The sequence below is a fragment of the Alteromonas macleodii ATCC 27126 genome (assembly GCF_000172635.2).
In the GTDB taxonomy this organism is placed as follows: Bacteria; Pseudomonadota; Gammaproteobacteria; order Enterobacterales; family Alteromonadaceae; genus Alteromonas; species Alteromonas macleodii.
The window spans coordinates 4,267,691-4,383,033 of the sequence record NC_018632.1 but is presented as its reverse complement, the minus strand read 5'-3'; the positions used below and the strand labels follow the sequence as shown (position 1 = coordinate 4,383,033).

The following is a 115,343-nucleotide window of genomic DNA, read 5'->3' as shown; positions in this document are numbered from 1 at the left end:
AAGATTCCTCACATCAAAGACATTGATGCATGGACGGATATGAAGGAGCGCGGCGAGTCGTATCAACGCCCTGAAAAATACACACCTATTCATATGCCAAAAAATACTTCAGCCGGAGTTTTCATGAGCATGAGCTTTACCCTAATGGGCTTTGCGCTTATCTGGCATATTTGGTGGCTTGCTGTTGTCGGTTTAGTGGCAGGAATAGGAGTATTTATTAAGCGTTGCTATACCTCGGATGTTGATTACTACGTGCAGGTAGATGAGGTTGAACGAGTTGAAGCTACGCACTTAAGTGCCAATACAGTGGGAGGTCGCTCATGAGTACTATTGCAACATCAAGCGCCGCATCAATGCCGCATGAACACGCACACGAAGAACATCATGAAAACAACACCGTGTTTGGTTTCTGGTTGTATTTAATGACCGACTGTTTGTTGTTTGCTTCTTTCTTTGCCACCTATGCCGTGCTGTTTATGAATACAGCGGGCGGTGTGTCTGGCAAAGATATTTTCGAGCTCAACTTTGTTGCAGTTGAAACAGCCGCTCTGCTTTTAAGCAGCATTGCCTTTGGCTTTGCCATGATATGTGCTCACCGACAAAACAAGTCAGGCGCCCTTGCTTGGCTGGCAGTGACATGGGCGCTGGGTGCGTGTTTTATTGGTATGGAAGTGTACGAATTCCACCACCTTATTGAGCATGGCAACGGGCCGCAGCAAAGTGCGTTTCTAACGGCGTTTTTCTCGTTAGTGGGACTGCACGGACTGCACGTTACAGCGGGCCTTATTTGGATGACGATTATGTTTATTGAAGTAACCCGCCGAGATCTAGGTGAGCAAACCGTTACCCGACTTAGTTGCTTAAGTCTGTTTTGGCACTTCCTCGATATTGTATGGATATGTGTATTTACCGTAGTGTATTTAATGGGGGCAATGTAATGGCGTTACACGATGCAAAATTAGCTTCAAATACGGACGGTCACGCTTCATCGACCCACAATAGTGATGACGCACATGGCGATGTGAAGTCTTATATTATTGGCTTCATTCTATCTGTGGTACTTACCGCTATTCCGTTCACCCTAGTGATGAATGGCGACCTATCCAAAGTTACTACGATTTGGAGCGTGGTAACTTTGGGCTTGGTTCAAATTTGGGTGCACCTTAAATACTTTTTGCACCTTAACTTTGTTACTGAAGAAGGCAGAGCCAATACGTTTTCATTCTTATTCAGTGCGCTTATTATTTTCATGGTGGTTGGGTTATCCGTTTGGATCATCTACGAATCAAACGCCATGATGATGTATTAGCAAATCTCTGTATATGCGTGGTCTAGCCTGACGATCATGTCAGGCTTTTCAATGTGATTAATTCATCGCGGTAAGTACGTTAAGCCCTCATGTTTCGCCCTTCTATTGGTGCAACCTTTTTTGGGGGCAACATTGGGGCTTCTCAGTACACCTTGATACGTGTCTAAATGGGCGCGTTCTAAATTTGGATTTTACCCATGACCTCTACTTATAAACGTTACCTCTCAGTTACCAAGCCCGGCATTATTATGGGCAATGCTATTTCGGTAACGGGCGGTTTCTTGCTCGCGTCCCGTGGCGATATAGATTATTGGCTATTGCTCGCAACGCTCATCGGTTTATCGCTGGTGGTGGCTTCAGGCTGTGTCATTAATAACTGCATTGACCGAGATATCGACGGCAAAATGCAGCGCACGGCTAGCCGGGTTACGGTAACAGGCGAGTTGCCATTATTTACTGCGATGTTGCATGGTGCTGTGCTAGGCATTTCGGGGTTCGGCTTGTTAGCAGCTTACACCAACCTTACCTCGGTATTTTTTGCCGCTTTTGGCTACGTCATTTATGTGGGTGTTTATAGCCTGTATATGAAGCGAAATTCGGTATATGGCACCTTCGTTGGCAGTTTGTCGGGGGCCGTTCCGCCCGTAGTCGGTTATTGCGCCGCGAGCGGTCAGTTTGATATGGCTGCGGCTATTCTGCTGGGTATGTTCAGCATTTGGCAAATGCCCCATTCTTATGCCATCGCTATCTTTAGATATAACGACTACAAGGCGGCTGGCATTCCAGTATTGCCTGTATCGCAAGGTATTGCGAAAGCAAAACGCCATATCGTCCTTCATATTGCGTTATTTGCTTTAGTTGTAATGCTGCTTCCACTTAGCGGTTATACGGGGATTGGCTTTTTAACAGTAGCTTTCGCAACAAGCCTTTGGTGGCTGTTGATGGCGCTGCGCGGATACAGACCCGACATCAACGTAGAAGGCTGGGCAAAACGTGTTTTTGGTTTCTCCATTGTGAATATAACGCTGTTATCCGTCGCTATGTCACTGGACTATCATACGTCAGTAACGAGTCTGTTTGCGCTCTCGTTCTAATTGACGTGTTTCGACTCACTCCACGAGGTTGGCTTGAAAGCTTCCAATGCAGTGTGCGTATAGCAACGCATTCACTTTGGACAATCAAGACGTGTGGATTGGGAGCATAGTCTGGCATAAATTAGCAATCAGGCCTGACCGAGTGCTTTTTGCCCTCTGTACAAGCGAATAATGGTGAAGCTATTAACTGCCAGTAGCGTAGCTTCAAGCAAGGTGCCGCCAATAGAACCGACAATAATATTGTTGGTTAGCCAACATATAGCGCCGCACAAAAACGCTAAACGCATGCGTATTCCCGACAAACAAAACAAGGCATAAGTGCCTATACACGTGCCCAAAATAGGGAATAAATCGTACCAAACCTCGGCCAAATACAGCCCGGCTGCTAGCGATATCAATATAAACAGGTAGGCGACACTTCGGGAGCGAGTTTTAATTGAAATGCCTGTTCTGACCACTGAAAGCAAGGCACTTAAGCATGCAGTAACGGCACCAAGTAGCGCAAAATGCAAGGCGTGATTTAAATTCATCACCACCATCATTATTCGCAGGTGCTGATCATCACGCTGATAAAAGCACAAAATGCCAAGCGCAAAACTCAACATTCCTATCGCTTGGGCCAAGTCGAATTCTGGTAACAAAAGGGAAGGCTCGTCAATGATTGATAAAGGTTAACGATACGCAGTTTTTAAACAGCAGAGTAGCCTTTACATCGCTTTTTTAACCCAACACATCACATTGACTAATGGCAGGCGGGTTGTTCACTAGGGTATACTTAGCGTGCACGATATTATTCTTAAACCCCCGAGACAAATTAGGTCCTTTCCATGGCAACGGCATCCGCACTTCACATTTTGGTTAAAACAGAGAAAGAAGCGCTTTCTATTTTAGAGCAGCTTAAAAAGGGTAAGGATTTTGCGACGTTAGCAAAGCGTCATTCCAAATGCCCGTCGGGCAAGCGTGGCGGCGATCTTGGTGAATTTCGTAGAGGCCAAATGGTAAAAGCCTTCGACGATGTGGTATTTAAAAAAGACGTGCTCAAAGTACACGGGCCGGTGAAGACCCGTTTCGGCTACCACCTTATTAAAACGCTCTATCGTAGTAATTAAAACCAGAGCCTTTTAAAACCAAAGCCGCTAAAGCCGAAGCAAGCCCGATCCATTCAACAAGCGTTTAAAGTATGTCCTAGCTAATTACCTTGTTAATTGCCCGGCTCCCACTTTTCACCGCATACTGAATTTTTGGTAAATATGGCGTACGGGCTGTTGGTGTCGTGCAGTGAATTGCGTAGCGCTGCGCCGTGATCTACCGTAATAAAAGCTGTGTCAGAGGCCTTACCTTGTTCATCCAGCATAAAGTAGTCGCTGGAGTAGCTTGTTAACATCATGCGATTGTCGTAACCCATATCGCTTAAGCGAACCCGGGTAATGGCTTTAAATTTAGCGTCGGGGTTAGAAAGGCCTACGATTTTCTTAAAAAAGTAGCCTTTATCAGACTGCAGCTGGGAAAAACCATTTAACGTGTTTATCAGGGTTTTTAAATCTATTGCTTCGCGCTGCAGCATGAAGTCGTGCTGGATGGCATTGCCATCTTTTCTAAGGCTGTCTTTCGACGGTGCTTTACCAGCAGTATAGGCCTGCTCTGCTTCCATTGAAGAAAGGTGCGCTTGCCCTTCCTCTGTATAGTGAATCAGTGCGCTCGTATTCATGTTTACGTAGTAGTCGCTGATCCCCGCAGGTACCACTTCAAATAGCATAACATCTGGGGTTACGGCGCCTCGCTCTTCGGGCGTTTGAGGGCCTTTAGCCACGCACTTGTCAGAAATGAAATAGTAATATTGGCCAGCTTCAATGGCGAAAGCTGTATTAGATAGCACCGCGCAGGTGGCCAGAAATAGTAGCCTGGAAGTGAAATTTTTAATTGCCGTTACAGCACTGCCTATTTGCATATCAAAGACGCCTTATTGTTTGATGCATTTATCTATCATACCAATGCATGCTGACTGGTATAAGGCGTCATTGTAAGGGGGAGTTGGTAAAAGCGCGAGTTAAGCTTTAGAACGCGCTTTACGCTTAGTTTGTAGCTCAATAAAGCTAAGTAAGAACTTATGAGCAAACCCACTGTTAACGGGGGCGAAGGACAATAGTGTCGCTAGAGTAGTCTGTAGATATCTGTAAATTGTCGGCAAGGGCGGCAATAAGCGCGTCTACATCATTGGTGTTGAATAGCCCTGCTACTTGCATGTTAGCAAGCGCAGCATCACCTAAAACAACCGTTTTATCCGTATATCGGCTTACTTCTTCAATCACGTCAATTAATGGCTCGCCGCGAAATACAATCTTGCCCTCACGCCAGCTTAAATCATTCGCGATATCTTCATCTGACACGGTCTCAACGGTGCTGTTAAGCAAAGATAAAAGTGATTTTTCACCTTGAACTAACGTCAATGGCTGAGCCTGCGGTTTAATAATTGGATCAATTATGCTTTCGCCATTCGCTTTGTTAAGTGTATAACTGGCGACTTCTACCACGCCTTCGGTAACTACCAGTTCAAGGTCGCCGCGGTGATATTGCACATTAAAAGCAGTACCAACCGCCTGTATTGCTTTACCAGCTGCAAGTACATTGAGCGGGCGGGATTTGTCTTTCGCCACTTCGATATGAAGCTCACCTTTGACAAGCTGAATAATCCGTGAGGTTTCAGTAAAAACGATGTTCACTTGAGAGTTGGTATTAAGCCATAGTGTACTGCCGTCCTCTAAGCTAATGCTCTTGTGCTCGCCCGGTTTGGTCGAGGCTTGTAACGAGTAGCTTGCCATTTGTGAAACAGGTTCGGTTTGGTTAGACGGCGAGAATAAATTTAGCCCCTGATAACTTAACAGCCCGACCATTAAAAACGAGGCAGCAATGGCCAGCGGGCGCTTCCAAGTCACGGTGTTTTTTGCTTTGTGTTTGACGCTAGGCTCAGGTGTATGAGGTACGATCTCAGCCAGTTCGCTAAGCACCGACATCTTGTCCCACAAGGCTACCATTTCGAGGAAGGTGTCTCGATGCAATGGCGTTGCAAGCCATTTTTTTAGCGCTTGTGTTTCATTGTCATCAAGCCCTTCGTCGAGTTTCACTAGCCATTCGCTAGCGGCATCAAGCACACGCTCATCGCTATTAAACTGTACAACGTTGCTATTGGTACCTGACTTAGCGTTTTTTGTTTCGTTTGTTGAACTATTCATGGGCGTCTCTCTTTACATCCGCCGTACTGTGTTGCCCACCACTTTGATAAGCATTCGGCCGTGTATGCGACGTCGTTTGTCGTCGCATAAACAAAGTGCATCTTTTTATTCCTTCAGCAATATGCTTTTCCACGGTTTTTTCGCTTATCTCTAATTCTTGGGCAATCTCTTTAAGAGAGTATCCATACACTTTCTTCAATACAAATGCGCGCCTGCATTGCTTGGGAAGGGCGCGCACTGCGTCACAAAATAACTTAAACTCTTGCTGGGTGGCGTTGTTGTGAAATGTTTCATCTTCAACACCGCTAATTGCGCTTTCCAGAGCTGCCGCAACCTCTATGCTGTCGTCTACCATGCGTGTTTCTGCACGCTTCAAGTGATCGTAGGCCAAGTTTTTTGCGGTTTTAAACAAAAACGACTTGGGCTCTTTAATATGCTCGGTAGATTTCGCCTGACACAAGCGAACATACGTATCCTGCAGTATGTCATCCACTTCTTTAGGCGGCACAAGGCGCGATAGCATTTTGGCCATCGAGCCGCGCGCCGACATATAGGCATTATGTATGGCTGTTTCTATGGGCATATTGTTATTTTTTATCGTTGTTACTTACTAAGACGACAGCCACGCTATTTTCCCCCAGTATTTTCAACATTATCGCTCAAAAATTAAATTTGTTAATGGGTTGTATATAATGCGACGCTAGTTTAAAACAACACCAACAATAACGTGTAGGGTGACGCATACGCATCACACACTCTAATAATCAATAATAACAATAGCGTAAAACCGAATATGCCTGTGGCAAATGAACCATTCGACACAATAATCATGCTGCCTTTTAAGCCTAAAGCTTTAACGGTTGCACTGTGCATGATGTCGTTCGGCGCAAGTCACACTGTTATTGCACAGTCAGTGCTGCCCCACCAACAAGCAGAAGTGATTACACAGAATACATCGCCGCTCTCCGCAATAAATTTCGCTATTCCTGCACAAAGTGCAGACGAGGCAATCATCGCGTTTGCCAATCAAGCCGAGCTGACTGTGGTCTTCCCCTTCAACAAAGTCAGGCATATTTTTGCAAATGAAGTAAGTGGTAACTATACGCCACAAGTAGCAATAGAAAAGCTTTTGGCTGGTACAGGCCTGAGTGCTGATATTGTCGATAACAAACGAATAAAAATAGTGCCTGCTAGCGATAGTGATGAAAACAATCACTTGCTTGGTCGTCTTTTTAACGCCATTACCGCACAAGACGATAGCTTGGTAACCGTACCTGACGAGCAAGGCAGTTACGATATTGAATACATTGAAGTAAGGGGATTACGAGCGCGTGTTGCTCAATCGGTGGGGATCAAACGCAACGCGAACGTCATCATTGATACTATTCAGTCGGTGGATATGGGCAAGTTTCCCGATCAAAACCTCGCAGAAGCGCTGCAGCGTGTCTCTGGCGTATCTATCGACCGCGCAGAAGGTGAAGGTCAACTTGTTACAGTGAGGGGGTTTGGGCCGGAATTTAATCGGGTGTTATTAAACGGCAGGCCTATGGCAACCGATAAGCTCGGGCGCGAATTCAGCTTTGATACACTGGCCTCTGAGATTGTCAGCAGTGTTACCGTGCACAAACAAAGCCAGGCGACTATGCAGTCAGGTGGCATCGGCGCTACGATCGATGTTCACACCGCTAAACCTCTTTCTTTCAAGGGAATGCGGGCGGCTGGCAGCATCAAAATGCAGTACGATACTAACTCGCAACAATATGCGCCTTCTACCTCTGCTATGTTCAGCAACACTTATTTGAACAACTCGTTTGGCATTCTAGCCTCTTTTACTCAACACAAGCGTCAAGCGCGACTAGAAGAAGCGCAAATTGATGGTTGGTTGGTAAATACTAACGTACCTGAAAGTGAGCTTTCTGATGACGTTTCTACGCTATATGTGCCCAGGAATTACGATCAAAGAGTGCGCTTTGACGATAGAACACGTACGGGGTCTGCGCTCGTTTTACAATATCGACCTAATAACAAGCTCGAGCTTACGGCTGATTATCTGGGGTCAACATTTGATGTTGAAACCTCGGCAACCTCAATGGGACATTGGTTTACATCGAGTAACCTTGAAGATGTTACGGTGGATGAAAACGGCACGGCGGTGGCTTTTTCACAAAATAGCGGGCATGCCACCGACTTTCACGCGCGCACATTTAACCGTTCATCGACCTTGAGAAGCTTCGGTTTTGCAGCGAACTACATCGCAAGCGATAGCGTAATTGTTGATGCTGATCTGTCTTACTCAATGGCCAATGTCGATGACAACAATGGAGAGGGGAATTCTCTCTCGCTTATCGGTTATCTAAATCGCTCTTCATTCGATCATCGTCAGTCGAATATATTGCCCGCAATATCGGGCTTTGAACAAGCCAACCCCCGTCAGGTAAATGCCTTGGGGGAGCCGGTTGGCGTGTCCCATTACTTAGATCCAGCCAACGGCCGTTCCCACGTGATGTTGCGCAGAGGGTGGAGTATTGATGACGATATAGGGCAAGCAAAAATCAATGTAAGTGTGCTTGGGGATGAAAACTGGTTTAGCAAAATTGACGTTGGTGGAGCATTAACTCAGCGCGAAAAAGCCAACGAAAGAAGAGACAACGAAGCAGACGCAAGACACTGCAGTTTTTGCGGCTATTTTGATGCACCAGATATTCCCGATAGCTTCCAAACCATATTTGACGCAGGCGACGATTTTCTAGGCTCAATTAGCGGGCATGAGAACATACCTCATCAGTGGCTGCGCCACGACGGTGATACATTATTTCGTTACTTAGAAAACGCTGGGGATGTCAGTCTAGCCGCTGAAACACGGGGAAGCTCTTTCGCTGTTAAAGAAACAGTGTATGCGGGGTATATTCAAACCGCTATTGAGAAGGACTACGCGCCTTGGTTTATCGATGTGCATGCAGGGCTACGTGCTGAGTACACTGACGTAGAGGTAAGCGGTGTCGATGAGCAGTTATCGGCGTTAGTTATTTTAGACCAAACCGAACTGGGGCAAGAGTTTGGCGCCTCGGTAAATATTGATAAATCGTCAAGCTACACCAATCTTTTACCCAGCGTGAGCGTTAAAGCCAGCTGGTTAGATAGTTGGGTATTTCGAGCGGCTTATAATCACAGTATCACCCGCCCAACCTTAGAACAGATGGCACCAGGTGTAACTTACACCACCACGCGACAAGGTGGCGACCTGCGGGCGCGTATCGGAAACGCACAGCTATTGCCCTTTGAGGCAAAAAACATTGATTTGGCCATTGAGCATTACTACCAGGAAAATAGCTATATATCGGCAGGTTACTTTAGAAAAACGGTAGATAATTTCATTGTTAATGAAAGCAGTACACAAACCTTTAATAACGTGACTGACCCTAGCACCGGCACAGATCCAAATGCGGTTGACGATGCTGATGCGTTAGCACGATTTTCCGTAATATCTCCCAGCAACGGCGAGTCTGCAACGGTTGAAGGGGTCGAGATAGCAGTGCAGCATTTATTTGGCGAATCAGGGTGGGGAGTTCAGGCCAATGCGAGCTTTGTAGACAGCAACGCTGAATTAGACACCGCCAATATCCGTTCAACGTTCGCACTTACAGGGTTGTCGGGTGCCAAAAACATGGTGCTGTTTTATGAAAAAAATGCGCTGCAATGGCGGGTGGCCTGGAACCAGCGAGAAGGGTTCTTGCAATCGCTGAACCAAACCCAAAGCACCGAGCCTACTTTTGTTAGCCCCTACAAGCAGTGGGATATGAGCCTTTCATACCAATTTAGCCCGAGGGTTTCTGTATTTTTTGAAGGTATCAATATTACTAACGAAACCGTTCATAAGCGCGGCCGATTCAGCAATCATCTCTTGCTTGTGCAAGACGCGGGGGCGCGCTACGCCTTGGGTGTAAACGTCACGTATTAGTATACGGTCACACGCAATGTGCAAGCGCCTAGCATTTATGTTCCTTGTGTGTTCTTCTCCAGTGTTTCTATTTCTTTCCACAGTTTTTCTGATTGGGCGGTAAGCAATGAATAAGTCTTTATGTCACCGTTTCTTTGCGCGTGCATGGCTTTTTCAAGAAGGGCGTCATACTGCTTTCGCATTTTTTTGGTTGGATTGCTTTTAAAAAGTCCAAACATAGTGAAAGTCCTAAAAAGAGAGATAGCGAGAAAACGTTTGAACAGGAACTTTCGATCACCCATTTTCGTGAACAAACTTTCATAAACATTCATGGGAGAATACTTGAGTGAATAGCAGGCCACTTGGCTAAGTTGAGCTAAGTATGGCCTGCACTTTGGTTACATTAGAACTGGTAAGTGACGTAGGCACTAATACTTCTGCCCGGCTCTGAGTAGCGCTGGTACCCATTACCGCTCACGCCGCCAAAGAAACCACCAGTACCGTCTCTTACGCTATTAAGTACTTCCCAGCGGTAATACTCTTTGTCTGTAAGGTTGTAGATCGCCGTGGTAAAGCGCAGGTTTTCAGTAATGTCGTAGTAGGCGAGCAGGTCGAAAACAGCATAGCCTGCAGGCGTATGCGATGGACCTGCGCCGTTGTTCAACGAGGTGTAGCTAAGTTGAGTACTTTCTTCTACCCCTTTACTCAAAATCGCGACAAGTTCTGCGCCCCAATCACCTTCATCAGATACGTAGCCTAGTCCAACTGTTGCGGTATCTGGCGATACGGTTTCTAAGTCGTCCCCCGCATTGTTAAAAGCAGACGCGGTGTCGTAGGTACCGTCCAATGCTGTATAAGCAAAACGACCCGCAATGTTATCTGTAAAATTGTAATTAGCCGTAACTTCAAAACCGTCAACAGTCAGTTTGCCCGTATTTTGTGGCTGCGTGAATACATCATCAGTATTGACTACGGTTTCACAACCGAAGCGACCGCACTGCACGGTAGTTACTTCAGTGCCATAAGGCGTTGAATAAGTCTCGTCTTGAATCATGTTAGTGTATTCAGTTCTAAACACCGACACGCTGACATTTCCGTTCTCGAAATCACCAATATAGGTGAGTTCAAAGTTAGTCGATTCTTGAGCATCGAGTTCACTGTTGGCAATACGATCAAGGTCAATAAACGTGTTACCAGTTATGATATCGGTGACTTCATCGCCTGAGTTTGTACCAAAATACAAGCTTTGGAGCGTAGGCGCTTGGTAGCCCTGAGCAATTCGAGCATTTATAGAGTGGCCTTTTACGAATTCGTAGGTAGCACCAATCTCTCCTACCACCGCACTAAATTCGCTGTCTGTGATACTTAATCCAGTGGGATCTGAAAATGTGCTGTCTACAGTAGGCGTATATTCCGTAGAATCGTAGCGAAGTCCAAGGTTTACGCTTAATTGCTCGCTCAGTTCAACCGTGTCAGCTAGGTAGGCTGTAATTAACGTTTTTTCGGTTTCTGGAACAAAGCTTTGGTCGCGAATAGGGTAGCCGTCTAATATAGGCGAGTCCGCGGTTTGTCCAGCGAACCTGCGGTCGAACATCACCGCTTCTGCGTCCACCTGTTGATAACTAAAGCCATAAATAATCTCATGGTTAAATTCTCCGGTGATTGATTTGGCTAAATCAACATTGAAACTCAATGAGTCCTGGCTGAAATTGCGGTCCTCGGTACGCAATATAGCGTCGCCGTCTGCACTGCCGTAAAGAAAGCTGGTTACACCCGATGAAAACAGCTCTTGATAGTTCAATGTCACATCTATGCTGTCAGCAAACGCTAGGCCCAAGTTTTCGTTGTTAAAGAAAAGCCCAATTCGCTCGCGGTTATTTTCATCCGCTGAGGTGAAGTCAAAATAAGAATCACTTTGGCGAGAAAGAGGTACGCCGTTCGTTTCTCTGTCTGTCTTTTCGTAAACAAAGCCTAGTTGCTGGTGCTCAGAAAAGTTATAAGCAAGTTTAAGTAAAACTGCATCGACTTGATTATCCATCGGGTCAGCCTGACCACGTGCTGAGCCAGAGATATTCTCACCATGGCTGTGGGCTTCTGTTTCACTACTGTCGCGCATTGTGTATTGCAATAGCGAGTCGAAGTTACCCGTTCTGTTAGCGACGGTGCCGTGTACTAGCCATTCGTCAGAGCGTGCATCAAAACCGGTTTTCAATTTAACGCCTATGGCATCACCTGTGGCAGGTAAAAAGTCGCTCGCTTCATTGGTCACGTAGGTAACTGAGCCAGCAAGGGAGCCTGGTCCTTGCGCGACAGCGCTTGGGCCTTTAGTGATGTTGACGGCTTTTACGTGTTCCAATTCAATTTCTCCGCGGCTCGATCCATACATTCCATAAGCGGCAAATGAGCTTGGGTTTAGCGTTTCGCCTTGACCGACGCCATCTACAGTTACTGCTACAGCGTCTCCTTCCAAGCCGCGAATGTTGAAGCCATCGTTACCGAAACGGTTACCCGTATCATTAGTTTGTACCCCTGGGATATAGCGAGCGGTATCTTCAATATTTGTAATTGAGCGCTTTGACAGAGTTTGTGCATCCAGCACGGTTTCGACAGTCGTTGTCAGGGTTTCTTCACTTTTGGCCTTTGTAACTGCCAATTCTGATTGTTGAGCTAGGGCAGGAAGTGTTAGCGCACAGCCAAGCGAAATAGCTACCGTTGAGCGTTTAAATTTCATTGTTCTTTTCCAATTTTTAATAAAAGTGCAAATAATTAGTATTTCGTATCAACGCTAAGCCTCCTGTTTGCGTCGGTTGATATCATTTTTATTTTTCTTAAATCGCGCCTGTCAAAGCGATTTCTTGACACTTCGTGCGTCAAAAATCGATCGTAATACTATTGATAACAATTATCATTTGCAATAGTATGATTTCACTTTTACACAACTAGAAAATAAAAAACCATGAAAAAACACACGCTCATCAGTTTACCCTTGCTTATTGCAAGCTGCTTCAGTGGCGCTGCTCTAGCCCACGTGGCTTACCTAAAACCGCTTCAGTTTGAACCGGTTAGAGGCGGTAAAGTCACGCTGGATGCATCTTTTGCAGAACAATTTTTTGTACCAGAAGCGGCAATTACGAATGCATCGTTTGAAGTGGTTACCCCTAGCGGCAAGCTAGTGAGTGTGGAGAAGGTTGTCGATCTTTCAACCCGCAATGTTCTAGAGCACACTTTAGAGGAAGAAGGGACTTACCAGTTTTCAACCGGAAAACGCATGGGGGCAATTTTTCGCGTGTATGAAAAGGACGGTGAGCGAGGCTCTATGCGAGGTAATGAAAAGCCTCTACCTGAAGGTGCGATACTAAAAGAGCACTTTCAATCAGTTACGTTTGCAACAACGTACGTAACGAAGAAAGGGCCAAGTGAACAGGCGTTAGCGCCAAGAAACGACGGCTTAGAGATCGTGGCAATTAATCACCCTAACAGTTTGTTTGCCAACGAGAGTTTTAATTTCAAAGTTCTGTTTAACGGTAAGCCTGTAACCGATCATGAAGTCTCGGTGTACCAAGGAAAAGATCAGTTCGCCGAAGAATCTGATGTAGAAAAATTAACGACAAATGCCAAAGGGCAAGCGTCATTTACTCCTTCAGCACAAGATGTCTTTTTGATGCAAGTAAGACTGCGTACCGATGCGCCTGAGGGTGCAGACGTGCCTACCTATAGTTACACCACCACACTTTCGTTCGAAGCCTACTAATTAACAAGGGTACAAGGAGATAATTATGTTTAAAACAGTAAGTTTAGCCGTTGTATCTGCGCTTTGTATTAGCGCTTCGGCAGTAGCTGCACCACATAGCGCCAGCGGCATTATATTGACCTATGACTTAAACAAAGACGAGTCACTTCCATTAGAAGAGTTCGTTGATGCCAGACGTGCTCGCTTCAATGCTTCTGATTCCAATAAAGACGGTGTGCTTGATGAAAGCGAATACGTTTATGAGTGGGAAGGCAAAGTAGAGAAACGGTTAGCTGAAGACAGAAAAGCATCGGTAAAACAAACTCACATACGTTTCCATGCTGTTGACAGCAACGATGACGAGTTCATTACTATTGATGAAGTCAATGCGGTGGGTGAGCGAAGTTTCTCACGTATGGACAGTGATAATGATGGTATAGTTGCACTGGGCGACCCTGAACCAGCGCCCCGTCGCTCGGCGTCACAGGAAAAAGATGACAAACCTGAGCTAGTACAGCGCCCTATGTTGCGCATGCCGACCAGCCACAATATTGAAGGCTTTGTCACCTTATACGACCAAAACGGTGACGAAAAGGTAACAAAAGAAGAGTTTCACGCCGTTCGCAAAGCGCAATTCCAGCGTACAGACGAAAACAGTGACGACAAGCTTACAGAGCAAGAATACGTGCTTGAGTTTGAAGACAGGCTGGATGCACAGATCGAGAAGACCCATGAAGGGCAAATTAAACAAACTTACGTTCGCTTTGAAGTTCTTGATACAGACGAGAATGGCAAAATGACATTTTCAGAGTACATGGTGTCTGGGTTTAATGCCTTTCATCGCTACGACACTAATGGTGATGGCTACTTAACGTTAGCTGATCCAGCGCCTGCGCCACGTCAGCAGGAGCAAAGTGACACCACCACTGCACAAGTCAGCGAATAATGGTTGGGCGTTTCCTTTTATATCTGGCGGTATTTACCGCCAGCTATGCTGTTAAGGCCGAGTTGTATGTGTTTCCTGCACCATCACCAGAAGCAACCTCCCACACGCTTAACACAGAAATAACCCTGTACGAAGAGCAGACATTTAGCGCCATTGAGCAAAAGAATATTGATCTACTGATTAAAGACACCTATCAAACGTTAGACAAATCAAACACAACGAGTGCGCTTAGCGAAATTAATCGACGTTTCGAAGGTACACTTCCGGTGTGGCTGTACAGTGCCATTAAGCGGTGCGAGGATTGGTTTAACCGCACTGAAGGTAACATAAGCTGCCGTAACGGTGAGCTGTACAACTATTGGGAAGAATATATTCAGGGTAAGCATGACCTTTCACGTCGCGAAGTGAGACGTCTTGCTCGTGTGGCGCGCATTGCTGATGTCAATTTTAATGACGATAACAGCGTGGCATTTGCGTCACCTATCCAGTGGGATTTATCCGAGTTCACAGCTTCTCTCGCCGTAGATCGTATTGCTCACTACCTGATATCACTTAATATTCGCTCTTACCACATTAGCGCGCAAGGGCTAGAAACCCACGCGTCGAACCAAGGTTTTAGTTGGCAGGGGAGCGTGGCGCAAGAGGCTGTAACCCAAACTGGCCGTGCAACGGACGCAGTTAGTAATCCAAGTACCATTGCATTCATCAGGCCGTGGCAACGCCCAGTACTTTCTACTTCAAAGCTGGCGTCTTTAGAAAAGGGCGTGTTAAGCCACAGTGACGGTTGGCCTAGCGCCAAGTTTCAATCCATATCAGTGGCGGACAACGCATTTGAAGCCATGTTGTTAGCACACTTTTCGGCAACCAAAACAGCGCAGCAAGCCATGGAGTTAGTTAACGCGAACCCATCACTAGCGCTGAAGTTAGTTGATGAAAATGGCAGGGTGTTTACCAGTAACACCTATACGGCTCGCACGTCGGGTAAAAACAAGGCTGAAAAAAATGGCCACGCCATCTCAATTGATATCACCTTACCGCTATTTGACATTGCAGATTATCGCGGTCCTTACGTAAGCGTGTGGATAAGCGACGAAAAGAACCGGCTAGTAAAAAGCTTGGCGCTTCGCGGCACCAGCGAAAGATGGCTAGGCGAGCTGCGCACATGGTGGCGAAGAGTGGGTCGGAAAAATGAAGGTCTAGTCGATGGGTTTGCCGGGGCTACAAAGAAAAACGCGCCCTTGCACATAGAGTGGGATGGATTGGATGATTTTGGACAAAGCGCAAACTCGTCGTCGTTAATACTTCACATTGAAGTGGCCAGAGAACACGGCGGTCGAAGCTATGAGAAAATTCCATTTACCTTTGATAGCCTGACTTCACCAATAACCGTAACGGGCACGGATGAAATCGCGTCTATTACACTTTCACTAATGAATTAGTCGTCAATCTTAAAATTGCAGTAACGTAACGAGCACTACCAAAGGCAGCTATCGCAAATCGCTATCTGAAGTTTTCATAGTCCTCATTATTAGGGCTGAGCGTTTTACCCTTTAAACGTGATACTGGCGTTTGCGGTTAGCCTGCCTTCTTTCACATCAACAGAATCCGAAATATCGTTAGGTAAACAGCCGCTGTGCAGCAAGTTGGCTGGATACAACACGGCGCGATTAAACATAGGCTCAATACGGGCGATTTGGGTGAACATGGCGGTATCACCGTTTATGTACGCTTTAGGTGGTAACCCTACGCTGGTGGCTTGACGTTTTAAGGTTTTAAAATAGCCTTCGTATTGCGCTGCATTAACCCGCTCTAACCCCGTTTCAATATGTCGATAGAATGCAGTACCGCCCAAAGGCGCGCTAAACAGATAGTGCACCAATGCCCATTCATTATCCTTTTGCGTATCGATGTGCGGAATACATTGAATGGGCGATAAACTTTTCGGCGCTTGATTGGCTATGGAAAGTTGCACTAGGGGTATTTGAAGCGGCTTTTCCACGCCAAAATCTTGTAGCCCATTATGCGAAGCAAGTTGGCTAAACAACAACGGAAGCGAGGTATGTAGGTGTTTGACATACTCCTGGGGCGGGTGACTTCTCACCCCCGGATAAAAGTCGCCATCTTGTTTTGTAAATGGGTGGTGTTGAGCAATTGTTTCTACCAAACTCAGCGGGTCTGGTATGAAACCATCGATAACAACAATCGGTGTGGCTTGCTCACCAACCTTAATCAATTCGTAGTTTGAAACCATGCGTCTGCGTTTTTATTCGCCTTGTTCTTTTTGTCGATAAGGGCATAGATTTGTGCGTTTGACGCTATGAGCGTGTAAATGCTTTGCAGCATGTGTTGTGCATGCAAATCAGCAATCGCGTCAGCACTAAGCGCCGCTAGCTTATCTTCATCAATGGTATATAACCCTGTTATAGACGTTTTGCTTTCGTTTTCAAAGGTAATATCTAGGGTGAATGGTGTGATAAGGTTGTGCTGTTGCAGCGCGGCAATAAAACGTTGATTTTGCGTTTCACCGTCAAGAAGCTGAGCAAGGATCTGCTGCTTTTCTAACAGGTAGTTACTGGGCTCTCCCGTGTTATCAAAAAGCGGTGTGCCTTTTTCTTCGCTTACTGAAGCGTTATCCATATCAATGCACAGCACCCGGTTGCTGCTGTCAGCGCTTTGCGCTTCCGTTCCTACATAAAAAGGCAGGCGTTCAAACTGTGCGGGAATATAAACCGCATCCCATTCACCTTGTTGCCAAAATAGGTTTTCTTTTTCTTCAAAACCTAATAAGGCAGATAAGCCAAATTGTCCTGAGTCGTCAAACTTGGTGATCACCACGGGATAATGCACCACTAGCTTGTTTAGCTCAGAGACCACCACAGGAACAAGGTGCTGATTGGCACTGAGTGACAGTGCATCGTCGGTTACTTTCAAATCTGCATGTTGTTTATTATTAATGGCAACCATGTGAGTCATACGTAGGCCCTGCTTATTGATTTACGTTAAACGGCCTGCAGGCCGAATTGGTGAATTTTATTAATAAGTTCGCGATGTTTAGGCAGTTTCTCCACCGCCATGCCGCGAGCTTTTCTGTTCTGCATCAACTGTTGCTTAGCAAAGTCGGCGTTCACCCATTGCTGATGTGCGCCTAAATCTGAGGTAAACCCCATACCGTACAGGACATACTGATAGCTTGCCGCGGGGAATACCTCGTTGTTGCTGGTAAAGTCTTTGTCACTAGGTGGGTGGTATTGCCACAGTGCGAGTAATTCTTTTAATGAATCCGGAATAGTATGACTATCGCGATTGTCCCGCCAAAATGCGCTGTCTTCTCGCTTACTCAACATGTAATGCAGCTTTAAGAAGTCGATAATTCGCTGCCAACGGTAAGAAAAGGTGTCATTAAAGCGCTTCGCCACAATATCCATTACGGCTCGATTTGCTGGCAACTGTTCGGCGATCATTGAGGCAGACAGCTCCACCAGTACAAGCGCTGAGGCTTCTAACGGCTCTAGAAAGCCCGCCGCTAGCCCAACAGCCACGCAGTTATTTTGCCAAAAGCGCTGCCTGTGTCCGCTTTGAATAGTAATGTCTTTTACTTTTATCCCATCTATGCCGTTTAACGTGCTGGTTTGGCGAACGTATGTGTCTAAGCGAGCATAGGCGTCATCTTTACTCTGATGCCTACTGGAATAGACGTGGCCTACACCTCGGCGTGACTGCAAACCGATATCCCAAATCCAACCGGCGTCTTGTGCGGTGGAGATAGTGTGGGATGCAATAGGACTTTGCGGGGTGTCATAAGGCACGTGTACTGCTAATGCTCGGTCGATAAAAAGTACATCGTCACAGGGAATAAACGGCACCTTGTAGTGTTCGCCGAGCAGCATAGATTTGAAGCCGGTACAGTCAACAAAGAGGTCGCCTTCTACTGTTACCCCTTGCTCGGTATGAAGGGCTTTGATATCGCCGTTATTGCTGCTTTCGACGCGGTTAACGTCGGCCAGCACATGGTGTACACCTAGTTTTTCAGTGCAGTATTTGGTTAAAAAGGCGGTAAATTTTCCTGCATCTAGGTGATAAGCATAGTTAGCGGTGCCTGCAAACTCTGCGTGGCGTATGCTTTTAGGTGCACAACCTGCTTCGCATATCGCTTCCTGAACACATACTGCATGGGAAAAAGACTCGTTTAATTCTGGTGCTACAGTCTGCCAGTAAGGACCTAAATTTGTTTGCGAAAACCCTTGGGGCAGCATGAGAGGGTGGTAGTAAAAATCGTGCTCTTCACCAGTGGTCCACTTAGCAAACTTTGCTCCTTGCTTGAATGTGGCGTCGCATTCTTTGATGAAAGTGGTTTCGCTAATACCCAATGCAATTAGTGTTGAGCGCATGGTTGGCCAAGTGCCTTCTCCCACGCCAATAATAGGCACATTGGGGCTTTCTATTAAGGTTACTTTAATGTTTTTGCGGGTAGCGCATTGATGTTGCGCTGCAATACGACCAGCCGTTAGCCACCCTGCGCTACCGCCACCAACTACTACAATGTGCGTTATGGGAGTTGCTGTTGTCATACTGATTTCCTGAATAAAAACTGTGGCTACCAAATGGTAGCCACGAATGTGGGACCAACAAATGCCGGCCCCAATTACGCGAAACTAAAAGTTTCCGCGCACACCGAAGGCCCAACGTCTGCCGCTGTCTTCAACCAACAGCAAGTGATTAGAGAAGCGACCGCGTTTATGTACAAACTCTTCTGTAAGGTTAATACCTTCAAAGAAGATTTCTACATTGTCTGTCACGCTGTAGCTACCGCTAATGTCAAGCTGTTGATAAGACTCAACAATGGTTGGGCCGTCACCCTGCCCTTGTGTTAACGACTGAACAAACTCATCACGCCAGTTATAGGCAAGACGAATTTGATAATCGTCAGTTTCATAAAATGCCACCAAGTTGTAAGAATCACTTAACCCGGTTAGTGCAAATACCTGATTAATATCGAATGGATCGAGTTCGGCGTCACTGTCAACGATAGTTCCGTTGGCAAGCACCCCAAAGCCATTATCGAAAGTGTGCTGAAGCGCAAGCTCGAAGCCGTCTACCGTCGCGTCTTCACCGTTATTTGGCAGAGTATTGGTAAACACAGCTACGTCGTCACCCGCATCTGGCGCGCTAGCGTTAGTGCCTGTAGAAGGGTCGGTTAGCAGGCTGCCGTCAGCAAGCTCAAAGGTTTTGTCTTCTTGACTATTAACAATAAAGTTCGATACCAGCTTTCTGAAGTAACCAATCGATGCATAGCTTGCTTCGTCATAGTAATACTCTAGTGACAAGTCCAAGTTATCCGATTTGAATGGCTCTAACGCAGGGTTACCACTGGTAGATGTTAAGTCACCACCTTGGCGGGTGGTTGTAATTACCGTTACCGGCGACATGCTGTTAAGCGTAGGGCGAGTAATAGTTGAACTCGCCGCAAAGCGCGCAATTAAGTCGTCGGTAATTTCCAAACGTACGCTGAAGTTTGGCAATAGCACGTCGTAATCAGACTCAGTAGCAATACTTTGCGCATCACCAAAACCAGCCAGCATTTCGGTTTGATCCAGAATCGTTAAGCCCGTTATTGGCGCTTGCGTTCCGTTAACCGTCACATCCGTCATTTCATAACGCACACCAGCGGTTGCGCTTAAGAACATGTCTGCAACTTCGCCTTCAAAGTCGAATTCCATATAGGTAGAGATAATATCTTCTTCAACTTCAAAGCTGTTGTTACGGCGCACCGCATCAAAACTAATCGAATCACCATTTACGCTCTGATAGTAAGATTCTAAAAACGCAAAGTTGGCTTCGCCATCATGGGCAAGCCAAGAGGTGGGCATGCGACCGCTACCACTTACGTCAGAAAGAAAATCGCTGCCTGCGTCAAAAACGTATTGGCTGCCTGCTGGGATCTCAGGCAAGTCTGGGTAACCACAGTAAGTACAGTGAATACCTACACCTTCATTGTCCCAACGGGTAAGTGATTTGGTTTCGGTGCTGTACTGTGCGCCAAAGCGAATTTCTGTTAGGCCGCTGCCATCTGTTACGTATTCGCCGTCAAAGCGCAGCTGGCTCACTTCATCTTCTACCGCCCAGCCTCGACGCAGCATTACGTGAGCTCGGCTGTTAGCTTCATCAAGATGATTGCTCACACCATCAGGTGTCAGTGCAGGGTTGTATATAGGGAATCCGTCAGGACCAGTAACAATCGCGCCATCTAGTTCTTGTTGTCCGCTATAAATATTGTCATTAGGCGAAGCAAACATGCTGGCAACAGGTAAAATATTGTCATCTACCTGGAATCGTACACGGTTGGCATAACCAATAAGTGAAAGCTGATCGCCGCCACCATTATTGGCTTCGCGTTCGGCTTCTGAATGACTTAAATCAAACGATAAATTCAGATTATCAGAGTACTGGTAATCAAAGTTAAGGCCTATGGCATAGGTATCAGTTAGACGGTCGAACGTTTTGGCGTGCATATCTGTCGCCAAACCTACCTCTTGGTATAAATCGACAATAGTACCGTTTGCATCAACCGTTGGGCTGCGGCGATTGCCGTTTTCATCAAACAGGCTGCCGTCATCACCTACACCCTGAATGTTAGGTGCGGTAAACCAGTGGCCGTACGACGTTGCTTCAGACTCTACGTCAAAATCTGAATACAGTGCGTCAGCAGTTACAACCAGTTTGTCGTTAGGTGCATATTGGAATACAAGATTAGCGTTTGTTCGGGTACGCTCTTCAAAGGTCACTTTGTGATCGTAGTTTCGCGGTGAAAATACATTGCCTGTCCAAGCGTCGCCTGACTGCGTAACAGGGTTTGGCACGCCAACGTTCTCTAGCCAACCGTCCATCTGAGCCTGGTTTAAGCGAGTCTCACGCTCTTGGTGTGAAACGGCAAGTAATACACCGAAGGTGTCGTCATTGAACGTGTTGCTAATAAGGCCAGAAAATTGCGGCGTAGTTTCTTCGCTATTTTCGTCGTACACGCCTTTTACCGAGCCCGCCATTTTAAAACCGTTTAATGCGAACGGGCGCGCGGTATTAATATTAATGGTAGAGCCTACACCACCAGACTGCATTGTGGCCGTTGACGTTTTATGCACATCAAGGCTGCTTACTAACTCTGAAGCAATCGTGTCGAAACTGAACGCACGCGAATCGTTTTCAGACGCCATTTGACGGCCATTTACCAACACGGTGTTAAACTGTGGTCCAAAACCACGTACGGTAATTAGCTGGCCTTCACCGCCTGAACGGTCGATAGATACGCCGGTAATACGCTGTAGTGATTCAGCTAAGTTGGTATCGGGAAAATCACCGATGTCTTCTGCGCTAATGGCGTCGACTACGCCAGCAGAGCTGCGTTTAACATCCATCGATTTTGCAACCGATGAGCGGATACCACTTACCTCAATCACTTCTACGTCTTTATTGGGTTGCGCGTCTTGGGCAAATGCACTATTCGCAGAAATAGCTGACGCTAAAACTGCTGCCACTGAGCATGCAAGCTTGGTTTTCCTATACATGATGGTGTGTGTCCTAATCGTTAATTTTAATGAGCCTTATGGTGTGCACCCCACTTGGCTTTCTCTCACAGCATTTCGCTGTTAATTCATCAAGACGACACGCTTTGTAAAATCCCCCAAATTTATTTAACAATTTTTTAAATTAATTGAATCGTCTTATTTAAAAGGCGTGATTTCTTCGACATCGATTAGCGTATTTCACCTTTACGTGTGTTTAAAAAATGCACAATTATTGATGTATTCACAGAATAAATGCTTCTTCATCTACTTCATTTATCGCCTGTATGCCATTTCTATATAAATATTAGTTATGAGTCGTAAGTAAATGATACTAGTGATGTATGCCCATATAGCGTAGCTTTGCCGCAGTTTCGCTTGAAAAATAAGCGGAATAAGGGGTGCTATTCGAAGCAAAATAAATACAGAAATTGCCTGTTCTGTTTTTGATTTCGCTAGAGAATGCTAGGCATAAGTGAATAAAATGGCTTAGTACTGTTTAAAGGGTGTCATTCTCGGATAGCCGGAATGTGAGGAGAAGCGTGTGAAAATCATAATATTAAATGAGTCAAAAGCGCCAGATCCGCTAAATAATGTGGAGAAGCGATGTGCGGCTACACCTAGTAGTGCACAGCGTCTGGTGAAAAAAGGGGCGACCTTACTGCTAGAAGCGGGGGCGGGCGTACACTCAGGGTATTCAGATAAAGAATACAAAGATGTAGGCGTAACTGTCATCGATGATGTGAATGATGCATTATCAACAGCAGATATGCTGGTGGCAGTAAACAAACCCACCGATGCACAGCTAGCGTTGATGAAAAAAGGGGCCATTGTGGTAGGCCATCTCGACCCTTTCTTTCAGCAATCGCTTGTTGAGTCTATTGCAGAAAAGGGGCTAACCGCTATTTCTGTAGAGATGATCCCTCGTTCTTCTCGTGCACAAAAAATGGACGCATTGAGCTCGCAAGCGAGTCTTGCGGGTTACGTAATGGTGATGCAGGCGGCGAATCAGTTGCCATCAATATTACCTATGATGATGACACCGTCAGGAACATTAAAACCAGCAAAGGTATTTATTATTGGAGCTGGCGTAGCGGGTCTTCAAGCCATAGCAACCGCGAAACGCTTAGGCGCAAACGTACTTGCTTATGACACCCGCCCTGTGGTGGCTGAGCAAGTAGAATCCCTAGGTGGCAAATTCCTTAAGATCGACATTGGGGAAACAGGCCAAACGAAGGACGGTTATGCAAAAGAACTGACCGATGAACAAAAAGCGAAGCAGCAAGAAGCGCAACGCGACGCGATTGCCGACTCTGACATTGTTATTACGACCGCACAGTTATTTGGTCGCAAACCACCAGTGCTTATCTCAAAAGATACATTAGCACTCATGAAACCGGGCAGTGTGGTTGTAGATATGGCCGCAACATCAGGTGGTAATGTTGAAGGTTCGGTTGCTGGCGAAACCGTTGAAGTTAACGGTGTAAAGGTAATTGGTAATGGTTATTGGAGCCAGTATGTGGCTAAAGCCGCCACCGACATGTACGCCAATAACATCTACAACCTTGTGGATGAGTTCTTTGACGATGAAACCAAAACCTTTGGGCTGAATTTAGAAGACGACATTCTGGCCGGCTGTGTTATTACCCACGACGGTAACATCACCAACGACATGCTTAACAACGCATACAAAGGAGCCTAATCATGGAAATCATTTACCTACTTTTCATCGTGCTACTGGCTGCTTTCTTGGGTTTTGAGTTAATTCGAAAAGTCCCAGCGACCTTACATACACCCTTAATGTCAGGCTCTAACGCGATATCGGGTATTACGTTAGTGGGAGCATTGGTAGCCTCGGGTAGCGACAACAATTTGCTAACGACCATTCTTGGTACCGCAGCGGTGGCCCTGGCCAGCATCAACGTGGTGGGTGGTTATCTCGTTACTGATCGCATGCTTGGCATGTTCAAGAAAAAAGATAAATAAGGAGTACGCAAGTGAGTGATATCGTAACCGTAATAAACCTTGCGTACGTAGTAGCTGCGGCACTATTTATACTAGGACTTAAGTTACTTAGCCATCCAGATACCGCGAAAAAAGGTAACTTTATTTCTGCCATTGGTATGCTGGTTGCTGTCGTCGTCACCCTGCTTGACCAGCAGATCATTAGCTATCATTACATCCTGCTAGGTTTTGTTATTGGTGGCGCCTTTGGTGCGTGGAAAGCCAAGACCGTTGAAATGACGGCAATGCCAGAAATGGTGTCGTTATTTAATGGCTTTGGTGGCGCAGCGTCATTGCTTCTGGGTTGGGCAACATTAGCCGGAATGAGCCTAATTACTCTTAAAACTGAAAGTGCGTTTACTTTTATTACCCTGTTTTTCACAATTTTAGTTGGGGGCATTACGTTCTCTGGCTCGGTGGTAGCCTGGGGTAAGTTGTCAGGAAAAATGAGCTCTAAAGCCGTTATTTTCACAGGGCTTCGCGAGCTAAGCATCTTGCATCTAATTGGCATGGTGGTGATTGGTTATTTCTTTACTACCGACCCAAGCAATCCACTTTGGATTTACTGTGCTATTGCGTTGTCACTAAGCTTCGGCTTGTGGGCTACCATTTCAATTGGTGGTGCAGATATGCCGGTGGTTATTGCGCTTTTAAATAGCTACTCAGGTGTAGCAGCGTCGGCGGCAGGTCTTGCTACAGGTAACACAATATTAATTGTTACCGGTTTACTAGTAGGCGCGTCAGGCTTAATTCTTACCAATATTATGTGTAAGGCCATGAACCGTTCATTGATGAATGTGTTGTTGTCTGGCTTTGCCAAGCCAGTCGAGGCCGGCGAAAAAATAGAAGGCGAGATTAAAGTACTGTCGGCGCAAGATGCATTTTATGTATTAGAAGCAGCGCAAGCAGTACTGGTGGTGCCTGGTTATGGTATGGCGGTTGCGCAAGCGCAGCATGCGGTACGTGAACTTCAGTCGTTGCTAGAGGAAAATGGCTGTACGGTTGATTACGCCATTCACGCTGTAGCGGGGCGTATGCCGGGCCACATGAACGTGTTATTGGCAGAAGCTGACGTGCCTTATGACCAACTATACGAGATGGATGACGTTAACCCTCGTATGGAAAACTATGACGTGGTTATTGTTATCGGTGCAAACGATGTAGTTAACCCAGCAGCCAAAGAGATGAAAGGCAGCCCTATTTACGGAATGCCAGTTATCGAAGCACATCGTGCGAAAACGGTCTTTGTACTTAAGCGTTCTGCGAATGCCGGTTTTGCCGGTGTAGACAACCCGCTGTTTTTCAAAGACAACACGCGTATGGTTCTGGGTGACGCTAAAGACACCATTAACAGCATTATTCGCGAGTTCGGAGACGACTAATACAGCGTATCTCTTTGAGACATCTTCTATAAAGGCCTGTTTAAAACACAGGCCTTTTTATTGGGTATTAAACTTAATTATAAAGTACTCAACTATAGTTGTAGTTGATGCTTATCAGCTCTAGTATGTGAATGCTATAGATGTTGAGTTAGCTATTCATATAGTCGCATAGAGATGTACGAGTAAATGTCTACGACCCCTTTTCATATTGAGCCGTTTAGAAATTGTATTTTGGTCACGCTTCGCGGTAAGTGGGATATGTCCACGAACATTCAGTACCTTGCTAAGCTTTCTGATTGCTTGAAAACCCGTAAAGGCAGACCCTTTCACTTATTTGTAGACATGCGTAGTTGGCAAATCCCCAATTCTGATACCTTCAATCAAATAAAAGCGCCCATTAAGTTAGATAGGCGAAGTCAGCTCAGCGAGACATGGCTGGAAGATGAAGCAACAGATGCTGATCACATTGCAGAGAAGTTTTTTAGCGCGCCATCAATTAAACTGGGATTTGAACTTGAACGTACTCAAAGCATCTCAGAGTTTATAACCCATTGTGAAGAAAAAGCAGATAACGTCGTTTTAGATTATGTTCGAACTTGGATAGGCTAAAAAAGCCCGCGTTCGATAAACAAAATTCGTCGCGACAATAGATATTTTATATCGCAACAACTATCGCGTTCAGTCTTACGTTGACTATAATACGCTGCTTATTTTCGCACTTTCTATGCTAGGTATTGGCCTAGCCCACTTACAAATAGGTGAATAAATTGTCAGATTGGAGCATCGAAGAAGCGGAGCGCGTCTATGGCGTGTCTCAATGGGGTGGCGGCTATTTTCAAATTGGTGAAAACGGCAACGTCCATATTACCCCTGTTCCTGAAGATCCTAGCATTCGAATCGACTTTAATTCGGTAATTGAAGATATCCGCAAAGAAGGCGTACAGTTTCCTGTTGTTGTGCGCTTCCACGATATTCTGCGCTCGCAAGTTGCAGGCTTGAACAAAGCATTTAGAAGCTCCATCGAAGAAGCCGAATACCAAGGCCAGTACCAAGGTGTGTATCCGGTAAAAGTAAACCAAATGCGCGAAGTCGTTGAGGAAATTGTCGATGCGGGCAAGCCATTTAACTATGGCTTAGAAGCGGGGTCAAAAGCCGAGCTTCTGACTGTGCTTGCCATGAATACCAACGAAGAGTCTCTGACTATCCTAAATGGTTATAAAGACGACGAAGTTATGCGTCTTGCGCTGTTAGGAAGAAAGCTGGGTCGCCGCGTTGTGGTAGTAGTTGAAAAATACACCGAGCTTCTTCTTCTGGTAAAAATAGCCAAAGAGCTGGATATCGATCCTATCATTGGTGTGCGCTCAAAAATGACGGTGAAAGGTCGTGGTAAGTGGGAAAGCTCTGGTGGTGAACGTGCGAAATTCGGTTTAACCATTACTGAGATCATTAACGCAGCCCGCTACCTTGAAGAGCAAGGCATGGCGCACTGCTTAAAGCTGCTGCATTTCCATATTGGTAGCCAATTAACAGACATTCGTGCGGTTAAAGAAGCGGTAACCGAAGGCGCGCGTATTTACGCAGACCTTCACAAAATGGGCTTCGAGCTAGATTATGTTGATGTAGGTGGCGGCCTTGGTATCGATTACGACGGCAGTAATTCAACTAATGAATCGTCGCGTAACTACAGCATGCAAGAGTATGTTGCTGACGTTGTCTATGGCATGAAGGAAATGTGCGACCTTGAAGGCGTACCGCATCCGCATCTGGTTAGTGAAAGTGGACGTGCAATCACTGCGCATCACAGCTGTGTTATCACGGAAATTGTGGGCGAAATTAAGTCGAATGCGTCGCAAATGGATACATCAGCAAAAGCGGGTGAACACTTCTTCCTTAAGAATATGCGCGAACTTGCAGACACGTTTGATGAACAAACGAACATGCATGAAATTTACAACGATGCGTCGCAGTATAAAGAGCAAGCGCTTGATGCATTTAAATTACGCGTGTTGTCACTTGAAGAGCTGGGCAAAATAGAAACGCTGTACTGGCAAATTATGGGTCGCTTACAGCAGTGGTATCGCAACGAAGAATATGTTCCAGAAGAGCTTCAAGAGCTAGATTACAGTTTGTCGTCTCAGTACCTTTGTAACTTCTCTGTATTCCAGTCAGCTGCTGATACATGGGCCATCGACCAGCTGCTGCCGGTAGTGCCTCTTATTCGTATGAATGAAGAGCCAACGGTCAATTGCTCGCTAGTGGATATTACCTGTGATAGCGACGGTAAAATTGATCAGTTCACTATTGGCCGTGAAATTACTGACGTACTGCCAATGCACCCACTTAAGAAAGATGAGCCGTACTACATTGGTTTGTTCTTAACGGGCGCTTATCAAGACGTTATGGGCGACATGCACAACTTGTTTGGTCGCCTAAATGAAGTACATATTTACAGCTATGACGACGATCCTGAAGACTTTTACATTGAAGAAGTGGTGAAGGGTTCATCGGTAGAAGATGTACTTAACGTTATGCAGTATAACCCGCGCGCAATGGCATCAGACGTAAAACGCATGATAGACAAGCAAGTGTGGGACGGAAAATTGAACCCTCGTGAAGGGGTTCGCTGGACTGATTTTTACGAAAACTGTTTGGCAGGTTATACCTATCTAAAACAGTAGCGTTTAATATCTGAATGAAAGTACCGAAAAGCCGATGCCGATATTACTTATCTGCGTCGGCTTTTTTCAAGTAACGCTTCCAAAACTCGGCTGTCGTTGAATTAATCATATTCGACTCTGCATTCATCAGCATCACATAGCCAACTTTGTGTTCAGGCAAAAACGCCACGTCAGCACGATAGCCTTTTACCCAACCCCCATGATAGTTAAGCTGTAATCCATTTAAGTCGTAAATACGCCAACCCAAACCATAGTGAGCATCGTCAATCATGCCGCGCCAACCTCTGCGGTAGGTTTCGCGCTTCGTTTTCACGCGCTCTGTAGTGACATAGTCCACCATTTCATCGGATATGACCGTGGGGAACTCGCCTAGCAGCGCTTGCAGATAAATCGTCATATCTGAAATGCTAGCGTTAACGCCAGCAGCTGGAGAGAACCGATAGTAGTTGCTTTCTACCTTTCCCTCGCGCCATTTATTTCTGGCGATAGCAATATGAGGTTGAGCCCATGATTCTGATGCAAACAATCCGCCTTTTCCAACACTGGCTGTTTTCATGCCTAGTGGTGCAAACAGATTGGCCTGAAGCTGTCGTGAGTAAGAGGTATTATTGTTACTGAAGTAGTATTCCAGCGCACCAAAGAGTGCATTTTGATAGGTATAGCATTCACCCGGCGCACACAGTGGTTCAAGCTCGCCCAGGGATTTAAGCACGCGCTCCAGCGAGTAGTCAGCTTCAATAAGGTTGTCGTAAGCGTTGGGCATAAAGCCACTAGATTGGCCAACGATATGTTGCAGTTGCAGCGCATTCATTCCTTTGCCTTTAAAAGGAATGTCGGGTAATAAGGTGGTTATCGGTGTTTCCCAGCTAAGCTGGTTTTTTTCTACAAGTTTAGCTGACAACAACGCAGTAAAGGTTTTTGATACAGAAGCTAGCCTGAATACTGTGTTCTCTGTAACTTTCTCTCCGCCGCGTTTGCGGGTACTTCCATATACGTAAACCCTTGGCGCTTTGCCCTGTTCATAAAACACAAACGCATAACCAGGCACGTTGTATTTTGAGGCTTCCTTTTGAACGTAACTAGCATAGTCATCAAGCCAATCCGCAAAAGCGCTTTGTGTAATGACCATTAGCATCGCTATCAGCCAAATTTTAGACAGGCGCAGCTTGAAGGTGCGCAAAGAGTTCAGCATACAGTCAGCTCGTTAAGCCTGTGGTTTTCTGATACATCCATCAGGCGCTCATTATTATTATCGCATTATTATGCGTTTAGCTGCTCCAATGATCAAATGTCGCTAATTATGCTCACTATCTCTTCAATGATTTGATTTATTCTAGCGGTAAGCGAACCGTTGTAAGAATATGCAAGAAAGGAAGAAAAGTTCGACTAGCAAGGTTTGTAATTATTGAGTTCTGATTTTGTCGCACCAACAGGGCCAATGCACGATACACTAGATAAAGGTGATAAACGACAGGTGGGAAGCGCATTCTAATGCCAGACAATCTTTTTGTCTCAGACATGGGGGCTTCAGAAAACTCAACAACTGCTGAGTCAGTGCTTTCAAAAGCAAGACTTAGCAGAGATCCTCGCTTTGACGGACGATTTTTTGTGGCGGTAAAAACAACCGGTATTTTCTGTAGGCCAATCTGTCCAGCGCGACTTCCTAAAGAAGAGAATGTGACTTACTTTCAACACGCCACACAGGCAATGGCACATGGTTATCGTCCATGTTTTCGCTGCAGACCAGACAGTGCACCTCGTTCAGCGGCGTGGAAAGGCGTGGGTGCAACGATTAACCGAGCGTTGTCGCTGCTATCTGTTATTCCCATTGAGCGCGTTGCGGATATTGCTATGCGGTTGGGTATTAGTGAGCGGTACCTAAATAAGTTGGTCGTCAATGCTGTGGGCATACCGCCTAAGCAGTTTCAAAATATGCAGCGCACTTTGTTTGCAAAGCAGCTTATTCAACAAACTCATTTATCTATGACAGATATCGCAATTACGGCAGGCTATCAATCACTGAGACAACTGCAGCGGGCCATAGAGCAATATTGCGCTACGTCTCCTACCCAGCTTAGAAAAAAAGAGCCGGTTCAACAAAAGGCTATCTCTTTTTTTCTTTCTTATCGGCCGCCGTACAATTGGCCCTATGTACGAGATTTCTTGGCAACTCGCGCTATTGAGGGCATGGAGCGAGTAACGAACGAGAGCTATGAACGATACTTTCATGCAATGAAAGTTTAGGCTTTTTTAAAGCCATTCACGACGAGGCGCGCCACGGATTCAAACTTCTCATCGACATGCCTGATTTAGGTCGTCTTCATACGATAATTGAAAATATAAAGCAGGTACTAGATCTTCACGCTGACCCGATTTTAATTGAACAAAGCCTATTACAGTCTGGGTTACCGCCGAGCAAGTTAACGCCTGGGCTACGCCTTCCCAGTGCATGGAGCGTATTTGAAAGCGGCTGCCGGGCTATTGTAGGCCAGCAAGTTAGTGTAAAAGCGGCTATTGGCCAGGTGACTTTACTGGTACATCAGCTGGGCGAAACGGTATCTGATGCGCTCCCGTCAAACGGTCTTGAATCTATAACGAGTGAACGCTACAGCTTTCCCTCGCCTGAAAGTGTGGCCGAAAACAGTCTTGAATTCTTACGTATGCCACAGGCGAGAAAAGAGGCTGTACGTCACTTTGCTCGTTTATTCATAAACGGTAACATGCCAAGCCATGAAGACATACTCGCCATTAAAGGCGTGGGGCCGTGGACGCTCGACTATTTAAAAATGCGGGGGGAGAGAAACCCTGATATTTACCTTGGCGGTGATTTAATCGTTCGTAAAATGGCGCAGCAGTACCCCATAGCGCCTGAAAAAGCGGCACCTTGGCGCAGTTATTTAACCCTTCAATTGTGGCAGTTAAGCAATCAGTAAAGAGAGTCGTAAGTATGAAATATACAGATTTCGTGAACAGCATACAGGGGCTTGTTAAAGTTGAAGCCACTGATAAAGGCATAACGGCTATCGAGTTCGTGAGTGCCGCTGAATCAGATAATACGGCCAACGCAAAGCAGGGTGGTATAGGCAGAGAAACTGCAGCGCAAGAAAGCGTGCTAAGCAACGACTTTCATTCGCAAAAAAACGCCATCACCGAAGCAGCGTGCAGTCAGTTACAAGCATACTTTGACGGTACGTTACGCGAGTTTGACCTACCGCTTTGCCCTAAAGGTACGGCGTTTCAGAATCAGGTGTGGGATGCTTTGCAACACGTTAAATACGGCGAAACCGCTAGCTATTTAGATATCGCAAAAGCCATTGGCAACCCAAAAGCTGTCCGCGCCGTGGGTATGGCAAATGGTCGTAACCCTATTGCTATTGTTGTGCCTTGCCATCGTATAATCGGAAGTAATAAAACCCTAACGGGCTATGCAGGTGGTTTACCGCGTAAGCAGTATTTACTTAATTTAGAAGGAGCCCAAGGGGTGCTGGGGCTATAAAAGAATGGGTGATAAGAAAATGGTGATAAAAGAATGGCAATAAGAGACATTATCTCGCTGCTGGTGTTAGCCGGTATCTGGGGCGGTTCATTTATTTTCATGCGTGTTGCCGCACCAGAATTTGGTATTTATGTATTAGTAGCCATTCGTACCGTGCTTGCTACAGCGGTATTGCTACCATTGCTGTTAATACGAGGGTCGGTAAAAGACATAAAGCGCCACTGGTTGGCTATTGCGCTGGTGGGCATGGCTAACACGGCGGTGCCTTTCGTCCTGTTTAATTACAGCAGCCTGCATTTAGAGGCAGGCGTTAATGCCATTTTAAATGCCACGGCTCCCATGTTTGGCGCCATTGTCGCTTGGCTGTGGTTAGGTGACAAACTAACAAAGTCAGCAGTAGCGGGGCTTTTTGTAGGCTTTGTAGGCGTGACCGTTATTAGTCAGCAAAAGCTCGGCGAGGGCGATATTAGTTTTCTTCCTATTTTGACTGCATTGTTGGCCACCACTGGCTACGGCATAGCGGCGTGTATGATGAAGAAATGGTTGCAGGGGGTTAAACCTCTGGTTGTCGCTACAGGTAGTCAGGCTATGGCCAGCGTGATGCTAGCACCCTTCGCGCTTGCGACCTTGCCAGAAACAATGCCAAGCGTTAATGCATGGGTAAATGCGGTAGCGCTGGCTGTCGGTGGCACGGGCATAGCGTATATCTTGTATTTCAAACTCATAGCTGACATCGGCCCAGCCAAAGCCATTACTGTAGCTTACCTGGTACCACTATTTGGCATTATTTGGGGTGTACTGTTCTTGCAAGAGCACTTATCAATTCAAACCATTGTGGGTGGTTTAATGATTTTGTTCGGTGTGGCGTTAACCACAGGCGTTCTCAAAAGAAAACGCCTTAAGGTTAAACCTGCTTAGATTGAATCAAACCTGGGCTAGTCTATCAGCTGCATTCTTACTAAATTGCTGCCGTCGCGCTTGGCTTGATAAAGCGCGTCTTCCGCGTGCGCGGTTACTTCGTGCATAGCGCGCGGTGACGCGGTGTAAGATATACCAATAGACGCTGTAATAAGCAGTTCTGGTAACTCTTGTAGCGGCGGCAAGGTAGCGATGCCGTGACGAAGATTTTGTGCCATATCAAAAGCCACATGCGGGCCGGTATGTGGCAATAGAATAATGAATTCTGCACTGCTCCAGCGTCCCAGTACATCTTGCTCGCGCAAGTGCTCAGCCAAATACGCCACAACTTTATCTAATAAGTCGTCGCCTGCGTTTCTGCCGTGAGCGTCAACAATGTCAGAAAACTCATCAATGCTAATCAGCATTACGCTTAGTGACTTATGTTCAGCCAGTAGCGTTTTGTAGATAAGCTGTAAATTCTCTTTTTCTGGAAGACGGTTAGTATGGCGAACAACCAGATCTGGCTGCATGTCTTTTCTGAAGTAATACAACAGATTGTAGATAAGTAAAAACAGCGAGAATACAACAACCAGTAGTGTTACAACGCTGAATATAAATGCTTGTGAAATTTCAGCCTGGCGTTCTTCAAGTGGACTGAGTAAAAACACCGTCCAACCAAATTGATTAAGTTTTACTTCGGCAATAAGGTAATCATTCTGGTCGATCGTCACTAATTTATTGTTGAGTGCCTGCTCGTTCTGGATAGTAAGGGGAAGGCTGGCATACCAAGGCAATTCTGACAAATTGGTAAAATCAGAGTAAGACGCAATAAGATTAGGATCAGAAGACAGCATAATGTCACCCTCACCATCTACAAACAAAAAGTCGTAGCCGTACTCTTGCTTATAGGTATCGAAGACCTCGATAAAACTGCGCAGACTCTTTCCAACACCAAAGAAGCCCAAGAAGCGGCCATCTTCATCGTGGATCTTTATATCAATATAGAAATGGGTGTCTTCCCATTTACCGATATCTGCCACGGCATCGGTAGGGTAGTCCTTGTACTTGAAATACCAGCTTACTTCCCCTTCAATCAGGTTAATTATGCTGCCATCAGAATTATATTGTTTTCTGTCTGCCTCGCTGGCAATAAAGAAAGACAACCCAAACTCGTTTTCAAGACGATCCAATGTTTTGAAAACAGCCTCTTGGTCAATCGTTTCTCCATCCATCAAGTCTACTAACTCGGTGGAATGCCCCAAAGCTTCTGAAATATGGAGTGGTTTTAAAAGTTGCTCCACAATAAGTGAGATTGCGGGCGAAAGTGACTGTTGTTGCGCGCGACTCTGCTCGGCAACAATCTTGGAAATACTAAAATGTACCAGTGTAACGATAGCGATAACCACTACCGCGAATAACACTAAAATGCTTCTATGCAGTGTTCTAAATGTGTTCACAGACTGCGCATGCTCCCTTGCCTGACTGAACTTTACCTATAATGGTAAGTATACCTGTTGCAATATTGAACTACTAGGTGACTATCATTAACTTTAGACTAAATAACAATGAAGGAAAACACCTAGTTTTCGCACTCTGCAAATAGCTTTTGATCACGAATGAACCGCTGACATATGCTATTTCCTTGGTTACACTATGCTCCGATTTTTCATTCTCTTTGCGAAATAAAGGAATTATATGGCTTTCTCAGTGGTTGTTTTAGCGGCGGGTAAAGGTACTCGTATGAAATCATCGTTGCCCAAGGTGTTACACAAAGTAGGTGGTGTACCTATGGTGCAGCGAATTATCAACACAGTAAAATCACTGGGTGCTGACAATATTCATTTGGTCTACGGTCATGGCGGCGACCAGCTTAAGGCAACGGTTGTTGAAGATAATCTAAACTGGTGCTTACAGGCCGAACAGTTAGGTACAGGCCACGCTGTTCAGCAAGCGGCACCTCATATTAAAGACAATGAAGACGTGCTTGTTCTGGTTGGCGACGCGCCACTTATTCGCGAAGAGACACTAAGTGCGTTAAAAGCTGTGAAGGAAAGCTGTGATTTAGCACTGCTCACTGTAAATCTAGACGACCCCACAGGCATGGGCCGTATTATTCGTGAGAATGACAACATTACCGCGATAGTTGAGCACAAAGACGCCACTGATGCCCAGCGTGAAATTAAAGAAATTAACACCGGTATGATGATGATGTCTGGTGCTGATCTTAAGCGCTGGTTGGGCGAGTTAAGCAATGATAACGCGCAAGGTGAGTATTACCTTACCGACGTTATTGCCATGGCAGCGGCCGAAGGCAAGCGAATTCAGTCAGCACAGCCACAGTCTGCGGTAGAAGTGGAAGGCGTTAATAATCGTTTGCAGTTAGCTAACCTGGAGCGCGCGCTTCAGCGTCGCCAAGCCGAGGAGCTAATGACCAATGGCGTGACCTTGCTGGATCCTGCTCGTTTTGACTTACGCGGCCAGCTTGAAACCGGTAACGACGTAATTATCGACGTTAACGTTATTGTTGAAGGTAAGGTGACACTTGGTAGCAACGTCAACATTGGTGCAAACTGTATTCTGCGCAACTGTACTATTGCCGATAACGCTGTAATTGAAGCTAATTCTATTGTTGAAGAAGCCAGTGTAGGTGAAGCCTGTACGGTCGGGCCTTTCGCTCGACTACGCCCTGGTGCAGTAATGCAGAGAAATGCCAAAGTGGGTAACTTCGTGGAAATGAAGAAGGCTATTTTAGGCGAGGGCGCCAAAGCGAATCACTTAACCTACCTAGGCGATGCAGAAGTGGGTGCCAAAGCGAACATTGGCGCAGGCACAATTACCTGTAACTACGACGGTGTGAACAAGTCCAAAACCGTTATCGGCGACAATGCCTTTATCGGCTCAAACTCGTCGCTTGTCGCGCCTGTAAGCATTGGCAAAGGGGCTACCGTAGGTGCTGGTTCCGTGATTACGTCAACCGTAGACGAAGACGCGCTAGCCGTTGCCCGCGGTAAGCAGCGCAATATTCCAAATTGGCCGCGCCCGACCAAAAAATAAAGACGTATCCTTATTAAAGCTCGCTAACGGGTTACATGGTGAGATAGGGCTGGCAAACACAAATAGTGTTTAGCTAGCCCAGTTTCTTCTTCAGCCTCATCAAACTATCGCCCAGTCAGAAAGATGATAAAATCAGAGGGCTTAAATTAACGTCTACTGTGTCGCTGTAAACGCAACTCATTCAGCTATCTGTCTTCTAAATAATGAACTATCTAAGGTTTCCCCTATCTATCATTACTGATAGTGTGTGTTTACTTACCTCTTAATTCTCGTTACACAAGGATATGCGATGATATCTACACTTCTGGTTGGCTTTGGATTTTCCGCCACAACCTTTCATTTGCCATTTCTAAATTATCTACCGCAGTTCTCTGTCGATGTGGTTATCTCTTCAAAACCTGATGTGGTTAACGCAGTTTTACCCCATGCTGAAGTGTATGGCTCGTTGGAAGAAGCGCTTAAAATTCACGATGTAGATTTGGTGGTTATTACAACCCCAAATCACCTTCATGGGCCACAGGCGAAACTGGCATTAGAGCACAGCTGTCACGTATTGGTAGAAAAGCCATTTACATTAGATAGTGAAGAAGCAGAGGCTTTAGTAGAGCTTGCACATTCTCAAAATAAACAGCTTTGTGTTTATCACAACAGACGTTTTGATGGCGATTTTCTTACGATTAAGCAGCTAATTAACGATGAAAAACTTGGCGACATTAAACGTTTGGAAAGCCGCTTCGATCGATTTCGCCCAGTACCACGAGACAGGTGGCGTGAAAATGCAGGGCCAGGAAGCGGTATCTTCTGGGATTTAGGTCCCCACTTAATCGACCAAGCGCTACAGCTTTTCGGCGAGCCGGAAGAAGTGTCGGCAAACATACAGGTCTTGCGTGAAAATGGACAGTCAGATGACACGTTCGATGTAACACTTCACTATGTTGATAAAGTTGTAAAGCTAGGTAGTTCAGCTTTTCAGGCCAGCGCGACATTGCGCTACGACTTGCAAGGCACAAAAGGCAGCTTTCGAAAGTTCTATTTAGATCCGCAAGAAGATCAATTGCGTGCAGAGCTATCCTTTGATGATGAACACTGGGCGATTACAAAAGATAACGAGCATGGCGTGCTAGCTGTGGTCAATGAAAGCGGCCAGCTAGTTGAAGAGACGGTGACAACATTGAAGGGTGAATATCTCACGTTTTTCAATCGCCTTGCTCACGCTATTGAAGACGGTAAATTCTCGCCGGCTGACGCGAGTACGGTCGTACCTGTTATCAAAGTCATTGAGCTAGCCATAAAAGCGAGTGCTCAAAAGAAATCGCTGGCGTTTAATTAAACAATTACCTTGATCGTCGTTTCAATTTAACTTACGATGCTTTCACTTTAAAACTAATAACTTTCGTTTTGAAAGTTATGATTGAATGTTGAAGGTGTGTTTGCGGACTGTTTTGCAGACTTTTCATGGCTTGTTCTCAATTGGAACAACGCGTACAGAAAGGTTTAGCGAGAAGGCGGCAAGAGCATGAGGTTATATTGAAAAGTAGTAAATCGGTTGAACAGCGCCGCCAGCAGATAGTGGCGTGGGTGAAAGAGCATGGTCAATCTCAAGTTGAAGATTTGGCCGTGCGTTTTGCTACGTCTGAAGTCACCATTAGAAAAGATCTCGCAGCCCTTTCGCAGCAAGGTTTACTGATTCGACAGTTTGGTGGCGCAGTGCCTGTACCATCATCTACCAACTCAAATGCTGGGCCATCTCAGTTTATTACCAGTGACCCTTTCGCGAATTCAACTACTAGCCCAGCAATTAACGCTATAGGCCAACTTGCAGCGAGCTTGGTCAAACCGGGCAATAAGCTCGTTATAGACTGCGGGTCTACCACCGCATCCATCTTACCCCATTTATCACATGCCGATGATTTAGTGGTAATGACCAACACATTATCAACCGCCAATTACCTTACCCAAAGTGAAAAAGAGCCGACGGTGTTAATGGTAGGGGGCACATGGGATGCCCAATCTCAGTCGTTTCAAGGCGCTATGGCTGAACAGTTGGTTAGTGCCTATAGTTTTGACTTTGCGTTTATTGGTGCCGCGGGCATAGATGTCAATAGAGGCACCACCACCTTTAACGAGCTTATTGGTGTAACCCGCGCCATGGCTGTGGCGGCGAGTAAGGTGGTTATAGTAGCCAGCTCAAAGAAATTAACGCATAAAATGCCTAACCTAGAGCTAAGCTGGAAAAACATTTCTGTTTTGATCACTGATGAAGGCATTTGTGAACAAGACAAACTTAATATTGAAAATCAGGGCGTGACAGTACTTATTGCAGCGCCGAGTGGAGAATAATTATGTGTGGAATAGTTGGCGCTGTAGCTGAGCGTAACGTGGTTGAAATCCTATTAGAAGGTTTAAAAAGACTGGAGTATCGCGGCTATGATTCAGCTGGCGTAGCGCTATTGCAAGGCGACGGCACGCTTACGCGTATTCGCCGTACAGGCAAAGTACAAGAGCTTGCTGATGCGGTGGCAGAAGGTGAAGCTTTGGGTACAACTGGAATTGCTCATACCCGTTGGGCAACGCACGGTGGTGTGACTGAAGCGAATGCGCACCCACACTTTTCAACTGAACGTGTAGCTGTTGTTCACAATGGTATTATTGAAAACTACGTTAACTTAAAAGCACAGTTAAAAGAGCAGGGCTATACCTTTACCAGCGACACCGACACAGAAACTATTGCTCACACCGTACACGAAGAGCTTAAGTCAGGTAAGACTTTACTAGACGCTGTGCAAAGTGCCGTTAAAACCTTCCACGGTGCGTATGGCACCGTCATCATGGATAAAGAAGATCCTAGTCGCGTAGTGGTTGCACGTTCGGGCAGCCCGCTTGTAATTGGTTTGGGGCTTGGCGAAAACTTCATTGCGTCAGATCAAATGGCATTATTGCCAGTGACACGCCGCTTTATCTTTTTAGAAGAAGGCGATGTGGCAGAGATTACTCGTCGCGACGTTAAAATCTTCGATAAAGACGGCAATGCCGTTGAACGCGAAGTGATTGAGTCGAATATCGAGCACGACGCGGGTGACAAAGCGGGTTACCGCCACTACATGCTTAAGGAAATTCACGAGCAGCCAACCGTTGTTCGTAATGCGCTTAAAGATCGTATTGACGAAAACGGACTTACTGCTGACATATTTGGTAAAGGTGCTGACGAGATATTCAAAAAAGTACAGCATGTACAAATTATTGCCTGTGGTACCAGCTACCATGCGGGTATGACGGCGCGCTATTGGCTAGAACAATATGCAAATGTGTCGTGCAACGTAGAAATTGCATCAGAATTCCGTTACCGCAAGTCAGTAGTGCACCCAAACAGCCTGCTTATTACTATCTCTCAATCAGGTGAGACAGCCGATACGTTAGCTGCCCTTCGCTTAGCAAAAGAGCTGGGCTATATGTCTAGTTTGACTATCTGTAACGTTCAGGGTTCGTCATTAGTACGCGAGTCAGACCTTGCATTTATGACCCGCGCTGGCGCGGAAATTGGCGTTGCGTCTACCAAAGCTTTCACTACTCAGCTCACTGCGTTCTTAATGCTTACCCTAGCACTGGGCAAAGAAAACGGCATGACAGACGCTGACAGCAAAGCTATTGTCTCTGCGCTTCATAGTCTGCCTGCAAAGCTTGAAGAGACCTTAGCGATAACTGGTGGCATTGAAGATTTAGCTGAAGAATTTGCAGATAAGAACCACAGCTTGTTCCTAGGTCGTGGCGATCAATACCCTATTGCCATGGAAGGAGCGCTTAAGCTTAAAGAGATTTCTTATATTCATGCGGAAGCGTATGCGTCTGGTGAATTGAAACACGGCCCACTTGCGCTTATTGATGACGAAATGCCCGTTATTGTGGTTGCACCGAACAACGAACTCCTCGAGAAGCTAAAGTCGAACGTTGAAGAAGTACGTGCCCGTGGCGGCATCATGTACGTATTTGCGGATAAAGATGCGGCGTTTGAAGGTGATGAAACCATGCGCGTTATCAACGTACCGCACTGCGACGAACCAATCGCACCTATCATTTATACCTTGCCACTACAGCTTTTGAGCTACTACGTAGCGCTAATTAAGGGCACCGACGTTGACCAGCCGCGTAACTTGGCGAAGTCGGTTACGGTGGAATAAAGCACACAGCTGAAGCACTTATTCGTGTCAGAGCTTATTAAATTTGGTTTAAGCAGTATTATATTTGGTTCAAGTGATATTATATTTGGTTTGGTTAAAATAAATCGACGTAAGTTTGGTTTATAAAAAATCTTGGTTTATGCTCATCAAATAGGAGATTGGTGAGCATAAACAATGAAAAAGCTTGAATGGCTGACAAAAGAAGAAATTAAAAAGCGCTTCGAAAGCGGCAGAGGTGTGGGCCGTGGACTCACATACCAACCATGGATCCGTATTCAAGAAATCTCTAGCGATGGTACAAGCTATCGAGCACTCTCCCATACCTCGGGTAGAGTTGTACATCTACTTTCAAAACTTGAATTTCTAGCATTCTCACTTTGCGACTGGAACGAATCTATAACAGATATTCGCGAACAGTATCCCTTCGACTTAGAAACATCGCTTACCGTGGCAGAAGAGGCTGGTATTAAACATCCGAAAAAAGGTAACAAATTTCATATTTTTACTACGGACCTACTCTTAAGCTACGACTCTCTTGAAAATCGACGGACAGCCGTTCAGGTCAAATACATTGAAGATCTTATGAATAAAGAGACTGTTGCCAAACTAGAAATAGAGAGACGGTGTTGCTTAGCCAAAGGAATTGAATGGAAGTTAATTACAGAGCTGGATATCCCCCATATTCAACAGGCCAATGTCGATTGGATGTTAGGTGGTAAAAACTTACATTTGGAAAAAAGCTTCGAATCTCAAGTTATGGATCTGTGGTATGAAATAAAAGATACCCCCGAGTTAAAGCTTGCAAAAGCCTGTGCATTGTATGACAGGCGACATGGACAACCTACTGGTAACTCACTAATGCTGATAAGGAATGCTTTCGCTTATAGAATCTTCGTATTCGATATCAGTCAGCCATATCAAAACCTAAATTGTGGTGACCTTATTTCTGTTTCTGACAATGTGAATACCGGTGGCCTTTATGCTGTTGGTTAATGCGGTTGTTTCTCATGCTGAGCGGCAGTTTCGGATTCTAGATATACTTCCTGATGATATTCTATGGATCGATATCAATGATAAGTACGCTAATCCTGAGCTTTTTGATAAACAGGAAATTATCAGTGCACTCAAAGAAAGATGCTCTGAGATAATCCCAGACCCTTTTGTCAGCAATGCACTAAAACAACCTTCTGCATCGCAAAAGCGACGTCTTGAAGAAATTTGGGAAGTGATGCAAAACGTGAACAATAACCCGTTACGGTTGCATCGCCACGCGTGGCCCGCGCTTTACAAAGAGGTTGTAGATGGTAGTAAGGCGACCTACTCGATAAAACATTTTTACACTTTAACACGCAAGTTTTTGCAGCGAGGCCAAAATAAAGCGGCATTGTTACCCGATTTTCAAAAGCAGGGTGCACGAAATAAGACTCGCAAGATAACAGATAAAAAAGTAGGCAGGAAACGAACAGTCACATCTGGAACTGGTATTCCTATTGATGAAAACATTAAGGAGCTTTTTAGGAAGGCAATCGACTCGTACTATTTAAAAGTGACGCGAATGCCTTGGACTAAAGTCCAGAGTAAAGTAGAGCTGGAATTTAGAAAGAAGTATCCCGACATCCAAAGCCAAGATTATCCGACGATCCTACAGTTAAAACATTTTTTTAAAATGGAGTATGACGCTTCTGATACCGCAAAATTGAGAAGCTCAAAAATTGACTACGAAAAGGATATTAGGCCTCTAAAAAGTACTGCTACGGCACAAGTACTTGCGCCCGGTGATAGATTTGAGTTCGATGCTACGATTGTTGATTTATATTTAGTTAGCGATAAAGACTCTACCAAAATCATAGGCCGACCAACACTTATGCTAACTATTGACGTCTTTTCTCGGTTAGTCGTAGGTTATTATCTGACGTTTGAACCTCCTTCATATGTGCTTGCCATGATGTGCATTGCAAATTGTCTAGAGAACAAAGTCGACGTTTGTAAGAGACTAGGTATACCAATTGAATTTGAAGACTGGCCAGCAATTGGTCTACCTACTGCTATTCTAGCTGACAAAGGTGAGCTACTTACTCATCAATCGGAATCGTTAGTTAACACTTATAACGTTCGTATCGAGAATGCTAAAGCTCGCAGAGGTGACGCTAAGGGTATAGTCGAGCAAAGATTTAGGACACTCCAAGCCGACTTCATACCATACACTCCCGGTGCAGTAACGTCAGAAACGGTGAAAAAGCGTGGAGGAAAAGACTATCGTCTTGACGCTCAATTAACACTTTTAGAGCTGGAAGAAATTCTTGTATTACTAATCTATAAGCACAATTTAAGTGTTATGAAAAAGTATGATGCTGACGCTGGTATACCTGACGAATTACCACGTACTCCAAAGAATTTGTGGCAGTGGGGTATAGAGAATCGGTCTGGTCTGTTGAGGAGCGCTGGTGTTAAAGAGTTCAAAGTTCACACTCTGCCAAGAGAAATGGCTACAGTTTCTAATGAGGGAATAAAGTTTCAGTCTTTGACGTTTAGCTGCCCTGAAGCATTTAAGGCTGGTTGGTTTTTAAGGGATAAGCATCGTACAAGGCCTAAAAAAGTTGAAATTGCTTACGACCCACGCAGCACAAACAGCATATACATATTTCCCAAAGAACAAGAGCAAGTGTTCTGGGCCGCTAACCTCACTGAACGTAGCCGTGCATTTCAAGACATGACGTTTTATGAAGCCAAGCAAACAAATCGTGCTGTGAAGCTAATGGGCGATATTGAAGCAAAAGCTAATAAAAGCAAACAGCTTGATGCGGAAGAAGGAATTGAAAACCGTATAAGAGCGGCGATGAAACGTCACAAAGGAAATACCTCAGACGCATCTGCGCGTTCGAGAGTGAGTGCGATAAAGGCAAATAAAAAGCAAGCGCTGGCTGATGAACGAAAATCTCGCTCTGTCGGAGCGAAAAAGCATAGCCCGAATCAAAAAATACCAAATAACGTAGAACCGATAAAAAAGCCTGCCAGCTTTGAGGCACCCGAAATTCCAGATGACATTTTTGGAGATGACGAATGAAAACTACTCAAACATCAGTAACGGCAAGCTATAGCGACCCGGGCTTAGCTGAATACCGAGGTAATCCGCTTATTGAAGCGTTGCCCCAAATCTGCGTTGATGATATTGCTCTCGCAAAGGCTCTTGCATCAAGGCCTGCGCATAGCGAAGCAGAGCTAAATATGCATGCTAATTTAAGAATTCACGCTATTGCCAAGCTTATGGATGGTGATTTTTTTCACCCTCTTCCAAGTCATTTAAATTTGGAAAAGAAGCTATCGCTTATGATTCGTAGCGGCTATGTTAAACGGAACCCCGCAAAGAACCTAGATAAAGAAGTTATCCAAGAAAACTATCTAAAAACCCAAGGAAAAGAGGCGACTATTAACGTTTTCCCCACAACAGATCGCTCAGTCCAAAGCACAACGCTTATAGGCTGTTCAGGTAGCGGAAAAACAACGGCGGTAAAGAAGATTCTTTCGACTTATCCGCAACTTATTGAGCACCCTAAATACAACATGCACCAACAACTCACTTACGTATTTGTTGAATGTCCGTCTAATGGTGACTTAGCAAGTCTTTGCAGTAATTTTTTCCATGCAGTAGATGAAGTGTTAGGGACTGTTTATCACCGTCGGTACACTCAGAAAATCAGAATTGGTGAGAAAACCTTATTACAAGCTATGAAGCAGATAGCAGTTGACCACTCTATAGGCGTGCTTGTTATTGACGAAATACAGCATTTACAAGACACCAAAGAAAAACGTGACTTTTTGATCAATTTCTTTACCGAGCTCACTAATACCCTCGGAATTCCTGTTCTTGTTGTAGGTACACCAAAAGCAACTGGTATTTCGAAGGATTTGCGTGGCGCGAGAAGAGAAATTGGTTTTGGTAGCATGCATTGGGGTATTTCAAAGACAGAAAAGGACTTAGATCGCTGGAGAGGTTTTGTAAGACGCTTATGGAGGTTCCAGTGGGTTCAGAAACGTACAAAAAAGCCCTCAGAAGACATCCTCACCCATTTATTTGTTTTATCGCAAGGGATTTTAGATATAACCGTAAAAATCTTTGTTATTGCTCAAATAAGAGCAATCGTTTCTGGAGCTGAAGAGTTAACTATCCCGTTGTTGGACACAGTGTACAAAGAAGAAATGAAAAGTGTTCATCCTATGCTGGATGCGCTCCGCTCAGGTAGAGTCAGTGAAATAGAAAAGTACTCTGATTTAACACTCCCTACTGTCGATGTGGATAGTATAGTTGAAGAGCTGTACGAAAATGTAGAACAAGAACTTGAAGAAAATATTAGCGAAGTTGAAGACACAGAACTTAAGTCGCTCCTTAAAATCTTCGGGTTAGATTTCAAAGACTATGCTACAGAAATTGCACTGTTGAAAGACGAGTACCCTGATATCGATAATACCGTACTTGCTAGAAAGCTTGCCGCACAAATTGAAACTAGTTCGCAAAGCTTAAAGTCAATTAGAGCTAAAGAGGCAACTAGTGAAAGTAAAGTAGTTCCATTTAGAAAGTGGAGCAAGCTCGCACATGACGACTTACGTTATATTCACTCGCAGTCTAAAACGACTTCTGAGCTGCATAAAAGCCTAGTTGAAAAGGATTTAATTATTAAAGTGTAAAGAGACACGAAATCATAAAATAATGTGACATATTACTAAATCCAGCGGCCCAATCATGTTTATCAAATGTTTGTTGGTGGTCAATAATTGTACTATTCTGGTTCTAAAAATTGAGCAAAGGGAGATTGGCATGACAACTGGCGATAGGTCAATATTAGATCATTCATTGGAGATTTCTTTGATACTCATTGGTGGCGCAGTTGGAGGGATGCTTTCAGTTGCATCAGCTTGGAATGAGCCAAGTACATTTCCTTTAACTGCCATTAAGTTATTAAACCTTGTCGCTGTGCCATTTGTAAGCGGGGCTATGGCGGCTGGTGTTGGCGTTTATGTTTTAACAACGTTTGACCCAAATCAGAAAAAGAAGGCCTTCTTTTTCGCATTTACTTGTGGGCTTGCCTTTCCATCTATTTTGAGTGAGAGTGGTGGCCTCGTAAATGATACAAAAAATAGAGTTGCTTTAGCGGATTTTAAATTACAAAAGAAAGAGCTTGAATCGCTTGTAAACGATGTTGAGAATGGCGAGATGATAGAAGAAAGCCAGATAGCCCATACTATTCAAAACTTTGATGAATCTTACAATAGATATATCGAGAGGGTGCCTAATAGTAATTTGAGCAACCCAAAAAAGGAGTATATTGAGAAGATTCATAGGCTAGCGGATGAAGGTAATCAAGCGGCACTTGCACTAAGCGGGTATATAAAGCCAATTAATACTGAAGAGTACGCGGCTATCTCTTTATGGCCACACGAATCTAGTTGGGAAATTGCAGCACAGAGAATTCAGTCTGGTTGGTTATTAAGCAGTACTATTGGAGAGTTTGCTCCGAACGGGTCTAATGGTCAGTATTATCAGTCTGGTTTGTTATTAAACAGTACTATTGGAGAGTTTGCTCCGAATTGGTCTAATGGTCAGTATTATCATTCGGGTTTTAGTGGACAAACTCAATACGCTGAATTCAGCCGAAGCTTTAATGATCAGCCCCTCTTAACTCCATTTTCGCCTAATTATGGTATTTCATACTCAACCACTTTCTGAGTGAACTTGTCTAAATTCTCAAGGCCCTGTAAGAAAGGAGCAATATTATTGATGAAGCATGTAGTTTGCTTTGTGACATATCATAGCTATCATTATAGTGAGGTTGTGTATTATCAGGGAGTTGAAGCGCTACCTACGCCTCTCACTCCCACTTAATTTTCAAATAGTCTGTAGGAGGTATCGAATGAAAAAATTAGACGTCTTCTCGCTAGCTGAAACAGTAGCGCAAGCCTCTGTCTCAGGTGAAATTACACGTGAACTTTTGCGCGACGGTAATGATTTATATGAGCCTTTACAGCAAATAGGGAAGCTAAAGCGCTTTAGCCCATGTGGTGCTATCGAGGTAGGTTGTATCAAAGACGGAAGGTTTCTAGTAGAGCAACTTTAAGTTTCCTACGCAGCCAATAACTGCGTGCAATTTCGCCGCCTCAAAAGAATTTAAAACGCCAAGATGAAGCATGCGCAAAAGAGTTTTTTCGATAACGATTCGCGAAACCTCCTAGCTGGAAACACAGCGTTAAACATGGCAAATGTTTTGTTAAGCATTCAAGAAAGCTGCAAGAGAGATAGCAGATAAGAAAGTGCCAATCCCCGCTCTCCAAACCCAATGCAACTGCTCGAACTTACCTAAAAATTTTGACTTATGATTTCTAGAACTGTGTATCAGAAAACTCAGATACCATACAAAGAGGTTGTACACAAAAACCAACAACAGTAAAAATACTGAAGTGACTCCAAATAGCCCCTGTTGCCACCATACTAATTCTGAAAAGGGAAGTAGACACCATTGTCCAACCAAAAGTCCAAAAGTTAGGCAGCCGATAGCATAGGTATTCGAGAGTAACTGAGTGGCTAAAAGTGATGGTGTTTTTAACGGTGAAAAGGCAAGGGCTATACCAAACGAAAAAAGACCAAAAGAACCAATCGCATTCCATAGATTTGGTCCGATGCCCTCAGTTATAGCTTTTTTATAAAACTCTACATCTGGATAGTAAGTGTCCGCCCAAAGCACAAATATAAAGGCGGGTACAGCCCACGCTGAGAAAACTTTTATAGCTTCTATTATCTGCTTTCTTGGAAGAATATCGTTTTTGTCAAAAATACTAAATTTTTCAGAAAAATACTGTTTCATGTTCTTCCTATGCATAATGCTCTTCTTTAGGCTAGCTATGAGTAATTCAAGCTTGGTCAATCTAAACTCTTAAGCAGTGTACAAACTGCTATCCAGTCACGACGACAAAGCATAGCGTCCTTAATGCTTTTAAGCTACAGCCTCTCTTGGTGCAAATTCACTGTGTGGAAGAGTGTCTTTTCATCGTTGTTTATGCTGTATTTGATTGCAAACCCAAAAGTTACGGAGTCATGCTCGTCTTCTATTTTCACTAGCCTTTTATGATTGTACCTAGAATAGTATGGAAGCTCTGAAAACAACTCTATGCTTTCTGATTGTGGTGGGAGCAATGAACGTTCTGGTTCAAACGTTGTAATTTTTCCGCCGTAGTACATTGATAAGTTTTTAAGCTCTATAAATTCTGGAGTCATGTTTAAAACGACTAGACTACTGCCTTCCATATAAAGTTCTAGATCTTCGTTACTAGCACTGAAATTTTGAGGAAAAAGGTCTACCTTTACCTCGTCCACATAAGCTTTTACCACGTTAGGAAGTGTTGACGGATAAAATGTTGCTGGCACGTTCTTATACGTAACGCTGAGTTTCCCAATGTTGGCCCTGTTAAGAAAGGCAATTTTCATTGCCATATCAAGATTAGTGGGCTCATCGAGTTGGAAAACATTATGTTTCTCACCCTCCATTACTTTTAAAACTTTTATGGAGTCAGCCAGCCTTTTAAGGCTAGCTTCCGAGAGGCGGGCTTTCTCGTCTATTACTTTAATTTCTGTCGTTTCTATTAAGTTTGTAACAAGGCTTTCCTGCTTACGATAAGCACTTACAAACTTTAAATATTTTTCACCGTATTTTAAGTACCACTCTCCCAACTGTTCGTAAATAGTACTAGCCTGAGTAAGTGTAGCTTCGCTACAGGGCTTGCAGGTTGACTGAAATGAGCGTTCTAACTGTCCATCATCGTTAGCGGAAATTTTAACAACAACTCGACCGTTTGCTGAATTGACTTGATAGTTGTTATCAAAATACTCAAATGCAGGACCGTTGTCTTCCATCTTTTTTTCAGATAGGCGAGCCAACAATAAACCTATAAAAGCATTCCTGTCAGAAGGTGATAATTCGGTTAGCGATGTGCCAACATTTATTTCGGGCTGGTTTTTAAGAGAGTCGATATTTGACGAGTTCGATGTTGAATTGCACCCTGTCATAGTAAAGATCGTCAATGCTGCGATTGTCAGCTTAATATTTTTTAAATTCATTAATTTTTTACTCTAGATGTAAAGTGTTGTCTTCGTACTAGCTTTCTCAGTTGAAAGTGAAACATGTTTTTGTGTTGGTGAATTATTTCTCGATAAAGCAGTCACTATTCATTCCTTTCAAAAGGGCACTAGTTCAAACCCCAACTGAGCTGCCTTCTTGATTTTGTTCGAGGAGCGCTCTTTTTTGCTAGGGCCTGATTTGATGAGCGTTTCGATTTTTGACGCAGCTTTTAAAATCAAGTCCACTGATACTTCAGAAGGTATTAATGACTGCCGATCTACGTAATCTGCTAAATATTCTTCTGAGTTGCTTCGAATGCCAAACCTTTTGCAAACCACATAAGAAATGGACTCTGCTTCAAACTCTTTTTGTGTTAGATCGAGATGATCGCGGTTAGGCACGCCTTTGGCTTCGCCAAGATGGCCGCACAGCCAATGTCCTATTTCATGAATAACAGTTGCGAATCTAACCGCTATTGTATGATTCTTATTTATCTTCATTGAGTACTCAGGCGTCTTACCTATATTTCTAGCAATACAGCCAGCCAAGTTTTTTGGGAGCTCTTTATAGGTAACCTTTACGCCTTCCTTGCCCAAGTAATCAACTAGCGTTTCTAATTCTTCGTAAGGCTCGTATCCTTCTGCCCAGAATGCTGAAAAGCATCGATTTGGTAATGGAGCTCCGTCGGTGTCGTTGACATCGAATACCATTAAAATAGGATGGAAAGGGGCTAAGATAACTATCGGCTTTGCATTAGCCTTAATTTTTCTCTTATGCCGTCTCTCCCAGTCATTGCTCGTAGCCACGTATTCTACATTTGGATTCTGGGCATGAATTAAAGCGACATTAAAAGCAGAGTAATTCTTTATTTTTGATGTGAAGTTTAAAAACTCTAAAAACCGTCGAGACCCCTTATAGGTAGATGTGAGGTTGATCAACGAGTCAAATGTCTCTTTAAGCTCTTCATGCTTAATATGCACATAGCCTAGGTCTATTTGTGCTTTTTTAATGTAGTCATCTTCAATTATAGGCATTAGCTCGGAACATAAGATATCGACAACCTGACGTCGTATCTCAACTTTAGACAGGGGAGTGAAGCCATCGGCACTCCCAACGCAAAGTTTTGTGTCAGACAAACTTTCAAGATCAGTCGGAAGCGCTTCAGCACCCTGCGGAGAATTCCACCAAATGCTTTGTAGTAAGTTAGCGGGATAGTTGCATGTAATTGCATTAAGGTTCCATTTTAAAATGGCGTGCTTCCGGGGTTGAGTCAACGCCATAAATTCCTCTAGCAACAACTTTAATGCTTTGGGCCCATCATTATTAGGCAGAGCGAGGCAGCTTTGATAATTCTTTTTGTAAATTTGCTGTGCGACGCTCTGAGCCAGTGTGTTCGACATAAATAATTCCCTTTACTAGCTTTTTAACGTTGGGCCAAAGTTAGTATGGCTAAATTCCCTTATAAAACGTATCTACAAACTGTTTAAATTTATCGGCAATTCGCGGTATTACCTTGCGGCGCTGTAGCACGCTAGGTGGTTTTTTCATTGTTTTAACTACGTCTTCGCGTAGCGGTTCCTGACTGGTATATTCAATCCGTTCGACAACATCAATTACGGCTTCTTCATCTAGGTCTTCTTCAGTGGCTAGTTGTTTAATTGCTTTATCTTTCTCGACTTCCCAATATGCGCTAAATGCTTCACCGACGTCCTCGGCGTTTTTCACGTCTGGTAGGTTTTCTTTTATAAATTTATCAATCAATTCTTGTTTGCTACGCAGCTCTGGGTCGCCTCCAACGGCCTGCATTAGTGCTTTATACTGATATTGGTACTGCTCTTCGTTTTCGGCTTCTTTGAGCTTGGCAAGAAGGTTTAGAATGTATGTAACGTTTATCACGTCCATAGCGAGCAGCTCTAGCTCAAAATCAACCTCTTCTAGAATAGATTCCTTATCGCCGCCAGTATTTGTTTTCACCTTGTCGTACAGGTCTAGGTATTTACTCTTGTAGTCTTCGAATGTTTGTTCTTCTATACCAATGTCATCAAAATCAAAGTCTGCAAAGGTCGATAATACGTTACGCAAACGCATTAACTCACGAAATGCTTTTATAAACTCTAGCTCTGCATCTTCATCAACTAAATCATCTACGCTGTCTACATCTGGGGCAATGGCTTCAAGCTTTTGCAGTGCCTCTTTAAATAGCTTAACGAACTCACTGTAGGGCGGCATGATGACCGTATCTTTCGCGTCTTTATTTGAAAATAGCGCTAAAGCTTCATCGGTACGCTTCTTTAAATTACGGAAACAAACAATGTTACCTTGCGATTTTTGCTCGTTAAGAATTCGGTTTGTGCGCGAATACGCTTGCACTAAGCCGTGGAACTTTAGATTTTTATCAACAAATAGAGTGTTCAGGGTTTTACTATCAAACCCGGTTAAGAACATGTTCACCACTAGCAACAAGTCAATTTTACGTTCACGAACCTTTTTAGAGATGTCATTGTAATAGTTGTAGTATGACTCGCTGTCTTTGGTAGTGTAGTTACAGCCAAACATAGCATTGTAATCACCTATGTAGCTTTCTAGCTTGTCGCGACTGTGGGTATATTGGGCAGGCATTTCGGCTACGGCAGAACTCTCTTTTTGCGTTAGCTCGGTAAAGTCAAATACACCGTCTGCATCGGGGTCTTCCTCGTTATCGCTATAAGAAAATATCGTGGCTATACGTAAGTCGTGTTGGCCCTCAGCTTTTTTCTTAGCAAACAGCTCATAGTATTTAGTTAAGGCAGGCACACTAGAAACACAGAACATACTCGTGAAGCTTTTGGAGTGTGTTTTACGACCATGTTGCTCGATAATGTAATCTACAATCTTTTCCAGACGTGCGTCAGATTCCATTAACTCCTTGGTATCAATGTTTTGAACTTCGATGTCTACTTCGTTGGCGCTGTCTTTTTTCCTGTAGCGGCCCACATATTCCACGCCAAATCGTAAAACGTTTTCATCCTTAATAGCATCTACAATGGTGTATTTGTGTAGCGCTTTATGAAATAAATCGGTTGTTGTGTACTTTCGACCAGACTTAGAAATAGCGTTTTTCGCCATAATAGGCGTACCCGTAAAGCCAAACATTTGGTGGTTAGTAAAGAAGTCACAAATGCGGTGATGGGTTTCACCAAATTGGCTACGATGACATTCATCAAAAATAAAGACGATGTTCTGCTCTCGCACACGCTCCATTTGCGCTTTATAACGCTTGCGGCTAATCGCATGGTTAAGCTTCTGTATGGTGGTTACTATCAGTTTTTCATTGCGCAGCTCGTTAAGCTTACCACCATCGTTTTGGCTAGCGGACTTACGCACGCCATCTTCTTCAATGTAATAAACTTCTTTACCCAAAAATTGCTTTACCAAGATATTGGTTTTGTCTGTGCCATCCACACAGCCTTTTTTGAAGTTATTAAACTCCTTGGCTGTTTGGTAATCCAAATCTTTACGGTCTACCACGAACACAACTCGGTCAATACTTGGGTCTGTAGTGAGTAACTGCGCAGTTTTAAACGAGGTTAACGTTTTTCCTGAGCCAGTGGTGTGCCAAATATAGCCATTTAAATCTTCGGTTATTTGGCGTTCTTGAGGTAATGCTGCTCGTTCACCTACCCGAGCAATAATCGCCTCTGTAGCGTAAATTTGGTATGGGCGCATTACCATCAGCATACGATCAGTTTCGTTAATCACCACATACTTGGTGATCATATCGGTTATGTGCTTTTGGGTTAAAAACTGCGATGTGAACTGATCTAGTTTTGCATAACGGTGGTTATCGACATCCGCCCAATAAAAGGTCTGTTTGAAGCTGGGCTTGCGATTACTTGGGAAGTTGGCGTAATACTTAGTGTTCACACCATTAGAGATGACAAATATCTGCACAAACTGAAAAATGCCATCTTCAGCCCAGTAAGAATGTCGTTGGTAGCGATTTACTTGGTTAAAGGCCTCTTTAAGTTCAAGGCCCCGGCGCTTTAACTCAATTTGAATCAGCGGTAAGCCATTAACCAACACCGTTACGTCATAGCGGTTTTTGTACCTGCCTTTAATAGTAACCTGATTAGTTACCTGTAAGATATTCTCTTCATGGCTGTCGGCCAAAAAACGAATGTATGCGGTGCTACCATCATCACGGGTTATGCTAATGCGGTCTCGCAGAAGCTTTGCCTTATCAAACACATTGCCCTTTATTAAGGCGTTGCGTACCTGCCTAAACTCGGTTTCGCTTATCTCTAGCTTGTTTAGCGCAGATAATTGCTTGCGCAGGTTATCCTTTAAAGCCTGCGCATCGTTTAGTTGAATGCGCTCATAGTCTTGCTGCTGCAACTGAGCAATAAAGTTATCTTCTAATTGTTGTTCTGACTGATAGCTCACATAGATTCCTTTCTTGCTAATGGCTACACAAACATCTGTTGTAACAGGCCTTTTTTGAAGGTTTGGGTAAGGTCGATTTGTTGCTGAACGGCGTCTAATTTTTTGTCTAATGCTTGTAAGAAATTAGCAATTTTTCTTTGTTCTTCTATTGAGGGAACCATTACCTTTATATCCTCAAAAAATTCGGTCACACTTATATTTAAGAGCCCATGATTGCGAGCACCTTCCTGAGCTATTTTACTGATTTGCCGATTGAGCATCCCCCCTTCAAAAAACTGCTCCCAAAATTCATCAATTTGTTCGTGCTTAGATTTAAAGCAAATATACAGAGTGGAAACTACTCCTAGGTCATAATTATTGAGACGCTTAATCGCCCCCATTGGATAGCCCTTCGAATAGCTTTTGTTGTAGGCAAACTCGCCTTTGTCTAAAAGGTAATAACCAGTTAAGTTGGCTGCCGCAACCGATTTATTAAAATACTTCTCTTGATTAATAAGACCGTGTTGAGCGGAGATTGTCAGTACATTTCGATTATCTATTTTGTTTTTACGAGTAACTCTTTCAAAACATTCTGCGAAAGGTAGCTCGATCCAATCAGGAAACGCTTGGCCGTCGTCGTCTTTAAAGCGGTTCTCTTGGCTGAACAGCTTCTGCACTACCCCTTTTTTGTATTGCTGGAGCAGCGCATACTTTTCTTTGAGAAGAGTGATTTTTTCATCTACTGCCGACAGAAAGTCTGCTATTTTCTGTTGCTCTCTTATATTCGGGATCAAGGTTTCCCAAAGGCAGAGATTTTTGAAGTAAAGTCGAGTTCTAGTCCCTCCCAGCTTTTGAGTTGCTGCAAATTTTTTAAAATCATTGGAATAATTTAATTTGTAGCGTATGAATCTGGCATCCCAGTCTCTTACGCAAAAAACGGGATACTCCTTGCTTACGGCAATTTTGGGCGAGACATCATTTATATTAAACATAAATGTGAGATCATCACTCATGTGGCGATAGACGAAGTAACCGTATGGTACAATTCCGTACTCCCCCTCGTTGGTAACACGACGATTAGAGAAATAACTTTCCTGAGCCAAAAGCCCCGCTCTTGATGACGAATAAACTGGTAAGTCTGTTGAGGAATCGACTCTCTCTATATACGGTTCGACGCCACTGCCGAAAACTTTCCGTTCCCACAAATTTTTAAATTGTTTGAATCTCAATGATGGGACGGACTTTTTATAGCTCATTGATTACTCCGAAAGGAGATTGAATACCCAGTTCCATACATGTATTTGATATAAGTTCGTCTACATTGTTGATTTTTATATTAACTTCGTTCAAGCCTTCAACCACTGTACGCAAGCAAATTTCTTCTTCATCCTCAAATGTGTCTACATACCTTGGGATGTTTAAGTTGAAGTCGTTGTTTTCGGCAATCTCACTGATACTAGCGACATAAGCAAACTTGTTTGCTTTCTCTGGCGCTAACTGCTCACGCTCATCTACTGCTTCGAGAATTCTAGCTAAGTCTTCTTCACGAATGTAATTCTGATTTGTTGCTTTGCCGAAGTTCTGGCTAGCATCTATAAACAAGATGTTGTCTTTATGTTGACGGTGTTTTTTCAATACCAAAATACAAGTAGGGATTGAGGTGCCGTAAAATATGTTAGCTGGCAGTCCGATGACTACATCCAAGTAATTCTTGTTCTTGATAAGATGCTTGCGTATGTGCCCCTCGGCAGCTCCTCGAAATAGCACCCCATGTGGAAGTACTACCGCCATTGTTCCGTTTTCGTCTAATTGATGAACCATGTGCTGCACGAAAGCAAAGTCGGCTTTAGATTTTGGGGCAAGCTTGCCGTAATCTTGAAAACGTTCATCGGATAAAAAGCCTTGGCTTGCACTCCAATTGGCTGAAAAGGGTGGGTTTGCAACTACCGCCTCAAAACGTTCTTCAATGTGGTGCGGTGTTTCTAGCGTATCATCTTGCTGAATATCAAATTGGCGGTAATGTACACCGTGCAGAATCATATTCATTCGTGCAAGGTTATATGTACTGGGGTTAGACTCTTGCCCACAGTACTTACCGACTTCTTTAACCTCTTTAGCTACACGCAACAACAAAGAGCCTGAGCCACAGGTTGGGTCGTAAACGCTTTTAAGCTTGGTTTTACCCATGGTTACCAGCTTTGCTAGTAGCTTCGATACCATTGGTGGCGTATAGAACTCGCCCGCTTTTTTGCCTGCACCTGAGGCAAACATACCAATAAGATATTCGTAGGCATCGCCGAGTACATCGATATCGGTTTCGTGATGTAAAAAGTCGATGGCGTCTAAGTGAGCTAGGATTTTTGAGACTAACTCGTTTTTGGCTTTTTCAGTTTTACCCAGTTTGTTCGAAGTAAGGTCGATGTCATCAAACAGGCCGTTGAAATCGTCTTCAGCGGCTGTGCCCATAGTGCTTTGTTCAATGTGATTCAGCACTTCGGTAAGCGGTTGCAGAATGAACTCACCCGCTTCGCCTTTTTGCGCTAGCACATGAAACAGCTCACTGGGTTTTAAAAAGTAACCTAAATGGTCGATGGCTTCTTCTTGAATGGCGCTTAGGTATTCTTGGCCTTCGTCAGTAGTCTCGTCGATAGCATCAAATTTAATATCGTCAGCTTTAAGCAGTTCATCGGCGTAAATATCCATACGCTCAGACAGGTATTTATAGAAAATAAAGCCTAGGATGTAGTCACGGAACTCGTCGGCACTCATGTTTCCGCGCATGGAATTCGCAATGTTCCATAGTTGTTTTTCTAGTGCCTTTTTATGCTGCTCAACCATTTTTTGTTTTATTCCAAATTAATTAATATCAAAGCTCTGTTTAATTAACGGCTTTGCTTTTTCGATGTCTTGTTGGTTTCGTATTACAACTTCTAAGTTGCCTGTGCCCCAATGCCCTTTGTTAGTCACGTCGTGACTAAAGCCTTCCTCAAGCGAAATTTCGCTGGGATCAACTTTTAGATACATCACAATGCGCTCATCTTTCTTCTGGGGAAGCACATGAAAACTTGCAAAGTTCTTTATGCGTTTAAACGCAGTGTACAGTTTTAGCTCTTTTCGCTGAGAATCGTCACCGAGTGACTCACAGAATTCGCATATTTCACTGTAAAGCTTGAGAAGGTTTGCACTTGAATTACTCAGTGCCTGCTGGTGGCTTTTATCCTGCTTAGTACTTTTTGTGGTAGATGGTTTGGATATTTTTGTCGGGTGATTTGCTTTTGTAGACTGTGTATTTACAAGTTCAAGCATAAGCAAATCTTCGCCAAAATACTTATAGCGCATTAACTCAATATTTTTATCAATCTGCTTTATGGCGTGTTCGTCATACTTGGTGAAATCACTGGCAATACAAATTAGTCGTGCACCGTCCCATTCAATATCTTCAGCTATTTCAGGGCCTAATTCTTTCATCACCAGTAGTTGAAATTCGGCTTTATGATCAAGCAGCCAATCGTAATAGAATAAGCCTTGGTTGATAACATTTTCATTGGTGTGGCGCTTATATTCGATGATTACCGGGCATCGGTTTTCATCAAGCCCTAATGAGTCGATGCGCCCACCATTGGAAGTGGTGAACTCAGTTGCCAGAAAAGAAACACCTAAAAAGGTTTCCATCTGTTGTTCTAACAGTTCTTGTAAGTCCTTTTCGTATCTTGCAGCCTGACTCATTAATTCAGAGACACTGTTTGGGCCTAACTTAAATAATTTAATGTCACTCAACGTTTACTTCCTTGTTAGTAACTAGGTAAAAGTGTTCACATTACTTTTAGCCTGTATCAAACCGCTAGGTGCAATTTAACACACTGACTGACTTTGGCACTATTTAGTACATTGATTAACGTAAAACTTTGCGTTTTCTTAGTCATTTTATCTAACTTCACGTACTACCTAAAATAACTCTATCGTGTCTTTTACGGTCTTTGTCCAAAGTTCAATAGAAGTATTGTCATTTTCTAGTGGGTTATATGCTTGCGGATGTTTAACGCGCTGTACATGAATATCATTCTTTTTGAAGTACTTTGTCGGCCATGTTAAAGAGGCCGCCACTAGCGCAGTCAAAATAGAATCTGCCCGGCTGCGAGCCTCATCTAAACAACCATGCTTAAAGATAAGTGTAGACAATCGCCTTGTTTTCTTTACGTCACTCAAATCTATTTCAATTAACGACAATGAATCTAGAGAATTCACTAGTTTAAAATGTGCTATTGCCGCGCAACGACAGCCGTTACCATTTTTCTTTTTTTGACACTTTGATCTTCCTACTTTTGGCAACTGCCTTACTTCATAACTGACAAAGTGTAAATGTTCTGAAAGTTTAAGGTTATCCACCATCGCTTTGAAGGCACTAAAAATAGTCTCATTTACCTCTTCCTTAGTATTATCCGACGTAACGACTGGTGTACTTTGCCCTAAAAATGAGGGTAGCTCTGTGCTTGCAAGTTCAGCACCACTGATTTGGTGCTCTTTTCCGTCGACGACTAGATGAATTTTTTTGTTAGCAGTAACGGATTCCGTATTTCTTTTGGGCTCCAGCGAAAAGCCGCATGTTCCTCCAGAAGCAATAGTTCGTTCTGGTAAGAAGCTGCTTGCGGTAGCTTGATCATCTACTTCATACAAATTAGGCGCTTGTTGTTTTTCGGAAGGTGTTTCTTTGCCGCCTTGAGAAGATGCGTTGAACCAACCTCGACTAAAAAATTTAATATTATTTGGTAGTGAATTGGGTATTTGGGTTAACCCTGTTATCTCCTTAACCACAAATACCTTTTTTTGATTCCAAAGCTTGGGTGAGCGATAAGCCGTTATTTCAAGAATACTCCCTTTTAAGTCAGGGGCATCAAAGGTAAACGTCCACCAAGTAGAAGTATTACCACTACTATCCTTCTTATCAGATCGATTGTTAATTAAGCTTGCTTTAATTGATAGAAATGCTTTTTTTCCACTATCGTCACATAGTGTGTAAGCGAGCTTGCTTTGGTTAAACAACTGGTTGAACCGACTTCTTGAAAGCTGTGCACTGTCGTTTACTTCTACAAGCAGATTCTGTTGGTCGGGTGTAAAGTATTGAAAGTCTATCCCGAGAGCTACAGGGTCAATGGCGTAGTGAAACATCTTACTGTTTTGTAAAAACAAAACTCTAGCTAACTCAAGCTGGGGAATAGCTAAATACACTTCACCACGGGACAGAATAAAATAGCGTTCATTTCGATTTAAGTTCTTTGGCGGACTTAAACCAAGTTCCTTTCCTGATGCATGTGCAACAATTCTGCTCCACTTAATTTTTTTAGATGGAGATTCAGTGCCACTATCATCGGTTCTGTTATAGGTGCGACCTATAACGAGGTCTGGTAACAATGAGGCAAGTACAGATCTTTTGTTCGACTTTTTAAAGCGAACCTGAACATGCCAGTCTGCACTGAAGGCGTGGCGAAAAAGTGAGCCAATGTAAATGAGTGTGTCGTTATCTTCCACACCCTTTATTTTATATTTTGTTCCAGCCAATCAACGCACCAATCGCAAGTTCTTCTGACCTGAGATGATATTGATCTTTGCGTATTGATTCTAGCATTGCGGTAAAGCTGCCATTTTTTTGCTCGTTTTTTAATCTTAGCGAATTCTATGGCAGTGATTACTAAACGACGACTTTGGTAATCTTGATATGACTCGGTATAGCGAGTTAAGAATGCAGTTGTTTTTGGTAAGCGATATAAATTATTTTCGATAGTTGCGGAGTTGTGTAGCTGTGACAAAAACCATCGCTTAGAGCGCCGTGGCGTAGTCATGTCATGCGATTGATAAAGGTGATGGAACATCGCCTTAACAGTTTCAAAATCGCGCTTACGCCATGAAACGCGATTTTTGGGTGTTGCTCGTTTAACCCTGTACTGCTTATTTACGTCCAATAGCCACTTCTTATCAGCGCGATATATTTTGATATACAACTTTCTACCGCTCTTGGTTGCATACCGGGCTTCTTTGGGACCTAAGGATTTAACTAGTTTCAACCAAGCTTGCTTACTTGTTTCAAGAGATGTTGAGGTTTTTCGCGTGTCAGTAGAATGGTGTTTCTGATTAGATTGATGCGAGGGACTTGGCGTCTTTACGAGCGTTGACCACCATTTCTGTATATCACCATTGAAGAACGGAAGCCCTGCAATCGCGTGCATAATGTATTGATGTTGCTTTCGGTGTTTTCTAAATAACGTGCAAATCATGTTATTAAAATAATCGTCAAAGAAGCCTTGTTTTGTTAACCAGTGCCACGACCAAAAGCTTTTGACATAGTAGGCCACTTCTTCTTGCTTAATTTTTTGCCCTCTACTGAAGTCGGCATAAGCGGCCCGACTACGGTAGAAGTTGGTTAGCTGGGAATAACTAAATGTGTTTTGATGAGAAAGTAAATGTTTAGCTACTTTAGACACCAAATTATCTTGCCATGTAGCCTGAACTAGTGCGGTTTGAATTTTACTTTTATTGACTAAATCTTCTAGCAAGGGGCGCAACTCATGCCTAGAAGAATTATGAGTAGCACGGGGTGTGGGAACAAATGCCACGCCATGTATTGGGCAATACTGAGTAAATAAATTAAACCAACGCCTGTCCCAATAGGGCTCACCATACTTCACAAGCTGTTCTTCAACACAGAGAGGGCAATATCGAAACCAAGTATTCTGCGGCAAAAAGCATCTTGCTATACCTAAAGTCACCATGTACGTATTGCTGTTATGGCCTAACATCTCCGCCTCAACTTTTTGCTTGATATTCGACGGGCTGAATGAGGTATAGAGAGGGTATAAGGTGTGGTCGCGTATTATTTCTTTGGCTGTTGAGGCGATAGTAGGTCTTATATTATCAACGGCTAGTGAAATACAGTTGGGCATTTCAGGTGATGCGAGCGTTGTATATCTATTGAATACTTCATGGAGAAGGTGCCTGTCAGAAATGTATCCACATCGGACTTTATAGCGAGCTAACACGCTATAAAAAAGCTCATTCGGATATGGGGACGGGAAAAACGGTAATGTGACCATTTGTACTCTAGTCCCTAATTTCGGGACATTTGTTTTTGTCATCATAATAGGGACAAATAGTTTTGTCACTTTTTTCGGGACAAATGATCAAATCAACTAATCATCAGGATTATCAAAAGCTGATTGCTTGGCTTAAAAAGGCGCGTCTTGACCGTGGCTTAACAGTAAGGCAGCTTGGCGAGTTGCTAGACGAACCGTTTCAGTTCGTAAGTAAGGTAGAGAAAGGACAAAGAAATTTGTCTGTGCATGAGTATGTGCAGTATTGTGAGGCTTTGGGGGAAAATTCCCAGACTGGATTAGACTTATTATGTGGCAATAAGCAGCGATAAGTTAATGAGTTTTATGGACACACCGTCAAAGTAAAGAATTTGAAGTACGGCTAATAATCATGGAGTTGATACATGTTCAAGGAAAAGGCCAAGCGTGCCCGTATTTGGTTAAAAAAGCGCTACATATTTGTTAGGTGTAAACTAAATACAAAGTGGCAGATATTCAAAGCTTTCAAGCAGCTTACGTTTACTCCCAATCGAGACTTCCCCGATCTTGCCCCTAATGAAAATGCAGAACTAGTCCAAGACTATATCGAGAGATTGGACGACCTTATTTTTTCGCGAGCTGAAAAAGTAAAAGAAATTGCAGTTACTGCGCCATTTTCGGGAGGGAAAAGTTCATTTTTACGGACTTACATGAAGCAACGCCCATCACTTCTTATTGAGGTAATCTCTCTTGCTGCTTTTAAAGACGAGAATAAAAATACTATAGCGAGTGAAGATGGCGACCAAGAAACGGAATCAAATGGGAGTGAGATTAATACTACAAGCCGTGAAAATAAAATAGAGAAGAGCATATTGCAGCAATTGCTTTATAGAACGAGTTCTAATAAGGCTACATACTCCAGATTTAGAAGGATTTTTCCTCAACCCCTTGGAAGTGTACAAACCACTCTTCTTTCATGTTGGCTACTAACTGTAGTCGCCTCTCTGTATGTTCTTTTAGTAGGACAGATAAATTTAAATGATGTTATTCAGGCACTTTTTAGATATGACGCTTTTTCTTGGAAGCGATATCTGTCTTTTGAGTTCATCTGTATCGTTTCCACAATATCATTACCAATCTTGGTTCTCAAAGATGTAATTAAGTTTTCACGTTCTTACTCATTAACAAAACTAAATCCCCTTAAAGGGGAGTTTGCATTTTCAGAGAAGTCTAATGATTCGGTTTTCAATAAGTACCTAGAGGAAATCATCTATTATTTTGCCGTGCAGGAAACAGACATTGTAGTTTTCGAGGATTTAGACCGCTTTGGCTCAACAGAGATATTTGTAAGCCTTAAAGAATTAAACAAGTTGATAAATGATAGTCTTGACGTTAAGCAGTATGTCAGATTCATCTATGCCCTCAAAGATGATGTTTTCAAAGGAAAAACCAGAACAAAATTCTTTGACTCAATAATCCCGATAGTCCCATATGCGAGTAGCTCAAACTCTTATCCACAATTAGAAAAGCTGCTAAAAAGGTGTGGGTTTGATAATGAGCTTAGTGAAGAGCTTATCCGTGATGTATCAGTGTTCTTAGACGATATGCGGATGATTAATAATATCGTTGCAGAGTATGGTATTTATAAAGATGTATTAGCTCGTTCATCTGATAAAAGAGACTTAGAAAAAATCTTCGCGTTCGTCGTATATAAAAACAACTATAGCGATGATTTTGCGCTTCTCAATGAAGGTTCTGGAAAGCTTGCGGATTTTTTCAAGTCCATACAAGAATTCAAAGATAGTGCTAGAAAGAAAATAGCAGAAGAAGTTAAGCGGTTAGAAGATCAAATTAAGGAAATTGAAAACGAAAAGATAGAAAGCGAAGAAGAGCTTATTTCCTTGTGTTTTAAAAAGGTCTTTGATCAATATTACAACATACAACAGAGGCGTGTTAGACAGATTATACAAAATTTAGATATATCTGATTTATTTAGATATGAGACGTTTATGTCACATTATGAAAGTGACAAGAAATATAGCTTCCCACCTTCTCATACGAACAATTTTAATCAGAACATGTCATTTAAAGATTATATTTTGGCCATATTCCCTGATTTCGAAAAAAGGCTAGGGTTTATAAGAGATAAGACGTCTGGCAAACGACAGACTCTTGAAACTAAAATTACCGAACGTAAAAGAGAGGATTCAAAGATCTATCAAGATAGTATCTTTGAGCTTTGTGAAGTTCACGGTAGAGATTTTATTTTCGAGGCTTTTGAGCTTGACGAAGACATCAAAAAAGAGAAGTACAACTTATTAATTCATATGATAGAGAAGGGATATATCGACCAGCACTATGATTTGTACATATACCATCACAGGGATGGGATACTTACCTCAGAGGATATGGCCTACTTAAGGGTTGTAAAGCGCGATGAAAAGGTACTGGCGGATTATCTACCTACGAATATCTCAGAGTTCATAAAGTATTTCGACAATCACGACTACTCTCAGAAAGCATTTTTTAACACAGAAATAATCAATTACCTGTTATTGAAAACTAATGGAGAGAATATAGTTAGACTTCACTTTAACTCAGCTTATGAAGATGAGTCAGAGTTGCTTTCGCTCTTCATAAATTATCGCGACAAGTTTCAAGACCCGCAACGCATTGCGTGGATAATATTTACAGAAGTAGAAAGTTTTATCACAAAAGCCTTTAGCTCGAACACCATCGATGCACATATCTCTGTATTTATTAATGATCTAGTCATGTACTCATGCAAATCGGACCTTCGATTCACCGAAGAAAAATCACTGTTATCTAAATACATATCAGCGAATCAGTCTTTCATAACTTACGTTTCGCAATATGAGCAGCCACACGTCTACTTAAGGAAGCTCAAGGAATTAGATGTTCACTTTGAAAACCTAGATAACAGCAAGCACCTTAAAAATGAGATGAAGCGTATTCTCAAAGATAAATTGTTTCAGCTCAACTACCCTAACTTTAGTGCATTGTTGACAGTTTGTTTCGGCATAGAGCAGGATAACGACGGCGCTTTGATACTCGATGATCTGTTCAATATAGAGAATGATACGGTCAAACGTATACTGGAAAATGAAGACGAGTTTCTTGCTAGCTGTGTCATTAATAGGCAACTCATAGTCAATACAGAGAAGGTTTTGTCAAAGTTACTAAACAGCGACGAAATTGACTTGGAGATGAAAAAGTTATTGATTAAAACAATTGCTGTAGACATATCAGATCTAGAAAACATCGGGTATTCAGGCAGTTTAGAAACTGATTACTTCGAAGATATCGTCCAAAGCCTCATAGCAGAGCAAAAACTAGCATTTAACTGTAAGAATCAAATTGACCTTCTTGGCACGAAAATTGAAGTTGGTGAAAGTTATCTGGCAGGCTATTTTGAGAAAGCAATCGATAGCAATAGTCTTTGTAAAGATCTTGACCTCAGTAACATCCAACGTTTAGTAAGCATTCTTTTTAACAATGAAGCTGCAAGCTTCGCGGAAAAAGTTATTGATCTTTTTAAACTTGAATTTGATGAGTTCCTTATTAACCTAGCTCCTGTTGAGTCATTATCCAAGTATATAAAAGCTGATCGTGTTGACATGAGTGTTTCAAATTATCGGTTGCTTTACTCACATGATGCTCACTTAGCTTATATGTTACTTAATAAACATTATGAAACAGCGGATTTTAGCTCTGAAGGAATTAATTTTATCGAGGATGACTTCTACGAAGTAATGGGTGGAGATTTTTCGGCAGAATTCAAAAAATTCTTGTTAGAAAACTATGGCTATCTACTATCTGAAAAAGAAGACAATGAAGAAATAGCAGAGTGGGTCTTAAAGTTTACTAAAGATAGTAACAAAGAGATAAAAATTGGCTATGAGATTTTAAAATTGCTAATTCAATCAATTAGCTCAAAAGAAGTAGAAGTGAGAATCGAACTGTTTCTCCAGCAGCTTGGAGATTTAGAATCGGAAGAGGTAATAGCGCTATTACCGTATATTAACGAAAATATCTACAGCGCTATTGTCGATAACAAAAGGCCGGTAGTGAATCAAACCCCAGTGATGAAAAGAATGCTAGACCTTTTGCAGGAACATAATCTTATTTCATCTTATACGAAAACTTTCGGGGGATTTAGAGTTATTCCCAAGAAAAAGTAATCATTCAAAATTAACTAAAACGAGTGGGTAAAGTGTAGCAGCTCATATTTGCCCCTACAGTTTTTATGAATAGTTTTAGGCCTCATCTGACACGCAGTTATGAGGCGTAAAGCGAACATTAGACATAATTTTTGCGTAAATCCGCTTCAGACAAGCAAAAGACATTCATTACCTTACTCATGGGCGGAGTGAGTGGAAGCAATATATGCTAAACCATATATGGCTGGAGCGTAACTTTGTCCCTTGCAGTTAATTGTTAGGTGTAGTGGCTCATATCTAATCTGACACTTTGATTTAAAGGTCTCGACTTGCCCTGACAGTCGGCAATAGACAAACAGCAGACGTTCAGGGCTCTCTGCTCTTGATTCCGATATTTACCATAAGCGGAAGTTAATATGCTTTATTCTGACTGACTCTTCAGTGGCATAAAGCAGTTATTCAGACCACAATAGTCCACAGGATGCGCCTCCAAAAGCCGAATGTTGAATATTACAATTGATAACCAACCCTACAACTCCAAATTTTTATTACAAAGCGATTTACGAGCCACCTCCCCATTTTGTCAAAAGAAGTCGAATGATCGTCATGGGGGTAAGTAAATCCGGGGCATTGATTTATAAACCCAAATGCCCCAGTGCTGCTAATTCACCTTATAGTGAACGAGTCTATAGAGTACAGGTAGTACAACCAGAGTTAACAAGGTAGAGGATATGATCCCACCAATGACCACCGTTGCCAGAGGTCGCTGCACCTCTGCGCCAGTACCTACGTTAAGCGCCATGGGCACGAAACCAAGACTCGCCACTAACGCTGTCATCAGCACTGGCCGCAAGCGAGTCATTGCACCATCAATAATCGAGTTTACCAACTCGCCAGTCTCTTCCATCCTCTGCCTGATAAAAGACAGCATTACCAGACCATTCAATACAGCAATACCAGAGAGCGCGATAAAACCAATCCCTGCCGATATTGAAAGAGGCATATCTCTGACCCAAAGAGCAAAGATGCCGCCAGTTAATGCCAAAGGGACGCCTGTGAAAATTATCAAGGCGTCTTTGACTGAGCCAAATGCAATCACAAGTAATGCAAGGATCAGGAAAAGCGTTGCGGGCACAACCAAGCTCAGTCGTTGACTTGCACTTTCCAATTGCTCAAACGTTCCACCATAACTTATCCAATAACCACTCGGCAGTGCCACATTGGCTGCGATTTGCTCTTTAGCATCATTGACAAAAGAGCCTAAATCACGATCTCTCACATTTGCTGTGACGACGATACGGCGTTTTGCGTTTTCTCGACTTATTTGACTGGGTATATTGGTATATTCAAGCTCAGCCACCTCGGCGATTGGCACATACTCACCATCATTGGTCATGATGGGTATATTTCCCAGCGCTTCTAAATCATTGCGAATCTCTTCAGGATAACGAACAACAATCTCAAAGCGTCTGTCGCCTTCAAATACCAAACCAGCTTCTTTGCCGCCAACTGATGCACTTAACCACGTTTGCAAGTCAGTTACGTCTAAGTTGTAACGCGCCAGCGCATAAGGCTTCGGGTTCACCGTGAAGATGGGGATCTCATCTACTTGTTCTACTCGTGCATCAGCAGCGCCCGGAATATCTTGTAATACGGATAAAACATCACCAGCTGAATCCCGCAGCTTATCCAGATCATCACCATATATCTTGATCCCTAAATCTGCCCTAACGCCACTAATTAATTCGTTAAAGCGCATCTGTATAGGTTGCGTAAACTCATAGTTATTGCCGGGTACATTTTGAAGATCCCTCTCCAATTGCTCGACAAATTCCGTTTTCGATAATGCAGGGTTTGGCCATTCATCAATTGGTTTTAGCATTACAAAAGTGTCAGTGACGTTGGGTGGCATAGCATCAGTAGCCACCTCAGCAGTACCCGTTTTAGCAAATACGGTGTTTACCTGTGGGTATTGCATAATGACCTGTTCAAGCCGTTTTTGCATATCGACAGCTTGTTCAATTCCTGTGCCGGGCACTCTCATTGCATGAAGGGCTATGTCACCCTCATCTAGTTGCGGCACAAATTCAGAACCTAGGCGCATCCCAAACCAAACACTGATAACTACGAGTAATGTTGCTGCACTTACTACCAACCATCGTAATTTTAATGCCCACTCCAGTACAGGGCGGTAAACTGATTTAGCCCCAGTGATTATTGGACTCGCTTTTTCACTGACTTTGCCTGACATAAACATAGCAACAGCTGCGGGCACAATGGTGATTGAAAATACCATTGCCGCTAGCAATGCCAATATTACGGTAGCCGCCATTGGGTGAAACATCTTCCCTTCGACACCTGTTAAGCTAAAGATAGGAATGTACACAATCGTGATTATCATCACGCCAAATAGACTTGGGCGTATCACCTCATTCGTTGCCTCAAATACGACTTCCAGCCGTTCTTTAAGAGGCAGTATTGCACCCGTTCGCCGCTGCGATTCACTTAATCGCCTAATACAGTTCTCGACGATAATAACCGCTCCGTCAACAATCAGTCCAAAGTCTAACGCACCTAAGCTCATTAGGTTCGCGCTAACGCCCGTTTGTACCATGCCTATTATTGTGGCAAGCATGGCAAGTGGGATGACAGCGGCGGTGATAATTGCTGCCCGTATATTGCCCAGCAATAAAAATAAGACAACAATAACGAGTAGTGCGCCTTCAACAAGGTTTTTTTGTACTGTATTGATGGCTTTATCCACGAGCGTAGTGCGATCGTATACACTTTGGATAATTACGCCCTCTGGCAGGCTTGCTTGGATTTCATCCACTTTATCAGCCACGTCTAGCGCAACAGCTCGGCTATTTTCGCCTATTAGCATCATAGCTGTGCCCAACACCGTCTCTTGACCTTCTCGTGTTGCAGCGCCCGTTCTAAGCTCCTTACCGATGGCGACCTCTGCAATGTCACTTACCGTGACGGGAGATCGGTTTGTAAGCGTTACCACCACGTTACCGATGTCCTCAACGCTCGAAAGTCTCGCTTGTGAACGTACTAGTATTTGCTGGCCGTTGCGTTCAATGTACCCAGCGCCCTGATTAGCGTTATTTCGATTTAATGCCCGCAATAAATCGTCAGTACTAACGCCGTAATTAAGCATAAGTTGAGGATTAGGCTTCACATGATACTGTTTGGTAAACCCCCCAATAGCATTAACCTCTGTTACCCCTTTCACCAAGGCCAGTTGAGGTTTCACCACCCAATCGTGTAACTCTCGAAGCGCCATTGCATCAAATTTTCTGCCATCGACAGTTACTGTGCCGGGCTTCGCGCTAAGCGTGTACATGTAAATTTCACCCAAACCTGTGGCAATCGGCCCCATCTTAGGCTCAATACCATCGGGCAATTGGCTTTTGATAATGCCTAGCCGTTCGTTTATGAGGTTTCTGGCAAAATAGAGATCCGTGCCTTCTTCAAAAACGGCCGTCACTTGTGATAAGCCATAGCGCGATAGTGAACGTGTGTAGTCCAAGTTTGGTAATCCTGCCAAAGCGTTTTCTACCAAAAAGGTGATACGTTGTTCAGTTTCAAGCGGTGAATAACCTTCTGCTTGTGTGTTGATTTGTACCTGAACGTTGGTGATATCGGGTACGGCATCAATAGGCAGCTTTTGATAACTGAATAGGCCTAATCCAATCACCAAAAAGGAAAGCATCAGAAAAATACCGCGCTTTTCGATTGCGGTACGAATAATGGAAACTAGCATCTTAAACCTCCCTTAGAACTACACGCCATTTGACAGGGAAATATCAGTTGTAGTGAGGCATTAATGATCATGGCCTGCCTCCGATTTTTCCAAATCTGCTTTAATTATGTAGCTATTGGAAGCCACGACGCGTTCGCCTGCTTCAAGGCCACTGATAACCTCGATATAGTGACCATCTGAGACACCAAGCTCTACCGCTCTGGGCGCATACTCATCACCCTCAACCACAAAAACAACTTGTTTGGCTTCATACTCTTGCACAGAAGATAGAGGAACCGAATGACTTACTGACTTAGTTGACGTCGTAACTTGTGCTTTGACCAGCGTACCGAGTGGCCAATATCCAGTACTATTATCGACAGCTACATTGGCAAGAGAGTGTGGATTGCCATCAGCTGAAGGCGTAATATATGCAATCTTGGAGGTTTGGTTGAAACCTGCGTGGCTTAGTTCAACTGACTGTCCAACCTTGATGCTGCTAAGCATTTGTGAAAAAACGGTCAGCTGTGCCCATACGTTTTTATAGTTAGCTAACGAAAAAAGTACTTGCCCGTTTGATAACTCACCATTATTCGCATGTCGCGCAATCACATTGCCATCAAAAGGTGACGTGATGGAATAACTTTTTAAACTCTCATTGGACTCAACAACCGCTAAAATATCACCTTTCTTAACGGAATCGCCAATGTTGACTTTTACATCTTTAATAACACCGTCAAACCGTGCTCTTATATGACTTAATGAGGCGGGGTCTGCACTAATTCGCCCATAAAGCGTACTCGTTAACGCAATATCGCGTGCGAGCACGGGAGTTGCAGAAATACCATTCTGAATTGCTGTTTCATTGCTCATTCTTACGACTTCACCTGCGTGATTGTCTTGATCGCTGGAACTTACATCACTGTGTTTACCTCCTGCGATTGCGGTTAGGCTATAAAGGCTAAGGGTGAAGATAGAAATAAGTACTTTTTGTATTGTGAATTTATTCATAATCATGACTTCTTATCGAAATGTTAGATGACTGCTGCCAATTGCTTTTGTGACTTGGGTGAAATGAGTCATCATTGTGCTCATTCGTCAGCGCGAGACCTGTGAGTGTTTCAATTTCTGTTTTGCTTAAGTGAACTTGAGACGCTGCCTCTATTAATGTCAGCCGGGTTGTCAGAAATTCTTGTCGAGTAGTTACCCATTCCAAGTAGCTGAAACGGCCCTCCAAATAGGCGTTCTCGACTAAATCTAACGCGCCCTTTAACGGAGGAATCACCTTGCGCTGAAGTGTGTCAATCTCTAGCAATGCTCGTGTATGTTCGCCTAACGCTTGATTAACTGAATGTAATAGGCTTCGAACGTTGCTTTGTCTTTGCTGCTCTATTGCGTCAAGACGTGCCCTGTTTGCTTCATATTCACCAAGGTTTCGTTCTTTTTGAAACAATGGAACGCTTACTCCGGCAACCAGTGCTGTTTCATCAATACCTTGCATTCTGCGAAGCCCCGCTGACCACTCAATATCAGCGCGGTTATTCGCTTGCACTAAACGAAGCTGCGCCGCTTGCACACGGCTTTGTTTAGCGTATAGGTCAATGTGAGGGCTATTTTGGATTGCGACTGCCAGCGCATCAAACGACTCAATCTTATTAAAAGCAAAAAGATCGCCTTCCACACGCTTAAAGCTCGGTACCTGCTCCCCCCACATGATGGATAAACTGCGCAAGGCAAACGTTAGGTCCTGTTGAGCTAGATTAACATCGAGCTTTGCTTGGGCCAGCGCAGCTTGGGCACGTTTTTGTTCTAACAAGGGGGACGCGCCTGCTTCAACGCGTTTCGTTACGGCATTCAATGTATAAAGTGCAAGTGCCTCTGCATCTTTTATGACGTCTAAGTTCGCCTGCAATACGAGTACTTTGATGTAACGACGATTAAGCTCACCGAGGATATCTAAGGTGAGTATTCGCTTTTCAACATCTTGCTGTATTCTTCGTTCAGAGAGTACATTCAACCTTGCTGCTGGCTTATCATTGAGCTGTAACACTGATGATAATGTCAAGGTAACTTCAAGCTCTTTGAGACCTGATACCTCGCCAGTTCCCAAAAAGTTCTCTAATTCAACCCCTGCATTCAATGCGGGTTTAAGCGCCGCCGTTTTTGACTCTCCGTCTATAACACGTTGTTTAAATTTAAACTCATACAGACTTGGATTATTGGCAAGTGTTAGTCTAATAGCGTCCTCAAGAGTCAGCGTTTCTCGTATGGGCGCTTGGACACTTTTGTCTACAAATCTGTTGGTTTTCGCCGCATGAGCGGTCGGTGGACTGAGTAATAAGCCCAGTATGCAACTGCACACAATGGCAGATGCATGCCCGAAAATAGGAAACATTTTCATTGGAATATCCTAATAATTTATCAATATTTAGCATCGCGAGTGTTATCAGCGCGGTGCTATCGAAAAAACGTACTAGGAAGTAATTTTGGGGGGGCGAAGTAAGCGGTTAATAGGTGCGTCAATTACCGCATCTAAATAGTTGAAATTGTGGACTGAAACCACTGTTTTCAGACTGTTGATATGACTCTGACTGACCCATTGTGCATGTGTGCCATGGCAGTGGCCGCAATGGTGACAATCAGCAGGATTGTGGTGCTCTGTACTTACTTTATCACTGGTTTCATTGGCAGACAGCTCAGACTGCACTTGCTCGTGCTCAGAATGCTTATGCTCGTGTTGCAAGTGCTGAATGTCTATTGCATGAAAATCTAACGAATTCGCCACAGCAGAAAACGACTGAAAGAGTATCAGCGAGATCACGATGTAACTTATGCGTTTTAGATTTTTCATGTATGAAAGGTTACCAAGCCTAATTCACTTCGTCACGACATTGTTCATTAGCAAACTCCAGCTCAACTGTCGTATGTTCAAATTTATACTTTTCTAACGAACTGTGTATGTTTTCTTTGAGTGATTGGAGGTGCTCAAGACTGACATCTTCATCAAGAACAAGATGGACCGTCATTACGTTACGCTCACCGTCTAGAGACCAAATATGAAAATGATGAAGATCACTTACCTTATCGTTTGCCAGTAAATCGCTTCGAATCTTTGAAAGCTGTTCTTCATCGGGCGTTGCTTGCAAAAACAGCATTAGGGTTTCTTTGAGATTGCGGAACACATTGAAAAGGATGAACAAAGTAAAGCCAATGGATAAGATTGGATCTAAAATAGGCCAAGGCTTAAACATTAAGACGATGGACACGATAAATACTGCTACCCAACCAAGCACATCTTCCAGCAAATGCCAGTTGAGGACTCGCTCATTTAATGAGTCTCCCTCACTCAGTTTATAAGCCGCAAAGCCGTTTACTGCCATCCCAAAGATAGACAATAAAACCATCCCTTCAACTTGGGGCATTTCAGGCTCAGCCAAACGAGGTATCGCTTCAAGCAATATCCAAATGGAGCCTACCGTCAGCACAATACCGTTAATCAATGCACCGAGTAAGGAAAATCTTTTGTAGCCGTATGAGAATGTTTGATTAGAATCTTTATCGCTAAGCTTGTTTAATCCCCACGCTGTACCAATGGAAAGACTATCACCCAAATCGTGCACTGCGTCAGCCATAATAGCGGTGCTGTTGGTAAGCCATCCACCAATGAATTCAATAACAGTGAACACCACATTTAAGAAAAACGCCCATCCAATACGTTTAGACGCGTCGGTTGAATTCTCTTGCGAGTGTGAATGGTTATGACTGTGCATTTCTAATTTTTTCCAATATGGCTTTGTTTTCGGGTGAAATAGACATTGACTTGAATGGACTCACGTTTGCCCCACCAGTATTGCCCTCAGGCAATAAGCCAATTGGAGTTTTAGTCAGCGCACCTAGCATTCTAAAAATTTGTCCAAATATCTCTTTAAGGTCGCGGCGTTCTATTCCAAATTTAAGCATTTCATAATGCACTCGTGTGTGGTGGTATGTTGAGTGCTGACCGATGACATGAGCATCCTCTAAGGCCTTAAATCCTGCTTTATTGTCATTGTTCGAAAGGGATTGATGCGCGGCGCTCAGTTTTTGAAGTATGTAAGGTTTTGCTGCTTGAGTGAAATTCATACGATCTCTCCATTCGTCGAGCTGTTTTCACGGAATTCCTGTCTGGCGTCTTTTAGAATTAAGACTGCGCCTCGTAACACAACGATAGACACAATAAAACCTATGACCAAATCAGGCCAACGAGTATCGAATAGATAAACCATCACACCCGCCAATATCACTCCTATGTTTGCAATGACGTCGTTTGCCGAGAATATCCAACTTGCTCGCATATGCACCTCGCCATTTTTTTGTTTTCTGATTATCGCCAAACATATAACGTTAGCGATAAGTGCAACACCGCCCATGCCCATCATAAGCATAGATTCAGGCCCACTTCCAAAGGTTGCGCGACGAGCTATGTCAAACAAAATTAATAGGCCTAATGCCAATTGAAAATATCCACTTACCTTTGCAGCATTGGCTTTGTGAACAATTGTTTTCCCTACTGCATATATACCAACACCGTAAACGACTGCGTCAGCCAACATATCAAGGGAGTCTGCAATAAGTGCTGTTGAGTCAGCGAGTAACCCTACACTCATTTCAATGATAAACATCACAGCATTGATGCCCAATAGCCAGTAGAGAACTGCCTTTTGTTCTTGGTCTTTTATCTCAATTTCGCACCCACAACCACTCATAAAAACACTCGCTTTACTCACCTATAACGCGAGTGTAAACTCTATACTTGGTATAGAGTCAAGCTTTAGGCAAGTTAAAATGAAAATTGGGCTTCTGGCAGCTAAGACAGGGTTAAGTATTCAGACAATTCGTTTTTATGAGCGTAAATCACTATTGGCTGCACCTGAGCGAACGGCATCGAATTATCGAAGCTACTCTGAAGATGCACTGAAGCAGTTATTGTTTATAAAGCAATGTCGCGCATTAGATATGACAATCGAGGAAATTAAATTAGTACTGGAAACCCGAGCAAACCCAGAGAATAGCTGCGAAAACGTTAATACTACAATAGATAAGCATGTTGACGATATCGAACATCGGATAGCTGAATTAAAAGTACTACAAGAAACACTGATTTCAATTCGTTCTGCTTGCGATCATGATAAGAAGGTTAAAGAGTGCGGGGTATTGCATCAATTAGATAGCATTGCAGAAGTGTGTTCTTCTAGTACGGAGAATTAGTCTCGAATTATCAGTTTTATGTTGGAGCTTTGTCATAGGTATTCGGCTAAAGCAGCCATTCAATTTTTATTAGTAGCATGACCGTTGATTACCTCATTCGTGTCATTAAAATCTTAATGAGCCAAGGTCTGCTTCACGTGCACAAGAGACTGTCAATTTTGGTCTAGCTCTATCTCTGAAAGTGTCAGGTTAAGTGACGACTAATCCAGTTTAGCGTGTTAACACCAAGCGACTTTGTCGTATCTTAATTACCAAGCGATTCTGTCGGTCATTTTTTTATGTGCCTGTTAGTGTTTTGTTTTTTGAATACTAGAAGGCATGTTGAGGATGATTGTGATGGATTCTAAAGCTCAACTCACCGTTGATATAATAGCTAAAGTGGTTGAAGGTAAAATATCGATTGCCAATGCTACCAAGTTACTCAATAAATCCCGACGTTCAATTGAACGCTATATAAAACGCTATCAAGAAGTCGGTATTCAGTTTGTGGTGCATGGTAATTGCGGTAAATCACCCCCGAATAAAACGCCTATTTCGATAAAAAAAGCCGTTCAAGCGTTAATTAAGGATAAGTATTTTGATTTGAATTTACTGCACTTAGCCGAGCAGTTGGCTGAGAATGAACACATTGTTGTTAAGCGTGAGACCTTACGTGGTTGGGCGCACGATATTCATCATGTAAAGCGAGCTAAGCGTCGTCGTAGCCATGTTCGTAAACGCAGAGAACGTATGGCCGCACCGGGCTTAATGATGCAAATGGATGGTAGTCCGCACCGTTGGTTTGGTAACAAAAAGCATTGTCTCATTGCGATGATAGATGATGCCACCAGTGAAGTTTATGCTGAATTCTTCCCATCAGAGACCACCGTTGGATGTTTGAAAGTCATGCGTGACTGCCTTGAAAAGAAAGGTGTGTTTAAAACACTTTATGTGGACAGAGCCGGAATCTATGGTGGGCCTAAGCGTTGTAACTTCTCACAAATGCAACGCGCTTGTGAGGAGCTGGGCATTGAAATTATCTTTGCCAATTCCCCACAAGGTAAAGGGCGCGTTGAACGAGCGTTCGAAACCTTCCAAGACAGGTTGGTGCCCGAACTTAGGTTGAACAATATCAACGATATCGCCGCTGCCAATGCTTACCTTAAGCATGTCTTCATTCCGCAGTTCTGGCAGTCGAAAGTCCAAGTGAAATCAAAGCAAGCACCTGAATTTACGCCTCTGTCAAAACACATCAACCTTGATGATATCTGCGTCATTAAAGACCATCGTAAAATACGTAACGACCATACCTTCAGTTATGGCAACAAATTCTACCTCATTGATTCACCGCTCAAGCACTCCATTGCCAATCAGAAAATCGAGATAAGGAACACGAGTAAAAAAGGGTTTACCGCTCACTTCGCTGGTCGCAAACTGAAGATCTCGGAAGTTAATGAGCCAAGCAAACTGGCATCAGAAGACTTGGCAGTACAGAAGAAACTTGAAGTATTAGCGTTAATCGAAAAGCTCGGAAGCGTCAGTGCTGCATCACGCCAAAGTGGCGTCTCACGAGACACTATTCATCGGCACTTAAGAATGGTTAAGCGAGGTGGCCCTGATGCGCTAAAACGGCAAGAAACGCCTAACATACGGCATAAAAACTGTGTAGATATGGAAATCGAGAAAGCGGTAATCGAGTTCTCTCTTGAACATCCTCACCTTGGTCAGCAGAAGGTGGCACATAAGCTAACAGAAGCATTAGGCATTGATGTTAGCCCAAATGGCGTGCGCAGTATGTGGTTGAGAAATGATATGAATACAACCGCACTGAGAATTGAGAGATCACTAGCTTTGCATGAATCAGCATAATAAATAGCCAGTTGTTTAACTGACTACTTTTCAATTACAACAACTGTTGCCCTCTTGAATTGGAGGGCACTTCACTGTTCCATATGAGCAATAAACGCAGCAGTCGCCGCTCAAAGGCTTTAGCAGTGTTTTACATTTAGTGCATTCATAAAAAAATTGGCATGCAGTGGTTGGCATTTCTTCTTGCTGGCTGTAATCGCAATGTGGGCAAGTAATCGTCGATGAGAGTTCTATTTTCGCCATAGTTTTGTGTTCCTCTGAGGGTTTCAATATCGTTCAACTAGCGACGGCCTTACGACTTCACTAATGAAGGATAACCAGCATTCTTTGTAGCCTTTGTTAGTGCATCAGGATTTGTTATCTCATCGTCAAATGTTACAACAGCAAGTTTATTTTCAAATGTCACTTCCACTTGTTTAACGCCTTTAACGCGCTCAAGTGCTTTTTCTACTGTTATCGGGCACGTTACACAATCCATAGACGGAACTTCTAACGTAACAGTTACATCTTTTGCAAACGTCGCCGTGCTGCTTATCAACAATAAAGTTGTAATCAATAACTTCTTCATTTTTCTCTCCAATTAGAGTTAAGTGGTAGCACCTACACGACCCATATGATCCAGTAGTTGCTGGTAACAAAAACAAACGCCAACAGTGTGGTAAACCAAAATACTGCTTTTCGTCGTGTTCTTACCTTTGGGACTGCACAAGCCTCGTCATCCGCACAGTTTTCAACAGGCTGATGTATCTTCCACCCAGCAAAGCCAAATAAAACTACAACCACGAATATAAAAATAGGACGATAAGGGTCTAAGAGTGTTAAATGACTAATCCATGAACCACTTATACCCAATAAAAGTAAAACAAGAGGCCCGGCACAGCAGGCACTTGCACCGATTGCTGCGGCAAGCCCGCCTAAGATTGATAGTTGACTACTTTTTGCCATATTTACGTTTATTACACTGTTCTTTTAAGCACAGCATAAACTCCGTATATGGGTACGGAGTCAAGTGATGAGTCATTTTACGGTTGAAGTGACTGAATGATTGGGCAATCTTTATCACTTGGATTAGTTTTACAGTCTGAAATGAGCGAGACAAGGCTGTCTTTAAGGTTAAGCAAATCTCTTAACTTATCTTCAATTACTGCAAGCTTTTGCTCAGCGAGTTGCTGAACATCTTCACAATTACTAGCACTTAATATTAATAATGATGATATTTCCGCCAATGTAAAACCTAAATACTGTGCACGCTTTATGAACAATAGTCTTGAAAGTGCTTGTTCTGTATATTGCCTGTATCCCTGTATCGGTTTGATGGGTTGTTCAAGTAAGCCTTTGCGTTCATAGAAACGAACGGTCTCTACACCAACATTTGCCTCTTTGGCGAGTTTACTGATTGTATACATTGGCTACCTTTAATATTCTGGTTAATTCAATAATATACAAAACGTCTAATTAACTCATGCTTCAAAGGAAATATTTGCATATTTATTGAAGTGGATAATACTAACTGTTACCTTAAATGCGACAAAGTCGCTCGGTAATTAGACCGACATAATCCCTTGGTAATCACACTAATCCAGTTTAGCGGACTTCTTCAAAGGCGCTACTTTACATCTTCTTCTATTGGAATAGATTCCCAATAGTTGTTCCACCAATCGAGCGGCATTAGTTTTATTGATACTTCAAAGTGCTTTTCAAACAACCGATAAGTCTTGTCAACGTATTTGCAGGATCTATACAAGTAGTCGGGGTCGAGCGGCACGTCTAGTAGAGCAGGAATCAAGTGGTGCTTATGTAGTGGATTTTTGCAACGAGTCATATTGTAAACTGAAACATGGGGCCACATGCTATGCGCCACTTGGCTAAAGGGCGTGTAAGCAAAATTATAAAGGTCTTCGCAATCTGCCTCTTGCGCCATTTTCCTACAATTTAAATTCGACCACGTTCCAACATCCACTTCGACAAAAAATTCATTGCGTTGTGAATTAATCCAATGCTCTCTAAACTCTATCATTTGTTGAAGATCTTCTTTGTCTTCTTGATATTCCTCCTTTTCTAACAGGAGCTTGTAGTGTTCGATAAGTAACTTTGCTTCACCCAGACCATGCATAATGTATTTATGGGGTCGCTCTTCCAAATCATCCATCATCCACGCAAGCGTGATATATAAATCGGTCATAGAGCGTAAGAATAATGGTGCAGAATGTCCGTTCCATGTTGAGGGAGCTTGAGCCAACTCGATGGAGAGAGTAATTTGTCGAGATAAAAGACCACCAATGGCAGATAATGCCTCCAGTTTATCCGCGGGAATTTTAACTTTAGTCCAAACTTCATCGAAACTGTCCACTAGATAATCGACGTAGCCACTTACTAATTCTTCAATATCCATTGTCGCATCCATCTAAATCAAAAGCCTCATTCCAAAAAGTCTCTGGCCAATTGTTTTCAGGAACCCCTATTTCTTTCAAAAAAGAAGCTGCTGCAAATCCGTTGATATGAGCGCGAGCAAAACTTGCAACACGCTTTGCATCATCAGACTCTGGCGCTTTGAATATTGCATTGAAGTCAGGCAAGTCGATATGAGCAGAAATTTTCATTCGCCCAGATATTATCTCTGCGTAAACCGCAGTAACCTGAACTTTGGTCGCTTTTGATGACAGTCTATCCAAAAGCGCCTCTACATCCTCTTTCAGCATTTCAATGGCATCTTCACGGTCAACACCATACTGGTGCTCAGAAAAAAGAAACGCTAATGGATAGCTCTTTAATAAGTGATACTGATGTTCGAGATTACTTAAAACGTCGTTGAAATATGGTTTCGTTCTTAATGTCTCATACAATTCATTCTTTTTTGAATCTGACAGAGTTGTATAGCTACCCATGTATTGAAGCGGCGCAATTTTTTCACCCTCAAAGCAGTTATACGCAGTATCAATAAAATCAACAATGACTTTAGTTGCATTCCTATCGCCAAGACGAAGATATAATGACGACATCCAAATTAAGCACGGAAGCCGGTCGTTTACAAACGATGTTTCTCTCATCTTGTCGATTTGCATTAAAGGGGGGATGAACTTTTTGCCCACTTTTTTATGATCTTTTAACACCTTTCCTTGGTGGTTACTTTTTTTCATTCTTTTTTTCTACTTCACTTAAGTGATTTTGCAGGGAGCGGATATCTCAGCTCTACATTCTTCGTATGAATTTCACGTTGATCTCGCCTGATATCATGAAAATACCAAATATTAAATTTTCGCTCATAGTCCCAAGTGTCGTGTTTGAGCGAGTCCCAGCCTAAATATGATGCAATATGATTCGCCATATCTCGCTTTCTATCAGAGGTTACTTTTCCTTGAAACGCGCTCATAACTGCTCCCAACAGAAAGTCAGCCAGCTGTATTTGCTGAGAATCTTTTGAGTCTTTAGTCACAACTGTTTGAATCAGAGCATCACCGCCTAATTCTTGTTTTAGGATATTGTTAGCGATTGTATGAAACGCTTCGTCAGCCTTATTGTATCGCGACGGTAATGGGTCGACTTCGACTCGAAATTCTGATAACTGATTAGGATGTGCTTTTTTAACTGCTTTTATTTTTGAAGAAATAAGAGTTGTGAAGTGTTTTCGCATTGCAAGGTCGTAGTCACCGTCATGAAATGATTTATCTACCAATCCTTTTCTAATAACTATGCAATGAAAAGCCAGCCACGCGTGTTTGAAAAATACATCGGCAAGCTCTTTGTAAAAATCAATGTTATTTTTCTGATGAGCACGTTGCCATTTAATTTCGTTTGTATATCGATACTTTTCCCTAAGATTTCTGATGATACGAACAAAATCGCCGCGACGTTGGTACTTCATCCACAAGGAACCAAAACCGTAGTATACCTGCCCATCTATACCAGATTCGTCACAGGCAATATGCCAAATTAGCTTTCCTTTTGCCATTTATACACGCCTCCGTATGCATAATCATATTAAACAATGCAACATATAGTATTAGCAAGTTTAACTTTTAGTCAGGTAGGCGATGTTGTGAAAATTTGGACCTATTGACCCGTTAAGCGCTGATTGCACCAAACATTCCTGAACGACCGGAGTACGTACACAAGAGACTGTTAGATTTGGTCTAGCTCTATCTCTGAAAGTGTCAGGTTAAGTGACGACTAATCCATGTTAGGGGCTTTTATAAGCTCTCAGATATAATTTTGCTTTCATTCTCCAACAGTGAGAATTCTAACGAACTGTCAATGATTTCGTTAATCTGACGATATAAGTTACCAGCTTGACGTAAAGAAATATCCTCGAGGCCACTATTCTCAAGCAGCATAAGAAACAAATTCAGTGGTTTTCCGCTATCTTCTTCTATTTTTGGCTCTAACTTTCTAACGTTACCTAACAAAGTGTTTCCGTAGATTCTTGAACCATCAGGCGCGAACAGCTGCATTTCAAGACCCCGAGCTTCTACGTCAGTTGATAATAGTGCTCTTGCCTCATCCAGAAAGTCTCTTACATTCCACGAATCTTTGAACACCTCAATATTCTTCGAGTTAATGCCCTTTCTTTTTACAGTCAAATCAGACCTGACTCTTCTTTCCGTTTTTTTTCGGTACAATCTAATTTCCGTGCCATTAGGTAACTTATGAAATCTTACTAACTTAGTTGAAAAGTCAGCCAAAGAACTGGATTTGAGTTTTCGGGCCATTATTATTCTCCGTATTGGGGTTACATAATTACAATATACCCACCCCGGTATATTGTAAAGTGGGTGGGGTTTATTTTTATCTGGCAGCTTTCTACTGCGAATTCATAGTGACGCTCGTTACTACTGAAAAATCACACTTTGTGCTTTCATGAGAAAGAACATGAAATGTCCGATTCATGTACGCAGGTGCCGCTTTTCCAACGGCAACTATTGGCACATATGCGACTGTCAGATTTGATTGAGTTATTTTATTCGAATATGGAGATCAAGCTGAGACTAACTCAAATAGCGATATAGCAAACCAAATATAATATACATTTGTGAACCTAAATTAATGCTCGCCTACAATTCGTGCTCACAAACAAAGCCTGCGGCTGACAAAAGCGCAGGCTTTTTTGTTTTCAATAGGCGATTATTGGCTGCTAATTAAGTGGCTTTTCTGCAAGCCCATGACTCACTATTATTTCACTTCTCTTTCCACCACTCTCACTTTATCGATAAACCTTCTCCATCCGTCTTACTTTGTCAGGTAAGGCAGTTGTAAAACGAGGAGTAAGGTCATACCTATAAGTCATACCAAGTTTCAAAATTGCGAGGCAACATGGCTATTCCATACTCACTGCTAGATTTAGCGCCAATATCTGAAGGGTTTGGCGTAAAAGACGCGTTAAACAATTCAAAGTTAATGGCTGTGGAAGCTGAGCGCTGTGGCTATGAACGTGTGTGGTTAGCCGAGCATCACGGCATGCATGGTGTTGCCAGTTCTGCCACCTCAGTAGTGTTAACGCACATTGCTAACGCCACCGCTACCATTAAAGTTGGTGCGGGCGGTATTATGCTGCCTAACCATGCACCTTTGGTCATTGCTGAACAGTTTGGCACCTTGGCTGAATTATTTCCCAATCGCATAGAGCTTGGACTTGGCCGTGCACCAGGCACTGATATGGCAACCGCACGCGCGCTTCGTCGTAATTTGCAAAGCGATGTGGACAGTTACCCAGAAGATATTCAAGAACTTCAGCACTACTTGGGTACACCGCAAGACGGGCAGCCAATTGTTGCAGTACCTGGGGCGAATACACACGTCCCCCTGTGGTTGCTTGGCTCTAGCTTATACAGTGCCCAAGTGGCGGCAAAGATGGGGCTGCCATATTCGTTCGCCTCGCATTTTGCGCCCGATGCGCTATTCGATGCGCTTCATGTGTACCGCAATATGTTCAAACCGTCGCCTCAGTTATCAGCGCCAAAAGCGATGGCTGGTGTAATGGTGGTGATTGCTGAAACCGATGAAGAGGCTGAACTCCTATTCACGTCAGTGAAGCAGCAATTTATGAACATGCGACGTGGTCTTAATAGGCCTTTCGCTAAGCCTATGCCTAACTTTGACGAATATTGTACGGCGACTGACGAAGCAATGTTATCGAATGTATTGAGGTATGCGTTGGTAGGGTCGAAAGAAACGGTGCAAAACAAGCTAGCTCAGTTTGTTGAAGCGACGGATGTTGATGAAATTATCGTGTCGATGCCGATTTACGATATAGAAGCGCGCCTGTTTAGTGTTAACGCATTTGCGGAAATCGCATCTTAGTTTTAAGAAAGCTATTCCCAGTATTGAATATTTGGTTATAACTTCCACTATGAATGACCTTCGAATAACTTTATGATACGTCTATATGTGCGTATTTTCAGTTAGTTGTGTTAGGTTCACAGTCATGACAAAGGTCTGGTTTTCCCTTCTTTTAGCTTTATCATCTTTGATGTGGGGCGCTAGTGCTGCTTTTGCGAAAGAAACCCTGGACCTAATTGTTCTTGAAACACTGCCTGTTCCCATTGTCGCTGATTCGCGGGCCGAGTTCGAAAAGGAACTTGCGCGGATTATGCCCGATCACGAGATTAACGTAACATCGTATAACGCCGAAGGCTCTGAAGTTCGTGCTAAGGAGATACTTACCGAGCTTGCACAAAACCCAGCGCCTGACCTTATTGTATCGGTGGCGACCCTTGCCACCAGAGCGCTGAATGCGTCTGAAGAGTTTGTTGATGTACCTAAGCTGTTTATGGCGGTCTCAGCACCGGTTGAAGAAGGAATAGTTTCTGCTATTGGTGCGGTTAGTGAACGCAACATGACGGGCGAGTCACACGTGCTAGACGCAAAGGTAAAGCTAGATATGTTAGAGGGCGTGCTCAGAGCGTCTAAGCCCTCATCGCTTTTTACCATCGGTCTAGTCCATTCTACATACCCATCGTCAAGTAACTTGGTTAATCAACTTCTGGCACTGAATGGTGACTACGAGAACATAAATCTTGTTGCTGTTAGTACACCGTATATAGAAGGCGATGATGGACTGGTTGAAATGACTGACAGCATCATCAACAGCTTGCAGCAAAAAACAAACGAGCTGGATGGTTACTGGCTTTCATCTGGGCCGCTCGCGGAATCGAATGGCTTAGTAACAAAGGTAAAGGAAGCTACGGGACTGCTTCCTTTATTCGCAGAAAGCATTTCCTCTGTGAAAGAAGGAGCGCTTCTTGGCGTAGTATCTGAGCCAGCGAGTATTGGCAAATCAGCTGCAAGAAAAGCCAAGCTAATTCTTGAGAAAAAATCGGCGAGGGACATTCCCGTTGATAAAATGGATACGTACACTGTAGCGGTAAATGTGTCTACAGCAATCAAACTGCAGTTGCCCATTCCTTCAAACTACTTGAAGCTGTCGAAAAAACATGTGTATCAATAAGGCCTAATTAGAAGTAAGTATGCGGATTAAATCGAAACTGCTGGTTATCTACATTCCAATTTTATTAATTGGTATGGCACTTACTGGGTATTGGGCTTATTTGACGGCGTACGATTCAGTACGCGAAAGAGAATATCAGCTCCTCACTCAGACGCTTACATTAAACGTTTTAGAGATCATTGACGAAAGACGTGAACTGCTTATTGAGTCGGGCCTAGAGAATGTGCCTGTGTTTCGCGAGGCCTATCAAAAGGAAGTGTTTGAAGAGTTAAAGTCGTTGCAGCAAGCCACCGACCGCCACTTTGCGATCAGTGACAAGAGTGCCGATACTGTGGTGTTTAGTACGATGGAGCACACTGTGGTTCCTAATGTCGAAGATGCGACAATCGCAACCATTGCCAGTCGTAAGGTCGCCTTTGGTGAGTCGAATATTAACGATGCTGACGTGTTATTTGCGTGTGCGGAATTTGCGCCATGGAATTGGAAAGTTACCGTATTACAGCCTGCTGACGCACTGCAATCTTTCCTATCTACTATTGCGTGGCTAACGTCATTAGTGACGCTATTTGCTGTCGTTATTGTCAGTTTGCTTATGGGAAGAGTCACACAGGTGTTTGTTGTTTCTCCTATCGAAAAAATAAAATCAGCAGCAAGTCGCATTGCGGTTGACCATAAGAAGGTCAGTATAGACTTACAGCAAAACGACGAGTTAGGTAGTTTAGCGCGAGACGTTGAGGCAATGTCTGGTGAAATAGAGCAATACGTTGCTCAAGCTCAGCAAGCAAACCGCGCAAAAACGGATTTTCTTGCAGTAATGAGCCACGAAATTCGCACCCCACTGAACGGTATTCAGGGATTAGCAACGCTACTTCTTGATACGCAACTGTCGGATAAACAGCATCAGTATGCCAGCGATTTGAAATCATCGGCGTCTATTCTAGCGACCGTTATCAACGATGTTCTGGATCTCTCAAAAATTGAATCAGGTATGTCAGAAGTTGACGTTACAGAGTTCGATCTTGACGCAATGCTGAATGACCTTATTACGCTACTGGGTACCAATGCTAGCGCCAATAGTACGCGTTTGGTTTACAAAAGTAAGAACATGGAATCGGTGGCAGTAACCAGTGATATTACGAAGTTACGCCAGATAATCATTAACTTGGTGAGTAACGCAATTAAGTTTACTCATAAGGGCACGGTGACTATTTCCGCCAAACTCAAACAGCCTTCACAGGATACCGTGAGCGAGAACCATTTGGTAATTGCGGTTAAAGATACCGGTATTGGTATTGAGCCAGACAGACTCGAGCATATTTTTGATAAGTTTACGCAGTCCGATTCATCAATTACGCGTAAATACGGTGGCACTGGGCTAGGTCTTGCTATTGCAAAGCAGCTTGCACAAATATTAGGTGGTGATATTAAGGTGGTGAGCAAAGTAGGTGAAGGTTCATGTTTCACCGTTACCGCCAAGGTGCAGAGTCGTCGCGTGGTGGAGTCGTCGGCCGATTCGGATTCCGCGCGACAAGCAGAGCGCGCTAGCTTACCAGAAGGTATTAAAGTTCTGTTGGCTGAAGATAATGCCATTAATGCTGTGGTAGCACAGGCACTCTTAGAACAGCTGAAATGTGATGTTGAGCACGTTGATAATGGATTGAAAGCCGCTGCACGAGTAGAAGAGGGCGGTATTGATGTTGTTTTCATGGATGTGCACATGCCAGTGATGGACGGCATTGAAGCGACAAAACGCATTCGAAAGCTTGATGGAGAGCTTAGCAAAATCCCGGTTATAGGGCTTACCGCCGAAGCATTCAAAGAGCGGCACGTGTCATTTAAAGAAGCGGGGATGGACGACATCGTTACCAAACCTGTCACCGTTGAGGCACTGCAAGAAAGTTTGTCAAAACTGGCGCTTAATCAAGAAGTCACTGATAATAGTTAAAGTGATGCAGCTTCAGTAATTTGAAGTTGTAAGAGCCCGTGGGTGATTTCACCATGGGCTAATATATAGATGCTTTAACAGTAACTTATTGCTTAAGGTGGCGTGTGCAAATCAATAAACCCCGCGAGCTACTTCGGCTGAGAATTGCGCTGATCATTGGTGCTCTACTTGTGCTTGCCTTTATGGCTGCTGACTTGATGCTATTACCAAGCAGCATGTACGAGCTGTACATATTCGATCGCTTACTTCTTCAATTCCCTATTATACTCGTCGTTGTTGTACTCTCCTTCTGGCGCAGGTTCATTCAGCATCGAGCCTACATTTTCGCAGGGTTACTTATTGCGCTTTCTTACAGCAACTACTGGTTAATATGGGTTTGCTGGGAAGAGCACAGCTTCATTTTCCCCTACGAGGGCACCATTTTATATGCTTTCTTCTGTGTGTTTGCGCTGGGCATTGCCTTTAAATTAGCGCTAGCAGCCAACGTCATCAACATTCTGGGTTTTTTGGGGTTAATGTGGGTTGCGCCGGTTTATGGTGACAGAGTTCCAATTTCAATGGCATTTGTATCTGGGTCTTTGTTTATTTGTGTCTATGCCCGTTATCGGTTAGATCGCAGCGTACGCATGTTAAAAGAAACCAATGACAGGCTACTTAAACTTAGCAAATTTGACCCCTTATCTGATTTATTGAATCGGCGTGCGTTACGAGAGCAGAGTGAAAAACTGTTGGCGTTGAGTAAGCGTCATAAAGTGTCGATGGCCGTGATGATGCTCGACTTAGACGACTTTAAAAAATATAACGACTGTTTTGGTCATCAGCAGGGGGATGAAGCCATAAAAATACAAGCCCGCATTATGAAGCAGGTCTTTAAGCGAGAGACAGACATATTAGGTCGGTACGGTGGGGAAGAGTTTATTGTTGTATTGAGCGACATTCAGAAAGAACAAGTTGAGAAGCACTGTGATGCACTTTTGAATAAGTGGACAGAAGCAGCACTAGAACATGCACAAGATGCAAAGCATCCTTTAATGAGTTGTTCCATTGGTGTGGTGTTTGCCAAGTCGGCCGAGAACATGTCTATTGATTGCCTTATTGACGAAGCAGATAAAGCACTTTACGAAGCAAAAGAAAAAGGTAAAGCCCAGTTTGTATTAAATCAGGCGCAGTGCTTAGAATAACACTGCGCTTTTTCACGATTGGCTTACAGCTTCACAATCATCTTGCCGGTGTTCTTGCCTTCAAACAACATATTTAGGCCCTTCTCGGCGTTCTCTAAGCCTTTCACAGTGTGTGCACGGTACTTGATTTTACCTTGTTGAACATAAGGTGAAAGCTTTTGCAGTAGTTGTGGAATTTCACCCCAGTGATCAGGCATAGCAAAACCGCGAATGTTAATTCGCTTTTTAATCAGGGGGATCCAGTTCGGGCCCGGTGACGGCTTTTCAGACTGGTAATCGGCAATCATTCCACATACCACAATTCGGCCATGGGCATTCATTCTGTTAAAAATGTGCTGCTGAATAGGACCGCCCGTATTTTCAAAGAAGACGTCTATTTTATTTGGTGTTAGTTCGGCTAACTTTTCTTCTAAATTGTCAGTTTTGTAGTTTATAGCGCCATCAAACCCAAGCTCGTTAACAATCCAATCGGCTTTGTCTTTGCTTCCTACTACGCCAATTACACGCAGCCCGTCTGCTTTAGCAAGCTGACCTACAATTGAGCCTACAGAACCTGCTGCACCCGTAACAATAAGTGTCTCACCTTCTTTGGGCTCGCCAAAATTATATAAACCTGTTGTGGCCGTTAGGCCTGGTAGTGCAAAAACACAAAGGGCCATTTCCTCAATAATGCCAGGCTGAAGTTTGTTAAAACCAGAACCGTCGCTGAGCACATATTCACTCCAGCCAGTCATTCCCATAACTTTGTCGCCAACCGAAAAATTAGGGTTGTTAGACTCAACCACTTCGCCCACACCGCTTGAGCGCATTACATCGCCAAGCTCCACAGGTGGAATATAGCTCTCTCTGTCTTCACTCATCCAACCTAACATCGCAGGGTCTAAAGACATGTGAGTTTGCTTTATCAAAATTTGACCGTCTTTAGGCGTGGGAATTTCGAGCTCTTTGCTTTCAAATAAATGTGGCCCAATTTTTCTGTCATGGGGGCGATTAACGAGTGTAATTGCTTTGTATGTTGACATGGTGTCCTCCTGTTACAAGCACAAATGGTCGACGTCTTATCGAATGTAAAAGCGCGTCGCTAAACACGGTTGCATCTGCGCTGTTTAAAATAGGGTGGGGGTTATAGACATAAACACAACCTATAACTCAGCCTGTTTATAAATTTGAGTGAAACCTTTTTGCATTTCCAATAGGTGTTAGTGATAGTTAATTAAAATGGCGTTAACAATATTGAGATCTTTCGTTAACGCTGTTTTATCAAAGTTGCTTATAAATGCGTCGAAGTTGTAGCTATAATTGTAAAAAATGAGATAAAAGTGCGTAAATGGCGTTTACTTGCATTGAACAAAAGTACTCAGATCCGTAGAATGCCCGATGCAATTTTCCCCTTTTACAATGAGTATCTTATGAAGCAACAGTTTTCTTTACGTGCCTCAGTTTGCTTAGCGCTTGCTACCTTAGCCTCTTCTTCTGCGCTGGCAGCTGGTTTCCAAGTTAATGAACACAGTGCAAACGGTCTAGGCCGTGCCATGGCTGGTCAAGCGGCTAAGCCAGAGAATGCCTCCATTTTAGCAACTAACCCTGCAGCGATTGGTGTATTTAAAGAAGCTGAGTTCAGTGCATCAGTAAGCTTTATCGATCCGAACGTAGATATCGATGGTGATGTTAGCTATGCGTTAGGCGAAGCCCCAGTTGGCCAACCTATGCCAGCAGCAGAAGACAACATTGCAGATACTGCTTTTGTTCCAGGATTCTTTTATGTAAGCCCAATTAATGAAAAGCTATCTGCTGGTGTAGGTGTATTTACAACCTACGGTCTTCGTTCAGATTACTCTGATGATTTTGGTGCGCTGCATTTTGCTGACACAGCTGAAGTAAAAACGGTAACCCTAAACCCTGCTGTATCTTATAAAGTGAATAAGCAGCTTATGGTAGGTTTTGGTTTAAACATCACTTACGCTGAAGCTGAAATTGGTTCTGGTGTATCAAACACGCTAGCGGGCACTGTTGCAGGCCTAGCGCCAACAGCAGAAGCATTAGGTATTACATTGCCTACGCTTACTCCTGGCAATTCACTGTTTAGCATGGAAGGTGACGATTGGGGCTATGGTTGGAACGCTGGTATTTTCTGGCAACCAACTGATATGACTAATGTTGCGCTTTCATACCGTGCAGAAACGAAACTAGAACTTGAAGGCGCGGTATCTTCAGAGACGCCAGTGTTTCCTATCAACTTAAACCAGCCTGGTAGTCTAGATTTGAACCTTGCTGCGATTACAGAGCTAGCGATTGATCAAAAAATTGACAATCAGTGGTCTGTACAAGCAAGTGTTACTTTCACTGACTGGAGTACGTTTGAGAAGCTTGAAGCTAACCTAGAAGACGGCATCGATTTCCTAATTAAAGAAGAGAATTTCGACGACTCATGGCGTGCAGCGCTTGGTGTAACTTACATCCTAAACGATGAAATTACCCTTCGTGCTGGCTATGCTTATGATGACGGTGTGGTATCGGTAGAAAACCGCTCACTAAGTATCCCAGATACAGACCGTCATTGGTTCTCTGGTGGTATGACTTACACGGTTAGCGAAGATACATCAATAGACGTGGCTTACGTATTCATAGATGGCCGTGAAGCGAATATCGACAAAGATAGAACGATTCTAAGCAATGTTCTTCCTGGTACTGACTTTACCACTAACTTCTCAGGCACACAGTCAGCTACTGCGCACATTCTAAGTGTTCAAATGAACACTCGTTTCTAATTTCAAAGAAGCCAAGTTAAATAAGAAAGGCAGCGTATTTACGCTGCCTTTTTGGTAATGACCTATGCACACTGGTATAACGTCGCATTTTTTATGTGCGATGGGGTTCTTGTGCGCTGTTTAACGACTAAATTTGCGCAAATAAATCTTGAAGACATGTAATTGCTGCGCCGATTTTTGCAGGCATTAGCTCCCTTTTCGGTGTAACCGCATAAACCGTATAATCTGGTAACTCCCAGTCAGTGAAGAGCTGCTTCATTTCACCAGACTTTAATAGATGTCTCACTTCTGGTTCGGGAAGAACCGCATAGCCAACACTATCTTGAGTAAGTTTAATCAATGTCTGCATTGAGTTGACATCAATGCGTTGTGTATCCAATTCATACTCGCCTTCGCTTTCGTGCTTCATGACGTATTCTTCAATATGTCTGTGAGCAATGTATGTATGCGCGTTAAGCGCTTCAGGCGAAGTCAGAGTTTCGTTTGCAAGTGGATGGTCTGCAGAGACACATAAAATGCGCTTCCAGGTCGCGAGTACCAAACTGCTGAAATTTGTATCTGATACTGGGGCGAAGCAAAGAACAAGATCGGCACTGGAAGCGATAATGTCTTTAGGCTCGTCAGTTACGGTTAAAGAAATAGTTATTTTAGGAAATTCTTCACAAAGCTTTTTCAGTGGCTCGCTTAACAGTCCTCCGCCAAAACCCTCCGGCGCAATGATGTTTATTTTACCTGTGGGATCATCCTGCAGACTTTCAATTTTTTGCTGGGCAAGTTCTGCGGTTTGTAGCATTTGCTTACTGGTTTCGTAATAGATGCGCCCTGCTTCCGTTAGGCTCAAACTTCGGGTATTTCGGTTAAAAAGGCTAAGGCCGATATCGTGTTCTAGCTTTCTTAACTGCTGACTAATAGCAGAGACAGTCATGTGCAGCTCTCTCGCAGCTACACTCATGCTACCGCTATCGGTTACTGCAACAAAAACCTGAAGAGAGCGAAGTAATTTAGTATTCATGGCGCTTAGTTAATCCTTTTTATTGGCCGCAGTATTTTGACTGTTCATTTGTAGCAAATTAACGACGGAAATAGTCGAATTCTACCGTATTTTAACGTTGATGAACGCTTTTGAAGCAGGTCTTTACGCAATGCTTACATTGGAAAGTTATGCATTCTCTTCGCATTTGTAGCTAAAAGTAATTTTGGAGCTCGCCTTGTTTTAAAGATGTTTTCTTTATGTTTTTAAATGGTAAATTATTGAAATCCAGCGTTTCTTTGCCCGATTAAAGTGCTAGTTTAACTATTCACTAACTATGCAGCTGAGAATCGCGAATGAAACAGTTTACTTTGATGATTATTGTTCTGCTCTCCACCTCGTGGATGGGCGGTTGTACTTCTACTAAAACGTCCGATGGCGCTTCATACGGGCCCGCCGCGTTCTCACAGCCTGCGTTTACTGCTGTTACCGTAGCCTACGCACCCGAAATGCAGGGTATCCTTAATCGTATTGAGCAAGATCCCAATGCATCCATTCACACAACCACAACCATCAAAGGCGTTACGTATCGCATAGGTACCTATCACGACGAGCCAATATTAATATTCGCTACTGGAATGAGCATTGCAAACGCTGCTATGACTATGCAGATGGCGTTGGATTACTTTCCGGTTAAGCAAGTGGTTTACATGGGGATTGCGGGAGCGGTTAACCCAAAATGGCAACCGGGTGACGTCATTGTTCCGGCGCGTTGGTACTACCATGATGAGAGTGTGTACACCAATGAAGATCCGAATGCTCCGGGGGAATACATACTGCCTGAATATTATGCAAAGTTCATTGAAGAGCAAGATGAACGCCGCGCTAAAGATCCTCACACACCAAAATATAAGCCCTTTCACTTCATTCATCCTGACGAAGTGCTTATTGTGAAAGAGGGGATGGATAAACCACAAGATACCGCCTATTTCAGCGCGACACCGCGTCTTTTAACTGCGGCGAAACAAGCTATGAGCACTATGCCAACGCAGCGCGTGCTTGGTGAGCGGGATGCCGAGCTCTTTGTAGGCGGAAATGGTATTACCGGGTCTGTCTTTATGGATAACCGCGAGTATCGAAAGTGGACAAGAGACGTGTTCAATGCCGAAGTAACTGAGATGGAGTCAGCCGCAATAGGTCAAGTATGTACCGTTAACGACGTTGACTGGATTATTGTTCGAGCTATTAGTGATTTGGCTGGCGGTCAAGAAGGCGTTAACGTAGAGAACAAGTACGACGATGAAGTGTCGCGAATTGGCGCTAACGTTCTGTTTTCTGTATTAGATACACTCGCTGAGGACGAGTAGTAGATAGTATGGCAAACATTGAGGCAACGTTGCTTCTTTGCATATGAATGTTAGTTTCAAAACTAAGCCAATCGCGACAGCCTAAAAATAAGTAGGCGGATAGAGAAGGTAAACATTGCGCTCTATCCGCCTTTTTGGTGTGTCGCTGATGGGATCAATTGAACGCCAGCGAGTAAGCCGTTGTCGATACGTGGCTAACGAATGGTTCTGACCATATTTATGGTATTTGTCGCAAGTTTTACTTCAACCAGAAAAACAATGAGCGCACTGATTAGAAACATCATAGCCAGTATGAACAATACGATGACTGGTGTTTTTAAATCGACAACCCATAGCGACCCAGAAAACAGCGCCATAATGACGGTACACACCATTAGTCCAGCGGCGACACACAGCCCAATCGCCCAGTTAATCACTTTTACCCTGCGCCATAGCACCTTAATTTCTTTCTTTGAGCGATCGACAATATGCGGGTCTGAAAGGGTATGAATCTGTCTTTCTGCCACCCTCACCCTGTCTGATATTCGGCCCAGCCGAGACGACATAACATTGAGGAAGCCCGCAATACCGGTAAGTAAAAATACGGGGGCAACAGCGAATTCGATAAGCTGTGAAAGACTAGGAATAAGTGTGTCCAATGGTTCCTCCAGCGAACAAAGTTTGGTGTTTTACTCAGGCAAAGAGTGGTTAACCCATTGCTGCAATCTACTAACGTACTGCCAGTCTATATGCGTTAGATACACGTAAATTAGAAATAGTGTATAAAACTAAGACTTGTGTTGTGACAGTAAAGTCTGCGAACTGCAACGTCTACGCCAACGCTTAAATCAGAGATATGACGTAATTGTCAAAATGCCGCAACAGTTTAGCGAGTTTTAACCCATTCTTGCCTAAATTAACGATACACTAGCATCAGTTGCTAAAAAAACATTTTGTCATCATAAGGATAGATAATGCGCTTTGCCCCAAGCTTTCCTCTGTCGTTGCTAGCTGTGTCTCTGCTATCGCATGCAGCCATCGCTCAACAAACCAATGAAATAGAAAGAATTGAGACCACGTCTTCTCGTATACAGGGAAATATGAATGCTTCCGGTTATGCAGTGTCGTCTATTTCAGAAGAAACGCTTTCGCTGCTTTCATTTCAACATATCCAAGAGTCGCTGAATTACATTGCGGGTGCCGGCGTACAGCGGGGCAATGGGCAAGAGTATTTACCTGCCCTTCGTTCGCCAGTGTTAACCGGCGCTGGCGCGTGCGGCGGAATTTTAGCAGCAGAAGACGGTATTGCGTTGCGCGCAGCAGGTTTTTGCAATATTAATGAGCTGTTTGAAGCACACGGTGAAATTGCACAGCGTATTGACGTGATAAAAGGCCCTGCGTCAGCGCTTTATGGCTCTAATGCGATACATGGTGTGATTAATGTGATTACCCCTGACACAACCCAAGGCGACGGAGAGCTTAGCGTTGATTACGGGTCTTATGGGTTTCATCGCGTAAAGCTTAAAGAAGGGAAAGACTTTGGTCACAGTGGCGTGGGTATCGCCGCCAGTGTTACCAGAGATACAGGATATCGAAATGAAGAGGGCGTTGACCAAGAGAAAGTCTCGCTTCGCCACAGGCTAGAGTGGGACAGCACGGTTATCACGAGCGGCCTTACCTATACCCATCTGGACCAAGAAACTGCCGGCTACATCGAAGGGTTTGAAAGCTACAAAAATACACAAATAGCCAAAAGCAACCCAAACCCCGAAGCGTTTCGAAAAGCAGAAAGTTTTAGGCTATGGAGCAAGTTCGATACAAGCTTTAGCGGTGGTCATGCACTGTCGATTACACCTTACTTACGCAACCAGGACATGCGTTTTAGAATGCATTTTCTTCCAGGCAAACCCCTTGAAACGAATGCCCAAAAAGGCGTTGGTGTGCTGTCTCAGTTCAATTACGTCATTAATGACAGCCTAAGTGCAGATATAGGATTAGACGTAGAATACACAGAAGGTGAATTAACCCAGTCACAAGACAGCGCCACAGAAGGGTCTGCCTTTTTGGTTGAAACCATACCTGTAGGAAAGCACTATGATTATGATGTAGATGCCACGCTACTTGCGCCTTTCTTTACCTTCAATTGGCAAGCTGAGCGTTGGGCTATTTCTGTCGGCGGGCGCTTTGAGTCTATGCAATACGACTACACCAACAATATGAATGTTGGTCGTGTTCGCGAGGATGGCACGCAGTGCGGTTTTGGCGGCTGCAGATATTCCAGACCAGCAGACAGCGAAAATGATTTTGATAACTTTAGTCCGAAGCTTTCACTTCGTTATCAACTTAACCCTCAAACCCAGTTATTTGGCGGCATCGCAAGAGGCTATCGCGCGCCTCAGGCAACAGAGCTGTATCGTTTGCAGCGTGCACAAACTGTTACTGATCTTGACTCGGTAACGGCCGATAATATCGAGATGGGCGTTACAGGAACACTATTTGACGGCAGCTATACGCTTAGCCTTTACAGCCTACAAAAAGATAATGTGATTTACCGCGACAGCGACTTTTTCAACGTAAGCAACGGCGAAACGTGGCATAGAGGCGTAGAGCTTACTTTTGACCAACCGTTAAGCGATATACTGCGCTTAGATTTTGCTGGTACATACGCAAGGCATACCTACGAGCACAGTCAGCTCTCAGGTGAACAAGACATTAAAGGTAATGATATTGATACTGCGCCAAAGCTTCAGTTTAACGCTCGTTTAAGCTTTGAGATGTCGAGCAAAGTACAAACGCAGCTAGAGTGGCAGCATGTTTCGAGCTATTTCACCGACGCTGAAAATCTCAACGAGTACGAGGGGCATGACTTGGTACATGCGCGCGTACGCTACAGCGTGAACGAAGACGTCACATTGTATGCGCGGGTTAACAATGTATTTGATACGGACTACGCTGAACGCGCTGATTTTACTAGCTTCACAGGACCTCGCTACTTTCCTGGGCGGCCTCGAAACTTCATGATAACGGCATCGTTCACGTTATAGCTTCAAATAAGCAGCCATAATAGATAATTATTAATCTTGAAAATACAGACTATTGCCGTGATTTGCTTGTACCCCAGCGGCATTAGGCGTAGTCTGTAGGCATCAGCATGGGTCTCAGTCACGCCATGTATAGCGCTTGGAAAGGTCAGGCGACATACGTGGAATGATTGTTAATAGGTATACCCATGCAAAAAATAGTAATTGTTGGTGGCGGTGCTGGTGGTCTTGAATTAGCCAGTCGCTTAAGCCGCACCCTCGGGAGAAAGAAACAAGCCGAAATTACCCTCGTCGACCGCAGTCGAACCCATATCTGGAAGCCGCTATTACACGAAGTGGCCGCCGGTGTAATTGATAAGCATTCAGACGGTGTGGACTACGCCATCCACGCTGCAGCTCACCACTACCGCTTTCAATTAGGTGAAATGTGCTCGCTTAACGCGCAAGCGCAAACCATAACCTTGTCGCCTTTAATCGATGAAGAAGGGACTCAGGTTTTACCTGAACGCGAGATTCATTATGACCAGTTAGTGCTGGCGGTTGGCAGCGTGAGTAACGACTTTGGCACACCTGGCGTTGCTGAGCATTGCTACTTTCTTGACTCGTTAAAGCAAGCTGAACGTTTTCACAGAGCGCTTCTTAATCAGCTAATCCGCATCAATCAGCAAGAAGATAAAGACGCCAGAATTGATGTCGCTATTGTCGGGGCAGGAGCAACAGGTACTGAGCTAGCCGCTCAACTTCACCATGTGGCGAATTTGTCCAAGGCGTACGGAATGCCAGACATGTCAGCTTCTCGTCTTAAGATTACGATCGTAGAAGCGGGAGAGCGTATATTGCCTGCGCTACCTGAGCGTATAGCAAACTCTGCAAGAAAAGCGCTGCATAAGTTGGGCGTAGACATTAAAGAGCAAACCATGGTGGCAGAAGCCGACGCGAAAGGGCTGATCACAAAAGACGGTGGTCGGATTGACGCTGATTTAATGGTGTGGGCTGCGGGGGTGAAAGCACCGGACTTCATAACAAAGCTTGCGCTTTTTGAAACGAACAGAGCCAATCAAATTCTTGTTGATAAGCAGCTTCGCAGTTCATCTCATAAGAATATTTGGGTGCTAGGCGATTGCTGCGGTTTCCAGCAGGAAAATGGGAAGTGGGTGCCGCCTCGAGCGCAGTCTGCCCACCAAATGGCGGATATTGTTGCGCATAATATAACGTCGTTATTTAATCAAAAAGACACGAAAGATTTTACTTACAAGGACTATGGATCCTTGGTTCACTTAAGTAAATACAGCACTGTTGGAAGCTTAATGGGCTCACTGTCAAACAGCAGTATGTTCATTGAAGGGCGTCTAGCTAAGTTGGTTTACGTTTCTTTGTATAATATGCACCAGTTTGCAGTACACGGAAAAATTAAAGGTGCTCTAAAGCTCCTTGTGAAGAAGTTAAGTCAGGCCATCAGCCCTAAGCTGAAGCTTCACTAACCACATGTAAAAAAAGCCCCATGTTTGGGGCTTTCTTAAATCATAAATTTAGTTCGCTGGGACTAAATGTAAATAGCTATTGTTTCACGCCTTCAACGTGAAGCTCTAATTCTACCGTCTGCGATGCTGGGCCTAAATCATAGTCGATGCCATAATCTTTAAGTGCAATCGTCGTTGTGCCCATAAAGCCTGCACGATAGCCGCCCCATGGGTCTTTGCCTTCGCCAATCTTTTTGGCTTCAATTGTAATAGGCTTTGTCACACCATGAAGCGTGAAGTCACCCATTACATCCATCATGCCATTGCCTTTATCGACAATTTTTGTGCTGACAAACTTCGCCTCTGGAAAGTCGTCAACGTTTAAGAAATCGTCGCTCTTAAGGTGCTTGTCACGCTCTGCGTGGTTTGAGTCGATACTGTCGGTATCGATAGTCACCATAATTTTTGCTGCACTAGGTGCTGCGTCGTCGTAACTAAAAGTACCTTTAAAATCGTTGAAGCGACCAGTAAGCCACGAGTAGCCCAAGTGTTGAATTTTAAAGTTGATAGACGCGTGGGCGCCTTTGCTATCAATCACATAATCTGCGGCGTTAGCGGTGCTTAAAGACAGCGCAGCGGCCAGGGCAAGTGTTAACTTCTTCATCATTTCTCCTTTCTTCTCAATATCATCGAAGCCGTAACATCTGCTTCAGTGTGTCATCGTTACTAATAAAGTGGTGTTTCAGCGCAGCCAGCGCGTGAATGATCGCCAATACAATCACTGACCACGCAATATAAAAATGGGCCTCTCCTGCAATGTCTTCTTGATTTTCAAAGAACTCGCCCATTGCAGGTACAGAAAACCAATTAAATACGTCGATGCTTCTTCCATCGGCCGTTGAAATTAAATAGCCGCTCGCGAATAGCATGATAATCAAGGTGTACAAAAGCCCATGACCTATGCGACTTAACCTTTTTTCTAACGGGGTGCCATGTGACGGCGGCCGTGAAGTAACAACGCGCGTGACTAAGCGAATAACAGTGATGGCAAGCAAAATTAATCCAACACTCTTGTGCCAATGCGGTGCCGTCTTATACCAGTCGCTGTAATATGTGAGGTCGACCATCCACAGCCCTGAAGCAAACATGCCGACAATGGCAATGGCAGATATCCAATGCAAAATAACTATAGGTCTGGACCATCTTGGTTTCATATCACTTCCGTTATTACTTACTTGCAATCAGGTTGTTTAGACCTTCAGTTAATGCGTTATCTCAAACGCTAAATGACCGCTGAAAAACACCTTATGGATCAGTTGAATCTAGTGTATTTCTAATTACGTTGGCTAAACATCACATTTAATGGGAGTGTTCGTTCTTGTTTTTAGAACGAATGTACAGCAAACAACCCACCAAACCTGAGTCGCGACACGGTTAGTTTTCGAAGACGCGTCGTTTAATGGTCGATAAAATGCGCTAAACACCTCTATTAAACGCGCTAAATACTCTTATAGTTTAAATAGGCAGTAACAAAAGTGACTGCTTTGCTTCAATGTTGTTTAGTTCAGTAGAGGTTGTACGCTTTGCGCGTTTCGTACGTTTTGTTGGCCGTTATTCTGCCAGCGTTATTTTCATCACTAGTATCCGTCTCCGTATTGGGAGAGGGGAGAAGTGTGCAAAATATTGCGGGGCAGTCGAACAGTGCAAATACGCTCTCAACCCTCATTAGCGAATGGGAAAGCACCGCTTTTGAAGTATCTGACGACGACATTGATGATGGCATTTCGTTTGTCGACATCACCAGCGGCTTGGAAAAATACCGGTTTTCGGCTGGAAAAACGATTGATGCAAAAGCTTTTACTAGGCAGCGCGATAACATCATTCGAGGGCCACCTTCTTTCACTTAATCATTAAAAAACTGAATTTTTTATTTTTGATTAGGAGAAAGGTATGCACGCCTTAAATCTATATAAAACCGAAGCTATCGATACATTGGCATGGCCGGTTGTTGAAAACACCATTACTGTAAAATCATCTGCTATGGCGGTCTTCACTGACTTTAAGCAGCACTTACCACACGTTATTGATGCTCGAACTCCAGCGACGAAAATAGAGTCGATTATGCGTCAGTCTCATGTTCGTATGATGCTGGTGGTAAACAGTGAGAACCGTTTCATTGGTATTGTGACCAGTCACGATGTCGGTGAACAGCAAATCATTCAGCGTGTGAGCGAGCTTAAGATTAAGCGAGAAGAGCTCACTGTTCATGATTTCATGCGTCCTAAAACCTCGCTCATGTCGTTCGATTTCAGTGAGCTAATACGTTCATCAGTGGGGGACGTGATAGAAACACTCAAAGACTACGGGCAGCACCATTGCCTTGTCATGGACAGAGACAGCCATGAAATTCGTGGCGTAATCAGCGTGAGTGACATTGCTAGAGAGCTGCGTTTGCCGCTTGATATACAGGGCCGCCCTACGTTTGCTGAGCTGATCAACATTCTTGCCGCTTAATTTTCAATTTTCTCAATACTGAACCATACTTTGACTACGTGTTGTTTCAAAACAACTCGTAGTCAAAGGCATATATCGCCTTAACGGTATTTGCTAGCTTAATATTTTATCGAAGTAGTTAGGTGGTTATATGCAGTATGCTCATGGCGAATTTATTATTACACGCTGTGGTGATGCGGTGCTAACGCAAGCTTATGGGCCGTGGAACAGAGAGTGTGTAAATAGCTTTGCCAGTGAGTATCGCACGCTTTCCGAGTGCTTACATGGGAAAGCTTGGTGCGATATTGTTAGTGTTGTTGGCGAATCACTACTCATTCCTGATGCTGAAGCGCTGCTTCACGAACGTGTGGCTTCGGTAAATCCCATAGGGCTCACTCATGTGGCATTAGTGATGGGAGAGTCAAGCGTTCGAGCAACCACGCAGGCGCAACTTAAACGCGTGTATCGCGATACCAATATTGATTATATTTTTGTGGATTCCATAGAAGATGCTGTTGATTGGTTGTCTTCAAAAGGATTTTCCGTCGATAAAGATGGCATCGATTTGCATCGTGAGAAAGTAGCAATGAAGCTGTAGATAAAACTTGGTACGCATTTCGCAACGTTTCATAACATCTGTATAACATTGTTCGATGAAACGAGGCGATATTATGAATAGATCACTATTTCCTACCAGCGTTGTTACGAAAGCCTTCACTTGGGCATACCAGGAACTCGGTTTAAATATCAAGCAAGCTTCTGAAATATTGGGTATTTCTCCATCTTCTTTGGCGCAGACTACGCTACTTGGGTTTGAGAGTGGCACATCAGAGTACAGAAAGCAGCTCGCTTTTATTCGTATGTATCATTTACTCATTTCATTGTCAGATGGGGACAGTGAGCAAATGAAGGCGTGGTTTAGCAGTTACAATATAACGCTGGGCGCGACCCCTTTTGAAATGTGTAAAGCGTATGACGGCATTGAGAGAGTCGCCGATCAGCTTCGTAAACTGAAGCAGTCGACTTATGGTCGAGAGCGCACACTCGCCGTTGTTGAGTTTTCTCATAAAGAGCACGTTGAAAAGGCAGGTGCAAGGCTTCACTAAGCCACTTACTTAAGCGCTTTCGTCAATCGATATTATAAAGTCTGCGCACGCTTGCACCTGAGTAACGGGGATCATGTGGCCAGCGCCAGAAATAATTTTGTGTACCGCACTTCCTATTGCCTTTGTTACCGCGGTGATGTGCTCGTCGGGCCTCAAGATAGTATCTTTTTCACCATACAATACCCCAACAGGGCATTGAATCTCTTCATAACGAGTTTGCTGACGGTGCAGACTGCCCTGCGCAGATACTGTATCTCTGCTACCTTCATAAAAGCTTCGAGAGTGAAGCGCTAACAAACCACCGCCTTCAGTTGAAAAGGACGGGGGGACAGGTTCGGGGTGAAAAATTTGTGCGACTTGTTTTCTACCTAACTTTGCACGCAGTGGACTGGCAATGGTTTTTGCAACACTGCTGCGTACCCATTCATTGGGTATGTAAAGCACCGAAAGAGGCCCGGCACCACCTTTTAGTGGTGTAGTTAACGGGCATAGAAGCGAAACCGATTTTATTTTGTCAGGTGCATCGATTGCCATCCTCAGTGCAATTCCTCCTCCCATTGAATGCCCAGCGATGCTCGCACTACCTATTCCCTCTTTTTGCATCCACTCGAGTATCATTTTACTTTGCTGTTCGAAGCTAGCGGATGTGCTTTTGTAGCGGCTCGAAAATCCGCTGCCTGGACGATCAACGGTATAGACCGTGTAGCGGGAAGCGAGGGTTTTTGCTAATTCGCTAAAATTGTTACTATTGCCAAGTAACCCATGAATCAGCACAAGCGCCGGACCGTTTCCTTGCTTTTGCCAGTGAATAATTCCACCATCAACAGGCGTAAGTTTTCCTGATGGTGTGAATGAAGCTTCGATATTGCTGTCCATTTTGGCGGTAAACCAAATAAGCGCTACAAAGATACAAATAATGATGAGCAATGCGATGATCATGTTTTATGTCCAAAATAAGGATAAAAAACAACCTATCGGTTAACGCAAAAATGGTCAAGTAAGCAGTAGTGATAGTGACCTATAGATGTAGGGCCGCTAGTGCTGCAACGTTTACGTGGTTACGCCATGACGTATTAGGATTTGAGATGGAATTAATAATAACCCCTTCTATCGCGATAGATGAAAGCGAAGCTGAATTGCAAGCTATTCGAGCACAAGGTAGCGGTGGGCAGAATGTGAACAAAGTAAGTAGCGCCATACATTTACGCTTCGACATAAATGGATCATCGCTGCCTGAAAAGCTGAAAGAAAAGCTACTTCAGCTTAAAGATAGTCGCGTTACCAACGACGGTGTTTTTGTGCTTAAAGCGCAAAATTATCGAACGCAAGAACAAAACAGAGAAGATGCGCTAGCGCGACTTGTTGCGTGGATAAAGGCTGCGACAATTGAACAAAAACCGCGCATAAAAACAAAGGTGAGCCGTGCGGCAAAAGCACGTCGTGTAGATGTAAAAAAACAACAAGGTGCTAAAAAATCTATGCGTAAGAAAGTGGAATTTTAAACAAAACTAATCTAAAGTATAAAGCCTTATAGATGTCATTTCGCAAGACAACGGAAAATTCTTACAATAATAAATGAATGTGTCTTGTGCTTATGCTAATTATTGGAACTTAGGGAAGCATACAAAGTGACGCGTTCGAACGTTATTCCTATGGTGCTATTTGCAGCCATAGTGGTTTCGCTTGGGATTAATACACCGCAAGCCGCAAACGAGATTATTGCTCGTTTGTTCAACAAATCTATTTCTAATACTGAACTACAGCCTTCACAGGCTGATGTTGACCGTTTTCAGTCTATTTTAACTGACAAGTCTGAGAAAGAAGTACGAGCTATTTTAGCTCAGCGTGCACTTGGTAATAAAATTACCGAGTCTGTTCTTTCAGATTTTGCCGATAAAAATGCGATAGAGCCAAATGAAAGCGAAATTCAATCTGCGTATTCTGTAATAAAATTATGGACCGTTGATTTGGACAGCGATGGCGCCTATCAAGATGAAGAGCTAGAGCGTTACCGTTTCGCAATGGCGGAAGGCATGGCAAAAAGCTGGAAAGTATCGAAAGCCCTTTACGAAGCGTACGGCGGAGATGTGGTTTTTCAACAGGATAACCCGTTAACACCGGTAGGAGCTTATCAAAAACTGTTTGAACAGTATCGCGAAAAGGGGGAGTTTGTTATTTACGACCCTGCTTTCAAAGCTGCGTTTTGGAGTTCAGTTAAAATGAAATATGCCAAAACTTACGACCCAGATAATATAGATTTTTCACTTCCCTGGTGGGAAAAGAGCATGACTGCTTCAGAAAAATAGTTCGAAAAGCCCTGTTTTTACAGGGCTTTTTTAATTCTTTTAAAAAAATCAAACTCAGTGCGGAATAAAAACTTTTCTTCAATCGTTATCTCAGTGTCCTTTATGAAAAACGGAGATAAACGGATGAAAAAGTTAAATACTGCAATTGCACTGGCTTTAGGTATCGCGTCAACGTCTGTGTTGGCTCAAGAAACCACGTTCTCTGCTAACACATCAGCTAATGCGTCGACTTCTGCATCGCTTTCACTAACAAGCGGTGCAACTACACAGTCTGCAAATCGGGTTAATACACAGACTTCTGCCGAAGGCGAAGCATCTACGCAGAGCCAAATGTCCACCGAGAGCTCAGCCGATACCGGTGAACAATTATCCGCAAACCAAACAAGCAACGATCTATCTGCCGATCAGGGAGTGAGTCAAGTTTCTGCAACATCAGATATGGCGAACTCGATAACTTCGCCAGTGGCAGGCGCACTGACAAGTAGTGTGTCTGGGTCATTATCTGTACTGTCATCAGCGTCTGGAAATGCAGAACAAGTCGATGGAGCAGAAAGTGAAGCAGAAAGTACAGCGCAGGCAGCGCCAAGCTTGGCATTGAACCAAATCGGTTCACTAACAAACAATGGTGCGGAAAATACCCCAGGAGGTTCGCTAGCTGGCAGTGTAAGTGGTGCACTAAACAATACTGCAGAAACAGCAGCAGGCAGTACCTTATCGAACACGGCTGCAGGCACCATCGAAAGTGCGGTAAACGGCGGCGTAGCCAATACAGCAGCCAGCACCGTAGCAAGCTCAATGACCAGTTCTGTAACCGGAACGGTTGGCACCGCTGTCGAAGGAACGATTACTGACACGGTAGGAAATACGGTAGAAAGCACGGTAGCAAGTACGGTGAATAGCTCTGTAGAAGGCGCAGTTTCAAATACAGTCGAGCAAACTGTGTCAGCAACAGTCGCAAATACGGTAGGAAATACGGTAGAAGGTACGGTAGAAGGCACGGTAGCAAACACGGTGGATAGCACCGTAGCAAGTACGGTAAATAATACCGTGGCGAGTTCGGTTGAAAGCGCCGTAACAAGCACTGTAAACGACAACGTAGCTTCAAGTATTTCAGGTGCGCTTGGCCTTTAATATAAAGGCCTAAACCACTAGGTGGGCGCAGAGCAACCTTGAGCTAGCACGTTAAATAGCCACCTTAAAGTCTGAGTGCGGCTTGTCCAAATAGAAAGGCAAGCCGCTATTTAAGGTCTAGGCTGCAGGTGCGAATACACTGCCTCGCTATCGTGCATTCCCTAAAGCGAGCACCTCAAGTCAAATCTCACGTCTCTCCTTAAAAACAGCAATCGCTAAGTTTCACTTTCTCTGTGGTAGGTAACAACAATGAATACGCAAATACTTCAACACTCATCAACAACAAACAACCTTATTCGTGGCGGCCGCAAATGCCTATCGCTGTCCGTGGCAGCTGTTTTACTCGGTAGTAGCGCTGCTTATGCGGGCTCTGACAGTCACTCGCACAATGATGAAGATGCGAATCATACAAACGCAAAACACCAAACGATTTCATTCTCAGGGTCTGGCTATTTAGGGTACCGCTCTGATAGCAATGTGAGCGTTAGCGAGCTCGATACGAATTCAGATGTGGCCGACGGCGCGGTACAGTCAGAAGCTCAGCTAAAGGTGCTGGTGAAGCCCACAGCGAAATGGGAAAATGTACTGTCGGTAAGTCAGGCGAATACCAACTATCAAACGCTAAGCGAGTTCGATCTTGGCCTTACCACACTGTCCGTTAGCACCAGCTATGCGTTTGACTTCGCCAAACTAGGAGCGCACTACTATCACGCTAGCGCTGAGCTAGACGGGCGTGACTTCCTCACCTATCAACAGTCTGGATTATCTGTCGGAAAATTGTTGGGGCAGCGCACTTACTTGCGTGTTAGTAGCGACCTAATCGATAAACAATTCGAGAACACGCCTGAAGGTGCGCCAATTCGAGATAGTGAAGCAGCTGCTGTGCGCAGTGACCTATTTTACTTCTTCGAAGGGGAAGACTTCTTCCAAATCGCACTTAAGTATCAAAATGAAAATGCCCAAAATAATGTGTTCGATTACACCGGTATCGGGATGGATCTAGCGTACACCTATCCTCTAGCGGTGTTTAGTAAACCCTTGAAGCTTACGGTTGCCTATCAATTAGATGTAAGAGATTACGCCTCAGAACAAGATGGAGGTATAGGCAGGGAAGACGACAGACACGTTGTTGAGATGAGTGCCGATTACGCCATTCACAACAATGTTGATATCAAACTGTCTACGCAATATGGAGACTTTGCTTCTAGTGTCGATGGCGCAAATTACCAAGAAACCATTGCTGAGTTAGGCATTAACGTTCATTTTTAGTGGGCGTTAATATAAGTTCTATAATGAACAGCACGCTTAATTTAAGGCAGCACACCAAAACCGAATACGCTGTCTCGTCCGGGAGCCCCTGCATCTAAAGCTAGCTGCTGAAGTTTCAACAAGGCAGCGTTCCTTTCTTGTTTTTCGCGCAAAAAGCATGCATACAAAGCGGTGGCGCGCGGTGAAGCCATAGAGGTTCCCGTTTGCCTGATCGTTTTTCCATTAGGATGTGCGGCATCTACCGACACGCCAAACGCAGCAAAATCAACGTAATCCCCTTGGTTTGCCCACCGGTAAATTACATTAGATTTATCAACGGCCGTAATGCCCAATGTTTCTGTATAAGCCGCGGGGTACAAGGGTAAAGAGGCTGGCCCCTCGTTGCCCACCGCAGCAATGATTTGAATACCGCTCTTATCCAATTGATTTATGACCCGCGCTAAAATAGGGTTGTCGGGACCTGCAAGGCTCATGTTTATGGCGTCTACCTGCTGTGATGCAAGATAGTTTAAACCTTCAATTAACGACATTAGCGTAGCGCCTTGGCTAACGCTATTACGCGAATAAAACACACTGGCGTTAAATACCTGGCTAGACTTAGGCAACGACGCCGCCAATAGGCTGGCTACTGCGGTACCGTGGTCTGACGAAAAGGCAACGTCAGTTTCGCTGCCCGCATTGCCATCTTGCTCCTGATTTCGATCTTGATTATGACCGACAATAAAAGACGCTTGCGTTAAATTAACGTGTGAGAGCAGTGGGTGATTGGACGCTACATGAGTATCAACCATTCCAATGCGCAGTGGGGTTGGACAGGTTTCCAGCTTTTCACTGCTTATCTCTTGAAAAGACCCGTTCGAAGTGGGCTTGGTCTGTGATAAATAAATATGATTTCGACCAATTTGAGACTGCAAATTATGGGGCAAACTGTTGCGAATAGACGACACATCATTCTCATCTCCTGTGACTTTAACTTTAAAAAGCCACTGAGAGAGCGCGGGCAAAAACTGAGCTTTTTGTATTTCAATATTGGCACCTTGAAAATGTACTTTGTCGGCTTCTTCCCCTAGGAATAGCCACTCCTTTTCGACAGCCAGAAAGCCACTTTCAACCGTTACTTCATTAACAACTACCTGGCCTGAAGTCGATAAAATAGTGGTTGCTGCAGGAGCGATAAATTGGGGGGCAGGAATGTCGCCTAGTACGCCCGACGCCACTGTTGATAAGTCTCTGGCGCCTTCGATAGATGATTGCGCTTTTCGTCTTGCTTCCTCGCGAATGGCGTTTAGGTCGGAGGAGGTTCGATCAATTATCGGACGCACAGGAGACACCACTTGATTCAATGTTCCTGCTAGTTGGGCTTGTGATGTTGGTGCCGCAATCAAACTCAAAATCGCCACAATGAGTGTGTACTTCATTTTACTACCTTTACGTTAACGTTGGGGCAGATCGGTGCCTAAAGAAGGAATGGCATAAATTGTGCCATAGCCTCTATTAGAAGCCTGTGGTCCATTGTGCACAAACGTTGTTCTAAATGTGCGCTAAAGGCGAACAGGCATTTACCACTACCTTACAGTGTAGTGACGATTAGACAGAAGAAAAATTCCAATGCGACCCTTTAGACTGTTAAACATTCGCCTTGTCTAGATGGCTCACAGACCGCTGCAATACAGTGCAGTAAAAAATAGGTCTTAGTACGTGGAATAAAAACAAAAGTGGCTCGTTAACAGACTAGAGATAACGGGAAACCTCACAAAGGTACATGAAAATGAAAGATGAGTTGACTGAACTCGTCCCGTCATTGCGAAAGTTTGCATATTCGTTGACGGGTAACATGCATGATGCTGATGATTTACTTCAGAACACGCTTGAACGGCTATTGAGTAAACCGCTTCCTGAGCAAGTTACATTAATGGCTTGGGCATTTAGAGTGTGCCGCAACTGTTGGATAGACGAATACAGAGCGAAGAAAGTTAGAACCAATGCGACTGATGCCCTTTCCTATGAAGCGCAATCGGCGAATAGCTGCAATGACATAGATGACGCTATAACGCAGACAATTACGCTTAAACAAGTCTCAAGCGCTATGGATGAGTTACCCTGTGAGCAAAGAGAAACCCTTTCTTTGGTTGCTGTACAAGGGATGAGTTACGCGGATGCTTCTGAAGTGTTGCAGGTACCGACGGGCACCATTATGAGCCGTCTTGCCAGAGCGAGAGCAAAAATATCAAACTTACTAAATGGTCAAAACGAGGTGCTATTGTGATCTTAACTGACGAAAAACTCTCAGCATTTTTAGATGGAGAGTTAGATACCGCTGAGATGGATCTGGTTCGTGAAGCGATAGCACACGATGTTACCGTCTCTGACCGACTCGCCGCACTTGCAGAAGTGGATAGAGTTGTGAAGGTGGCTGCTGAAAAAGCGACAGCAGTGGCGCTGCCCAAAGAAATCGTGGCCCTTTTGAGTGATGAAAAACCGTTAAGCCAGGCAAGCGGCGTACAGGTATCCGATACAAGCTTAGCCAGCGTAAGCGCTGCAAATCAAAGCTCCGTAAATCAAAGCTCCGTAAATCAAAGCTCTGCGGAAAACGTTAAGCCGTTTCCAAAGAAAGCGAATTCAACTAATAGTGCGCCACATAAACAAACGAAGTGGAAGGGGCCTTTTGCAATAGCTGCGAGTGTGGCGGTATTAGCGGGCTTAGTGTTCTTTAATCAACAGGACGCTGAAACAACGCAGCCTTCTCATTGGGCGAGAGTATCATCGGTACTCGACAGTAACCTAACTGGCGAAGCAACAACCTTTGATTCAGGCGTGACGGTTACGCCACAGTTGTCTTTCGTAAATACGGAGTTTAACTACTGTAGACAGGCTGAAGTCGCATCGAAAGATGAACTAAATGTAATGATTGCTTGTAAAGATAAGCAAGGTGCGTGGCAGCTTGCCGCTAGCAAATTGGACGAGCTAGGTGAGAATGCAGGTCAATATCAAACCGCCACTAGCGCTAAAGTAATGGAAGAAGAGTTAGACAAAATGATGGCGTCTGCGCCATTAAACCGAGAGCAAGAGAAAAACGCAATTGAAGCAACTTGGCTAGCTGATAAGGCCGAAGGAGTAAATGATGAAAACTAAAATTATGTTAGTACTTGCGATATTAATTATGGCGGGCTGCGCCAGTCAACCCGATTATAGACAGGCCAAAAAAGGCGGCTTTGGCTACACGGAAAGTAAGTTGAGTGATACCCAATATCGCGTGCATTTCAAAGCGAAGGGGTCTGATAAAGGCAAGGCGATGGATTACGCCATGCTCCGTGCTGCCGAGCTTACGTTATTAGAAGGCTACGACTGGTTTGTAGTGACTGACCGAGAGACCTTAGTAGATAAAGAGACCGTGCAAACCACACCTACCGCAGGCTTTAGCCAACGATATGCACGGGTTACCGAATGCGGTGTGCTCACTTGCAGAACGTCCTACCACCCTACTACCCAATTCGAAACGGGTGTATTTGTAGGGGGCTCTCAGCAAAGTGAGATCGAAAGTATCTTGAGCATTGAGATAGGCAAAGGTACGCGTCCAACGTCGGCAACGAGCTTTGACGCAAGGGAAGTTCGCGATAACTTACAGCCTAAGACGGAAGAGTGATAAAAAATCAAAGGGCATAACCTCCCTTGACTTTGACACAAATAAAAAGGGCCGCTGCATTATGCAGCGGCCCTTTTAGTAGCAGTAAAGATTAACAATACAGTGATACCAGATTGTTATACTGCCAGTGTCTTAATTCATATATTGAAGACGGCGATTAATTAAAATAACCATCGACCTCTTTTTCAGCTTCGTCACGGCTTTTGCCATAAGCTTGTTGAATCTTACCTACTAGTTCTTCACGTCGACCGTCAATTACATCTAGGTCGTCATCGGTAAGTTTGCCCCACTTTTGCTGCACCTTACCTTTCATTTCTTTCCAATTACCTTCAATACGATCACTGTTCATAACTTGCTCTCCTTATCCAAACAATTGGTTGAAAAAACTGGCGGAATAATTGGCCAGTTATTTTCTTAGCAGCAAATGCTGTTCCATTGTGTAGGTGCATGAAAGTATTGAATTTGTTGTTTATGAAAATTCTGCCGTACAGTTGTTTTTTATGCAGAATTTACAAGTTCTTGCAAAGCCTACAGGAAGCATAGTCATCAACTAGGCCAATGTTTTAGCATACGCTTCACTGTCCTGCCTTTTTTCTATTTTATGTTGATCTTCGCTGCGGCCTTTCTTCCAGTAGCTGCTAATGTAAATATTCTCGTGCGCCACGGATTTTTCGTCCTTGAGCCATGCCCGAATCGCCCGCATATCAGAAAATTCACACGCCACCCAAACTGTGGGGTTTCCGTCGAGCCAAGTTAACTGGTCAAGGCGGGAAGGTAAAGATTGCTCATGTTCCCATATCACCGTTACTCCTTCGGGCTTCTTAAGTGTAACCGCATCCTTTTCGTCTTCAATTTTAATCACGGCGTAGCCTTTGGTTTGCACAGGAAGCTCGGCGAGGTGATTTCTAATACTAGGAAGCGCTGTCATGTCGCCAGCCAACAGTATCCAATCATATTGCTCGCTGAGTCCCTTACTAGAACCGGGCCCTGCGAGCGTGATGATGTCGCCAGGCTTTGTACTTGTCGCCCATGCCGACGCAGGGCCAGTTTTACCACCATCGGCATGGATAACCATATCCAGAATCATTTCAGGCTTCTCTGCGTCAAAGTGCGCAACCGTATAGGTGCGCATTGCCACTTGGCTCGTATCTGTGGGGCGTTTCAGCGGGTTTCCTTCTAGGTCGAACATAAGTTTAATGTACGCACCTGCAGTAACCGAGGGAAAGGTAAGAAGGTCTTCCCCACTAAGGTGTACACGCTGCATATTTGGGGTAATTCGGACTGATTGGGTGACAATAGCTCTGCGAGGTTGCGGTTTAGGCATTAGCTTACTCCTGTGATCTTGAGTAGCTATTCTATTTAGAAATAATTCTCATTTCCATTTCTAAAGGTGAAATGATCAGGATTGTTTAGTTCTATTTTTTAGATTAACTGACCGGTCTTGAGATAAACTAATACAAATAAAATAGATAGGTGTACGTTGGATTAGTACTATAACAATAAGCGAGAAATACGCACTGGAAAAGGAAAGACTAGAGCAAAAGAAAAGGGGCTAAAAAGCCCCTTAAAAAAACCACAACATAACTTGGAAAACACATTTACACACCACAAAGACGCACACTCAACGACTTCATGTATAAGTTAAGATAGCCTAATTATAAAAAGGTTCCGCTTTTTTAAAAATAAAAGGTAAAAAATAAATACCTTTGAAATAGGCGTATTCCTGTCACCTGTCACCTGTCAGGCTGGCATTAATTCGCTAAGGCCTGTTTAGCTTTGATGACGAATTGGGCCAAATGTATAGAACGGTTAACAGGCCCTAGCCAACGTGTCTTATTCTTCGCAATGTTATGTAGACGACGCACGTGGTTGCTGCGATGAGCGCTGACGCTATAGCGAACGGAAGCGCGATGTCCAGTTGGTAAATGAAAGCTGCCAGTGGTGGACCTATTACGTAGCCCATGGCAGTAGTCGCTGTAATTAACCCAGTGATAGTGGCTTGTTGAGAGGGGGCGCAGTAGGTCGTTGCTGCAGCTGCCAAAGATGGGTAGGCCATTCCCATACCTAAACCCATTAATGTCATGGCCGCATAAAGTATAAATAACGAATGTTGAAGAAAGAGCAGCAAGTAGGCTAAGCCCAATAGCGGAAGCGCGATAGTGATCATCGCTTCTTTGCTTATTCGGCCTTTTTGTACCCACCCAAATTGGGCTGTAAGAGACGCGGCAGCACTGACCATCATCGCGAAACCCACTTGCCGAGCAGCGTCTACGGGTGAATAGTCGTAAAAATCGATAAAAAAGAAACCCAGTGATTGCTGCATCATCGCCATTGCGCAAAATACACAAATACATGCAGCGACGAATACATAAGGTACTTTGCTAGGCGCTTGGTTATTGTCGCTAGTCTGCTGAGCGTTTTTTTGCTGAGACAAAGGCGGCAGAACAGGTAGCTTAAAATATACCAATGTAAGCGCCAGCAAGGTTAGCAAAACGATGCTGTACAACGGTGCTAATAAGCCAAAACCGACTAAAAGCCCAGCGTAGGCGGGCCCCACAATTTGCCCTACGTTGCTTGCAGAGGTGACTTTGCTGATTGCACTTACTCGACTTTGGGGCGTACTGATGGCGACGGCGTAACCTACCGCAGAAGGCGGAGTTGCAGACATAATGGTTGATTGCAGACTTCGGCTTATCAACAATGCCAAAAACAAATTGGTGCCGCTTATAATGCCAGAAAATCCTGCCATCCATGCACTAGCGAAGGCAAATGTGCCCAAGCTATAACCCGACAGACCAACCTTTAAAATACGTTTAAAGCCCGCACGCTTAGCGACTTTGCTCCACACATTCGTACCGAACGCAAAGATAAGTGCAGAGCTAGACATAATAGTGGCAATGTGGAATTCAGAAAGGTTCGCCTGTCGCCCCATAGAAGGGAGTGTGGTAAGCATTACGCTTTGGCCAACAGACGTAGCGAGCAACGCACAAAAAAGAACTCTAAAAACGATAGTAGATGCAGACGGCGAAAGCACGCAGGTAGCCCTTTTGTTAGGCGATAAAGAATCAACGCAATTTTATCACAAATGAAGATAAAAAAATGCCCGCCAAAGGCGGGCCAAAATCAGAGGTATGTAAAGGCCGGGATGGGCCTTTGAGGGGAGAGGGTAGTCGTCGGATGACAACTCACTAATAACATCGACGACATTACCAGTGTCCTCACTATGGTCTCGCTGAAGCAACACACACGTACATTCAACGAATCCAAATTGGGTCAACAATCCCTTGCTGCACGAGACATCACTGTCGGTGCTTGCGATGTAGGTACTCAGAGCTTGTTTGCAATCCTTATGAAACAAGTGCCTTGCATCCTGCGAGTTTAATTAGGTTGTCTTTTACCTAACCTCATCATCGACCAGCAATTTAACGAATCTTCTACAGGCATCCATTAGCTACAATTCTGACACATCCATTTTTCCTTGGTGACACACTCCATGCACTTCCAATGTCGTCACCTTCAGTATTTGTCATCTACGCAATTTGGCCTCTCCGTCGCTAAAGCTGTCCTAGCTACAAACTGCGTTCTGTATTTATCCGTTAGTCTAATGTATGCGTGATCTGTGCCAAACCTTAAATTCAGTTTAGAATAATTTTAAATTACTGATTTTTATGGGTTATTTTTATTTTTGGACAGCGGGTAGCTCGTATTTGAAAAACTAAGGTTGAGTAGGTATGTAGTTTTTTCTCGGTGGTGTGTAGCGTTTTACAAACACTTTTCTTTTCTCTGTGTAACTCGTCGCATTGCTCTTGATCTTTTCTAAAAATACATTAAATTGTTCATATATTAGAAATATCTAATTTAATGCGATATCCCATTAACGCTGTGGCCCATAAATGTACCCATTGTTTTTGCTAACGCAGGTAGGCGTTGTGAAATGTTCTGCAGAGCAAAGGTCATGGTTTGTGAAAGTGAAGCGCCACTCAACACGTCAAGGAAACACAGTGGATGGAGTTATCCCAGTCGTATCACGATTAGAGGGGATCAATGTATTTCCTAGTAGGAGTTCGTAGCTATGTTCACGGCAGTTATTGAAAAATTACTGTTCCTATCTACCCAGAAAGGTAAGTGGGTTTATTCCGCTTTACTGTTGGCTGTTGTCTTTTGCGCTTATCAAATGCGGCTAATTACGATAGACACCGACCCAGAGAATATGCTTGAAGCCAATCATCCTGCCCGCATCTTTCATAACGATGTGAAGCATACTTTTGCTATGCACGACGCGATAGTGGTGGGGGTTATAGCATCACCGGCCAATGACACAGCCACTGATAATGCTGCTTTAAGTACCAATAAAGGCATCTACACACCAAACAACCTGCAAGCAATAGACGGTATTACCCAGCAAATATTAAACACTGAGGGTGTTATTGCTAGAGATGTCATGTCGTTTTCAACAGTGGACAATATTACTCAAGGTGACGACGGTGAGCTCAAGTTCTCTTGGATGATGTCACAAGCCCCATCATCGCAAGAGGAAGCAGATTACATTGCCAATGCTATTGCACGCCTTCCAATGTTACAGGGGAGCCTGGCTTCCTCATCAAACAATGCTGCGGCTATCTATGTGCCCATTAAAGATAAAAATGAGAGCTTTCGTATTGCGGAAGACATTCGTGCCTATATTGGCGCGAATACAACAAACGAAACATTGCAGTGGCACATAACAGGACTCCCTGTTGCTGAAGATCAGTTCGGCGTTGAAATGTTTATTCAAATGGCAATTTCAGCGCCAGCTGCGGGACTAATGATTTTTATCCTCCTTTTTATCTTTTTCCGCAATTTTACGCTGATTACCGCCCCGATGGTGGTGGCAATGGCAACGGTAATTATCACAATGGGGGCGCTAATCGGCTTAGGTTTCACCGTGCACATCATGTCATCCATGATTGCCATATTTTTGATGCCTATCGCTGTTGTTGACTCGGTGCATATATTGTCTGAGTTTTCAGACCGCTATAAACCAGGTCAAAAGGCCGAACAAGTGATTACCACAGTGGTTGAACACCTATTTCAGCCGATGCTGTTTACGTCGCTGACCTCTGCGGCAGGGTTCTATTCACTTATGCTAACTCCCATTCCACCCGTACAGATTTTCGGTGCTTTCATTGGCTCAGGTATTCTGTTGGCTTTCGCTATTACGCTTACCTTTATACCTGCATATATATCAAGAATGTCGCCAGAGGCGCTCGCAAAATTGCAGTCTGCACTGCACGCCGATGCCAATACCTCATCAATGAAAACAACATACTTACAGCGATTTGTGTACGGTATTCGCACCTTGGCGCTAAATTATAAAGGGGCATTACTCGTTGCGTTTATGGTGATTTCAGCGGTATCAGTGTGGGGTATTTTCCAAATACAAATTAACGACAACCCTGTGCGCTGGTTTAAAGAAAATCATGAAATTCGCGTAGCCGATAAGGCGCTTAATAAGGAGTTTGCGGGTACGTATAACGCGTACATTGTTATTGAAGATACCCGCAAGCTGAAAAGTGCACGTGAAATACTGCTAAGTGCAGTGTTGCCCCCTTCATTAGATGAATGGCGTGAAACAACCCTCGATACACTAAACAATGAAAATGCCGGCAATAATTTTGAGACTCTCGCATTTGCCGTCGATGATGCATTATTCGGTGATCTTGATAGCGACGAATATGACGCTTTAAATCGATTGCTTTCAAGCATTGATGAAATTAAAGGCACAAGCAAAACGTTTCAACAGCCCGATAATGTAGCGCTGCTTTCAGACCTGCAAAATTACCTAAGCACTCAAACGCTGGTGGGTAAAACTCAGTCCCTCAGTGATGTGATTAAAGTGGTTAACCGAGAGCTGCATTCGGGCAATGACAGCGACTATGAGTTACCTAATACTCAGCCGGCGATAGCACAGACGCTCTTGCAATATCAGTCCTCTCATAGGCCTCAAGACTTGTGGCATTTCGTGACACCAGACTATCGTAAAACCTTGGTGTGGCTACAACTATCCAGTGGTGACAACCAAGATATGACCGAGGTAATTGAGTTAGTCGATAACTACTTCGCTCAACACACACTGCCTGATGGCCTGACATATCAATGGGCAGGTAAGGCATACCTAAATGTGGTGTGGCAGGACAACATGGTTGCAGGCATGTTAGACAGCTTACTTAGCGCCTTTATTATTGTTTTTGTGATGATGGTATTGCTGCTGCGCTCACTGATATTCGGTGTATTAGCCATGCTGCCTCTTACTATAACTATCACCTTTATTTACGGTGCTATTGGCATTGTAGGTAAAGATTACGATATGCCTATTGCCGTGCTTTCAGCCCTGACATTGGGTTTGTCGGTAGACTTTGCCATTCACTTTCTGGCTAGAGCCAAAGAGATTTACAAGCAAACTGGTGACGTGAGTAAAACGTTTGATGCCATGTTTGAAGAGCCTGCTAGCGCTATTACTCGTAATGCGTTGGTCATCGCGCTTGGCTTTACGCCGCTGCTTTTAGCGCCACTGGTGCCTTACATTACCGTGGGTATTTTCCTGGCAAGTATCATGTTTATTTCAGCACTCGTTACGCTGCTGGTGCTGCCAGCTGCTATGACGTTGCTTAAACGTTGGGTTTTCAAGGAGGCCTAAAATGCGTATTTCCATATTATCAGTGTTCATGTGGCGTCGACCAAAAATACGAAACCTTCGAAGCATGTTCAGGGGCCTTGTTGCGCTATTACTTATATCGGGTAATGGATTCGCTCAAGCCTTGGCAACCCAAAGCGACGAAAGCAGCAGTAGTATCGATGTTGCTGAAATCGTTAATAAGGCTGAGCAGGCGGCGTACTACGCGGGCAATGACGGACGTTCAATGGCGAGAATGCTGATTGTAGACGAGCAAGGTCGAAAGCAAATGCGTCAGTTTACTATTCTGCGCAAAGATGTGCCGAATGAGGCAGGCGCCGACACCGGCGATCAACGTATGCTGGTTTTCTTTAGCCGTCCTACTGAAGTTGAAGGTACGGTATTTCGCGTTGAAAAGCATGCGGCGCTTAATTCTGATGACGACCGTTGGTTATATTTGCCGGCTTTAGATTTGGTAAAGCGGATAGCGGCTGGCGATAAACGTACATCGTTTGTTGGTTCTCATTTCTTCTATGAAGATGTTTCCGGCCGCGCAACGGCCCAGGACAGTTTTGAGCTGCTTGAACAAACCCAAACTCATTATCACTTAAAAGCAACGCCCAAGGACACAGCGCTCGTTGAGTTCAGCCACTATGTAGTAGAGATAGACAAAGACACTTATTTGCCCACCTTAATTAACTTTTATAAGGGGGACAATAACTACCGCCGCGTTGAAGCTGTAACTATTGAGACTATACAGGGCAATCCTACTGTGGTGAGAAGTAAGGTGACGGACCTTGCATCAGGTGGCTATACCCTTATGGAATTCAGAGGGATTGAATACGACATAGGTCTTCCAGATAGCATATTTAGTGAGCGTAGCCTACGTGTGCCACCGCAACGCTATATTAAATAACACAATCTTGAAAAAGGAATTTAGCACGGTGCGCTTGCCTAAATTACTAGCTCCATCCATATGGATAACGCTGCCTAGCCAAGCTTATGGTCTTTCTGAGTGGGTTAAAAAGCAATGGAGGGCGCACGCTTTGCTCTCGCCGATTATTTTCATTTTTGCATTAATGGCAGTAGTAAGTTTACCGTTAAGCGCTCAGACGTTAAATGTTGAAAGCCAGAACCCAAAAGACCCGTTAAAAATCGGTACACAAGAGTACAAAGCTAACGTAAACGACGAGTGGGACAGCGTGTGGCCTGAGGAGGATAATGTCGAATCAGGTGACGATTGGAGCGATAAGTGGGATGACGAATGGGGCACTGACAGCAAAAGTAAGCTTCGTATTTCTGGTTTCGCCGAGCTCGCCGTAGGAAACCGTTTTTCCCGTGACATGGCTACCGCGTTTGGCAGTCAGAATTCACAAATGAACGAGAGTTTTCAAGCAGCTAACGCGCCATCCGTGTTAAATAACAGCACATTGCGCGACGCCAGAGTTCAACTTCGCGCAGACTATGCATTAGACAGTTCCTCCATTTCCAGTAAAGCCGACGTTTGGTATGACGGCGTAACGTCGTCGTGGGAATCACAACTTCGCGAACTGGCATGGCAAGGTAGCTTAAGCAGTATTCTACCCAGCGCTTTAGTCGGCACGGGGGACTGGGCAAATGCATTTGACATTAAAGTCGGTAAGCAAGTGCTGACTTGGGGGACAGGGGATTACTTGTTCTTAAATGATCTCTTCCCTAAAGATTATCAGTCGTTCTTTGCAGGAAGAGAAGACGAATACCTTAAAGCGCCGAGTAATGCATTAAAGGTGTCGGGCTACACGGATTTTGCCAATGTAGATTTAGTCGTCACACCTGAATTTGAGCCTGATATTGGTATTACAGGCGAAATATTTTCTTTTTACAGCCCGCAATTGGATGAAAACATTGCCCCTTCGTTTTCTGTTGAACGTGATAATCGCCCACGAGGAAGTGAGCTTGCCTTAAGGGTGTATAAATCTGTTAAGGGGATGGAGATTGCAGGCTATGGTTACACCGGTTATACAAGGCAGCCCACCGCGACAGATTCTCTTGGAAGACCGCGCTACAGTAAAATGAATGCCTATGGCGCAAGTGTTGTCGCGCCTCTGGGGCGGGGGATAGCAAATGCGGAATACGTTTTCTACAACAGCCTTGAAGACATAGATGGAAGTAACGGGCAAATAGCGAATGATCAAAGTCGTTTCTTACTAGGCTATAGCCAAGAAATTGCCGCAAATCTTACCGGTGGTTTCCAGTGGTACACCGAGTACTTACACAATGCGGATGGCCTAGATAGAACAGTCTCGTCTTCTGAGCGAGTTCAAGAAAAATACCGCCATTGGGTGACGACCCGTTTAACGTGGTTAGCACTTCGTCAAACACTGACGTTAAATACTTTTCTGTTTTATTCACCCAGCGATAGCGACGGATACCTAAAGACTACAGTGGCTTATTCGCCCACCGACAAGTGGCAAGTGAGAGCGGGGGTGAATGTCTTTTCAGGTAAGGATAACTATACGTTTTGGGGGCA

97 protein-coding genes and 1 pseudogene (2 of these 98 running past the window's edge) are annotated in these 115,343 nt (G+C 43.9%); 52 read left to right on the top strand and 46 right to left on the bottom strand.

Features of this window, described 5'->3' with window-relative positions; all coding sequences use genetic code 11:
- The 4 genes from cyoB to cyoE all read left to right on the top strand — a co-directional run.
- Window positions 1–324: the 3' end of a cytochrome o ubiquinol oxidase subunit I gene (gene cyoB / locus MASE_RS18685; protein WP_014951263.1), read on the top strand. It extends 1,665 nt beyond the left edge of the window; the window shows 324 of its 1,989 coding nt (coding positions 1,666–1,989); its start codon lies off the left edge, out of view; its stop codon occupies window positions 322–324.
- Entirely contained in the window at window positions 321–938 is a 618-nt protein-coding gene (gene cyoC / locus MASE_RS18680; protein WP_014951262.1) for a cytochrome o ubiquinol oxidase subunit III, read from the top strand. Before cyoB ends, cyoC begins: the two co-directional genes overlap by 4 nt.
- Complete coding sequence (cyoD, locus tag MASE_RS18675; protein ID WP_012520077.1) at window positions 938–1,309, top strand: cytochrome o ubiquinol oxidase subunit IV; 372 nt, start codon at window positions 938–940, stop codon at window positions 1,307–1,309. Before cyoC ends, cyoD begins: the two co-directional genes overlap by 1 nt.
- A 197-nt stretch (window positions 1,310–1,506) precedes the next feature.
- Window positions 1,507–2,403 (top strand): heme o synthase, encoded by an 897-nt coding sequence (gene cyoE, locus MASE_RS18670; protein WP_014951261.1) that lies wholly within the window; start codon window positions 1,507–1,509, stop codon window positions 2,401–2,403.
- A 128-nt stretch (window positions 2,404–2,531) separates the two neighbouring features.
- On the opposite strand, the gene MASE_RS18665 is transcribed toward cyoE, so the two are convergent.
- A complete protein-coding gene (locus MASE_RS18665) occupies window positions 2,532–3,044 on the bottom strand; it encodes a YgjV family protein (RefSeq protein ID WP_071960224.1) in 513 nt (170 codons plus the stop codon).
- Between the two features lie 186 nt (window positions 3,045–3,230).
- Here MASE_RS18665 and ppiC point away from each other — a divergent pair, with 186 nt between their 5' ends.
- Window positions 3,231–3,512 carry a peptidylprolyl isomerase PpiC gene (gene ppiC, locus MASE_RS18660; protein ID WP_012520075.1) on the top strand — a complete coding sequence of 94 codons (282 nt, stop codon included), beginning with the start codon at window positions 3,231–3,233 and terminating at the stop codon, window positions 3,510–3,512.
- Between the two features lie 92 nt (window positions 3,513–3,604).
- Here the strand turns inward: ppiC and MASE_RS18655 are convergent, their stop codons facing one another.
- The 3 genes from MASE_RS18655 to MASE_RS18645 all read right to left on the bottom strand — a co-directional run bounded on the left by MASE_RS18655 (window position 3,605) and on the right by MASE_RS18645 (window position 6,216).
- Window positions 3,605–4,351: a hypothetical protein gene (locus MASE_RS18655; RefSeq protein WP_014951259.1), complete on the bottom strand. Its 747-nt coding sequence runs from the start codon at window positions 4,349–4,351 to the stop codon at window positions 3,605–3,607.
- Window positions 4,352–4,526: 175 nt separating this feature from the next.
- Window positions 4,527–5,633 (bottom strand): FecR family protein, encoded by a 1,107-nt coding sequence (locus tag MASE_RS18650; protein WP_014951258.1) that lies wholly within the window; start codon window positions 5,631–5,633, stop codon window positions 4,527–4,529.
- Window positions 5,626–6,216 carry a sigma-70 family RNA polymerase sigma factor gene (locus tag MASE_RS18645; protein WP_014951257.1) on the bottom strand — a complete coding sequence of 197 codons (591 nt, stop codon included), beginning with the start codon at window positions 6,214–6,216 and terminating at the stop codon, window positions 5,626–5,628. Before MASE_RS18645 ends, MASE_RS18650 begins: the two co-directional genes overlap by 8 nt.
- A gap of 210 nt (window positions 6,217–6,426) precedes the next feature.
- On the opposite strand from MASE_RS18645, the gene MASE_RS18640 reads away from it, so the two are divergent.
- Window positions 6,427–9,591, top strand: a complete 3,165-nt coding sequence (locus MASE_RS18640) for a TonB-dependent receptor (protein ID WP_232362785.1) — start codon at window positions 6,427–6,429, stop codon at window positions 9,589–9,591.
- Window positions 9,592–9,626: 35 nt separating this feature from the next.
- On the opposite strand, the gene MASE_RS18635 is transcribed toward MASE_RS18640, so the two are convergent.
- Both MASE_RS18635 and MASE_RS18630 read right to left on the bottom strand, forming a co-directional pair.
- Entirely contained in the window at window positions 9,627–9,809 is a 183-nt protein-coding gene (locus MASE_RS18635) for a DUF6435 family protein (RefSeq protein ID WP_039229326.1), read from the bottom strand.
- Window positions 9,810–9,973: 164 nt separating this feature from the next.
- Window positions 9,974–12,301, bottom strand: coding sequence for a TonB-dependent hemoglobin/transferrin/lactoferrin family receptor (locus MASE_RS18630; RefSeq protein ID WP_014951254.1), 2,328 nt, complete (start codon window positions 12,299–12,301; stop codon window positions 9,974–9,976).
- A gap of 225 nt (window positions 12,302–12,526) precedes the next feature.
- Here MASE_RS18630 and MASE_RS18625 point away from each other — a divergent pair, with 225 nt between their 5' ends.
- From MASE_RS18625 to MASE_RS18615, 3 genes are read left to right on the top strand one after another with little or no spacing between them, the layout of a single operon-like run.
- On the top strand, window positions 12,527–13,321 hold the full coding sequence (locus MASE_RS18625; protein WP_014951253.1) for a DUF4198 domain-containing protein: 795 nt from the start codon (window positions 12,527–12,529) through the stop codon (window positions 13,319–13,321).
- 25 nt (window positions 13,322–13,346) lie between these two features.
- Window positions 13,347–14,246, top strand: coding sequence for an EF-hand domain-containing protein (locus tag MASE_RS18620; RefSeq protein ID WP_014951252.1), 900 nt, complete (start codon window positions 13,347–13,349; stop codon window positions 14,244–14,246).
- Window positions 14,246–15,685 (top strand): DUF2271 domain-containing protein, encoded by a 1,440-nt coding sequence (locus tag MASE_RS18615; protein ID WP_014951251.1) that lies wholly within the window; start codon window positions 14,246–14,248, stop codon window positions 15,683–15,685. Before MASE_RS18620 ends, MASE_RS18615 begins: the two co-directional genes overlap by 1 nt.
- A 104-nt stretch (window positions 15,686–15,789) precedes the next feature.
- Here MASE_RS18615 and MASE_RS18610 read toward each other — a convergent pair whose 3' ends face one another.
- From MASE_RS18610 to MASE_RS18595, 4 genes are all read right to left on the bottom strand, one after another.
- Complete coding sequence (locus MASE_RS18610; protein WP_014951250.1) at window positions 15,790–16,497, bottom strand: DUF6445 family protein; 708 nt, start codon at window positions 16,495–16,497, stop codon at window positions 15,790–15,792.
- On the bottom strand, window positions 16,476–17,219 hold the full coding sequence (locus MASE_RS18605; RefSeq protein WP_014951249.1) for a SapC family protein: 744 nt from the start codon (window positions 17,217–17,219) through the stop codon (window positions 16,476–16,478). The genes MASE_RS18610 and MASE_RS18605 overlap by 22 nt, the downstream gene beginning before the upstream one ends.
- Before the next feature lie 26 nt (window positions 17,220–17,245).
- Window positions 17,246–18,814, bottom strand: coding sequence for a tryptophan halogenase family protein (locus MASE_RS18600; RefSeq protein WP_014951248.1), 1,569 nt, complete (start codon window positions 18,812–18,814; stop codon window positions 17,246–17,248).
- A gap of 84 nt (window positions 18,815–18,898) precedes the next feature.
- Window positions 18,899–21,805 (bottom strand): TonB-dependent receptor, encoded by a 2,907-nt coding sequence (locus MASE_RS18595; protein ID WP_014951247.1) that lies wholly within the window; start codon window positions 21,803–21,805, stop codon window positions 18,899–18,901.
- 541 nt (window positions 21,806–22,346) lie between these two features.
- On the opposite strand from MASE_RS18595, the gene MASE_RS18590 reads away from it, so the two are divergent.
- From MASE_RS18590 to speA, 5 genes are all read left to right on the top strand, one after another.
- Complete coding sequence (locus tag MASE_RS18590; RefSeq protein ID WP_014951246.1) at window positions 22,347–23,504, top strand: NAD(P) transhydrogenase subunit alpha; 1,158 nt, start codon at window positions 22,347–22,349, stop codon at window positions 23,502–23,504.
- A gap of 2 nt (window positions 23,505–23,506) precedes the next feature.
- Window positions 23,507–23,788, top strand: coding sequence for an NAD(P) transhydrogenase subunit alpha part 2 (locus MASE_RS18585; protein ID WP_014951245.1), 282 nt, complete (start codon window positions 23,507–23,509; stop codon window positions 23,786–23,788).
- A gap of 11 nt (window positions 23,789–23,799) precedes the next feature.
- Complete coding sequence (locus tag MASE_RS18580) at window positions 23,800–25,188, top strand: NAD(P)(+) transhydrogenase (Re/Si-specific) subunit beta (protein WP_014951244.1); 1,389 nt, start codon at window positions 23,800–23,802, stop codon at window positions 25,186–25,188.
- A 186-nt stretch (window positions 25,189–25,374) separates the two neighbouring features.
- Window positions 25,375–25,797: a hypothetical protein gene (locus tag MASE_RS18575; RefSeq protein WP_014951243.1), complete on the top strand. Its 423-nt coding sequence runs from the start codon at window positions 25,375–25,377 to the stop codon at window positions 25,795–25,797.
- 158 nt (window positions 25,798–25,955) lie between these two features.
- Complete coding sequence (gene speA / locus MASE_RS18570) at window positions 25,956–27,866, top strand: biosynthetic arginine decarboxylase (RefSeq protein WP_014951242.1); 1,911 nt, start codon at window positions 25,956–25,958, stop codon at window positions 27,864–27,866.
- A gap of 43 nt (window positions 27,867–27,909) precedes the next feature.
- Here speA and MASE_RS18565 read toward each other — a convergent pair whose 3' ends face one another.
- A complete protein-coding gene (locus MASE_RS18565) occupies window positions 27,910–29,058 on the bottom strand; it encodes a serine hydrolase domain-containing protein (RefSeq protein ID WP_014951241.1) in 1,149 nt (382 codons plus the stop codon).
- 299 nt (window positions 29,059–29,357) lie between these two features.
- Between MASE_RS18565 and MASE_RS20500 the strand changes: the two are divergent.
- The 3 genes and pseudogenes from MASE_RS20500 to MASE_RS18550 all read left to right on the top strand — a co-directional run bounded on the left by MASE_RS20500 (window position 29,358) and on the right by MASE_RS18550 (window position 32,280).
- Window positions 29,358–30,799, top strand: a pseudogene (locus MASE_RS20500) (DNA-3-methyladenine glycosylase 2 family protein).
- 14 nt (window positions 30,800–30,813) lie between these two features.
- Window positions 30,814–31,362 (top strand): methylated-DNA--[protein]-cysteine S-methyltransferase, encoded by a 549-nt coding sequence (locus tag MASE_RS18555; RefSeq protein WP_014951240.1) that lies wholly within the window; start codon window positions 30,814–30,816, stop codon window positions 31,360–31,362.
- A 33-nt stretch (window positions 31,363–31,395) separates the two neighbouring features.
- Complete coding sequence (locus MASE_RS18550; protein ID WP_014951239.1) at window positions 31,396–32,280, top strand: DMT family transporter; 885 nt, start codon at window positions 31,396–31,398, stop codon at window positions 32,278–32,280.
- Between the two features lie 17 nt (window positions 32,281–32,297).
- Here MASE_RS18550 and MASE_RS18545 read toward each other — a convergent pair whose 3' ends face one another.
- A complete protein-coding gene (locus MASE_RS18545) occupies window positions 32,298–33,719 on the bottom strand; it encodes a sensor domain-containing diguanylate cyclase (RefSeq protein WP_014977725.1) in 1,422 nt (473 codons plus the stop codon).
- A gap of 238 nt (window positions 33,720–33,957) precedes the next feature.
- On the opposite strand from MASE_RS18545, the gene glmU reads away from it, so the two are divergent.
- The 9 genes from glmU to MASE_RS18500 all read left to right on the top strand — a co-directional run bounded on the left by glmU (window position 33,958) and on the right by MASE_RS18500 (window position 45,601).
- Complete coding sequence (gene glmU / locus MASE_RS18540) at window positions 33,958–35,316, top strand: bifunctional UDP-N-acetylglucosamine diphosphorylase/glucosamine-1-phosphate N-acetyltransferase GlmU (RefSeq protein ID WP_014951237.1); 1,359 nt, start codon at window positions 33,958–33,960, stop codon at window positions 35,314–35,316.
- A 289-nt stretch (window positions 35,317–35,605) separates the two neighbouring features.
- On the top strand, window positions 35,606–36,646 hold the full coding sequence (locus tag MASE_RS18535; RefSeq protein ID WP_014951236.1) for a Gfo/Idh/MocA family oxidoreductase: 1,041 nt from the start codon (window positions 35,606–35,608) through the stop codon (window positions 36,644–36,646).
- Window positions 36,647–36,843: 197 nt separating this feature from the next.
- Entirely contained in the window at window positions 36,844–37,656 is an 813-nt protein-coding gene (locus tag MASE_RS18530) for a DeoR/GlpR family DNA-binding transcription regulator (RefSeq protein WP_014977723.1), read from the top strand.
- Between the two features lie 2 nt (window positions 37,657–37,658).
- Window positions 37,659–39,491: a glutamine--fructose-6-phosphate transaminase (isomerizing) gene (gene glmS, locus MASE_RS18525; RefSeq protein ID WP_014951234.1), complete on the top strand. Its 1,833-nt coding sequence runs from the start codon at window positions 37,659–37,661 to the stop codon at window positions 39,489–39,491.
- Window positions 39,492–39,665: 174 nt separating this feature from the next.
- Entirely contained in the window at window positions 39,666–40,484 is an 819-nt protein-coding gene (locus tag MASE_RS18520; protein ID WP_014951233.1) for a heteromeric transposase endonuclease subunit TnsA, read from the top strand.
- Window positions 40,471–42,555 carry a Mu transposase C-terminal domain-containing protein gene (locus MASE_RS18515; RefSeq protein ID WP_014951232.1) on the top strand — a complete coding sequence of 695 codons (2,085 nt, stop codon included), beginning with the start codon at window positions 40,471–40,473 and terminating at the stop codon, window positions 42,553–42,555. The genes MASE_RS18520 and MASE_RS18515 overlap by 14 nt, the downstream gene beginning before the upstream one ends.
- A complete protein-coding gene (locus MASE_RS18510) occupies window positions 42,552–44,174 on the top strand; it encodes an AAA family ATPase (RefSeq protein WP_014951231.1) in 1,623 nt (540 codons plus the stop codon). Before MASE_RS18515 ends, MASE_RS18510 begins: the two co-directional genes overlap by 4 nt.
- A gap of 130 nt (window positions 44,175–44,304) precedes the next feature.
- Window positions 44,305–45,213, top strand: coding sequence for a hypothetical protein (locus MASE_RS18505; RefSeq protein WP_014951230.1), 909 nt, complete (start codon window positions 44,305–44,307; stop codon window positions 45,211–45,213).
- 184 nt (window positions 45,214–45,397) lie between these two features.
- Window positions 45,398–45,601, top strand: a complete 204-nt coding sequence (locus MASE_RS18500; protein WP_014951229.1) for a hypothetical protein — start codon at window positions 45,398–45,400, stop codon at window positions 45,599–45,601.
- A 150-nt stretch (window positions 45,602–45,751) separates the two neighbouring features.
- On the opposite strand, the gene MASE_RS18495 is transcribed toward MASE_RS18500, so the two are convergent.
- The 9 genes from MASE_RS18495 to MASE_RS18455 all read right to left on the bottom strand — a co-directional run bounded on the left by MASE_RS18495 (window position 45,752) and on the right by MASE_RS18455 (window position 59,151).
- A complete protein-coding gene (locus MASE_RS18495) occupies window positions 45,752–46,345 on the bottom strand; it encodes a hypothetical protein (protein ID WP_148275236.1) in 594 nt (197 codons plus the stop codon).
- A 134-nt stretch (window positions 46,346–46,479) separates the two neighbouring features.
- Window positions 46,480–47,595, bottom strand: a complete 1,116-nt coding sequence (locus tag MASE_RS18490) for a hypothetical protein (RefSeq protein WP_014951227.1) — start codon at window positions 47,593–47,595, stop codon at window positions 46,480–46,482.
- A 117-nt stretch (window positions 47,596–47,712) separates the two neighbouring features.
- Window positions 47,713–48,996, bottom strand: coding sequence for a hypothetical protein (locus MASE_RS18485; protein ID WP_014951226.1), 1,284 nt, complete (start codon window positions 48,994–48,996; stop codon window positions 47,713–47,715).
- A 49-nt stretch (window positions 48,997–49,045) separates the two neighbouring features.
- On the bottom strand, window positions 49,046–52,018 hold the full coding sequence (locus MASE_RS18480; protein WP_014951225.1) for a type I restriction endonuclease subunit R: 2,973 nt from the start codon (window positions 52,016–52,018) through the stop codon (window positions 49,046–49,048).
- A gap of 23 nt (window positions 52,019–52,041) precedes the next feature.
- Complete coding sequence (locus tag MASE_RS18475) at window positions 52,042–53,253, bottom strand: restriction endonuclease subunit S (RefSeq protein WP_014951224.1); 1,212 nt, start codon at window positions 53,251–53,253, stop codon at window positions 52,042–52,044.
- Window positions 53,243–54,835 carry a type I restriction-modification system subunit M gene (locus MASE_RS18470; protein ID WP_014951223.1) on the bottom strand — a complete coding sequence of 531 codons (1,593 nt, stop codon included), beginning with the start codon at window positions 54,833–54,835 and terminating at the stop codon, window positions 53,243–53,245. The genes MASE_RS18475 and MASE_RS18470 overlap by 11 nt, the downstream gene beginning before the upstream one ends.
- Window positions 54,836–54,853: 18 nt before the next feature.
- Window positions 54,854–55,774, bottom strand: coding sequence for a DUF5655 domain-containing protein (locus MASE_RS18465; RefSeq protein ID WP_014951222.1), 921 nt, complete (start codon window positions 55,772–55,774; stop codon window positions 54,854–54,856).
- Between the two features lie 168 nt (window positions 55,775–55,942).
- Complete coding sequence (locus MASE_RS18460) at window positions 55,943–57,553, bottom strand: Tn7-like element transposition protein TnsE (protein ID WP_148275235.1); 1,611 nt, start codon at window positions 57,551–57,553, stop codon at window positions 55,943–55,945.
- Complete coding sequence (locus tag MASE_RS18455) at window positions 57,529–59,151, bottom strand: TnsD family Tn7-like transposition protein (protein WP_148275234.1); 1,623 nt, start codon at window positions 59,149–59,151, stop codon at window positions 57,529–57,531. The genes MASE_RS18460 and MASE_RS18455 overlap by 25 nt, the downstream gene beginning before the upstream one ends.
- Between MASE_RS18455 and MASE_RS18450 the strand changes: the two genes are divergently transcribed.
- Both MASE_RS18450 and MASE_RS18445 read left to right on the top strand, forming a co-directional pair.
- The gene (locus tag MASE_RS18450; protein WP_014951219.1) at window positions 59,145–59,411 is read left to right on the top strand and encodes a helix-turn-helix domain-containing protein; all 267 of its coding nucleotides are present in this window, start codon (window positions 59,145–59,147) and stop codon (window positions 59,409–59,411) included. The genes MASE_RS18455 and MASE_RS18450 overlap by 7 nt on opposite strands.
- A 72-nt stretch (window positions 59,412–59,483) precedes the next feature.
- A complete protein-coding gene (locus MASE_RS18445) occupies window positions 59,484–63,260 on the top strand; it encodes a YobI family P-loop NTPase (protein WP_014951218.1) in 3,777 nt (1,258 codons plus the stop codon).
- Between the two features lie 640 nt (window positions 63,261–63,900).
- On the opposite strand, the gene MASE_RS18440 is transcribed toward MASE_RS18445, so the two are convergent.
- The 7 genes from MASE_RS18440 to MASE_RS18410 form a co-directional block, all read right to left on the bottom strand.
- Window positions 63,901–67,008: an efflux RND transporter permease subunit gene (locus MASE_RS18440; protein ID WP_014951217.1), complete on the bottom strand. Its 3,108-nt coding sequence runs from the start codon at window positions 67,006–67,008 to the stop codon at window positions 63,901–63,903.
- A gap of 60 nt (window positions 67,009–67,068) precedes the next feature.
- Entirely contained in the window at window positions 67,069–67,998 is a 930-nt protein-coding gene (locus tag MASE_RS18435) for an efflux RND transporter periplasmic adaptor subunit (protein ID WP_014951216.1), read from the bottom strand.
- A complete protein-coding gene (locus tag MASE_RS18430; protein ID WP_014951215.1) occupies window positions 67,991–69,388 on the bottom strand; it encodes a TolC family protein in 1,398 nt (465 codons plus the stop codon). The genes MASE_RS18435 and MASE_RS18430 overlap by 8 nt, the downstream gene beginning before the upstream one ends.
- 72 nt (window positions 69,389–69,460) lie before the next feature.
- The gene (locus MASE_RS18425; protein WP_014951214.1) at window positions 69,461–69,838 is read right to left on the bottom strand and encodes a hypothetical protein; all 378 of its coding nucleotides are present in this window, start codon (window positions 69,836–69,838) and stop codon (window positions 69,461–69,463) included.
- 19 nt (window positions 69,839–69,857) lie between these two features.
- The gene (locus MASE_RS18420) at window positions 69,858–70,757 is read right to left on the bottom strand and encodes a cation diffusion facilitator family transporter (protein ID WP_014951213.1); all 900 of its coding nucleotides are present in this window, start codon (window positions 70,755–70,757) and stop codon (window positions 69,858–69,860) included.
- The gene (locus MASE_RS18415) at window positions 70,744–71,109 is read right to left on the bottom strand and encodes a DUF3703 domain-containing protein (protein WP_014951212.1); all 366 of its coding nucleotides are present in this window, start codon (window positions 71,107–71,109) and stop codon (window positions 70,744–70,746) included. Before MASE_RS18415 ends, MASE_RS18420 begins: the two co-directional genes overlap by 14 nt.
- The gene (locus MASE_RS18410; RefSeq protein WP_014951211.1) at window positions 71,106–71,732 is read right to left on the bottom strand and encodes a cation efflux transmembrane domain-containing protein; all 627 of its coding nucleotides are present in this window, start codon (window positions 71,730–71,732) and stop codon (window positions 71,106–71,108) included. The genes MASE_RS18415 and MASE_RS18410 overlap by 4 nt, the downstream gene beginning before the upstream one ends.
- Window positions 71,733–71,811: 79 nt before the next feature.
- Here MASE_RS18410 and cadR point away from each other — a divergent pair, with 79 nt between their 5' ends.
- Both cadR and MASE_RS18400 read left to right on the top strand, forming a co-directional pair.
- A complete protein-coding gene (gene cadR, locus MASE_RS18405) occupies window positions 71,812–72,234 on the top strand; it encodes a Cd(II)/Pb(II)-responsive transcriptional regulator (protein ID WP_014951210.1) in 423 nt (140 codons plus the stop codon).
- Window positions 72,235–72,561: 327 nt separating this feature from the next.
- Entirely contained in the window at window positions 72,562–74,082 is a 1,521-nt protein-coding gene (locus MASE_RS18400) for an ISNCY family transposase (RefSeq protein WP_024016316.1), read from the top strand.
- 30 nt (window positions 74,083–74,112) lie between these two features.
- Here MASE_RS18400 and MASE_RS20340 read toward each other — a convergent pair whose 3' ends face one another.
- The 8 genes from MASE_RS20340 to MASE_RS18365 form a co-directional block, all read right to left on the bottom strand.
- Window positions 74,113–74,325, bottom strand: a complete 213-nt coding sequence (locus tag MASE_RS20340) for a GDCCVxC domain-containing (seleno)protein (protein WP_080589192.1) — start codon at window positions 74,323–74,325, stop codon at window positions 74,113–74,115.
- Between the two features lie 49 nt (window positions 74,326–74,374).
- A complete protein-coding gene (gene merP / locus MASE_RS18395; protein ID WP_014951208.1) occupies window positions 74,375–74,650 on the bottom strand; it encodes a mercury resistance system periplasmic binding protein MerP in 276 nt (91 codons plus the stop codon).
- A gap of 32 nt (window positions 74,651–74,682) precedes the next feature.
- Window positions 74,683–75,027 (bottom strand): mercuric transporter MerT family protein, encoded by a 345-nt coding sequence (locus MASE_RS18390; protein ID WP_014951207.1) that lies wholly within the window; start codon window positions 75,025–75,027, stop codon window positions 74,683–74,685.
- Between the two features lie 77 nt (window positions 75,028–75,104).
- Window positions 75,105–75,488, bottom strand: coding sequence for a MerR family transcriptional regulator (locus MASE_RS18385; protein WP_014951206.1), 384 nt, complete (start codon window positions 75,486–75,488; stop codon window positions 75,105–75,107).
- Window positions 75,489–75,688: 200 nt separating this feature from the next.
- Window positions 75,689–76,474: a DUF5677 domain-containing protein gene (locus MASE_RS18380; protein ID WP_032096157.1), complete on the bottom strand. Its 786-nt coding sequence runs from the start codon at window positions 76,472–76,474 to the stop codon at window positions 75,689–75,691.
- Window positions 76,464–77,219 (bottom strand): hypothetical protein, encoded by a 756-nt coding sequence (locus MASE_RS18375; RefSeq protein WP_032096156.1) that lies wholly within the window; start codon window positions 77,217–77,219, stop codon window positions 76,464–76,466. Before MASE_RS18375 ends, MASE_RS18380 begins: the two co-directional genes overlap by 11 nt.
- A 14-nt stretch (window positions 77,220–77,233) precedes the next feature.
- Window positions 77,234–78,031: a DUF3800 domain-containing protein gene (locus MASE_RS18370; protein WP_014951205.1), complete on the bottom strand. Its 798-nt coding sequence runs from the start codon at window positions 78,029–78,031 to the stop codon at window positions 77,234–77,236.
- 238 nt (window positions 78,032–78,269) lie between these two features.
- The gene (locus tag MASE_RS18365; protein WP_148275233.1) at window positions 78,270–78,617 is read right to left on the bottom strand and encodes a hypothetical protein; all 348 of its coding nucleotides are present in this window, start codon (window positions 78,615–78,617) and stop codon (window positions 78,270–78,272) included.
- 772 nt (window positions 78,618–79,389) lie between these two features.
- Here MASE_RS18365 and MASE_RS18360 point away from each other — a divergent pair.
- The 4 genes from MASE_RS18360 (at window position 79,390) to MASE_RS18345 (ending at window position 84,649) form a co-directional block, all read left to right on the top strand.
- On the top strand, window positions 79,390–80,376 hold the full coding sequence (locus MASE_RS18360) for an LLM class flavin-dependent oxidoreductase (protein ID WP_014951203.1): 987 nt from the start codon (window positions 79,390–79,392) through the stop codon (window positions 80,374–80,376).
- Between the two features lie 124 nt (window positions 80,377–80,500).
- A complete protein-coding gene (locus MASE_RS18355) occupies window positions 80,501–81,523 on the top strand; it encodes an ABC transporter substrate-binding protein (RefSeq protein ID WP_014951202.1) in 1,023 nt (340 codons plus the stop codon).
- A gap of 19 nt (window positions 81,524–81,542) precedes the next feature.
- A complete protein-coding gene (locus tag MASE_RS18350) occupies window positions 81,543–83,468 on the top strand; it encodes an ATP-binding protein (RefSeq protein ID WP_014951201.1) in 1,926 nt (641 codons plus the stop codon).
- Window positions 83,469–83,572: 104 nt separating this feature from the next.
- Window positions 83,573–84,649 (top strand): GGDEF domain-containing protein, encoded by a 1,077-nt coding sequence (locus MASE_RS18345; RefSeq protein WP_014951200.1) that lies wholly within the window; start codon window positions 83,573–83,575, stop codon window positions 84,647–84,649.
- A gap of 23 nt (window positions 84,650–84,672) precedes the next feature.
- Here the strand turns inward: MASE_RS18345 and MASE_RS18340 are convergent, their stop codons facing one another.
- Window positions 84,673–85,671: an NADP-dependent oxidoreductase gene (locus tag MASE_RS18340; protein ID WP_014951199.1), complete on the bottom strand. Its 999-nt coding sequence runs from the start codon at window positions 85,669–85,671 to the stop codon at window positions 84,673–84,675.
- A 387-nt stretch (window positions 85,672–86,058) separates the two neighbouring features.
- Here MASE_RS18340 and MASE_RS18335 point away from each other — a divergent pair, with 387 nt between their 5' ends.
- Window positions 86,059–87,417 (top strand): OmpP1/FadL family transporter, encoded by a 1,359-nt coding sequence (locus tag MASE_RS18335; RefSeq protein ID WP_014951198.1) that lies wholly within the window; start codon window positions 86,059–86,061, stop codon window positions 87,415–87,417.
- 127 nt (window positions 87,418–87,544) lie between these two features.
- On the opposite strand, the gene MASE_RS18330 is transcribed toward MASE_RS18335, so the two are convergent.
- Window positions 87,545–88,429, bottom strand: coding sequence for a LysR family transcriptional regulator (locus MASE_RS18330; protein WP_014951197.1), 885 nt, complete (start codon window positions 88,427–88,429; stop codon window positions 87,545–87,547).
- Window positions 88,430–88,743: 314 nt separating this feature from the next.
- Between MASE_RS18330 and MASE_RS18325 the strand changes: the two genes are divergently transcribed.
- On the top strand, window positions 88,744–89,754 hold the full coding sequence (locus MASE_RS18325) for a 5'-methylthioadenosine/S-adenosylhomocysteine nucleosidase family protein (protein ID WP_014951196.1): 1,011 nt from the start codon (window positions 88,744–88,746) through the stop codon (window positions 89,752–89,754).
- 194 nt (window positions 89,755–89,948) lie between these two features.
- Here MASE_RS18325 and MASE_RS18320 read toward each other — a convergent pair whose 3' ends face one another.
- On the bottom strand, window positions 89,949–90,392 hold the full coding sequence (locus MASE_RS18320; protein WP_014951195.1) for a DUF2721 domain-containing protein: 444 nt from the start codon (window positions 90,390–90,392) through the stop codon (window positions 89,949–89,951).
- Window positions 90,393–90,707: 315 nt separating this feature from the next.
- Here MASE_RS18320 and MASE_RS18315 point away from each other — a divergent pair, with 315 nt between their 5' ends.
- A complete protein-coding gene (locus MASE_RS18315; protein WP_014951194.1) occupies window positions 90,708–92,777 on the top strand; it encodes a TonB-dependent receptor in 2,070 nt (689 codons plus the stop codon).
- Window positions 92,778–92,962: 185 nt separating this feature from the next.
- The gene (locus MASE_RS18310; protein WP_014951193.1) at window positions 92,963–94,255 is read left to right on the top strand and encodes an NAD(P)/FAD-dependent oxidoreductase; all 1,293 of its coding nucleotides are present in this window, start codon (window positions 92,963–92,965) and stop codon (window positions 94,253–94,255) included.
- 76 nt (window positions 94,256–94,331) lie between these two features.
- Here the strand turns inward: MASE_RS18310 and MASE_RS18305 are convergent, their stop codons facing one another.
- Entirely contained in the window at window positions 94,332–94,898 is a 567-nt protein-coding gene (locus MASE_RS18305) for a YceI family protein (RefSeq protein ID WP_014951192.1), read from the bottom strand.
- A 22-nt stretch (window positions 94,899–94,920) separates the two neighbouring features.
- Window positions 94,921–95,448: a cytochrome b gene (locus MASE_RS18300; protein WP_014951191.1), complete on the bottom strand. Its 528-nt coding sequence runs from the start codon at window positions 95,446–95,448 to the stop codon at window positions 94,921–94,923.
- Window positions 95,449–95,907: 459 nt separating this feature from the next.
- Here MASE_RS18300 and MASE_RS18295 point away from each other — a divergent pair, with 459 nt between their 5' ends.
- The 4 genes from MASE_RS18295 to MASE_RS18280 all read left to right on the top strand — a co-directional run bounded on the left by MASE_RS18295 (window position 95,908) and on the right by MASE_RS18280 (window position 97,833).
- The gene (locus tag MASE_RS18295; protein WP_014951190.1) at window positions 95,908–96,141 is read left to right on the top strand and encodes a hypothetical protein; all 234 of its coding nucleotides are present in this window, start codon (window positions 95,908–95,910) and stop codon (window positions 96,139–96,141) included.
- A gap of 43 nt (window positions 96,142–96,184) precedes the next feature.
- A complete protein-coding gene (locus tag MASE_RS18290; RefSeq protein WP_014951189.1) occupies window positions 96,185–96,748 on the top strand; it encodes a CBS domain-containing protein in 564 nt (187 codons plus the stop codon).
- A 130-nt stretch (window positions 96,749–96,878) separates the two neighbouring features.
- Window positions 96,879–97,325, top strand: a complete 447-nt coding sequence (locus MASE_RS18285; RefSeq protein ID WP_014951188.1) for a hypothetical protein — start codon at window positions 96,879–96,881, stop codon at window positions 97,323–97,325.
- A 73-nt stretch (window positions 97,326–97,398) separates the two neighbouring features.
- On the top strand, window positions 97,399–97,833 hold the full coding sequence (locus tag MASE_RS18280; protein WP_014951187.1) for a hypothetical protein: 435 nt from the start codon (window positions 97,399–97,401) through the stop codon (window positions 97,831–97,833).
- Between the two features lie 9 nt (window positions 97,834–97,842).
- Here the strand turns inward: MASE_RS18280 and MASE_RS18275 are convergent, their stop codons facing one another.
- Window positions 97,843–98,772 (bottom strand): alpha/beta fold hydrolase, encoded by a 930-nt coding sequence (locus tag MASE_RS18275; RefSeq protein ID WP_014951186.1) that lies wholly within the window; start codon window positions 98,770–98,772, stop codon window positions 97,843–97,845.
- A 146-nt stretch (window positions 98,773–98,918) separates the two neighbouring features.
- Between MASE_RS18275 and arfB the strand changes: the two genes are divergently transcribed.
- The 4 genes from arfB (at window position 98,919) to MASE_RS18255 (ending at window position 102,539) form a co-directional block, all read left to right on the top strand.
- Complete coding sequence (gene arfB, locus MASE_RS18270) at window positions 98,919–99,335, top strand: alternative ribosome rescue aminoacyl-tRNA hydrolase ArfB (protein WP_014951185.1); 417 nt, start codon at window positions 98,919–98,921, stop codon at window positions 99,333–99,335.
- 126 nt (window positions 99,336–99,461) lie between these two features.
- A complete protein-coding gene (locus tag MASE_RS18265; protein WP_014951184.1) occupies window positions 99,462–100,139 on the top strand; it encodes a hypothetical protein in 678 nt (225 codons plus the stop codon).
- A gap of 123 nt (window positions 100,140–100,262) precedes the next feature.
- Window positions 100,263–101,270, top strand: coding sequence for a hypothetical protein (locus MASE_RS18260; protein ID WP_014951183.1), 1,008 nt, complete (start codon window positions 100,263–100,265; stop codon window positions 101,268–101,270).
- A gap of 249 nt (window positions 101,271–101,519) precedes the next feature.
- Window positions 101,520–102,539, top strand: a complete 1,020-nt coding sequence (locus MASE_RS18255) for an outer membrane beta-barrel protein (RefSeq protein WP_014951182.1) — start codon at window positions 101,520–101,522, stop codon at window positions 102,537–102,539.
- A gap of 41 nt (window positions 102,540–102,580) precedes the next feature.
- Here the strand turns inward: MASE_RS18255 and MASE_RS18250 are convergent, their stop codons facing one another.
- A complete protein-coding gene (locus MASE_RS18250; protein WP_014951181.1) occupies window positions 102,581–103,957 on the bottom strand; it encodes a S8 family serine peptidase in 1,377 nt (458 codons plus the stop codon).
- 350 nt (window positions 103,958–104,307) lie between these two features.
- Between MASE_RS18250 and MASE_RS18245 the strand changes: the two genes are divergently transcribed.
- The 3 genes from MASE_RS18245 to MASE_RS18235 are packed head-to-tail and all read left to right on the top strand — an operon-like array spanning window position 104,308 to window position 106,182.
- On the top strand, window positions 104,308–104,805 hold the full coding sequence (locus tag MASE_RS18245; protein WP_014951180.1) for an RNA polymerase sigma factor: 498 nt from the start codon (window positions 104,308–104,310) through the stop codon (window positions 104,803–104,805).
- Window positions 104,802–105,671, top strand: coding sequence for a DVU3141 family protein (locus tag MASE_RS18240; RefSeq protein WP_014951179.1), 870 nt, complete (start codon window positions 104,802–104,804; stop codon window positions 105,669–105,671). The genes MASE_RS18245 and MASE_RS18240 overlap by 4 nt, the downstream gene beginning before the upstream one ends.
- Window positions 105,661–106,182, top strand: coding sequence for a CC0125/CC1285 family lipoprotein (locus tag MASE_RS18235; protein WP_014951178.1), 522 nt, complete (start codon window positions 105,661–105,663; stop codon window positions 106,180–106,182). The genes MASE_RS18240 and MASE_RS18235 overlap by 11 nt, the downstream gene beginning before the upstream one ends.
- Window positions 106,183–106,339: 157 nt before the next feature.
- Here the strand turns inward: MASE_RS18235 and MASE_RS18230 are convergent, their stop codons facing one another.
- The 3 genes from MASE_RS18230 to MASE_RS18220 all read right to left on the bottom strand — a co-directional run bounded on the left by MASE_RS18230 (window position 106,340) and on the right by MASE_RS18220 (window position 109,165).
- Complete coding sequence (locus tag MASE_RS18230) at window positions 106,340–106,531, bottom strand: CsbD family protein (protein WP_014951177.1); 192 nt, start codon at window positions 106,529–106,531, stop codon at window positions 106,340–106,342.
- A 201-nt stretch (window positions 106,532–106,732) separates the two neighbouring features.
- Window positions 106,733–107,506 carry a siderophore-interacting protein gene (locus tag MASE_RS18225; protein ID WP_014951176.1) on the bottom strand — a complete coding sequence of 258 codons (774 nt, stop codon included), beginning with the start codon at window positions 107,504–107,506 and terminating at the stop codon, window positions 106,733–106,735.
- Window positions 107,507–108,001: 495 nt separating this feature from the next.
- Window positions 108,002–109,165: an MFS transporter gene (locus tag MASE_RS18220; protein WP_415857824.1), complete on the bottom strand. Its 1,164-nt coding sequence runs from the start codon at window positions 109,163–109,165 to the stop codon at window positions 108,002–108,004.
- 1,089 nt (window positions 109,166–110,254) lie between these two features.
- Here MASE_RS18220 and MASE_RS18215 point away from each other — a divergent pair.
- The 3 genes in view from MASE_RS18215 to MASE_RS18205 are tightly spaced (at most 28 nt apart) and all read left to right on the top strand, a layout consistent with a single transcriptional unit that may run on beyond the window.
- Entirely contained in the window at window positions 110,255–112,858 is a 2,604-nt protein-coding gene (locus tag MASE_RS18215) for an efflux RND transporter permease subunit (RefSeq protein WP_014951174.1), read from the top strand.
- 1 nt (window position 112,859) lies between these two features.
- Window positions 112,860–113,750 (top strand): outer membrane lipoprotein-sorting protein, encoded by an 891-nt coding sequence (locus MASE_RS18210; RefSeq protein ID WP_014951173.1) that lies wholly within the window; start codon window positions 112,860–112,862, stop codon window positions 113,748–113,750.
- Between the two features lie 28 nt (window positions 113,751–113,778).
- Window positions 113,779–115,343, top strand: the 5' portion of a protein-coding gene (locus MASE_RS18205) for a hypothetical protein (RefSeq protein WP_014951172.1). The gene runs 49 nt beyond the window's last position; the window shows 1,565 of its 1,614 coding nt (coding positions 1–1,565); it begins with the start codon at window positions 113,779–113,781; its stop codon lies off the right edge, out of view.

What these genes read in the sequence shown, in the direction of transcription:
- cyoC (WP_014951262.1), top strand. Translation starts at nt 321, where the DNA reads ATGAGTACTATTGCAACATCAAGCGCCGCATCAATGCCGCATGAACAC.
- cyoD (WP_012520077.1), top strand. Translation starts at nt 938, where the DNA reads ATGGCGTTACACGATGCAAAATTAGCTTCAAATACGGACGGTCACGCT.
- cyoE (WP_014951261.1), top strand. Translation starts at nt 1,507, where the DNA reads ATGACCTCTACTTATAAACGTTACCTCTCAGTTACCAAGCCCGGCATT.
- ppiC (WP_012520075.1), top strand. Translation starts at nt 3,231, where the DNA reads ATGGCAACGGCATCCGCACTTCACATTTTGGTTAAAACAGAGAAAGAA.
- MASE_RS18655 (WP_014951259.1), bottom strand. Translation starts at nt 4,351, where the DNA reads ATGCAAATAGGCAGTGCTGTAACGGCAATTAAAAATTTCACTTCCAGG.
- MASE_RS18650 (WP_014951258.1), bottom strand. Translation starts at nt 5,633, where the DNA reads ATGAATAGTTCAACAAACGAAACAAAAAACGCTAAGTCAGGTACCAAT.
- MASE_RS18645 (WP_014951257.1), bottom strand. Translation starts at nt 6,216, where the DNA reads ATGCCCATAGAAACAGCCATACATAATGCCTATATGTCGGCGCGCGGC.
- MASE_RS18640 (WP_232362785.1), top strand. Translation starts at nt 6,427, where the DNA reads ATGCCTGTGGCAAATGAACCATTCGACACAATAATCATGCTGCCTTTT.
- MASE_RS18635 (WP_039229326.1), bottom strand. Translation starts at nt 9,809, where the DNA reads ATGTTTGGACTTTTTAAAAGCAATCCAACCAAAAAAATGCGAAAGCAG.
- MASE_RS18630 (WP_014951254.1), bottom strand. Translation starts at nt 12,301, where the DNA reads ATGAAATTTAAACGCTCAACGGTAGCTATTTCGCTTGGCTGTGCGCTA.
- MASE_RS18625 (WP_014951253.1), top strand. Translation starts at nt 12,527, where the DNA reads ATGAAAAAACACACGCTCATCAGTTTACCCTTGCTTATTGCAAGCTGC.
- MASE_RS18620 (WP_014951252.1), top strand. Translation starts at nt 13,347, where the DNA reads ATGTTTAAAACAGTAAGTTTAGCCGTTGTATCTGCGCTTTGTATTAGC.
- MASE_RS18615 (WP_014951251.1), top strand. Translation starts at nt 14,246, where the DNA reads ATGGTTGGGCGTTTCCTTTTATATCTGGCGGTATTTACCGCCAGCTAT.
- MASE_RS18610 (WP_014951250.1), bottom strand. Translation starts at nt 16,497, where the DNA reads ATGGTTTCAAACTACGAATTGATTAAGGTTGGTGAGCAAGCCACACCG.
- MASE_RS18605 (WP_014951249.1), bottom strand. Translation starts at nt 17,219, where the DNA reads ATGACTCACATGGTTGCCATTAATAATAAACAACATGCAGATTTGAAA.
- MASE_RS18600 (WP_014951248.1), bottom strand. Translation starts at nt 18,814, where the DNA reads ATGACAACAGCAACTCCCATAACGCACATTGTAGTAGTTGGTGGCGGT.
- MASE_RS18595 (WP_014951247.1), bottom strand. Translation starts at nt 21,805, where the DNA reads ATGTATAGGAAAACCAAGCTTGCATGCTCAGTGGCAGCAGTTTTAGCG.
- MASE_RS18585 (WP_014951245.1), top strand. Translation starts at nt 23,507, where the DNA reads ATGGAAATCATTTACCTACTTTTCATCGTGCTACTGGCTGCTTTCTTG.
- MASE_RS18575 (WP_014951243.1), top strand. Translation starts at nt 25,375, where the DNA reads ATGTCTACGACCCCTTTTCATATTGAGCCGTTTAGAAATTGTATTTTG.
- MASE_RS18565 (WP_014951241.1), bottom strand. Translation starts at nt 29,058, where the DNA reads ATGCTGAACTCTTTGCGCACCTTCAAGCTGCGCCTGTCTAAAATTTGG.
- MASE_RS18555 (WP_014951240.1), top strand. Translation starts at nt 30,814, where the DNA reads ATGAAATATACAGATTTCGTGAACAGCATACAGGGGCTTGTTAAAGTT.
- MASE_RS18550 (WP_014951239.1), top strand. Translation starts at nt 31,396, where the DNA reads ATGGCAATAAGAGACATTATCTCGCTGCTGGTGTTAGCCGGTATCTGG.
- glmU (WP_014951237.1), top strand. Translation starts at nt 33,958, where the DNA reads ATGGCTTTCTCAGTGGTTGTTTTAGCGGCGGGTAAAGGTACTCGTATG.
- MASE_RS18535 (WP_014951236.1), top strand. Translation starts at nt 35,606, where the DNA reads ATGATATCTACACTTCTGGTTGGCTTTGGATTTTCCGCCACAACCTTT.
- glmS (WP_014951234.1), top strand. Translation starts at nt 37,659, where the DNA reads ATGTGTGGAATAGTTGGCGCTGTAGCTGAGCGTAACGTGGTTGAAATC.
- MASE_RS18520 (WP_014951233.1), top strand. Translation starts at nt 39,666, where the DNA reads ATGAAAAAGCTTGAATGGCTGACAAAAGAAGAAATTAAAAAGCGCTTC.
- MASE_RS18515 (WP_014951232.1), top strand. Translation starts at nt 40,471, where the DNA reads ATGCTGTTGGTTAATGCGGTTGTTTCTCATGCTGAGCGGCAGTTTCGG.
- MASE_RS18510 (WP_014951231.1), top strand. Translation starts at nt 42,552, where the DNA reads ATGAAAACTACTCAAACATCAGTAACGGCAAGCTATAGCGACCCGGGC.
- MASE_RS18505 (WP_014951230.1), top strand. Translation starts at nt 44,305, where the DNA reads ATGACAACTGGCGATAGGTCAATATTAGATCATTCATTGGAGATTTCT.
- MASE_RS18500 (WP_014951229.1), top strand. Translation starts at nt 45,398, where the DNA reads ATGAAAAAATTAGACGTCTTCTCGCTAGCTGAAACAGTAGCGCAAGCC.
- MASE_RS18495 (WP_148275236.1), bottom strand. Translation starts at nt 46,345, where the DNA reads ATGAAACAGTATTTTTCTGAAAAATTTAGTATTTTTGACAAAAACGAT.
- MASE_RS18490 (WP_014951227.1), bottom strand. Translation starts at nt 47,595, where the DNA reads ATGAATTTAAAAAATATTAAGCTGACAATCGCAGCATTGACGATCTTT.
- MASE_RS18485 (WP_014951226.1), bottom strand. Translation starts at nt 48,996, where the DNA reads ATGTCGAACACACTGGCTCAGAGCGTCGCACAGCAAATTTACAAAAAG.
- MASE_RS18475 (WP_014951224.1), bottom strand. Translation starts at nt 53,253, where the DNA reads ATGAGCTATAAAAAGTCCGTCCCATCATTGAGATTCAAACAATTTAAA.
- MASE_RS18470 (WP_014951223.1), bottom strand. Translation starts at nt 54,835, where the DNA reads ATGGTTGAGCAGCATAAAAAGGCACTAGAAAAACAACTATGGAACATT.
- MASE_RS18445 (WP_014951218.1), top strand. Translation starts at nt 59,484, where the DNA reads ATGTTCAAGGAAAAGGCCAAGCGTGCCCGTATTTGGTTAAAAAAGCGC.
- MASE_RS18440 (WP_014951217.1), bottom strand. Translation starts at nt 67,008, where the DNA reads ATGCTAGTTTCCATTATTCGTACCGCAATCGAAAAGCGCGGTATTTTT.
- MASE_RS18435 (WP_014951216.1), bottom strand. Translation starts at nt 67,998, where the DNA reads ATGAATAAATTCACAATACAAAAAGTACTTATTTCTATCTTCACCCTT.
- MASE_RS18430 (WP_014951215.1), bottom strand. Translation starts at nt 69,388, where the DNA reads ATGAAAATGTTTCCTATTTTCGGGCATGCATCTGCCATTGTGTGCAGT.
- MASE_RS18425 (WP_014951214.1), bottom strand. Translation starts at nt 69,838, where the DNA reads ATGAAAAATCTAAAACGCATAAGTTACATCGTGATCTCGCTGATACTC.
- MASE_RS18420 (WP_014951213.1), bottom strand. Translation starts at nt 70,757, where the DNA reads ATGCACAGTCATAACCATTCACACTCGCAAGAGAATTCAACCGACGCG.
- MASE_RS18415 (WP_014951212.1), bottom strand. Translation starts at nt 71,109, where the DNA reads ATGAATTTCACTCAAGCAGCAAAACCTTACATACTTCAAAAACTGAGC.
- MASE_RS18410 (WP_014951211.1), bottom strand. Translation starts at nt 71,732, where the DNA reads ATGAGTGGTTGTGGGTGCGAAATTGAGATAAAAGACCAAGAACAAAAG.
- cadR (WP_014951210.1), top strand. Translation starts at nt 71,812, where the DNA reads ATGAAAATTGGGCTTCTGGCAGCTAAGACAGGGTTAAGTATTCAGACA.
- MASE_RS18400 (WP_024016316.1), top strand. Translation starts at nt 72,562, where the DNA reads ATGATTGTGATGGATTCTAAAGCTCAACTCACCGTTGATATAATAGCT.
- MASE_RS20340 (WP_080589192.1), bottom strand. Translation starts at nt 74,325, where the DNA reads ATGGCGAAAATAGAACTCTCATCGACGATTACTTGCCCACATTGCGAT.
- merP (WP_014951208.1), bottom strand. Translation starts at nt 74,650, where the DNA reads ATGAAGAAGTTATTGATTACAACTTTATTGTTGATAAGCAGCACGGCG.
- MASE_RS18390 (WP_014951207.1), bottom strand. Translation starts at nt 75,027, where the DNA reads ATGGCAAAAAGTAGTCAACTATCAATCTTAGGCGGGCTTGCCGCAGCA.
- MASE_RS18385 (WP_014951206.1), bottom strand. Translation starts at nt 75,488, where the DNA reads ATGTATACAATCAGTAAACTCGCCAAAGAGGCAAATGTTGGTGTAGAG.
- MASE_RS18380 (WP_032096157.1), bottom strand. Translation starts at nt 76,474, where the DNA reads ATGGATATTGAAGAATTAGTAAGTGGCTACGTCGATTATCTAGTGGAC.
- MASE_RS18375 (WP_032096156.1), bottom strand. Translation starts at nt 77,219, where the DNA reads ATGAAAAAAAGTAACCACCAAGGAAAGGTGTTAAAAGATCATAAAAAA.
- MASE_RS18370 (WP_014951205.1), bottom strand. Translation starts at nt 78,031, where the DNA reads ATGGCAAAAGGAAAGCTAATTTGGCATATTGCCTGTGACGAATCTGGT.
- MASE_RS18360 (WP_014951203.1), top strand. Translation starts at nt 79,390, where the DNA reads ATGGCTATTCCATACTCACTGCTAGATTTAGCGCCAATATCTGAAGGG.
- MASE_RS18355 (WP_014951202.1), top strand. Translation starts at nt 80,501, where the DNA reads ATGACAAAGGTCTGGTTTTCCCTTCTTTTAGCTTTATCATCTTTGATG.
- MASE_RS18350 (WP_014951201.1), top strand. Translation starts at nt 81,543, where the DNA reads ATGCGGATTAAATCGAAACTGCTGGTTATCTACATTCCAATTTTATTA.
- MASE_RS18340 (WP_014951199.1), bottom strand. Translation starts at nt 85,671, where the DNA reads ATGTCAACATACAAAGCAATTACACTCGTTAATCGCCCCCATGACAGA.
- MASE_RS18335 (WP_014951198.1), top strand. Translation starts at nt 86,059, where the DNA reads ATGAAGCAACAGTTTTCTTTACGTGCCTCAGTTTGCTTAGCGCTTGCT.
- MASE_RS18330 (WP_014951197.1), bottom strand. Translation starts at nt 88,429, where the DNA reads ATGAATACTAAATTACTTCGCTCTCTTCAGGTTTTTGTTGCAGTAACC.
- MASE_RS18325 (WP_014951196.1), top strand. Translation starts at nt 88,744, where the DNA reads ATGAAACAGTTTACTTTGATGATTATTGTTCTGCTCTCCACCTCGTGG.
- MASE_RS18315 (WP_014951194.1), top strand. Translation starts at nt 90,708, where the DNA reads ATGCGCTTTGCCCCAAGCTTTCCTCTGTCGTTGCTAGCTGTGTCTCTG.
- MASE_RS18310 (WP_014951193.1), top strand. Translation starts at nt 92,963, where the DNA reads ATGCAAAAAATAGTAATTGTTGGTGGCGGTGCTGGTGGTCTTGAATTA.
- MASE_RS18305 (WP_014951192.1), bottom strand. Translation starts at nt 94,898, where the DNA reads ATGAAGAAGTTAACACTTGCCCTGGCCGCTGCGCTGTCTTTAAGCACC.
- MASE_RS18300 (WP_014951191.1), bottom strand. Translation starts at nt 95,448, where the DNA reads ATGAAACCAAGATGGTCCAGACCTATAGTTATTTTGCATTGGATATCT.
- MASE_RS18290 (WP_014951189.1), top strand. Translation starts at nt 96,185, where the DNA reads ATGCACGCCTTAAATCTATATAAAACCGAAGCTATCGATACATTGGCA.
- MASE_RS18285 (WP_014951188.1), top strand. Translation starts at nt 96,879, where the DNA reads ATGCAGTATGCTCATGGCGAATTTATTATTACACGCTGTGGTGATGCG.
- MASE_RS18280 (WP_014951187.1), top strand. Translation starts at nt 97,399, where the DNA reads ATGAATAGATCACTATTTCCTACCAGCGTTGTTACGAAAGCCTTCACT.
- MASE_RS18275 (WP_014951186.1), bottom strand. Translation starts at nt 98,772, where the DNA reads ATGATCATCGCATTGCTCATCATTATTTGTATCTTTGTAGCGCTTATT.
- arfB (WP_014951185.1), top strand. Translation starts at nt 98,919, where the DNA reads ATGGAATTAATAATAACCCCTTCTATCGCGATAGATGAAAGCGAAGCT.
- MASE_RS18260 (WP_014951183.1), top strand. Translation starts at nt 100,263, where the DNA reads ATGAAAAAGTTAAATACTGCAATTGCACTGGCTTTAGGTATCGCGTCA.
- MASE_RS18255 (WP_014951182.1), top strand. Translation starts at nt 101,520, where the DNA reads ATGAATACGCAAATACTTCAACACTCATCAACAACAAACAACCTTATT.
- MASE_RS18250 (WP_014951181.1), bottom strand. Translation starts at nt 103,957, where the DNA reads ATGAAGTACACACTCATTGTGGCGATTTTGAGTTTGATTGCGGCACCA.
- MASE_RS18245 (WP_014951180.1), top strand. Translation starts at nt 104,308, where the DNA reads ATGAAAGATGAGTTGACTGAACTCGTCCCGTCATTGCGAAAGTTTGCA.
- MASE_RS18235 (WP_014951178.1), top strand. Translation starts at nt 105,661, where the DNA reads ATGAAAACTAAAATTATGTTAGTACTTGCGATATTAATTATGGCGGGC.
- MASE_RS18230 (WP_014951177.1), bottom strand. Translation starts at nt 106,531, where the DNA reads ATGAACAGTGATCGTATTGAAGGTAATTGGAAAGAAATGAAAGGTAAG.
- MASE_RS18225 (WP_014951176.1), bottom strand. Translation starts at nt 107,506, where the DNA reads ATGCCTAAACCGCAACCTCGCAGAGCTATTGTCACCCAATCAGTCCGA.
- MASE_RS18215 (WP_014951174.1), top strand. Translation starts at nt 110,255, where the DNA reads ATGTTCACGGCAGTTATTGAAAAATTACTGTTCCTATCTACCCAGAAA.
- MASE_RS18210 (WP_014951173.1), top strand. Translation starts at nt 112,860, where the DNA reads ATGCGTATTTCCATATTATCAGTGTTCATGTGGCGTCGACCAAAAATA.